107 protein-coding genes and 1 tRNA gene (1 of these 108 cut by a window edge) are annotated in these 113068 nt (G+C 64.7%); 63 read left to right on the forward strand and 45 right to left on the reverse strand.

The genetic code is table 11. The features are described 5' to 3' along the window. Positions 1 to 379 precede the first annotated feature (379 nt). Entirely contained in the window at positions 380 to 2623 is a 2244-nt protein-coding gene (locus F2P45_RS13720) for a M9 family metallopeptidase (RefSeq protein WP_166875718.1), read from the reverse strand. Positions 2624 to 2923: 300 nt separating this feature from the next. Further along, entirely contained in the window at positions 2924 to 4843 is a 1920-nt protein-coding gene (locus tag F2P45_RS13725) for a M6 family metalloprotease domain-containing protein (protein ID WP_223164740.1), read from the reverse strand. A gap of 247 nt (positions 4844 to 5090) precedes the next feature. Between F2P45_RS13725 and F2P45_RS13730 the strand changes: the two genes are divergently transcribed. From F2P45_RS13730 to F2P45_RS13745, 4 genes are all read left to right on the forward strand, one after another. Beyond that, a complete protein-coding gene (locus F2P45_RS13730; RefSeq protein WP_166875721.1) occupies positions 5091 to 5912 on the forward strand; it encodes a DUF2726 domain-containing protein in 822 nt (273 codons plus the stop codon). A 139-nt stretch (positions 5913 to 6051) separates the two neighbouring features. After that, positions 6052 to 7482 carry a serine hydrolase gene (locus F2P45_RS13735; protein ID WP_166875724.1) on the forward strand — a complete coding sequence of 477 codons (1431 nt, stop codon included), beginning with the start codon at positions 6052 to 6054 and terminating at the stop codon, positions 7480 to 7482. A 61-nt stretch (positions 7483 to 7543) separates the two neighbouring features. Next, positions 7544 to 7969 carry a CoA-binding protein gene (locus tag F2P45_RS13740; protein ID WP_166875727.1) on the forward strand — a complete coding sequence of 142 codons (426 nt, stop codon included), beginning with the start codon at positions 7544 to 7546 and terminating at the stop codon, positions 7967 to 7969. After that, positions 7966 to 8802 (forward strand): PPK2 family polyphosphate kinase, encoded by an 837-nt coding sequence (locus F2P45_RS13745; RefSeq protein WP_166875731.1) that lies wholly within the window; start codon positions 7966 to 7968, stop codon positions 8800 to 8802. Before F2P45_RS13740 ends, F2P45_RS13745 begins: the two co-directional genes overlap by 4 nt. A gap of 10 nt (positions 8803 to 8812) precedes the next feature. On the opposite strand, the gene F2P45_RS13750 is transcribed toward F2P45_RS13745, so the two are convergent. Next, positions 8813 to 10195: an HD-GYP domain-containing protein gene (locus tag F2P45_RS13750; protein WP_166875734.1), complete on the reverse strand. Its 1383-nt coding sequence runs from the start codon at positions 10193 to 10195 to the stop codon at positions 8813 to 8815. Positions 10196 to 10371: 176 nt separating this feature from the next. On the opposite strand from F2P45_RS13750, the gene F2P45_RS13755 reads away from it, so the two are divergent. The 9 genes from F2P45_RS13755 to F2P45_RS13795 all read left to right on the forward strand — a co-directional run bounded on the left by F2P45_RS13755 (position 10372) and on the right by F2P45_RS13795 (position 24731). Continuing rightward, on the forward strand, positions 10372 to 10962 hold the full coding sequence (locus tag F2P45_RS13755) for a glutathione peroxidase (protein ID WP_166875738.1): 591 nt from the start codon (positions 10372 to 10374) through the stop codon (positions 10960 to 10962). A 163-nt stretch (positions 10963 to 11125) separates the two neighbouring features. Then, the gene (locus F2P45_RS13760) at positions 11126 to 11410 is read left to right on the forward strand and encodes a DUF6916 family protein (protein WP_166875741.1); all 285 of its coding nucleotides are present in this window, start codon (positions 11126 to 11128) and stop codon (positions 11408 to 11410) included. A 52-nt stretch (positions 11411 to 11462) separates the two neighbouring features. Next, complete coding sequence (locus F2P45_RS13765) at positions 11463 to 11975, forward strand: phage tail protein (RefSeq protein ID WP_166875744.1); 513 nt, start codon at positions 11463 to 11465, stop codon at positions 11973 to 11975. Positions 11976 to 11993: 18 nt separating this feature from the next. Further along, a complete protein-coding gene (locus tag F2P45_RS13770; RefSeq protein WP_166875747.1) occupies positions 11994 to 12515 on the forward strand; it encodes a phage tail protein in 522 nt (173 codons plus the stop codon). Between the two features lie 14 nt (positions 12516 to 12529). Continuing rightward, positions 12530 to 13054 carry a phage tail protein gene (locus F2P45_RS13775; protein ID WP_166875750.1) on the forward strand — a complete coding sequence of 175 codons (525 nt, stop codon included), beginning with the start codon at positions 12530 to 12532 and terminating at the stop codon, positions 13052 to 13054. Positions 13055 to 13056: 2 nt separating this feature from the next. Next, a complete protein-coding gene (locus tag F2P45_RS13780; protein WP_166875753.1) occupies positions 13057 to 13569 on the forward strand; it encodes a GNAT family N-acetyltransferase in 513 nt (170 codons plus the stop codon). After that, the gene (locus tag F2P45_RS13785; protein ID WP_166875754.1) at positions 13566 to 13961 is read left to right on the forward strand and encodes a DUF6916 family protein; all 396 of its coding nucleotides are present in this window, start codon (positions 13566 to 13568) and stop codon (positions 13959 to 13961) included. Before F2P45_RS13780 ends, F2P45_RS13785 begins: the two co-directional genes overlap by 4 nt. Positions 13962 to 14032: 71 nt before the next feature. Then, the gene (locus tag F2P45_RS13790) at positions 14033 to 22966 is read left to right on the forward strand and encodes a YDG domain-containing protein (protein WP_166875757.1); all 8934 of its coding nucleotides are present in this window, start codon (positions 14033 to 14035) and stop codon (positions 22964 to 22966) included. Positions 22967 to 22970: 4 nt separating this feature from the next. Beyond that, positions 22971 to 24731 (forward strand): ShlB/FhaC/HecB family hemolysin secretion/activation protein, encoded by a 1761-nt coding sequence (locus F2P45_RS13795; RefSeq protein WP_166875760.1) that lies wholly within the window; start codon positions 22971 to 22973, stop codon positions 24729 to 24731. 3 nt (positions 24732 to 24734) lie between these two features. Here F2P45_RS13795 and F2P45_RS13800 read toward each other — a convergent pair whose 3' ends face one another. Further along, the gene (locus F2P45_RS13800; protein WP_166875763.1) at positions 24735 to 25124 is read right to left on the reverse strand and encodes a rhodanese-like domain-containing protein; all 390 of its coding nucleotides are present in this window, start codon (positions 25122 to 25124) and stop codon (positions 24735 to 24737) included. Between the two features lie 95 nt (positions 25125 to 25219). On the opposite strand from F2P45_RS13800, the gene ftrA reads away from it, so the two are divergent. From ftrA to F2P45_RS13855, 11 genes are all read left to right on the forward strand, one after another. Further along, a complete protein-coding gene (gene ftrA, locus F2P45_RS13805) occupies positions 25220 to 26176 on the forward strand; it encodes a transcriptional regulator FtrA (RefSeq protein WP_166875766.1) in 957 nt (318 codons plus the stop codon). A 98-nt stretch (positions 26177 to 26274) separates the two neighbouring features. Continuing rightward, positions 26275 to 27207: a LysR family transcriptional regulator gene (locus F2P45_RS13810; protein ID WP_166875769.1), complete on the forward strand. Its 933-nt coding sequence runs from the start codon at positions 26275 to 26277 to the stop codon at positions 27205 to 27207. 104 nt (positions 27208 to 27311) lie between these two features. Next, the gene (locus F2P45_RS13815; RefSeq protein WP_166875772.1) at positions 27312 to 28889 is read left to right on the forward strand and encodes a GMC family oxidoreductase; all 1578 of its coding nucleotides are present in this window, start codon (positions 27312 to 27314) and stop codon (positions 28887 to 28889) included. 37 nt (positions 28890 to 28926) lie between these two features. After that, positions 28927 to 30378, forward strand: coding sequence for an aldehyde dehydrogenase family protein (locus tag F2P45_RS13820; protein ID WP_166875775.1), 1452 nt, complete (start codon positions 28927 to 28929; stop codon positions 30376 to 30378). Beyond that, positions 30375 to 31319: a catalase family peroxidase gene (locus tag F2P45_RS13825; protein ID WP_166875778.1), complete on the forward strand. Its 945-nt coding sequence runs from the start codon at positions 30375 to 30377 to the stop codon at positions 31317 to 31319. Before F2P45_RS13820 ends, F2P45_RS13825 begins: the two co-directional genes overlap by 4 nt. Then, complete coding sequence (locus F2P45_RS13830; protein WP_166875781.1) at positions 31316 to 31873, forward strand: putative antibiotic biosynthesis monooxygenase; 558 nt, start codon at positions 31316 to 31318, stop codon at positions 31871 to 31873. The genes F2P45_RS13825 and F2P45_RS13830 overlap by 4 nt, the downstream gene beginning before the upstream one ends. 47 nt (positions 31874 to 31920) lie before the next feature. Next, positions 31921 to 32409: a nuclear transport factor 2 family protein gene (locus tag F2P45_RS13835; protein ID WP_166875784.1), complete on the forward strand. Its 489-nt coding sequence runs from the start codon at positions 31921 to 31923 to the stop codon at positions 32407 to 32409. Continuing rightward, on the forward strand, positions 32409 to 33173 hold the full coding sequence (locus F2P45_RS13840) for an alpha/beta fold hydrolase (protein ID WP_166875788.1): 765 nt from the start codon (positions 32409 to 32411) through the stop codon (positions 33171 to 33173). The genes F2P45_RS13835 and F2P45_RS13840 overlap by 1 nt, the downstream gene beginning before the upstream one ends. 73 nt (positions 33174 to 33246) lie before the next feature. After that, positions 33247 to 33672, forward strand: coding sequence for an organic hydroperoxide resistance protein (locus tag F2P45_RS13845; protein WP_166875791.1), 426 nt, complete (start codon positions 33247 to 33249; stop codon positions 33670 to 33672). Between the two features lie 12 nt (positions 33673 to 33684). Continuing rightward, the gene (locus F2P45_RS13850) at positions 33685 to 35232 is read left to right on the forward strand and encodes a GMC family oxidoreductase (RefSeq protein ID WP_166875794.1); all 1548 of its coding nucleotides are present in this window, start codon (positions 33685 to 33687) and stop codon (positions 35230 to 35232) included. 131 nt (positions 35233 to 35363) lie between these two features. Beyond that, positions 35364 to 35648: a hypothetical protein gene (locus tag F2P45_RS13855; protein ID WP_166875797.1), complete on the forward strand. Its 285-nt coding sequence runs from the start codon at positions 35364 to 35366 to the stop codon at positions 35646 to 35648. Positions 35649 to 35702: 54 nt separating this feature from the next. Here the strand turns inward: F2P45_RS13855 and F2P45_RS13860 are convergent, their stop codons facing one another. After that, complete coding sequence (locus tag F2P45_RS13860; RefSeq protein WP_166875800.1) at positions 35703 to 36341, reverse strand: DUF6058 family natural product biosynthesis protein; 639 nt, start codon at positions 36339 to 36341, stop codon at positions 35703 to 35705. A 75-nt stretch (positions 36342 to 36416) separates the two neighbouring features. Here F2P45_RS13860 and F2P45_RS13865 point away from each other — a divergent pair, with 75 nt between their 5' ends. Beyond that, positions 36417 to 37094 carry an ArsR/SmtB family transcription factor gene (locus tag F2P45_RS13865; RefSeq protein WP_166875803.1) on the forward strand — a complete coding sequence of 226 codons (678 nt, stop codon included), beginning with the start codon at positions 36417 to 36419 and terminating at the stop codon, positions 37092 to 37094. Here F2P45_RS13865 and pabB read toward each other — a convergent pair. The 3 genes from pabB to F2P45_RS13880 are packed head-to-tail and all read right to left on the reverse strand — an operon-like array spanning position 37091 to position 40264. Further along, positions 37091 to 38914, reverse strand: coding sequence for an aminodeoxychorismate synthase component I (pabB, locus tag F2P45_RS13870; RefSeq protein ID WP_166875806.1), 1824 nt, complete (start codon positions 38912 to 38914; stop codon positions 37091 to 37093). The two genes, F2P45_RS13865 and pabB, sit on opposite strands and share 4 nt — an antisense overlap. A gap of 14 nt (positions 38915 to 38928) precedes the next feature. Then, the gene (slmA, locus tag F2P45_RS13875; RefSeq protein ID WP_166875809.1) at positions 38929 to 39507 is read right to left on the reverse strand and encodes a nucleoid occlusion factor SlmA; all 579 of its coding nucleotides are present in this window, start codon (positions 39505 to 39507) and stop codon (positions 38929 to 38931) included. 28 nt (positions 39508 to 39535) lie between these two features. Beyond that, complete coding sequence (locus F2P45_RS13880; protein ID WP_370663250.1) at positions 39536 to 40264, reverse strand: pyrimidine 5'-nucleotidase; 729 nt, start codon at positions 40262 to 40264, stop codon at positions 39536 to 39538. A 48-nt stretch (positions 40265 to 40312) separates the two neighbouring features. Between F2P45_RS13880 and F2P45_RS13885 the strand changes: the two genes are divergently transcribed. Next, positions 40313 to 41203 carry a TraB/GumN family protein gene (locus F2P45_RS13885; RefSeq protein WP_229505079.1) on the forward strand — a complete coding sequence of 297 codons (891 nt, stop codon included), beginning with the start codon at positions 40313 to 40315 and terminating at the stop codon, positions 41201 to 41203. A 42-nt stretch (positions 41204 to 41245) separates the two neighbouring features. Here F2P45_RS13885 and F2P45_RS13890 read toward each other — a convergent pair. Then, a tRNA-Thr gene (locus tag F2P45_RS13890) sits at positions 41246 to 41320 on the reverse strand. A 42-nt stretch (positions 41321 to 41362) separates the two neighbouring features. Then, positions 41363 to 42289 carry an acetylglutamate kinase gene (gene argB / locus F2P45_RS13895; protein ID WP_166875818.1) on the reverse strand — a complete coding sequence of 309 codons (927 nt, stop codon included), beginning with the start codon at positions 42287 to 42289 and terminating at the stop codon, positions 41363 to 41365. A 253-nt stretch (positions 42290 to 42542) separates the two neighbouring features. Here argB and F2P45_RS13900 point away from each other — a divergent pair, with 253 nt between their 5' ends. Together F2P45_RS13900 and F2P45_RS13905 are read left to right on the forward strand one after the other, a co-directional pair. Next, a complete protein-coding gene (locus tag F2P45_RS13900; protein WP_166875821.1) occupies positions 42543 to 42743 on the forward strand; it encodes a cysteine-rich CWC family protein in 201 nt (66 codons plus the stop codon). Between the two features lie 68 nt (positions 42744 to 42811). After that, positions 42812 to 43300, forward strand: a complete 489-nt coding sequence (locus tag F2P45_RS13905) for a hypothetical protein (RefSeq protein ID WP_166875824.1) — start codon at positions 42812 to 42814, stop codon at positions 43298 to 43300. Positions 43301 to 43307: 7 nt separating this feature from the next. Here F2P45_RS13905 and F2P45_RS13910 read toward each other — a convergent pair whose 3' ends face one another. Beyond that, positions 43308 to 43505, reverse strand: a complete 198-nt coding sequence (locus F2P45_RS13910) for a hypothetical protein (protein WP_166875827.1) — start codon at positions 43503 to 43505, stop codon at positions 43308 to 43310. Between the two features lie 446 nt (positions 43506 to 43951). Between F2P45_RS13910 and F2P45_RS13915 the strand changes: the two genes are divergently transcribed. The 4 genes from F2P45_RS13915 to F2P45_RS13930 all read left to right on the forward strand — a co-directional run bounded on the left by F2P45_RS13915 (position 43952) and on the right by F2P45_RS13930 (position 49574). Beyond that, positions 43952 to 44191, forward strand: coding sequence for a hypothetical protein (locus tag F2P45_RS13915; protein ID WP_166875830.1), 240 nt, complete (start codon positions 43952 to 43954; stop codon positions 44189 to 44191). Further along, complete coding sequence (locus F2P45_RS13920; RefSeq protein WP_229505080.1) at positions 44188 to 44679, forward strand: DcrB-related protein; 492 nt, start codon at positions 44188 to 44190, stop codon at positions 44677 to 44679. Before F2P45_RS13915 ends, F2P45_RS13920 begins: the two co-directional genes overlap by 4 nt. A gap of 66 nt (positions 44680 to 44745) precedes the next feature. After that, the gene (locus F2P45_RS13925; RefSeq protein ID WP_166875833.1) at positions 44746 to 48987 is read left to right on the forward strand and encodes an RHS repeat-associated core domain-containing protein; all 4242 of its coding nucleotides are present in this window, start codon (positions 44746 to 44748) and stop codon (positions 48985 to 48987) included. Continuing rightward, positions 48984 to 49574 (forward strand): imm11 family protein, encoded by a 591-nt coding sequence (locus tag F2P45_RS13930; RefSeq protein ID WP_166875836.1) that lies wholly within the window; start codon positions 48984 to 48986, stop codon positions 49572 to 49574. The genes F2P45_RS13925 and F2P45_RS13930 overlap by 4 nt, the downstream gene beginning before the upstream one ends. Positions 49575 to 49608: 34 nt before the next feature. Here F2P45_RS13930 and F2P45_RS13935 read toward each other — a convergent pair whose 3' ends face one another. After that, positions 49609 to 49896: a type II toxin-antitoxin system RelE/ParE family toxin gene (locus F2P45_RS13935; RefSeq protein WP_166875839.1), complete on the reverse strand. Its 288-nt coding sequence runs from the start codon at positions 49894 to 49896 to the stop codon at positions 49609 to 49611. A 9-nt stretch (positions 49897 to 49905) separates the two neighbouring features. Continuing rightward, on the reverse strand, positions 49906 to 50334 hold the full coding sequence (locus F2P45_RS13940; RefSeq protein ID WP_166875842.1) for an antitoxin PaaA2 family protein: 429 nt from the start codon (positions 50332 to 50334) through the stop codon (positions 49906 to 49908). A gap of 730 nt (positions 50335 to 51064) precedes the next feature. Here F2P45_RS13940 and F2P45_RS13945 point away from each other — a divergent pair. Then, on the forward strand, positions 51065 to 51319 hold the full coding sequence (locus F2P45_RS13945) for a hypothetical protein (protein WP_166875844.1): 255 nt from the start codon (positions 51065 to 51067) through the stop codon (positions 51317 to 51319). Between the two features lie 106 nt (positions 51320 to 51425). Further along, positions 51426 to 51857 (forward strand): DUF29 domain-containing protein, encoded by a 432-nt coding sequence (locus F2P45_RS13950; RefSeq protein ID WP_166875847.1) that lies wholly within the window; start codon positions 51426 to 51428, stop codon positions 51855 to 51857. Between the two features lie 28 nt (positions 51858 to 51885). Here F2P45_RS13950 and F2P45_RS13955 read toward each other — a convergent pair whose 3' ends face one another. Together F2P45_RS13955 and F2P45_RS13960 are read right to left on the reverse strand one after the other, a co-directional pair. After that, positions 51886 to 53196 carry an extracellular catalytic domain type 1 short-chain-length polyhydroxyalkanoate depolymerase gene (locus F2P45_RS13955; protein ID WP_229505081.1) on the reverse strand — a complete coding sequence of 437 codons (1311 nt, stop codon included), beginning with the start codon at positions 53194 to 53196 and terminating at the stop codon, positions 51886 to 51888. A gap of 24 nt (positions 53197 to 53220) precedes the next feature. Next, positions 53221 to 53634 (reverse strand): ribbon-helix-helix domain-containing protein, encoded by a 414-nt coding sequence (locus F2P45_RS13960; protein ID WP_166875850.1) that lies wholly within the window; start codon positions 53632 to 53634, stop codon positions 53221 to 53223. A gap of 143 nt (positions 53635 to 53777) precedes the next feature. Here F2P45_RS13960 and F2P45_RS13965 point away from each other — a divergent pair, with 143 nt between their 5' ends. From F2P45_RS13965 to F2P45_RS13990, 6 genes are all read left to right on the forward strand, one after another. Continuing rightward, positions 53778 to 54143: a VOC family protein gene (locus F2P45_RS13965; RefSeq protein WP_166875853.1), complete on the forward strand. Its 366-nt coding sequence runs from the start codon at positions 53778 to 53780 to the stop codon at positions 54141 to 54143. A gap of 19 nt (positions 54144 to 54162) precedes the next feature. After that, on the forward strand, positions 54163 to 54606 hold the full coding sequence (locus tag F2P45_RS13970) for a thioesterase family protein (RefSeq protein WP_166875856.1): 444 nt from the start codon (positions 54163 to 54165) through the stop codon (positions 54604 to 54606). After that, a complete protein-coding gene (locus F2P45_RS13975) occupies positions 54603 to 54809 on the forward strand; it encodes a DUF1289 domain-containing protein (RefSeq protein ID WP_166875859.1) in 207 nt (68 codons plus the stop codon). Before F2P45_RS13970 ends, F2P45_RS13975 begins: the two co-directional genes overlap by 4 nt. Beyond that, a complete protein-coding gene (locus F2P45_RS13980) occupies positions 54810 to 55253 on the forward strand; it encodes a hypothetical protein (RefSeq protein WP_166875861.1) in 444 nt (147 codons plus the stop codon). A gap of 8 nt (positions 55254 to 55261) precedes the next feature. Next, positions 55262 to 56206, forward strand: a complete 945-nt coding sequence (locus F2P45_RS13985) for an MBL fold metallo-hydrolase (protein WP_229505082.1) — start codon at positions 55262 to 55264, stop codon at positions 56204 to 56206. A 98-nt stretch (positions 56207 to 56304) separates the two neighbouring features. After that, positions 56305 to 57258, forward strand: coding sequence for an NAD(P)H-dependent flavin oxidoreductase (locus tag F2P45_RS13990; protein ID WP_166875863.1), 954 nt, complete (start codon positions 56305 to 56307; stop codon positions 57256 to 57258). Between the two features lie 94 nt (positions 57259 to 57352). On the opposite strand, the gene F2P45_RS13995 is transcribed toward F2P45_RS13990, so the two are convergent. The 13 genes from F2P45_RS13995 to F2P45_RS14060 all read right to left on the reverse strand — a co-directional run bounded on the left by F2P45_RS13995 (position 57353) and on the right by F2P45_RS14060 (position 74245). Next, positions 57353 to 58825, reverse strand: coding sequence for a glycoside hydrolase family 19 protein (locus F2P45_RS13995; protein WP_229505083.1), 1473 nt, complete (start codon positions 58823 to 58825; stop codon positions 57353 to 57355). A 92-nt stretch (positions 58826 to 58917) separates the two neighbouring features. Further along, positions 58918 to 61209 (reverse strand): chitinase C-terminal domain-containing protein, encoded by a 2292-nt coding sequence (locus F2P45_RS14000; RefSeq protein ID WP_441295246.1) that lies wholly within the window; start codon positions 61207 to 61209, stop codon positions 58918 to 58920. Positions 61210 to 61358: 149 nt separating this feature from the next. Further along, positions 61359 to 62354, reverse strand: coding sequence for a cupin-like domain-containing protein (locus tag F2P45_RS14010; protein WP_166876074.1), 996 nt, complete (start codon positions 62352 to 62354; stop codon positions 61359 to 61361). 108 nt (positions 62355 to 62462) lie between these two features. Then, positions 62463 to 64130, reverse strand: coding sequence for a glycosyl hydrolase family 18 protein (locus F2P45_RS14015; protein WP_166875866.1), 1668 nt, complete (start codon positions 64128 to 64130; stop codon positions 62463 to 62465). Positions 64131 to 64629: 499 nt separating this feature from the next. Further along, the gene (locus tag F2P45_RS14020; RefSeq protein ID WP_166875869.1) at positions 64630 to 65211 is read right to left on the reverse strand and encodes a hypoxanthine-guanine phosphoribosyltransferase; all 582 of its coding nucleotides are present in this window, start codon (positions 65209 to 65211) and stop codon (positions 64630 to 64632) included. A 256-nt stretch (positions 65212 to 65467) separates the two neighbouring features. Further along, a complete protein-coding gene (locus tag F2P45_RS14025) occupies positions 65468 to 66748 on the reverse strand; it encodes a phenylacetate--CoA ligase family protein (protein ID WP_166875872.1) in 1281 nt (426 codons plus the stop codon). Beyond that, complete coding sequence (locus F2P45_RS14030; protein WP_166875875.1) at positions 66745 to 67098, reverse strand: MmcQ/YjbR family DNA-binding protein; 354 nt, start codon at positions 67096 to 67098, stop codon at positions 66745 to 66747. Before F2P45_RS14030 ends, F2P45_RS14025 begins: the two co-directional genes overlap by 4 nt. Positions 67099 to 67107: 9 nt before the next feature. Beyond that, entirely contained in the window at positions 67108 to 67929 is an 822-nt protein-coding gene (locus F2P45_RS14035) for an ABC transporter ATP-binding protein (RefSeq protein WP_166875878.1), read from the reverse strand. A gap of 69 nt (positions 67930 to 67998) precedes the next feature. After that, positions 67999 to 69279, reverse strand: coding sequence for an ABC transporter substrate-binding protein (locus F2P45_RS14040; RefSeq protein ID WP_370663253.1), 1281 nt, complete (start codon positions 69277 to 69279; stop codon positions 67999 to 68001). Between the two features lie 54 nt (positions 69280 to 69333). Further along, positions 69334 to 70392, reverse strand: a complete 1059-nt coding sequence (locus F2P45_RS14045; protein WP_166875880.1) for a branched-chain amino acid ABC transporter permease — start codon at positions 70390 to 70392, stop codon at positions 69334 to 69336. Between the two features lies 1 nt (position 70393). Continuing rightward, positions 70394 to 71290 carry a branched-chain amino acid ABC transporter permease gene (locus F2P45_RS14050; RefSeq protein WP_166875883.1) on the reverse strand — a complete coding sequence of 299 codons (897 nt, stop codon included), beginning with the start codon at positions 71288 to 71290 and terminating at the stop codon, positions 70394 to 70396. Positions 71291 to 71421: 131 nt separating this feature from the next. Further along, positions 71422 to 72228 (reverse strand): ABC transporter ATP-binding protein, encoded by an 807-nt coding sequence (locus F2P45_RS14055; protein ID WP_166875886.1) that lies wholly within the window; start codon positions 72226 to 72228, stop codon positions 71422 to 71424. 58 nt (positions 72229 to 72286) lie between these two features. Continuing rightward, complete coding sequence (locus tag F2P45_RS14060) at positions 72287 to 74245, reverse strand: AMP-dependent synthetase/ligase (protein WP_223164744.1); 1959 nt, start codon at positions 74243 to 74245, stop codon at positions 72287 to 72289. A gap of 152 nt (positions 74246 to 74397) precedes the next feature. On the opposite strand from F2P45_RS14060, the gene F2P45_RS14065 reads away from it, so the two are divergent. The 8 genes from F2P45_RS14065 to F2P45_RS14100 all read left to right on the forward strand — a co-directional run bounded on the left by F2P45_RS14065 (position 74398) and on the right by F2P45_RS14100 (position 80482). Further along, on the forward strand, positions 74398 to 75084 hold the full coding sequence (locus tag F2P45_RS14065; RefSeq protein ID WP_166875891.1) for a Crp/Fnr family transcriptional regulator: 687 nt from the start codon (positions 74398 to 74400) through the stop codon (positions 75082 to 75084). A gap of 71 nt (positions 75085 to 75155) precedes the next feature. Further along, positions 75156 to 76964: an aminopeptidase P family protein gene (locus F2P45_RS14070; RefSeq protein WP_187367171.1), complete on the forward strand. Its 1809-nt coding sequence runs from the start codon at positions 75156 to 75158 to the stop codon at positions 76962 to 76964. Further along, positions 76964 to 77230, forward strand: coding sequence for a hypothetical protein (locus F2P45_RS14075; protein WP_166875897.1), 267 nt, complete (start codon positions 76964 to 76966; stop codon positions 77228 to 77230). Before F2P45_RS14070 ends, F2P45_RS14075 begins: the two co-directional genes overlap by 1 nt. Before the next feature lie 21 nt (positions 77231 to 77251). Continuing rightward, positions 77252 to 77998 carry an MgtC/SapB family protein gene (locus tag F2P45_RS14080; RefSeq protein ID WP_166875900.1) on the forward strand — a complete coding sequence of 249 codons (747 nt, stop codon included), beginning with the start codon at positions 77252 to 77254 and terminating at the stop codon, positions 77996 to 77998. Positions 77999 to 78022: 24 nt separating this feature from the next. Beyond that, complete coding sequence (locus F2P45_RS14085; protein WP_166875903.1) at positions 78023 to 78601, forward strand: DUF924 family protein; 579 nt, start codon at positions 78023 to 78025, stop codon at positions 78599 to 78601. Then, on the forward strand, positions 78602 to 79444 hold the full coding sequence (locus F2P45_RS14090; RefSeq protein WP_166875906.1) for a Rossmann-like and DUF2520 domain-containing protein: 843 nt from the start codon (positions 78602 to 78604) through the stop codon (positions 79442 to 79444). Then, positions 79441 to 79944 (forward strand): GNAT family N-acetyltransferase, encoded by a 504-nt coding sequence (locus tag F2P45_RS14095; protein WP_166875908.1) that lies wholly within the window; start codon positions 79441 to 79443, stop codon positions 79942 to 79944. The genes F2P45_RS14090 and F2P45_RS14095 overlap by 4 nt, the downstream gene beginning before the upstream one ends. 175 nt (positions 79945 to 80119) lie before the next feature. Further along, positions 80120 to 80482 (forward strand): hypothetical protein, encoded by a 363-nt coding sequence (locus tag F2P45_RS14100; protein ID WP_166875911.1) that lies wholly within the window; start codon positions 80120 to 80122, stop codon positions 80480 to 80482. A 16-nt stretch (positions 80483 to 80498) separates the two neighbouring features. Here F2P45_RS14100 and F2P45_RS14105 read toward each other — a convergent pair whose 3' ends face one another. Then, positions 80499 to 81086, reverse strand: a complete 588-nt coding sequence (locus F2P45_RS14105) for a putative pterin-binding protein (RefSeq protein WP_166875914.1) — start codon at positions 81084 to 81086, stop codon at positions 80499 to 80501. Positions 81087 to 81144: 58 nt separating this feature from the next. On the opposite strand from F2P45_RS14105, the gene F2P45_RS14110 reads away from it, so the two are divergent. Further along, on the forward strand, positions 81145 to 81738 hold the full coding sequence (locus F2P45_RS14110) for an alpha-ketoglutarate-dependent dioxygenase AlkB family protein (protein WP_166875916.1): 594 nt from the start codon (positions 81145 to 81147) through the stop codon (positions 81736 to 81738). Between the two features lie 203 nt (positions 81739 to 81941). After that, positions 81942 to 82499: a porin family protein gene (locus tag F2P45_RS14115; RefSeq protein ID WP_166875919.1), complete on the forward strand. Its 558-nt coding sequence runs from the start codon at positions 81942 to 81944 to the stop codon at positions 82497 to 82499. Positions 82500 to 82669: 170 nt separating this feature from the next. On the opposite strand, the gene F2P45_RS14120 is transcribed toward F2P45_RS14115, so the two are convergent. Further along, entirely contained in the window at positions 82670 to 83134 is a 465-nt protein-coding gene (locus F2P45_RS14120; RefSeq protein ID WP_166875922.1) for an REP-associated tyrosine transposase, read from the reverse strand. Positions 83135 to 83262: 128 nt separating this feature from the next. Continuing rightward, positions 83263 to 84930: an energy-dependent translational throttle protein EttA gene (ettA, locus tag F2P45_RS14125; protein WP_166875925.1), complete on the reverse strand. Its 1668-nt coding sequence runs from the start codon at positions 84928 to 84930 to the stop codon at positions 83263 to 83265. A gap of 303 nt (positions 84931 to 85233) precedes the next feature. Between ettA and F2P45_RS36195 the strand changes: the two genes are divergently transcribed. The 3 genes from F2P45_RS36195 to F2P45_RS14140 all read left to right on the forward strand — a co-directional run bounded on the left by F2P45_RS36195 (position 85234) and on the right by F2P45_RS14140 (position 88088). Further along, entirely contained in the window at positions 85234 to 86007 is a 774-nt protein-coding gene (locus F2P45_RS36195) for a choice-of-anchor L family PEP-CTERM protein (RefSeq protein WP_166875928.1), read from the forward strand. A gap of 138 nt (positions 86008 to 86145) precedes the next feature. Then, entirely contained in the window at positions 86146 to 86820 is a 675-nt protein-coding gene (locus tag F2P45_RS14135) for a response regulator transcription factor (RefSeq protein WP_166875931.1), read from the forward strand. Further along, positions 86817 to 88088: a sensor histidine kinase gene (locus tag F2P45_RS14140; RefSeq protein WP_166875934.1), complete on the forward strand. Its 1272-nt coding sequence runs from the start codon at positions 86817 to 86819 to the stop codon at positions 88086 to 88088. Before F2P45_RS14135 ends, F2P45_RS14140 begins: the two co-directional genes overlap by 4 nt. Before the next feature lie 18 nt (positions 88089 to 88106). On the opposite strand, the gene rarD is transcribed toward F2P45_RS14140, so the two are convergent. After that, positions 88107 to 88973, reverse strand: coding sequence for an EamA family transporter RarD (rarD, locus tag F2P45_RS14145; RefSeq protein ID WP_166876080.1), 867 nt, complete (start codon positions 88971 to 88973; stop codon positions 88107 to 88109). Positions 88974 to 89229: 256 nt separating this feature from the next. On the opposite strand from rarD, the gene F2P45_RS14150 reads away from it, so the two are divergent. The 5 genes from F2P45_RS14150 to F2P45_RS14170 all read left to right on the forward strand — a co-directional run bounded on the left by F2P45_RS14150 (position 89230) and on the right by F2P45_RS14170 (position 95249). Next, a complete protein-coding gene (locus F2P45_RS14150) occupies positions 89230 to 91110 on the forward strand; it encodes a potassium transporter Kup (RefSeq protein ID WP_166875937.1) in 1881 nt (626 codons plus the stop codon). 131 nt (positions 91111 to 91241) lie between these two features. Next, the gene (locus F2P45_RS14155; protein WP_166875940.1) at positions 91242 to 91709 is read left to right on the forward strand and encodes an FKBP-type peptidyl-prolyl cis-trans isomerase; all 468 of its coding nucleotides are present in this window, start codon (positions 91242 to 91244) and stop codon (positions 91707 to 91709) included. A gap of 146 nt (positions 91710 to 91855) precedes the next feature. Then, positions 91856 to 92956 carry a DUF3466 family protein gene (locus tag F2P45_RS14160; RefSeq protein ID WP_166875943.1) on the forward strand — a complete coding sequence of 367 codons (1101 nt, stop codon included), beginning with the start codon at positions 91856 to 91858 and terminating at the stop codon, positions 92954 to 92956. 61 nt (positions 92957 to 93017) lie between these two features. Next, positions 93018 to 94082: a PEP-CTERM sorting domain-containing protein gene (locus F2P45_RS14165; protein ID WP_166875946.1), complete on the forward strand. Its 1065-nt coding sequence runs from the start codon at positions 93018 to 93020 to the stop codon at positions 94080 to 94082. Positions 94083 to 94151: 69 nt separating this feature from the next. Next, complete coding sequence (locus F2P45_RS14170; protein ID WP_166875949.1) at positions 94152 to 95249, forward strand: HAF repeat-containing PEP-CTERM protein; 1098 nt, start codon at positions 94152 to 94154, stop codon at positions 95247 to 95249. On the opposite strand, the gene F2P45_RS14175 is transcribed toward F2P45_RS14170, so the two are convergent. From F2P45_RS14175 to hemA, 8 genes are all read right to left on the reverse strand, one after another. Further along, the gene (locus F2P45_RS14175; RefSeq protein ID WP_166875951.1) at positions 95224 to 95691 is read right to left on the reverse strand and encodes a GNAT family N-acetyltransferase; all 468 of its coding nucleotides are present in this window, start codon (positions 95689 to 95691) and stop codon (positions 95224 to 95226) included. The genes F2P45_RS14170 and F2P45_RS14175 overlap by 26 nt on opposite strands. Before the next feature lie 25 nt (positions 95692 to 95716). Continuing rightward, positions 95717 to 96760, reverse strand: a complete 1044-nt coding sequence (locus F2P45_RS14180; protein WP_166875954.1) for a histone deacetylase family protein — start codon at positions 96758 to 96760, stop codon at positions 95717 to 95719. 50 nt (positions 96761 to 96810) lie between these two features. Next, a complete protein-coding gene (gene gshA / locus F2P45_RS14185) occupies positions 96811 to 98403 on the reverse strand; it encodes a glutamate--cysteine ligase (RefSeq protein ID WP_166875957.1) in 1593 nt (530 codons plus the stop codon). A gap of 132 nt (positions 98404 to 98535) precedes the next feature. Further along, a complete protein-coding gene (locus F2P45_RS14190) occupies positions 98536 to 100341 on the reverse strand; it encodes a DUF885 domain-containing protein (protein WP_166875960.1) in 1806 nt (601 codons plus the stop codon). A gap of 47 nt (positions 100342 to 100388) precedes the next feature. Then, positions 100389 to 101222, reverse strand: coding sequence for a peptide chain release factor N(5)-glutamine methyltransferase (gene prmC, locus F2P45_RS14195; protein ID WP_166875962.1), 834 nt, complete (start codon positions 101220 to 101222; stop codon positions 100389 to 100391). Between the two features lie 2 nt (positions 101223 to 101224). Continuing rightward, positions 101225 to 101698 carry a disulfide bond formation protein B gene (locus tag F2P45_RS14200; RefSeq protein WP_166875965.1) on the reverse strand — a complete coding sequence of 158 codons (474 nt, stop codon included), beginning with the start codon at positions 101696 to 101698 and terminating at the stop codon, positions 101225 to 101227. A 93-nt stretch (positions 101699 to 101791) separates the two neighbouring features. Next, positions 101792 to 102868 carry a peptide chain release factor 1 gene (prfA, locus tag F2P45_RS14205; protein WP_166875968.1) on the reverse strand — a complete coding sequence of 359 codons (1077 nt, stop codon included), beginning with the start codon at positions 102866 to 102868 and terminating at the stop codon, positions 101792 to 101794. Positions 102869 to 102946: 78 nt separating this feature from the next. Next, positions 102947 to 104221: a glutamyl-tRNA reductase gene (gene hemA, locus F2P45_RS14210; protein WP_166875970.1), complete on the reverse strand. Its 1275-nt coding sequence runs from the start codon at positions 104219 to 104221 to the stop codon at positions 102947 to 102949. A 349-nt stretch (positions 104222 to 104570) separates the two neighbouring features. Between hemA and F2P45_RS14215 the strand changes: the two genes are divergently transcribed. Beyond that, positions 104571 to 105215, forward strand: a complete 645-nt coding sequence (locus F2P45_RS14215) for a hypothetical protein (RefSeq protein ID WP_166875973.1) — start codon at positions 104571 to 104573, stop codon at positions 105213 to 105215. 32 nt (positions 105216 to 105247) lie between these two features. Here the strand turns inward: F2P45_RS14215 and F2P45_RS14220 are convergent, their stop codons facing one another. Beyond that, positions 105248 to 105937, reverse strand: coding sequence for a response regulator transcription factor (locus tag F2P45_RS14220; protein WP_166875976.1), 690 nt, complete (start codon positions 105935 to 105937; stop codon positions 105248 to 105250). A 242-nt stretch (positions 105938 to 106179) separates the two neighbouring features. Between F2P45_RS14220 and F2P45_RS14225 the strand changes: the two genes are divergently transcribed. After that, positions 106180 to 106671, forward strand: a complete 492-nt coding sequence (locus F2P45_RS14225; RefSeq protein WP_166875978.1) for a hypothetical protein — start codon at positions 106180 to 106182, stop codon at positions 106669 to 106671. A gap of 45 nt (positions 106672 to 106716) precedes the next feature. Here the strand turns inward: F2P45_RS14225 and minE are convergent, their stop codons facing one another. The 4 genes from minE to metE all read right to left on the reverse strand — a co-directional run bounded on the left by minE (position 106717) and on the right by metE (position 111169). Continuing rightward, a complete protein-coding gene (gene minE, locus F2P45_RS14230) occupies positions 106717 to 106968 on the reverse strand; it encodes a cell division topological specificity factor MinE (RefSeq protein ID WP_166875981.1) in 252 nt (83 codons plus the stop codon). Position 106969: 1 nt separating this feature from the next. Next, a complete protein-coding gene (gene minD, locus F2P45_RS14235; RefSeq protein ID WP_166875984.1) occupies positions 106970 to 107785 on the reverse strand; it encodes a septum site-determining protein MinD in 816 nt (271 codons plus the stop codon). Positions 107786 to 107812: 27 nt separating this feature from the next. Further along, the gene (minC, locus tag F2P45_RS14240; protein ID WP_166875988.1) at positions 107813 to 108562 is read right to left on the reverse strand and encodes a septum site-determining protein MinC; all 750 of its coding nucleotides are present in this window, start codon (positions 108560 to 108562) and stop codon (positions 107813 to 107815) included. A gap of 315 nt (positions 108563 to 108877) precedes the next feature. Beyond that, positions 108878 to 111169: a 5-methyltetrahydropteroyltriglutamate--homocysteine S-methyltransferase gene (gene metE / locus F2P45_RS14245; RefSeq protein ID WP_166875991.1), complete on the reverse strand. Its 2292-nt coding sequence runs from the start codon at positions 111167 to 111169 to the stop codon at positions 108878 to 108880. A 109-nt stretch (positions 111170 to 111278) separates the two neighbouring features. Between metE and F2P45_RS14250 the strand changes: the two genes are divergently transcribed. The 3 genes from F2P45_RS14250 to F2P45_RS14260 form a co-directional block, all read left to right on the forward strand. Then, a complete protein-coding gene (locus F2P45_RS14250; RefSeq protein WP_166875993.1) occupies positions 111279 to 112187 on the forward strand; it encodes a LysR family transcriptional regulator in 909 nt (302 codons plus the stop codon). Between the two features lie 118 nt (positions 112188 to 112305). Beyond that, positions 112306 to 112671: a hypothetical protein gene (locus tag F2P45_RS14255; RefSeq protein ID WP_166875996.1), complete on the forward strand. Its 366-nt coding sequence runs from the start codon at positions 112306 to 112308 to the stop codon at positions 112669 to 112671. Positions 112672 to 112736: 65 nt separating this feature from the next. Then, positions 112737 to 113068: the 5' end (the start) of an acetyl-CoA C-acetyltransferase gene (locus F2P45_RS14260; RefSeq protein WP_166875999.1), read on the forward strand. Its footprint extends 847 nt past the window's final position; the window shows 332 of its 1179 coding nt (coding positions 1–332); the start codon lies at positions 112737 to 112739; its stop codon lies beyond the right edge, outside the window.

Raw genomic sequence — 113068 nt, forward strand, 5'->3', positions numbered from 1 at the left:
CGAACATTTCTGCGTCATCCGTTCTTGCCTCGATACCCTGCGAAAACAGGGCCACAACATGCTCGCAGTGCTACAGCGCGCATTTGTCGGCGCGCCTATCCCATCAGTTGCATAGCGGCTGAATAGTTACACCGCATCAAGGTCGTTACATAAATTTTTCGCCAAGGAAAACTCCATCAATATTGTCTAATTATCAATGCTAATGATACGCCAGAATGACGTCGATTTTTATCGATATTGAAAAGACATAGGTCTTTTTTCCTTCGTCTTGTCATCTGTTTTGGTATCGCATGGAGCGTACTCCTGCGGCCAGCATGGAATCAAGAAAAACAAACGCCGTCACGAGGACGGCGTTCGTCTTGCAAAACCTGCTTGCTATTTAGTCGTACGTCGCGCTGATGGTCACGCCGTTAAAACTCGGCGCGGCCTTGAGCATGATGTAGTACCACTGGCCGCTGGCCGGCGCGGCGATGTTGACGCTCTCGCCGTTACCGCCGGTGGCCGATGCAAAATCGTACCAGGTGGTCGACGGATAGCGTCCGCGTGCCACGTACATATCCGCATTGCCGCTGCCGCCGCTGGTAAACAAGCGCAGGTTCTTGGCGCCTGCCGGCAGCAGGATGTGCGCATAGCTTTCGCTCGACGACGTAAAGCCGGTAATCGAGCAGCCCTTGCCCAGGTAACTGCCCTGGTTGCACGCCGGCAGGTTCACCTGCGGCAGCGGCGGTTCGCCGGCGGTGGTGGCCGTCTTCACCCAGCCCGCGAACTCGGCGTCGTAACGCGTGCCGATATACGCCATGTAGTTCTGGTAGCCGTCGTAATCGCCCACCCGGAACTTGCCCAGCACCGCGTCCACATCGCTGCGGTGCTTTTCCACCATGAAGCGGGTCGCCATATAGCCCCAGCGATAGGCGCGGTCGGTGTAGTCGCCCATCGAATAGGTATTGCCGAAGATCTCGCTCAGCTTGTAGGTCCCGGTGCGCGCCTTGTCGATCGATGCCTGGTTATTGTTGCGCAGGGACAGATACTCACCGATACCCTCGATCCACCACACGGTCGGCTTGGATATGGCGTCACCGAAGTCTCCGTACATATTGAAGCGCCCGTCCAGGTAGTGTACGTATTCATGCTCCAGGTTCCAGACCGAGAAGTTCGGCCGCAGCCACGACGCTTCGTGCGCAATGAAGCGCGCCTGGTTGGTCGACGACTCCGGGTTGCCTTCGAGGTACATACCGCCGTTATTGGTATCGATATCGTAGATAACCGACGCGTACTTGCCGTAATTGGCGTAATCGTCGAACACCACCAGTTCCAGCGAGGTGTTCTTGTCGTTGGCGACCGGCACCCGCTTGGTTTGCAGCATGTCGTGGAAGTAGCCTTCTTCCTTTTGCAGGATGGCGCAGGATGACTGCAGTTGGGCAGTCGTCATCTCTTGTGCCCGGATGCGCAGGGTCGGGCTGCAGGTATAGCTGACCTTGAGCACCGTGTCCGCCAGTTTCTGCTCGTAGCCGCAGGTGCCGTACTGGCCGCAGTTGGCGTTGTCATAGTATTTGACGGCCGAGGCTGCAGCCAGCCAGAGCGCGCTGTCGGCGCCGGTCATGCTGCTGCTGGCCAGGGTCGCTTGCACCATCGGCTTGACCGTGGCTTTTTGCGCCGCGTGCTGCATGAAGCGGAACGTTTCATTGGCGGCGTCGTTGAGCATGTAGCCCGTCGCGGTGCCCAGCAGCGCGGACTTGTTTTTCACAACGAAGTTGTTCAATGCCACCGGATAGCTGGTGTCGCTTTGCAGCAGCGGCAGCGCGTCCGGCCGCGAATGGGCGTAGAACAGTACCGTCAATGCCGAGGTCATGCCGCCGGCGGCATCGTTTTGCTTGAGCCCATCGACTGCACTCGGGTTGCTCGGCGAGTTGGTGTAGCGCACCACCAGCTGTTTCATCGATGGCAGGAAATACGCTTCATCATGGGTGTTGGTGATCAGCTTGATGACTTCGGACGCCGTGCTGCCGGCCACCGGATTGCTCTTGTACAGTACCGTGCCCTCGACCAGGTTCTTGATCGGTGCGCGCAGCGATGCCGTATACGCGGCCGGCGGCGTGGCGATGGTGCCGCCGCTGCCCAGGTAGTAACCGGCGCGCAAGTATAGCGCCAGGTTGGCCAGCGCGCGGTTGCTGGCGTTGTAAGTGCTCGCTTCGCGCGCGAAGCGGGTCGCGACCGCATTCATGTTGGCGGCCGAGTAGGCCTTGGCGGCTTGCGCGGCGTTCAGCGAAAACAGCGGATAGGTGCATTCGACATCGGGCATGGCGGCCAGGTAGTCGGCCAGCGCGGCGCCGTTGTAGCTGGTCAGCGCATCCATGTTCTTGCACTCGGGCGTGGCTGCCATCAGGCTCATGCGGCCAAGCTCGGGCTTTTTGGGCATCAGGTCCAGGCGCGGCTTGGTGGTGGGCGCCACGTTGAAGCGCTGTTGCTCCACCGTTGGCGGCAGGCTCTGGCGCGCGTGCGGCATCGGTGCCTGTTTCAGGCGTTCGTGCGTATGGCCTTGATCGGCTTGCTTTGCATGGCCGATGCTGCTGAAACAGGCGCTGATCAGCCCGGCCAGTACGATGGTCTTGTGTTGTACAAACATTGTCTCGCTCCTTGTCATTGTTGTGATCGATCTTGGGCGCGCCGGCCAGGATGTGGTCCGGCGCTTTGCTCATGGGACGGAAAAGGGTCAAGTCCGCCCTGCAGCAAGCCTTCAGGCGTGCTGATACTATCTCTAATGCATATGGGGAAATACCCAACAAGGGCGGCAAAGATGCAATTTGTTCAATTTGTCCGCCGCGCCTGATAAATACGGCACAGTATGGTGGAAGGCGATGACGAAAAAGCCACACTTCCGGTGACCGGAAGTGTGGCTTTAGCAATGGTCTGACACGCTGAAGTGTTACTTGGTGACGGTCAGCTTGTACTTGCCGGCACCGCTATACGAGGAGATCACGACCCGGTAGTAACCGGCCGGGGCGGTGAAAGTGAGCGCTTCCTGCGATGCGTCGCCGGTCGATTCAGCCACGTTGACCCACAGATTGGTCGTGCCCTTGTTCTGCCACTGTTCCAGGCGCAGGTCGAAGTCGGTGCCGGCCGGGCCGCTCAGTACGGCGCCCAGGGTGCCGCCCTTGTACTCGAACCAGGGCGATGGATGGATCGCTTCGCCCTTCTCGGCCAGCGTGCCGTTGTAGATGTCGCCGGCCGGGGTCGAGGTGGCCGTGCCGAGGTCGAACGTCACGGTCTTGCCCGGCGCGCTGATGTTGGAAAGCGCAAAGCCCGACGCAAAGCCGTTCCACCACCGCGAATTGGTGCCCTTGCTTGTCAGCGCATTCGGTACGCCGGCGTTGAACGCGCGCGTGGCCACGCCGTCGTACAGGTCGCCGCCATCGCCCTGGTTCACATTGTTTTCCGGATCGCGCTTGCCGTCCGCGTGTTCCATCTGGATGTACGGCTTCCATTCGGTATCGTTGGTGCCGCTCGGGTCGATGTGGAACACGGCCAGGCCCTGGTCGGGCTGGTGCAGGTTCTGCCCGCTCTTGTGGATGGCTTCCACGTAAAACGCTTCGGCCGCGTTGGCGGGATTGCTCCAGCGGTACAGCGAGTGGCCGCTGGCCGCCATCGACAGGCGTCCGCTCGGCGCGCTGCGGTTGATCGCCGGATTGAGTTCGATGGCCGTGTCCCATCCCGCCAGGTAGCGCAGGAAACCGACCGGCTGGGTCGGACGGTACTGGCTTTCGAAGCCCACGCCGCCGAAGCCCATCACGCAGAAGTTGGCTACCGAGCCTTGCGAGCTGCCGTCGTAGTCGTACAGGTCGGGCCAGCCCATGATCAGGTGACCCGATTCATGCACGAAGGTGCCGATCGCCAGTTGCTTGCCCATGTCGCTGATCTGGTAGCTGCCGGTGCAGGCGCCGTTGCTGCAGAACTTTTCGCCCAGCCAGCCCATGTGCGGCCACAGGCCTTTCGACCACGGGCTGTCCGCTTCGCCCGCATAGAAGAAGTTCAGGCCCAGGATGTGGCCGGTGCTGTCGCGGCTGAGCGTGGAAAAGTCGACGCCTTCGCTGCTCTTGACCCAGTTCAGCGCTTCGACGATCAATTCCTGCGCGCGCGGGCCGACATCCAGGCTGTTGTCGGTGTAGTAGGACTTGGGCCGCTTGGCGCGGTAGTAGCGGGTGACCGTGTTGCTGTAGTCGAGTTTGTTGCCCGAGGCGGCCAGGAAGTAGCCGCGCACCGATTGCGCATTGCCGAAGCCGGTATAGTTGGCGTCGTTCAGGAACGATTCGACCTGCGGCTTGGTGATCGTGCCCGGTGCGTCGGAGAAATCGATGATCACGGTCAGGCCGCGCATCTGGCCGGTCACTGCGGCGCTGGCCGCGGCGCTCGGGGCCATCATCGCCGACGTGGTTTTCTGCGCCAGTTCCAGGGTGCGTCCGTGCATCTTCTGATAGCGCTGTTTGGCCAGGCGCGCCTTGGCGGCCGTGGAGAGGCCCGGCTCGCGCTTGTCCTGCGCGGTGCTGAAGGTGCGCAGTCTGGCATTGGTGGCCAGCACGCCGCTCGAGACCAGCTCGTCGCCCGTGGCGTTCACGTGCGCGTAGCAAAAACCGCGTTTGGCAGGATCATAGACGACCAGCGAGCCGTCTTCGGTACGCTGTTCGGCGTAATAATCGTTACCGTCGAGGCGAATTTTCAACATGTCGCCGCCCGGCTGACGGAATTCATAGCGATGACCCTTGTACGGAATGGCCGCATGGGATGTTAACGCCGCCAGCGACAGCACCACACCGGCCGCTGCCGTAAGACTTGCACGCATCAAACTCATCACTTCTCCAAAGTTGTAAAAAGTATAAGTATGTATGTGTGAAAAGTGCTCGTCTTGGCACATTTCGGCGCATCTTCGTCGAAATCAGCATAAAAGTCGTCTATACAATTCCCGCTCCATGGTTCCCGGCTGCTCGGTATTTCCGTGCGGATAGCATATATTTTCGCTTTGACCGGCTTTCTTCTTGTGCATTATCATTATTAAATACACACTATCGACTTGAACCACGATCAGGGCCGTTGTCGCCATGTTAAACCGCCTGCTAAAAAAACCAGCACCCGAGCCTGTCCCTTCGTTTACGAAGCGGCGCTTTTTCGGCACCGAGCAAAAAGCGTTCTACGGCCGCCTGCGCCGCGCGCTGCCCAAGTGCTACATTTTTCCCGACATCGCGCTGAGCAAACTCATGATCCCGAGCAATCCGGATCCGAAGATCAAGCGCAGCCACCAGGACCATCTGTCCGGACGCAAGGTCGATTACGCCGTCTTCGATGCCCGTCTGCACCTGCTGTTCGTGATCGAACTGACCGTGCCGCCGGCGCCGGGCGCCAATCCGGACACCATTCCGATCGCGGCCCTGATGGCCAGCGCCGGCATCCGCCGCTTCAGTTGGCCCAAGGACAACCTGCCGTCGACCGAACAGACCCTGCGCGCGCTGGCCGATTATTCGGCCGAGAACATGGCCAGGGAAGAGGGCGACGCCGGCGAGCCGTCGTCGCAACCGGGCCAGCCCGAGCACATCGATACGATTCCCGTGGTCGACAGCATCATCGTCCCGCGCACGGCCAGCACCTTGACGCTCGAAGCGCTGGCCGGCATGGCGCCGCAGGGGGCCTTGAAAACGTCCTATCCGCACGTGTGGGAACGCATCTGCCTGTTCTGCACCGAACCGCGCCACCTGCACCAGTACCTGCATTCGCTGTCGATGCAGGACCGTGGCGTCAAGCGGGCCGGCTTTTCGGAAGAAGCGCTGAACGAAATCGCCCGCATCCAGGTCGCCAACGTCGGCTATCTGCAAACCCAGACGGCGCCGGAACGGGCCAGCTGGAACGACGTCTTTACCGACCGCTGACCTGCGCGGCGCGGTCCGGCGCGCGGATTGACCGTTTGTTATCGTCAATCCGCAGTTCGTCGCAACGCCAGCCCCGGCCAGGCGCGCTGCCACTATAGTCTGGCCTGACGTTGCCAATCAACCAGACTACAGGAATCGCATGTTCAAACTGTCCGCCCTCTGCTTCGCCTCCCTTGTTGCGCTGCACGCGCCGGCCGCCTTGGCCCAGGAAGGCGCCCAGGTCGCCGCCTCCGCCAGCGAACAAACCCTCGCCGAGCGCATCGACGCCGTCATCGCCCCGTACTACAAGGCCGATGCGCCAGGCGCGACCGTTATCGTCACGCAGGATGGCAAGACCGTGCTGCGCAAGGCCTACGGCTTGGCCAACGTGTCCAAGGGCATTGCCATGAGCCCCGACATGGCCATGCGGCTCGGCTCCATCACCAAGCAGTTCACCGCCGTTGGCATCCTGATGCTGGTCGATGAGGGCAAGCTGGCGCTCGATGACGACATCACCAAATTCCTGCCGGATTACCCCACGCGCGGCAAGCGCATCACCATCGAGCACTTGCTGACCCACACCTCGGGCATCGTCAGCTTCACCAGCAAGCCCAGTTTTTTCCTCACCGAAGGGCAGGACAAGAGCGTGGCGCAGATGATCGACTTCTTCAAGAACGATGCGCTCGAGTTCGAGCCGGGCACGCGCTGGGCCTACAACAATTCCGGCTACTTCCTGCTCGGCGCGGTGATCGAAAAACTGTCCGGCCAGACGTACGCCAAGTTCATGGAAGAACGCATCTTCACCCCGCTCGAGATGCGCCACACGGCCTACGAAGGCCACGAACGCAACCCCGGCCCGCGCGCCGTTGGCCATACCAAGGGCTGGTTCGGCGGCGTCGCCACGGCCAAGCCGATGAGCATGACGCAGCCGTACGCGGCCGGCGCGCTGGTCTCGACCGTGGACGACCTGGCGCGCTGGGATGCGGCCATTTCCGCCGGCAAACTGCTCACGCCGGGCACCTGGCAAAAGGCGCACACCAGCGCCGTGCTGGCCGACGGCAAGCTCACCAACTATGGCTACGGCTGGCAGGTCGGCAAGCTGCGCGGCGCACCGATGGTGGCGCACGACGGCGGCATCAACGGCTTTTCCACCTCCGCTTTGCGCCTGCCGCAGCAAAAAGTGTACGTCGCGGTGCTGAGCAACAGCGACGCACCCAAGGTCCAGCCCGACATGGTGGCCAGCCAGGCGGCGGCGATTGCCATCGGCAATCCCTTCCCCGACTTCAAGTCCGTCAAGGTCGACAATGCCGTGCTCGACGCCTATGCCGGCACTTACCGCATCGACGCCAACGCCACCCGCAGCTTCAAGCGCGACGGCGACAAGCTGGTCATGCAGCGTACCAACCGCGACCCGGTCACCCTGACCTCGTTCGCCAACGACAGTTTCGTCATGCCCGCTTCGCTGACCACCTTCGTGTTCGCGCGCAACGCCAAGGGCGAGGTCAACCACGTGACGGTCCACAGCCAGGGGTCGGACATGATCAACCAGCGCGTCGGGACGCCCTACGGGACGCCCTACGGGACGCCCTAACGTACGCGGCGCGGGTTGGTAAATCTGCTACGCTCGCCAGACACATAACCTGGCGAGCCCAATGAGAACCATCCCCACCATCCTGAAAGACAGCAAGACGATCGCCGTGGTCGGCTTGTCGAACCGGCCCGAGCGTGCCAGCCACGCCGTGGCCGCCTACCTGCAACAGCAGGGCTACCGCATCCTCGGCGTCAACCCGGCGTATGCCGGCCAGGACATCCTGGGCGTGCCGGTCTACGCCAGCCTGGCCGAGGCCGCCGCCGCCTTGCCGGACGGCGCGCGCATCGACATCGTCGACTGCTTCCGTACGCCCGACGCCATGCTCCCGCTCGCGCGCGACGCCATCGACGTCAAAGCGCGCTGCCTGTGGATGCAGCTCGGCGTGGTCAACCAGCAAGCGGCCGACCTGGCCGCCGCCGCCGGCCTCGACGTGGTGATGGACCGCTGCCTGAAAATCGAGCACGCGCACAGCGGCGCGCCAGCGTGAAGGCGCGCACCCGTTTCCGGGCCGGGCCCGGCCTCAAGCTGCGCGATGAAGACGCCGGGGCCACGCCGTTGCGCGAGCATGGCGGCAAGCATCCCAAGTCGAAAGAACAGATCAAGGCGCACGAGCGCAAGCTGACCGATGCGCTGACCGCGAAGATTGCGCTGCACCAGCAGATGCTGTTCTCGCAGCGCAAGCAAAAAGTGCTGCTGATACTGCAGGGCATGGATACTTCGGGCAAGGATGGCACGGTGCGCGCGCTGTTCAGCCGCATCAACCCGATGGGACTGCGCGCCGCCCAGTTCAAGGCGCCCACCCTGGAAGAAGCGGCGCACGATTTCTTGTGGCGCATCCATCCGCACGTGCCGGGCGCGGGCGAGATCGCCATTTTCAATCGCAGCCACTACGAAGACGTGCTGGTCGCGCGCGTGCAAAAGCTGATCGACGACAAGGAATGCCAGCGCCGCTACGCGCATATCGCCGACTTCGAACGCATGCTGGCCGACACCGGCACGGTGATCGTCAAGGTGTTCCTGCATATCTCGAAGGAGGAGCAGCGCGCGCGCCTGCCGGCGCGCCGGGATGACCCGGAAAAGCAATGGAAGTTCGACGACAACGACCTGGTCCAGCGCAAGCGCTGGGACGACTACCAGGACGCCTACGAACGCGCCATCGACGCCACCGACGCCGAGCACGCGCCGTGGTACGTGATTCCGGCCGATTCCAAGGTCCACCGCAACCTGCTCATCGCCAGCCTGCTGCTTGAAGTCATGGAAGACCTGGAATTGCGCTTCCCCAAGACCGATCCGCGCCTGTCAACGCTGACGGTGGAGTAGGGCAGGCGCTTCAGGCCGCCCGCGCGGCCGGCAGCGGCGCCGCGAGCGCTGTCTGGACCGGCGCCGCCGCCGACGACGACGTGTCGCGTATCACCAGCGGTTCCGCCTGCGCCCCGTCGAGCAAGCCGATCAGTTCGGCCAGCATCGCCCGGTCGGTCGCCACGTCGGCCGTGTTCAAGGCCAGGTCGCGCGCAATGTCGCGCAGGCGCCAGGTGATTTCGCGCGTGGCCACGGCTTTTTCGAATTGCAGGGCGCCGTCGTCGTGGTCGTGCAAGCCATGGTTGTTCTTCAGATAGGCATCGAGCCCGGTGCTGATGAAGGCGCGCTCGATATTCCTGATGCGCGCCAGCGCCCGTTGAATCAGCGCCCACACGCGCGGCGAGCGCAGGGCATCGTCGCGCAGCATGTTCTGGCCGGCCTCCAGCGCATCGGCAATCCGGTGCCACAGCCGCGCAATCGCGGCGTCATCGCTCTCTTCCGGGCGCGAGGGAGCGATCGGACGGTTGGCCGGCTGCGTGCGCAAGGCATTCGAAATGGCCGACAAAAAGTGGTGCGGATGCTCGCCCGGAATGATTTTCAGGGCCAGTTCGGCGCGCTCGAGCGGATAATCCTTGTGCAGCACCCCGGCCAGCATTTCCGCCACCGACACCGCCAGCCCCGGTCCGCTGATCATCCCGCCGGCCGACTGGCGCGGATAGCCGGTGCCGTCGAGCCGTTCGTGGTGTTCCGACACCGCCCGCCCCACCGCCGCCGGATAGGTTTCGAGTTCGGTAATGAGCATCTGGCCGATGCGCGGATGGATCACCAGGTGCGCCCACTCGTGCGGCAGCAGGCGTTTGCCCGGCATCAGGTACGCCGGGTCGATGTACAGCTCGCCGATATCGTGCAGCAGGCCGGCCAGGCCGGCCGCCATCTGGTCGTCGTTCGACAGCTGCATTTTTTTCGCCATGCCGATCGACAGCAGGCTGACGGCCACGCTGTGTTCCAGCGCGCGCGGGTCGTCGCGGTCGGTCAGGGTGAGCATCATGCGCATGGCATGGCCCAGATGCATGTTCGCCAGCAAGGTCTGCGGCGAAATCCCGCGCCCCGCGTTGCGGCCCAGGATGCGGTTGATCGGCACGCTGGTATCGAGAATGCGGCTGGCCGTCTCGAGAATCAGGCCGTTGTCGGTGCCGCCCTCGGCGCTCAGCGACGATTCCAGCGTCTTCCTGAGCTTGTGTCCGCCCAGGGTATCCTGCTGGGCGCGCGTCAACCTGGCGCCCTTGGCCACCAGCTTCATGCCCCGGATGTCGACGATGTCTTCGCTGGCGGCGACATCCATCACCTCGGTCAGCTTCATCAATTTGTTCAGGTAGTGCTGGTTGACAGTAGTGTTCAGGCTGGTACGCTGCATGGGTGGCTCCGTAAAGATGTCCACATGATACCAACTATTTCCCAAAAGAATCGTTCTGAGTATCAAATATTTGCTGCTTTTTTTGGCAAGGTAGCCGTTCTGTCCATCGCCGCGCCGCTGGCAAAGGCGAATTGACATAGAATGAAGTTCCCATTCCCCACCGCATGGAAACAACAATGTTCAAGATTTCGGCACTTCTTCTCGCGGGCCTGTCCGCTGTTGTATTGACGAGCACTCCGGCGCGCGCCCAGGCCCCCGCCGCCGCCCCGGCAGCGGTCCCGGCCAGCTGCCCGGCCTTGCTCAAGCACAGCTTCAAGCGCCTGCAGGATGACGTGCCGCAGGACCTGTGCCAGTACGCCGGCAAGGTTGTGCTGGTGGTCAACACCGCCAGCTACTGCGGCTATACCACCCAGTACGAAGGGCTGGAAAAGCTGTACGCCAAATACGGCAGCAAGGGCCTGGTCGTGCTGGGCTTTCCGTCGAACGACTTCGGCAAGCAGGAACCGGGCAGCGCCAAGGAGATTGCCGATCTCTGCTACAACACCTATGGCGTCAAGTTCCCCATGTTCGCCAAGACCGTGGTCAGCGGCGCCAATCCGAACCCCCTGCACGCGAGCCTGATCAAGGCCACCGGCAAGGAGCCGAAATGGAACTTCACCAAATACCTGATCGACCGCAACGGCAAGGTCATCGAACACTATCCAAGCAAGGTTACCCCCGAAGACAAGCAGCTGGTCGGCAAGATCGAGCAAGCCCTCGGCGGCTGAGGACGATTGCCCCGCAGCCCTCCCGCACAGGGCGTCCCGTAGGGCAGGTCCCGTGCCTGCCCTGGAATGTGTGTCTTACCCACAACGCATCACGGGGATTCAGTTTCCCAAAAGACATTAAAGATACTAAAATAGAACACTCGCTCTATTGCCGGTCTTTCCGATGCTCCCCACTCTCGATTACGCATTCTTCGCAGAACGCCTGCACGGCTTTTTTGCCGTGGCCGGCCATGACGGCGTCACCCTTGCCCTGACCGAGGTCGACCGGCCCGCGCACCAGCCAGCCGGGGGCAACAGCTTTGCGCTGCTGTTTCGCGGCCCGGCCCAGCCCGCGCTGGAGCAGATGACCTACATGTTGGACATCCCCGGCAGCGCAACGTTCCCCCTGTTTATCGTCCCGGTCGGCTGCGACCAGGATGGCATGCAGTACCAGGCAATTTTCAACTAACTATTGCGCGCGCCCAAGGGCGCCGCGGCAAGCGACTGGCAAGGAGCCGTGCATGAGTGAACCGTTCTTGGCAGAAATCCGGATGATGTCGTTCAACTTCCCGCCCAAGGGCTGGGCCGTGTGCAACGGACAGTTGCTTCCGATCAACCAGAACCAGGCCCTGTTCGCCCTGCTCGGGACCCAGTATGGCGGCAACGGCCAGACCAACTTCGCCTTGCCCGACCTGCGCGGCCGGGTGCCGGTGCACACGGGCGCCGTGAGCGGCCCGCTGGGCTCAAGCGGCGGCCAGGAAGCGGTCACGCTCGAGCCATCCCAGCTGCCCGTCCACGCCCACGCGCTCAATGCCACCACCGCCCTGGCCACCAGCGGCTCGCCGGCGAATGCCCTGGCGGGCAAGAAGGGCCGCCTCGGGCGCGACCTGTTCGCCGCCCCGGCCAACCTGGCGGCACTGAACGAGAATACCGTGACGCCGCGCGGCGGTTCGCAGGCGCATTCCAACATGCAGCCTTTCCTGGCGCTCAATTTCGCGATTGCCCTGCAGGGCATTTTCCCCAGCCCGAACTGAATAACAAGGACGTACGCGATGGCACAACCTTATGTCGGCGAAATCCGCATGTTTGCAGGAACTTTTGCCCCGCTCGGCTGGGAATTCTGCAACGGCCAACTGTTGCAAATCTCTGAAAACGAGACCCTGTTCCAGCTGATCGGCACCACCTACGGCGGCGACGGCCAATCGACCTTCGCCATGCCCGACATGCGCGGGCGCGTTCCCCTGCACATGGGCAAGGGCGTCAGCGGCACCACCTACCAGTTGGCCGAAGCGGCCGGCGTCGAAACGGTGACTCTGACCATGCCGATGATCCCGGGCCACACGCACGCCGTGATGGCCTCGACCAACCCCGCCAGTGCCGCCGTCAGCCCCGCCACAGGCGTGCCCGGCAACACCGGCGGGACCCCCGTGTACGGCCTGAACGGCGCAAACGCGCCGATGGCCGCGGGCGCCATCGCCAGCCAGGGCGGATCGCAGCCGCACAACAATATGGCGCCCTACCTGGGAATCCATTTCATCATTTCCCTGTTCGGCATTTTCCCCAGCCCGACCTAACGGACATCATCGCCATGGCAGACCCCTTCCTTGCTGAAATACGCATTTTCCCCTTCAACTTCGTGCCCAAAGGCTGGGCCGCCTGCAATGGCCAGCTGATGCCGCTGTCGCAAAACACGGCCCTGTTCTCGCTGCTCGGCACCGCCTACGGCGGCGATGGCAAAAGCACCTTCGCGCTGCCCGACCTGGCCGACCGCTCGCCGCTGCACGCGGGCGGCGGCCCCGGCTTGACCGTACGCGACCTCGGCGAGCAGGACGGCGTGCGTGAAGTCGCGCTGACCATCGCCGAGATGCCCGCGCACCAGCACGATTTGCGCCACGCCGGCAGCGCCGCCAGCACCGCCACGCCCGGCATGACGGTCTCGTTCGGCCATGCCGGCGTGGCGCAAATCTATGCGAGCGCCGCCGCTACCTTGACGCCGCTGGCGCCGGCCGCGCTGTCAACGGCCGGCGCCGGCCAGCCGCACGAGAACCGCCAGCCCTTCCTCGCATTGAATTTTTGCATCGCGCTGCAGGGCGTGTTCCCGCAGCGCCCGTGAGGATGACGCCGACACTGCGCCCGCTGCGGGCCGCCGACCACGTCTTCCTGCGCAGCGTGTACGCGGCCGCGCGCGCCCGCGACATCGCCCGCTCCGGGTGGGACGTGGCCACCGCCGACGCTTACGTGCGCATGCAGTTCGACGCCCAGCACGGCTTTTACCGCAAGCGCTATCCGGCCGGCCATTTCGATCTCGTGCTCGATGGCGACATCTCGGTCGGCCGCCTGTACGTGGCGCGCGAAGCGCAGCGCATCCACGTGATCGAGATCGGCATGCTGCCGGCCTACCGCAACCGCGGCGGCGGCGGCGCGCTGCTGGCCGCCTTGCAGCGCGAAGCGGGCGCGCGCGGCGCGGCCGTCACCACCCACGTCGAATCGAACAACCGGTCCATGTCGCTGTACCGGCGCTTCGGTTTTCGCGAGATCGGCAGCGCCGGCTTTCACCGCCTCATGGAATGGCGCGCCGACGCGCCCTCCGCACCATCCACCCCGACCAGTAAAGGCCACACAGCATGAAACGACGCGACATCCTCAGGGCCGGCGCCAGCTCGCTCGCTTTTGCCGGCATGATGGGCGCGGCCGCGCCCCAGGCCGCTGCCTCCGGCGCCACGCCGTTCGCGTGGAGCCACGCCAGCGCGCTGGCGCTGGTCGGCCAGCAGTTCTGGCTGAACCACCCCGAGCTGCGCGCCATCGGCATCACCCTGGCCGAGGTGCAAACGCCGGCCACCCAGGACGACCCGCGCCTGCGCCAGTTCTCGCTGGTCTTCGCCAGCGACGGCGCCCGCTTTGCGGCCGGCACCTACGAGATCGACCATGCCACCCTGGGCCGCTTCCTGCTGTTCGTCGCCCCTGCCGGCAACGCCGCCGGCGCGCCGCGCTACCGCGCCGATTTCAGCCTGATGGCCTGATCACACCCGCATTACCACGGCGCGCATCGGCGCGCCGGCTTCCACTTTCGCCCACCTACACGGATCCACCCATGCACAAGCACGCCTCCGCCAACCGTTTCTACCGCCTCGTCTGGAGCCATGTGCATGCCTGCTGGGTCGCCGTGGCCGAAGGCGCGCGCGGACGCGGCAAGGGTGGCCGGCGCAAGCTCGCAAGCCTGATGCTGGGCGCCGCCGTGGCAGCCAACGCCGCCGCCGCCCCGCCCCTGATCGATAGCGCGCTGCCGGCCGGCGCGCAGGTCGTCGCCGGCCAGGCCGGCGTGAGCACCAACGGCGCGGCCATGACCGTCACCCAGGGCAGCGCCCAGGCCATCCTCAACTGGCAAAGCTTCGATATCGGCAGCAAGGCCGAGGTCCGCTTCGACCAGCCCTCGGCCAGTGCGGTGGCGCTCAATCGCGTGGTGGGCAGCGACCCCTCGCGCATCTACGGCAAGCTCTCGTCGAACGGCCAGGTGTTCCTGCTGAACCAGCAGGGCGTGCTGTTCGGCGCCGGCGCGCAAGTCAACGTGGGCGGCCTGGTGGCGTCCAGTCTCGGTCTGTCGGACCAGGACTTCCTCGACCGGCGTTACGAATTTTCCGCCGCCGGCACGCCCGGCGCGGTGCGCAACGACGGCAGCATCCGCACCGCCAATGGCGGTTACGTCGCGCTGATCGCGCCCACGGTGGCCAACAGCGGCAGCATCGGCGCGGCGGGCGGCAGCGCCGTGCTGGCAGCCGGCAGCCAGGTCGGCCTCGACCTGCGCGGCGACGGCCTGATCACCGTGCGCGTGGCCCGCTCCGCGCTCGACGCCGCGCTGACCAACGATGGCCTGGTGCGGGCCGACGGCGGCCAGGTGGTGCTCAGCGCCGCCGCGGCCGACGCGCTGGCGCGTTCCAGCGTCAACAACGCCGGCCTGGTGCAGGCGCGCGGCTTTGCCGGCGAAGGGGGCAGCATCCGCCTGAGCGGCGACACCATCCACGCGGGCGCGCTCGACGCCTCGTCCGGCGCGGCTGCGGGCGGACGCATTGCGATCGATGGCGGCGCGGTCGCACTCGACGGCGCCATCAACGCCGACGGCGCCACCGGCGGCACGGTCAAGGTGGACGCGCGCGCCAACCTGTCGGCGGCGGCGGCGACCAGCGCGCAAGGCCGCGCCGGCAATGGCGGCACCATCGGCTACCGCGCCGGCGCAGCGCTGGTCGAGACCAGCAGCGCCTCGACCAACGCCAGCGGCGCCGCCGATGGCGGCAGCACCAGCATCCACGGCGGCGCTGGCGTGATCTCGTCCGCCACCCACAGCGCCCGCGCGGGCGACGGCATCGGCGGGCGTATCGACCTCTCCGGCGCCGATGTGCGCCTGCTCGGCGCCACGCTCGACGCCTCCGGCGCCACCCAGGGCGGCATGGTGCGCGTGGGCGGCGCCTTCCAGGGCGGCAGCGAGCGCGCCGACGCGCCCGACCTGGCGCGCTTCACGCAGCGCTGGGGCCAGCGTGCGCCGATTGCCTCGGCGCAGCAAACCTTCATCAACGATTCCACCAGCATCAAGGTGGCGGCCAGCGGCGCGCAGGGGCAGGGCGGCACGGCGGTGGTGTGGTCGGACCAGCAGACCACCATGCTGGGCAAAGTCGACGCCACCGGCGCGACGGCCGGCGGCACGGTCGAAATCTCGGGCAAGAACGAGCTGCGCCATGTCGGCCTGGAGCACCTCGACATCGGCGCCGGCGGCCAGCTGCTGCTCGACCCGAAGAACATCACCATCGGCAGCTATCCGCTGGTCTGGACCTACCAGGCGATCCTCGGCCAGGGTTACAGCGGCGGCAAGAACAAGGACGTCGCCAGCCTGGCCTCCGGCGACGGCTTCGGCTTCAGCGTCGCCCTCAACGAAACCGGCGACCGCCTGGCCGTGGGTGCCCCGTTCGACAAGGGCTTCGACGGCACCGGCAGCGCCAAAGGGGCGGTGCGCCTGTTCAGTTTCAGCGACAATAATTTTTCCAACGCGACCCTGGAAGGCACCATCGGCGCCGGCTACACCGGCGGCAAGAACCTGAACCTGGCGCTGGCCGACGGCGACCAGTTCGGCACCTCGCTGGCCATGAACCATGACGCCTCGCTGCTGGGCGCCGGCGCCTTCGGCGACGGCAGCAACGGGTCGGTGCGCCTGTTCAATTTCGGCAGCAATTTCAGCGCCCCGGCCCTGACGCAAACGCTGACCGCCGCCGACACCGGCAACCCGGCCATGGGATTCGGCGCGGCGGTCGGCATGAACCGCGCCGGCACCCGCCTCGGCATCGGCGCCCTGTACGACCAGGGCGCGCAAAACGACTGCGCCAACTGCGGCGCCGTCTACGTCTTCGACAAGGGCGCCACCACGATGGCGCTGGCCGGCGTGGTCGGCCAGGGCGCCGGCGTGAGCCTGGCGACGGACCAGCAGTTCGGCAGCGCGGTCGCCTTCGACAACAGCGGCAGCCTGATGGCCGTGGGCGCGGTCGGCACCGGCAGCGGCAAGGGCGCGGTGTACCTGTTCAGCGGCGTCGGCAACACCAGCGTACTTGAAGGGCGCATCGGCGCCGGCGTCAACGGCGCCAAGGACCTGGCCCTGACGCTGCGCGAGAACGACTTGTTCGGCTCCTCGGTAGCGCTGTCGGGCGACGGCAAGCGCCTGGCAATCGGCGCCACCGGCGACGGCGGCTTCGGCGTCGTGACCGGTGGTCCGGGCAGCGTGCGCATCGTCGATTTCGGCGGCGCCAGCTTTGCCGCGCCCACCGTGTCGGCCACGCTGGGACGCGACTACACGGTGGGCGCCAACGGCGACGTCGACCTGGGCGATGGCGATAACTTCGGCTTCGCGGCTGCGCTGAACCGGGCCGGCGACCGCCTGGTGGTCGGCGCACCGTACGCCAACTCGGCCAACGGCAGCGTGCCCGAAACCGGTGCGGTACACGCCTTTGCGCTGCTGCCGCCGCCATCGAGCAGCAACGTGCCGTTCACTTCCGTCAAGCCGAAGCCGGGCCTGGACGTGACGATCGACGCGCCGACCTTGCTCGCCACGCTCGACGCGGGCGTATCGATCACCCTGCAGGCGAATAACGACATCAAGCTGCTGGCCGGGAATCCCCTGATCATCAGCAATGCGACCAACGGCAACGGCGCGCTGACCTTGCAGGCCGGGCGCAGCGTCACCCTCGATTCGAGCATCAGCACCGGCAACGCCAACCTGACCGTGCTCGCCAACGCCAGCGCCGGCGCCGACCCCGCCTTCCGCGATAGCGGCAATGCCGCCATCACCACTGCCGCCGGCACGGTCATCGACGCCGGCAGCGGCAGCATCAGCATGACGCTGGGTGGCACCAGCATCGGCGCCATCTCGGTCGGCGGCACGGTCACCGGGTCCACGGTCAAGCTGGTCAACCAGGGCCTGGCAAACAGCACGGTGACGGTACTCGGCAGCGGCAGCGTGACCGGCACCGGCAGCGGCACCGCCCTCGACATCGCCGCCGTCAACGGCACGTTCTCGAATCAGAACGGGGCGAGCGGCATCGGCGCGCCATCCGGCCGCTACCTGGTGTATTCCACCAGCCCGGTGACCACGCTCGAAGGCGTCAGCGGCTACGACAAGCACTACAACCAGGCATACGTGGCCGGCAGCACGCCCGCGTATGCCGGCAGCGGCAACTGGTTCCTGTATTCGGTGGCGCCCGCGCTCAACCTGAGCGCCAACGCCGCCTCCCGCGTGTACGACGGCAGCGCCGCCGTGCCCACGCTGACCTACGGCGCCACCGGCTTCATTGATAACGACAGCATCGCCAGCGGCTTTACCGGCGCGCTGTCGGCCGCCGGCGCCGGCAAGAACGTCGGCACCTACGCCATCGGCGTCGGCAGCCTGGCCAGTGCGCTCGGCTACACCCTGAACTACACGGGCGCCAATTACACGGTGACCCCGGCCACCCTGAACGTGAGCGCGAGCGGCGTCGACAAGGTCTACGACCGCACCACCGGCGCCACCGTCAACTTCAGCGGCAACAAGATCGGCAGCGATGCCGTCAATATCGGCGGCACCGGCGTCTTCGCCGACAAGCATGCCGGTGTCGGCAAAACCATCAACCTGAGCGGCATTGCGCTGTCCGGGGCCGACGTCGCCAACTACACCCTGGGAACGGCGCCGGCGACCACCAGCGCCACCATCACGCCGTTCGCCCTGACCGCCAGCGCCACCGGCAACAACCGCGTCTACGACGGCGGCACCGCCGCCAGCGCGACCGTGAGCGGCAACGTCATCACCGGCGACAGCGTGACCTTCGCCAGCACCGGCGCCGCCTTCGCCGACAAGAACGCCGGCAACGCCAAAACCATCACCGTCAGCGGCATCGGCATCGGCGGGTTGGACGCCGCCAACTACACGCTGGCGTCCAACACCGCCACCACCAGCGCCAACATCACGCCACGCAGCCTGCTGGTGACCGCGTCCGGTGGCGGCAAGGTCTACGACGGCACGGCGGCCACCAGCGTCGCGCTGGCCGACAACCGCATCGGCAGCGACGACCTGGCGCTCGGCGGCACGGCCAGCTTCGCCGACAAGCATGCCGGCAACGGCAAGACCGTCACCGTCGGCGGCCTGGCCCTGTCGGGCACGGATGCCGGCAACTACACGCTGGCCGCTCCCACGGCCACCACCACGGCCAGCATCACCCCGCGCGCCCTGACGGTCGGCGCTACCGGCATCGACAAGCAATACGACCGCACCACCGCCGCCAGCGTCAGCCTGACCGACGACCGCGTGGCCGGCGACGCCATCACGCTCGCGGGGACCGCCTCCTTTGCCGATTACAACGCCGGCAGCGGCAAGACCGTCACCGTCAGCGCCATCGGGCTGCTCGGAAACGACGCCGGAAACTACACCCTGGCCGGCACCAGCGCCACCACCAGTGCCGCCATCACGCCACGCGCGCTGACCGCCACCCTGGCCGGCGCCAGCAAGGTCTACGACGGCACCACCGCCACCAGCGCAACCCTGAACGACAACCGCATCGCCGGCGACACGCTGACGGTGACCAGCGGCGCCGCCGTCTTCAGCGACCAGAACGCCGGCATCGGCAAGACCGTCACCGCCAGCGGCATCACCCTCGGCGGCGCCAGCGCGGGCAACTACACGCTCGCCGCGACCAGCGCCATCGGCAGCGCCGACATCACGCCGCGCGCACTCGCCGTCACGGCCAGCGCGACCAGCAAGATCTACGATGGCAGCGTGGCGGCGGGCGTGACGTTCACCGACAACCGCATTGCCGACGACGTGCTCACGGTTTCCGGCAGCGGCGCGTTTGGCGACCGCAATGCCGGCACCGGCAAGGCGGTTGCGGTGACCGGCATCGCGCTCTCCGGTCTCGACGCGGGCAACTACAGCCTGGCATCGACCAGCGCGTCGGCCAGTGCCGATATTACCCCGCGCGGCATCGCCGCCAACGCGACCGGCAGCAGCAAAGTCTACGACGGCACCACTGGCGCCAGCGTCACCATGGGCGATAACCGCATCGCCGGCGACCTTGTGACGCTCGGCTACACCGGCGCCAGCTTCGCCGACAAGAACGCCGGCAACGGCAAGACCATCAGCATCACCGGCGTCAGTCTGAGCGGTACGCACGCTGGCAACTACACGCTCGACGCCACCAGCGCCAGCGCCAGCGCGGCCATCACGCCACGGCCCCTGAACATATCGGCCGCCGGCGTGAGCAAGGTGTACGACGGCGGCGTCGCGGCCGACGTGACCCTGAGCGACGACCACCTGGCCGGCGACACGCTCGCCGTATCCGGCCTGGCCACCTTCAACGACAAGAACGCCGGCGTCGGCAAGGCCGTCACGGTGACCAATCTCACGTTCGACGGGGCTGACGCGGGCAACTACGCGCCGGCGTCAAACAGCGTGACCGGCAGCGGCAGCATCACTCCGCGCGCGCTGGCTTTTACCGCCGTTGGCGTCGACAAGCAGTACGACGGCAGCACCGCCGCCACGGCCGGCTTTACCGACAACCGCGTGGCGAACGACCAGCTGACCTTCTCCGGCAATGCGCTGTTCGACAGCAAGAGCGTCGGCAGCGGCAAGACGGTTGCCGTCAGCGGCATCGCGCTTGCGGGCCTCGATGCGGGCAACTACACCATCGCCGGCACCACCGCCAGCACCAGCGCCGCCATCACCCCGCGCACCCTCGCGCCGAGCGTCACCGGCTTGAACAAGACCTACGACGGCACCACCGCCGCCAGCGTGACCCTGGCGGCCAACCAGATCGCCGGTGAAGCGGTCACCCTGTCGAGCACCGGCGCGAGCTTCGCCGACAAGAACGCCGGCACCGGCAAGACCATCAACGTGGGCGGCCTGGCCTTGACCGGCGCCGATGCCGGCAACTACACGCTGGCCTCGACCGGCACCACCGCCACGGCCGATATCAATCCGCGCGCGCTCGCCTTTACCGCCACGGGCGTCGACCGCGCCTACGACGGCACGCTGGCCGCCGCCATCACCTACAGCGGCAACCACCTCGCCGGCGACAACGTCAGCTACACCCAGAACGCCAGCTTCGGCGACCGGAACGTCGGCGCGGGCAAGACGGTCACGGTGAGCGGCATCGCACTGGCCGGCGCGGACGCGGGCAACTACACGCTCGCCTCGACCAGCGCCACCACCAGCGCCAGCATCACGCCGCGCATTTTGAACCCCGTGCTGATTGGCGCCAACAAGACCTACGACGGCAGCACCGCCGCCACCGTCACGCTGGACAACGACCGCATCGCCGGCGACGTGCTGGCGCTGAGCAGCACCGGCGCGGCGTTTACCGACAAAAACGCCGGCGTGGCAAAGCCGCTGACGGTAACCGGACTGTCGCTGTCCGGCGCCGGCGCGGGCAACTACACGCTCGCCTCGACCAGCCATACCGGCAGCGCCGATATCGCCCCGCGCGCGCTCGTCACCATCGCCACCGGCGTGGACAAGGTCTACGACGGCACGCTGGCGGCCACGCTCAAGCTGAGCGACAACCGCCTGGCCGGCGACGTCCTGAGCGTCAACGCGGGCAACGCCGTCTTCGGCGACAAGAACGTCGGCAGCGCCAAGGCGATCAGCGCCGGCGGCATGACCTTGTCGGGCGCGGACGCGGGCAACTACACGCTGGCGTCGAACACCGCCAGCGCCAGTGCCAGTATCACGCCTCGCACACTGAATGTGAGCATCGGCGGCGCGGTCAAGGTCTACGACGGCACCACCGCGGCCGGGTCGGCCCTGGGCGATGACCGCATCAAAGGCGACGCGCTGTCGCTGGCCGGCAGCGCCGCGTTCTTCAGCGACAAGAACGTCGGCGCCAACAAGGCCATCGTGGTCGACAAGCTGGCGCTGTCCGGCGCCGATGCAGGCAACTACACGCTGGCGGCCACCAGCACCAGCGGCACCGGCACGATTACCGCGCGCCCGCTCAATGTCATCGCCACGGCCGCCGCCAAGGTCTATGACGGCACCACGCTCGCCAGCGCAAGCGTGGCTGGCGACCAGCTTGACGGCGATGCGTTGACCATCTCCGGCGGCACCGCCACCTTCGCCGACAAGAATGCCGGCAAGGGCAAGACGGTCAATGTCGCCAGTCTGACGCTCGGCGGCCTTGATGCCGCCAATTACGCGCTGGCCGCGTCCACCGTGACCACCACGGCCGACATCACCCCGCGCGCGCTGAACGTGACGGCGGCGGGCGTGGACAAAGTCTACGACGGCACCGCCGCCGCGCAGTTCACCATCGGCGACAACCGCATCAGCGGCGACGCGCTGACCTTCAACGCGCCGGGAGCGCGCTTCGCCGACAAGAACGCGGGCATGGCCAAGGTCGTCACGCTGGACGACCTGTCGATTGGCGGCCTTGACGCTGCCAACTACACGCTGGCGTCGCTCAAGCCGGCCACCACCGCCTCGATCACGCCGCGCGCGCTGACGGCCGGCCTGGCTGGCTCAATCAGCAAAGTCTATGACGGCGGCACCAGTGCCGCGCTCGACGCCGGCGCAGTGTCGCTGGCCGGTTTCGTGGCGGGCGAGGGCGCCAGTGTCAATGCAAGCGGCGGCACCTTCAACAGCGCCAACGTGCGCGATGCGTCGAGCGTGAGCGTGGTGATCGACGGCGCGAGCGCCACGGCCGGCACGCTGCTGTCGAACTACGTGCTGCCGGCCAGCGCCAGCGGCGCCGGAACGATTACGCCGCGCACCGTCGCCGTGAGCGGCATGAGCGTCGCTCCCAAGGTCTACGACGGCACCACCAGGGCCACCTTGAGCAGCGCGGGGTCGCTGTCGAACCTGGTGGCCGGCGAAGCGCTGACCTTGTCGGCGCCAGCGGGCGCCACTTATGACAACCGCAGCGCCGGCAACGGCAAGCTGGTGACCGCGAGCGGCTTCACCCTGGCCGACGGCGCCGCCGGCCTGGCGTCCAACTATGTGCTGGCCAGCGGCACGGCGAGCGTGAACACGGGCGTCATCACCAGGGCGCCGTTGACCATCAGGGCCGACGACAAGATGCGCGCAAGCGGTGCGGCCAATCCGGCGTTCACCTTCAGCGCCAGCGGTTTCGTTGGAGGCGACGACAACGGCCTGCTCGCCGGCCTGACGGCGAGCACCGGCGCCGACCGCCAGTCGCCGGCCGGCACCTACGCGATCACGCCGGCGGGCGGCATTTTTAGCGACTACCTGCCGCAGTATGTCGACGGCACCCTGACCGTGAATGGCGCCAGCAGCCAGGTCGACGCGATCATCGGATCGATGGCCGCCGCCGGCCAGCGCCAGCAGAACGTGTTTGCGAACGCTGGATTGAGCCCGTGGACCGTGGCCTGGACCGGTCCCGCGCCGGAGCTGGCGGCGCAGGCCGACGCCAGCGGCGCGCACGGCGGCGAGGCCGAGACCAGCACCGTCACGCTCAGCGGCGGCACGGCCGTCACCATGCGCCGTGGCGGCGTGCGCACGGCGGAGTAACACCATGAAGAATCTCCAATCGACTCATCCGCAACAAGGTACCAACGTGAACAAACGCCTCACCACAGACAGCATCGCGCTCGGCATCCTGCTGGCGCCCGCCCTGGCCTTCGGGCAGGTCACGCCGGACGCCGGCCGCATCCTGGAATCGACCCGCCCGCCGGCGCTGATCGCGCCACCGGCGGCCGGCGTCAAGGTGCTGCCCGATGCGGCGCCGCTGCCGGCCGCCGCGCAGGCGGGCGACCAGCGCGTGCAGGTCAACGGCTTCGTGTTCGCGGGCGTGAGCGCGTTTCCGGAAGCGGCCTTGCGCGAACTACTGGCGCCTTATGCCGGCCGCGCGCTGACGTTCGCGGAGCTGAACCAGGCCGCCGCCGCCGTCACGGCGTACTACCGCGTGCGCGGCTACTTCCTCGCCTCGGCTTACCTGCCGGCGCAGGACCTGGCGCAGGGCCAGGTGCGTTTGCAGGTGCTGGAAGGGCGCGCCTCAAACGTTCGCATCGTGCCGGACGCCTCGGTGCGGCTGGCGCCCGCGCTGGCGCGGCGCTACTTCGATGCCTACGTCGTGCCCGGTGCGCCGGTCAATGAAACGCAGCTCGAGCGCGCCTTGCTGCTGACGCAGGACCTGCCCGGCATCGGTGCGCGCGCGGAACTCGGCCCCGGCGCGGCGCTGGGCGAAAGCGCCATCGATATCGCCCTGAGCGAAGGGCCTCTGTTCAACGGCAATGCCGGCATCGACAATTCCTCGAACCGCTACACCGGCCGCATGCGCGCGACCGGCGGTGTGAACGTGAACGACCTGGCCGGCAGCGGCTCGCAGCTGTCGCTGCAAGTGGCCAGCACCGGATCGGACTTCAACTACGCGCGCGTGGGCGCGGTGCTGCCGGTGGGCGCTGCGGGCACCCGCGTCGGCCTGGCGTATTCCGGCCTGCGCTACCGCCTGGGCGCCGATTTCGAATCGCTCCAGGCGCGCGGCAGCGCCAACGTGGCGCAAGTATTGGTGATGCATCCGCTGCTGCGTTCGCGCTACACCAGCGTGCAGCTGCGCGGCAGCTTCGAGGACAAGCGTTTCGTCAACCGCGCCAACGGCGTGCAGACCAGCGACAAGCAGGTGCGGGTGCTGCCGCTGGCGGTGAGCATGAGCCGCCAGGACCAGCTCTACGGCGGTGGCTTGAGCAGCGCGCTGCTGGAAGTGACGCCCGGCCGGGTCGACCTGTCGGGCAACGCGGCCTCGCAGGCGGCGGATGCGGCCGGCCCGCGCAGCGAAGGCAGCTTCACGCGCGCGAACTACCAGCTGGGGCGGGTGCAGCGCATCGGCGGCGCAACGTCGCTCATGGCCAGCATCAGCGGGCAGCTGGCGTCGAAGAACCTGGAGGCGGGCGAGAAGATGTCGCTCGGCGGACCTGACCGCGTGCGCGCCTATCCGGCCGGCGAAGCCAGTGGCGACGAAGGCCATGTGCTGGCGCTCGAAGCGCGCTACGAGCTGCCGTCGTGGCAGGCCGACGTGGGTGCGTTCTTCGACTATGGCCATATCAAGCTCAATCGCGCGCTGTATCCGAATGCGCTGGCGGCCGGCGGGCCGGGTAACAGCTACGACCTGAAAGGCGTTGGCGTCGGCATCCACTGGCGCGCGCCGGGCAATGTGAGCGTGCGCCTGCAGGTGGCCGGCAAAATCGGCAGCAACCCGGCGCGCAACGCCAGCGGCAAGGATGCCGACGGCAGCAGCTCGCGCACCCGCGCGTGGCTGCAGGTGGCGGCGTATTTCTAGGCGCTAGGCGGCAAGGGCGAAGCCTTCGTCCAGCCATCCGGTGATCCCGCCGGTCATCAGCTTGACCGGGCGCCCCAGCCGCGCCAGCCGGATCGCGGCGCGCGCCGCGCCGTTGCAGTGCGGTCCGGCGCAGTAGACCACGAACAGCGTCCCCTCGGGATACCGGGCGATGGTCGATCCGATGATCTTGCGGTGCGCCAGGTCGAGCGCTCCCGGAACGTGGCCGGCGCCGTATTTGTCGCTGCCGCGCACATCCAACAACACAAAACCGGGGCTGCCCGACGCCAGCGCCTCGTGCACATCCCAGCAATCGGTTTCGAACCCGAACTGCGCTTCAAAGTGCGCCAGGGCGGCCGGCGAGGGGGCTGCTGCAACGTCGGTAACGGCGGACATGTCGGTACTCCTGAAAGATGAAAGAGCCTTCATTATCGGCACCCATCCGGCCGCTGCTAAGTGGCACGCAAGCCATTCTGCGTTAAGATCGTGCCATGAAAAACCATCTCGTCGTCGCCCTGGCCTACGATGGCCTGTGCACCTTCGAATTCGGCTGCACGGTCGAAGTGTTCGCGCTTGAGCGTCCCGAACTCGGCGTGGACTGGTACGATTTCGCCGTGTGCGCGGCCGAACCGGGGCCGATCCGCGCCGCCGGCGGCATTGTCGTCAGCGCACCCTATGCGCCGGCGCTGCTGGAGCGGGCCGCCACCATCGTCATCCCCGGCTGGCGCAATGCCGATGAAGCGCCGCCGCCTGCCTTGCTGGCGCTGCTGCGCGCCGCCCACGCGCGCGGGGCGCGTCTGTGCTCGATCTGTTCCGGCGTGTTCGTGCTGGCCGCCGCCGGCGTGCTCGATGGCTTGCGCGCCACCACCCACTGGCGTTATGCCGACCGGCTGGCGCGCCGCTATCCGGCTATTCAAGTGCTGCCGGACGACTTGTACGTCGACGCCGGCCAGGTCATCACCTCGGCCGGTTCGGCGGCCGGCCTCGACATGCTGCTGCACCTGGTGCGGCGCGATCACGGCGCGCGCATCGGCAACCTGGTGGCGCAGCGGCTGGTGGTGGCGCCGCACCGCGAAGGCGGGCAGGCGCAGTATCTGCCGCGCCCCATGGCGCACGACGAGAAGGGGCGCCTGACGCGCCTGATGGACTGGGTGCGCGTGCATCCGGCCGAGCCGCACACGGTCGCCAGCATGGCGCTGCGCGCCGCCATGAGCGCGCGCACCTTGCAGCGCCACTTCCACGACGCCACCGGTTTCGGCGCGCTGGAATGGCTGATCCGCGAGCGCGTCGCCATCGTCAAGGACCTGCTCGAAAACCCGGCGCTGCCGCTGGCGCAGGTGGCCGAGCGCGCCGGCTTTGCGTCGGAAGCGTCGCTGCGCCATCACTTCCGCCGCCTCGCCGCCACCACGCCCGGCGCGTACCGGCGCCAGTTCGCGCGCACCGCCTGAGCCGCCCGCCGCCCGGTATTGACGGCAAGATGGTTTGGATGGCATGAAAGGTTTTACAATCCACGCCCGCGGCACGCCGCCATTCACCGGCTTACTTCATGAACAAATTTGTTGAAATGCAGTTGTTTGTCACCGTCGTCGACGCTGGCAGCATGTCCGAGGCGGCGCGCCGCCTGGGCACCACCAAATCCGTGGTGAGCGAGCGCTTGCAGCAGCTCGAGCGGCGCCTGGGCGTGCCCTTGCTGGTACGCGGCCGCAAAATGGGGATCACCGATCCCGGCCAGACCTTTTATGCGCATTGCGTGCGCATCCTGGCGCAGGTGTGCGAAGCGGAAGACGCCGTCCTCGACGCCCAGGCCAGCATGCGCGGCCAGCTGCGCGTGGCGGCGCCGATGGCGGCCAGCGTGCGCTACCTGGGCCCCATGCTGGCCCGGTTTGCCGCCATGTATCCGGATTTGCGCATGGAGATCGACCTGAGCGACCGCTACGTCAACATGCACGATGAAAACTACGATGTGGCCATCCGCATGGGCAATCTGCAGGACTCGACCCTGGTGGCCTGGCCGATCACCGTCAACCGCCACTTGATCTGCGCCAGCCCGGGCTACCTCGCCGGGCGCGGCGCGCCGGCCGATCCGGCCGAGCTGTCCGCGCACGATGGCCTGTTGTACGGAAATCGCGAACCCCAGGGCACCTGGCAACTGCTGGTGAACGGGCAACTCGAATCGTTCCGCATCCGCAACCGCCTGTGCACCGATAGCGGCCACCAGTTGCTCGAAGCGACCAAGGCCGGACTGGGCCTGGCCATCCTGCCGACCTTTCTCGCGGCCGATCCGATTGCCGCCGGCGAGCTGCGGATTGTCCTGCCGGCCTGTTCGCCCTCGGGCGGGGTGGTCTCGGCGATCTACCGCCAGTCGCACCGGGCCTCGCCCAAGATCCGCACCCTGGTCAATTTCCTGGCCGAGCAGATCGGCGATCCGCCCGTGTGGGAACGGCCGATCCGGGCCGAGCTCGACGCCATCGGGAGCTAACGTTCGGAAAACCCGAACCAGCGATTCGCATTTAGTTGCCTTACGCTAATGTTGCAAACACTCTAATCTGCGCCCCGGTGGACCTGCCACCGAACGGAGATGAGATGAACAAGCAATCGCACAGTACCCAAGACGGCCGCCAGCACAGCGCGGCCCACCCGGCCAGCGCCCCCGGCGCCGCGGCCAAGGATGCCGACGTGATCGTCGTCGGCGGCGGCTCGGCCGGTGCCGTGCTGGCACGGCGCCTGAGCGAGAACCGCCAGCGCGCGGTACTGCTGCTCGAAGCGGGCCACAGCTACGAGGCGGCCAGCTATCCCGCCGCCATCGCTTCGAGCGACATCCTCGGCGCCAACGGCGACGCCGAATTCGAATGGGGCTACCGCAGCGAACCCGGCTACGTCGGCCACGCCATCGGCGCCGTGCGCGGCAAGGTGCTCGGCGGCAGCTCGGGCGTGAACGGCGCGGTGGCGATCCGTGCGCGGCCCTCCGACTTTGCGCGCTGGAACCTGCCCGGCTGGAGCTACGCCGACATGCTGCCGTACTTCAAGCGCCTGGAGACCCGCAGCGGCAGCAGCGATGCCCTGCACGGGCGCAGCGGACCGCTGCCGGTGCGCCAGCTCACCCGTGAAGACATCACGCCCATGCAGCGCGCCTTCATGGACGCCACCCTGGCATGCGGCTTCAAGGCGGTGGCCGACTTCGACGGCGAAGACGCCAACGGGGTCGGACCGTACTCCATGAATGTCGTCGATGGCGTGCGCGTGAACACCGGCATGGCCTTCCTGCCGCCGGCCGTGCGCGCGGCGCCCAATTTGCGGATTCGCCCCGACTGCCTGGTCGACAAGATCCTGTTCGACGGCCAGCGCGCCATCGGCGTGCAACTGGCGGACGGCGAACAACTGTTCGGCGGCGAAGTGATCCTCTCGGCCGGCAGCTACGGCAGCGCCGCCATCCTGCTGCGCTCCGGCGTCGGCCCCGCCGCCGACCTGCGCGCGCTCGGCATCGAGGTGGTGGCCGACCTGGCGGTCGGGCAAAACCTGGCCGACCATCCGTTCTACTACAACGCGTACGCCGCCAGGCCCGAGGCGCTCGGCGCGCAGACTCCGGTGATCGGCGCCAAGCTGTGGACCGCCAGCAGCGGCGCCCGGCACGATGAACTGGACCTGCACATCACGGCCACCCACCTGTTCCCGCACGAGCAAAGCCCGACCGGGGTCGGCTTCGTGCTGGCGGTGGCGCTGACCCGCCCCCTCTCGCGTGGACGCCTGACCCTGGCCAGCCGCGATCCGCTGGCCGCGCCGCGCATCGACCTCGGCTTCCTGGCGGCGCTTGACGACCGCGCCCGCCTGCTCGAAGGGGTCAAGCTGGCGCGCAAGATCGGCGCCGGCGCGCCGCTGGCCGCCATGGTGCACGCCGAACTCAGTCCGGGGCCGCAGGCGCAGTCGGACGAGGCGATCCTGGCCTCGATCATGGCCACCGTGGACACCTATCACCACCCGACCTCGACCGCCCCGATGGGCCCGCGTAGCGATCCCTCGGCCGTGGTCGACACCGACGCCCGTGTCCATGGCCTGCAAGGGCTGCGCGTGGTGGACGCCTCGATCTTCCCGGACGTGCCCTCGGTGGCCACCAACGTCACCGTCATCGCCACGGCCGAACGCATCGCCAGCCTGTACGCCTGAATACCGCCTTACCTGAGAGACTGAAAAGGAAACCAACATGAAGAACAGCACCGCACTGCACTGGATCGACGGCCAATGGCACGATTCCGAACAACACCAGGACTCGATCGATCCGGCCAGCTACGAGGTGATCGGGCGCTACGCCGACGGCGGCGCGCGCGAAGCGGCGCATGCCACCGCCGCCGCCAAGCGCGCCTTTGCCGACTCGCCCTGGAAAGAGGACCGCGCCCTGCGCGCCCGGGTCCTGCACGCGCTGGCCGACGCCTTCGAGCGCCATACCCCTGCGCTGGTCGAACTGCTGTCTGCCGAGAACGGCAAGATCAAGGCGGAGGCGGCCTTCGAAGTGTCGATGGTCCCTTCCAAGCTGCGCTACTACGCCTCGCTGGTGCGCACCGAATACGGACGCGCCCTCGAACCGAAGGCGGGCAGCATCTCGCTGGTGCTGCGCGAAGCGATCGGCGTGGCCGGCATCATCGCGCCCTGGAATTCGCCGGTGGTGCTGATGATCCGCTCGCTGGCGCCGGCCTTGGCGGCCGGCTGCACGGCGGTCATCAAGATGCCGGGCCAGACCGCGCAAACCAATGCGCTGGTGTCGGCCATCATGGCCGGGGTGGCGGACCTGCCGTCCGGCGTGGTCAATCTGTTCTCGGAGTCGGGCGCGGAAGGCGCCAAGTGGATGATCGAATCGCCCGATATGCCAGTCATCAGTTTCACCGGCAGCACCGGCACCGGCCGCGCGATTGCCGAAGTCGGGGCGCGGCGCCTGAAGCGCTTCGGCCTGGAGTTGGGCGGCAAGACGCCGATGATCGTGTTCGACGACGCCGACCTCGGCGCCGCCCTGCCCAAGCTCGAAAAAGCCCTGACCGTGTTTTCCGGCCAGTTCTGCATGACCGGCTCGCGCCTGCTGGTACAGCGCGGCATTGCCGACGCCGTGCGCACGCAGCTGGCGGCGCGCCTGGCGGCGGTGCGGGTGGGACCGGCCAGCGACCCGGCCAGCGAGATGGGGCCGCTGATCGACAAGCCGAACGTGGCGCGGGTCGAGCGCGTGGTCGAAGCGGCCATCGCGGCAGGCGCCAAAGTGCTGGTGCGCGGCGGCGCGGTGAGCGAAGGCGCGCTGGCGCGCGGCGCTTTCTATCGCCCCACCTTGCTCGAAGTGAGCGACCCCCAGCTCGACATCGTGCAGAAGGAAACCTTCGGCCCGGTCCTGACCTTGCAGGTGTTCGATACCGAAGCCGAAGCCATCGCCCTGGCCAACAACAGCGAGTTCGGCCTGGCCGCCAGCATCTGGTCGCGCGACGTCGACCGTCCGCTGCGGGTGGCGCGCCGGCTGGAGGCGGGCACGGTCTGGATCAACGACTGGGCCGTGGTGTACGACGAATGCGAGGAAGGCGGCTACAAGCAGTCCGGCCTGGGGCGCCTGAACGGCATGGCGGCCATGGACGATTTTCTCCAGTACAAGCACATCGCCATGAGCCCGGGCGCAGCGTGAACCAGCCGGACTTGTATGAGGGGTTGCTGGATGCCCTGTATGGCATCTTCGGCAGGCACGAGGGCTTGCGCGTGACGCATGCCAAAGGCATCGTGGCGCACGGCAGCTTTAGCGCCTCGCCGGCGGCGGCGCGCCTGAGCCGCGCGGCCCACTTGCAGGGCGCGCCGGTGCCGCTCACCTTGCGCTTTTCGAACTTCAGCGGCGTGCCGTCCAGCGCCGACGGCGACCCCGACGCCGGCCCGCAGGGACTGGCGCTGCGCTTCCTGCTGGACGACGGCCGCCACACCGACATCGTCGCGCATTCTTACGATGGTTTTCCGGTGGCCACGCCGGAGCAGTTCCTCGGCTTTTTGCAGGGGATCGCCAGAGCGGGCGGCGAGCGGCCCGATCCGCTGCCGCTGGACGCCTTTCTGGCACGCCATCCGCGCGCGAAGCGCTATCTGGAAGCGCCCAAGCCGGCGCCCGCCAGTTACCTGGCCCAGGAATATTTTGGCGTGAACAGCGTGCGCTTGCTCGACGCCGCCGGCGCCGCCGTGCACGGGCGCTACCGGATCGAGCCGCTGCAGGCGCTGACTGCGCCGTCGCACGCTGCGCTGCCGGGCACCGATTTCCTCGGCGCCGAGCTGGGCGAACGCCTGGGCCGCGCGCCGGCCCGGCTGCGGCTGGTGCTGCAATGCGCCGCGCCGGACGACGACCTTGACGACGGTTCGCTGGCCTGGCCGCGCAGCGGGCCGGATGCGCGCCCGGAAATCGAACTCGGCATCCTCACTGTCGAGACGGTCGAGGCGGACGCACAGATGCAGGCGGCGCGCCAGCAAGCGCTCGCCTTCAATCCCGGGCAATTGATCGACGGTATCGAAGAGTCGGGCGATCCGATGATTGCCGCGCGCGCCGAACTGTACCGGCGCGCGGCGTTGCGGCGGCGCCCGGTGCGGGCATGAGCCTGGCGGCCGCTGGCGAGCAAGGCATGAGCGCCATCGTGCACGAAGTCGATCCGCGCCACCGCGCCGACTACGAGCGCTGGATGGTGGCGGCCACGCAGGCGCACCGCCAGTGCCGCGGCTACCTGGCGATGGACCTGATCAAGCCGGTCGGCGCCGGCGCCAGCTATGTGGTGCTGCTGCGCTTTGCCACGGTGGGCGACGCCAGCGCATGGCTGGTCTCGCCGCAGCGGCGCCAGTTGATCGAACAGGCCCGCCCGTGGCTGCTGCGCGAAGAACGCTACCAGGTCCACGCCGGGTCGGCGTTCTGGTTCACCCCGTCGGGTGCCGGCGCGCTGCCCAGGCGCTGGAAGCAATGGCTGCTCTCGACCCTGGCGGTGTTTCCGCTGACCACGCTCATTCCCGCCGTGGTGCGCGCGGCGGCGGAGCGGCTGGCCCCGGCCGTGCCCGCGCTGGCGCTCGGTGCGCTGAGCGCCACCTTGGTGTCGGGCCTGATGGTGTACTGGCTGATGCCCCTGATGTCACGCATGGCGGCCGGCTGGCTGTCGCGCTGACCTGACGTATTTTTTTGTTAGTTGATTTTCTAAAGGAAGACATTGTAATGACCTATCAAACGCCCTTGAGCACCAGCGACCGTTTCGAGATCTTCGAACAACTCAATCTGCACCAGCGCTACATCGACAACGATGCCAGCCTGGCATCGGCGCAGACCTACATCACCTTGTACTGGCCGGAAGCCGAATTTTCGGTGAAGGACATCCGCGAAAACGTGTTTCGCGGCGTGGAAGGACTCAAGCAGCTGTACGACTACGCGCACAGCGTGTTTCCGCTGCACCTGATGCGCCATGCGCTGGGCACCTTCGTCATCGACGGCGGCGACAACCTGGCCCAGGTCGAATGGAACTGGATCGTCACCTGGAAAGCGGAAAAGCAAGGCGTGGTTTCGACCGGCACCTACACCGACCGCTTCGAAAAACGCGACGGCGTCTGGAAGTGCCTCTCGCGCGCCTCGAATGTCGACCCGAACTGGCCGGCCGATCTGTTCCAGCCCTGGGTCGACCAGCAGGAAACCACGTTCAAGGCCTCATGATGAAACACCTACTCCAACATACCCTGCTGGCGAGCGCCGCCGTGTCCGCCACCTTGTCCGCCACCAGCTTGCCGGCCCGGGCCGCCGACGACACCACGGTGGTGCTGGTGCACGGCGCCTTTGCCGATGGCTCCAGCTGGGGCAAGGTGATCCCGCTGCTGCAAGCGAAGGGCGTGAAAGTGGTGGCGGTGCAAAACCCGCTGTCGTCGCTGGCCGACGATGTCAGCGCCGCCAAACAAGCCATCGACGCCCAGCCGGGCAAGGTGGTGCTGGTCGGCCACTCCTGGGGCGGGGCCGTGATCACCCAGGCCGGCGACAGCGACAAGATCAAGGCGCTGGTCTACGTGGCCGCGTTCGCCCCGTCCGAAGGCGAGACCCTCGGCACGGTGGGCAAGGATTATCCGGTGCCGCCGGGCGTGCCCTCGCTCAAGCCCGACGCCGCCGGCTACCTGACCCTGTCCGAGGCCTCGTATGCGGCCAACTTCGCCCAGGATATCCCGGCCGCGACCGCCAGGGCGTACGCCGCCACGCAAGGCTTGTTCCCGGCCAGGGCCTTCGATGAAAAGATCACTTACGCGGCCTGGAAGACCAAGCCGAACTACTACATCGTCGCCAGCAACGATCGCATGATCTCGCCCGACCTGGAACGCGCCTTTGCCAGGAAGCTCAATGCGGTCACCACCGTGCTGGCCAGCAGCCACGTGCCGATGCTGTCGCAGCCGCAAAAAGTGGCCGACGTCATCCTGGCCGCCGTCAAGCGCTGACCTGCCCGCGCCGGCGGCCGCGCGCCGCCGGCCTGGCAAGGTATTCCATCCATTCACGCAACAGGAAACACCCATGTCCATCGCCAACATCATCTACCGCAGCAGCGTGACCGTCACCGGCGGGCGCGAAGGCCGCGCCGTTTCGGCCGACAAGACGCTCGACCTCACCCTGACCACGCCCCGCGAACTGGGCGGCAATGGCGCCCCCGGCTCGAATCCGGAGCAACTGTTTGCCGCAGGCTACTCGGCCTGCTTCCTGGCCGCCTTGAAACTCGTTGCACGCCACGGCAAGACGGCGCTGCCGCCCGATGCGGCCATCGAAGGGACGGCCGGCATCGGCCAGGCCGCCACCGGCTACGGCCTCGAGATTGAACTGAAGATTTCCTTGCCCGGCATGGAGCGTGCCACGGCGGAGACGCTGGTCGCCGCCGCCCACAAGGTGTGTCCGTACTCGAACGCGACGCGCGGCAATATCGATGTCACCCTGACCCTGGTCTGAATGGATAGCCTCATGATTGTTGATCGTCACCTGTTTGATATCGTCATTCTCGGCGGCGGTTCCGCCGGCGCCGTGCTGGCGGCCCGCTTGTCGGAACTGCCCCAGCTCAGCGTCTTGCTGGTCGAGGCCGGCAGCGCCTTCGATCCGGACGAGTATCCCGAGCAAATTTACAGCAGCAACATCATCGCCGCCAACGCCGACGCCCGCTACGAATGGGGTTACCACGCCGTCCCGCTGGCCCAGGCGCAGCCGCTGTATGCGCCGCGCGGCAAGGTGCTTGGCGGCAGCTCCGCCATCAATGGCGCGGTGGCGTGCCGGGCCTTGCCGTTCGACTTTGCCCGCTGGACGGCAAAGGGCTTGCGCGGCTGGGGCTACCAGGACGTGCTGCCTTATTACAAGAAAATGGAAAGCGCCCCGCATGGCGAGGAACGCTGGCACGGCCGCAGCGGCCCGCTGCCGATCCATCAGATGTCGATGGAGGGCATCACGCCGGTGCAGCGCGCCATGGTGCAAGCGGCCTGGGCGCTGGGGGCGCGCCGGGTCGATGACTTCAACAATCCCGAAGCGAACAATGGCGCCGGTCCGAACCCGATGAACATCATCAACGGCGTGCGTGTGAACACCGGCATGGCCTACCTGACCCGGAGCGTGCGCGCGCGTCCGAACCTGAGCATTCTCGAGCGCAGCATCATCGATAAACTGGTGTGCCGGGATGGACGCGTGGCCTCGGTGCTGCTCGCTGGCGGGCGCGAAGTGCGTGGCAAGGAAGTCATTCTCAGCGCGGGCGCGTATGGCTCCGCCGCTATCTTGCTGCGTTCGGGAATCGGCCCGAAGGCCGACCTGGAAGCCCTGGACATCCCGCTGGTCAAGGATGCGCCGGTCGGTACCCATCTGCTCGATCACGCCTTTTTCTGGATGAATTTCAGCGCGAAAGCCGAACTGAAAGGGCAGGAGCACCCGGTGGTCGGTTCCCAGTGGTGGACCAATTCCTCGTATGCCAGCTCGGACCAGGAGCTCGACATCGGCATTTCGCCGTCGCACCTGCTCGACCCGGCCAGCAGCCCGACCGGCGTGGCGTTTTCGCTCGGCCTGGAACTGATGCATTGCACCTCGCACGGGCGCATCCGCCTCAAGAGCCGCGATCCGCACGCGGCCCCGCTGATCGAGCTCAATCACCTGAGCACGGAGGACGATATGCGGCGCATGGTGGAGTGTTTCCGCCTGGCGAGGAAGCTGGCGGCCACCGAGCCGCTCAAGAGCATGATCGTGGAGGAACTGTATCCAGGGCCGTCGACCGACGACAGCGAGCAGCAGATTCGCAGCGCGCTGGCGGCCGGAGTGGGCACCTTGCAGCACCCTTGCGCCAGCGCGCCGATGGGCTTGCCGGACGACCCGCGCGCCGTCGTCGATGAACAGGGGCGCGTGCATGGGGTGGGCGGCCTGCGGATCATCGATGCCTCGATCCTTCCCGAAATTCCACTCATTAACTTGAATCCGACAGTCATCATGATGGCGGAGAAGTTATCGGATATCATCAAACAAGCCGCCATCCGGGCCTGAGCGGCCGGTTCGCGCGCCGGCGTGGAACCAATATCGCCGGCGCGGATCGAACAGCGTGAGAACGATGCTTTCGCAGGATTCATTAACCACCATGGCCGCGCATCGATGGCCGTCGAACGGGAGAATGTGTGATGAGTGCCAGGGACTTTTTTGTTGTCGATGAAGAGCGGGATGCGCATGCGCGCGAGGCATATGCACCATGGAAAGCGGCAGCCGGCAATGAGGCGGCTGAGCCGAGTGCGGCGCAAGGCAAGGGATTGACCTGCGCCGACCAGTTCGGCAAAGAACACACCATGCTCCAGTTCCTGGTGAAGCATATTTCGCCGTTCCTCATCATCGCCCTGCTAGTGACGGTGGTGGTGGCCACCGGCGACAGCGCAAGTCTGAGCGACATTCCCGCGCCGTGCAGAGGGTGACGAACCGTCGTCGGGATACTGACTACAAGCTGGCAATCCCGGCAAATGCGTTGGTCATAACTGATAAGTCTTGCGCACCTCGTCAATGAGCAAATTGCGCGAGCTGCGCTCTTTTTCATGGGGCGCGAACTGGCCGCTGGCGGTATCTAACAGGTCCACCGCCAGGGTCAGGCACACCCGGTCGCGGGTCGACAGCGCTTGTTCCACCGGTTTTCCGATGATCTCGCGGATGATCATCGTGGCCAGCTCCTTCGAGGCGATATCTTCCGGCAGCCCGGTTTTGGTACACACGCCATAGGTGCCTTCGAGGAAGTGACGCCACTCCTCGACCAGGTGCTGTTCCAGCCCCGCGCCCAGCTTGGGATTGTCGGTGCACAGACCGGCCGCTTTGAGCTGCGTCAGGCGCGCGCGGTAGCGCTCCGCGAAGACGCGGAAGGCATCGCCTTCGCCGCCCAGCGATTGCAGCAGTCCGATCCACGAGGCATAGCCCTTGGCGTAGTAGACGAGCTGCTTGTGTTCCTGGTGCGCGCCGAAGAAGGAGTCGCAGTTCACGTCAACGCGCAGCCGGTACGACGCCTGCGGCATCATCGCGCGCTGCTGCAGTGCCGCCAGTTCGTCCGGGTCGATGCCGGAAACCGCCAGCAGCTGTTCTTCGGTGAAGTAGAAATCGCTCAGGTATCGGATCAGGTCCATGGCCGCTCTCTCGTTGGTCGATTTGGCCTACTATACAAGCTTGTGCGCCCTGCACGGTTCGGCTACCATCGAACCATGAAAGACGGACCCAATATTATCGGCATCGCCGCCCTGATCGGCGATCACGCGCGCGCGGAAGTGCTGACCGCGCTCATGTCGGGCATGGCGCTCACCGCCACCGAGCTGGCCGAGATCGCCGGCGTTACCAAGCAGACCATCAGCGCGCACCTGGCCAAACTGGTCGACGCCGGACTGCTCGCGGTGGAAGCGCAGGGCCGCCACCGTTACTTTCGCCTGGCCGACGACGATGTGGCGCAACTGCTCGAATCGCTGATGAATGTCGCTTTCCGCACCGGCGCCTTGCGGCTGCGTTCGAGCCCGCGCGAACCGGCCCTGCGCAAGGCGCGCGTGTGCTACGACCATCTGGCCGGCGAACTTGGGGTGCTGCTCTACGAGCGCCTGCTGGCACGCGGCGCCTTCGCTCCCGATGCGGCCGGCCTGCGCCTCACCGAGGCCGGCAGCGCCATCGTCGGCGCGCTCGGCGTCGACCTGGCGGCAGCAAGCGGCACGCGGCGCGCCTTTTGCCGCACCTGCCTTGACTGGAGCGAGCGCCGGCATCACCTGGCCGGTACCCTGGGCGACGCGCTGCTGGCGCGCTTTGAGGAACTGGGCTGGGCCAGGCGCTCGCTCGATTCACGCGTGGTGGCGTTCAGCGATGCCGGCGAACGGGCCTTGCGCGCCTGGGTGGACTAGGCCAGCACCGCCAGCATCGGTCCGCGCAGGGCGTTACAGATCATCAGGCCGGTGGCGCGTTCGAACATCGCGCGCGTGACGATGGTTTCTTCGGCATCCCACTGCGGATCGGCCAGCACCAGCGCGCGCATGATCCCGGGCAGCAGGCCGCAGGCCAGGGCGGGCGTGCGCCAGCGGCCGTCGACCCGCACGAACACATTGCTGCGGCCTCCTTCGGTCAGTTCGCCACGCTCGTTAAAGAACAGCTCGTCGAATGCGCCCTGCGCCTCGGCCGCGCGCCAGGCGGCGTCGTAGCGCGTGCGGATGCTGGTTTTGTGGCGCAGGAAGAGGTCGTCGGCGCGCATTGCGTCTGGCGCGAGCAGCACGCGCACCGGCTGCGTCAGCGCCGCCAGCGCGCCGCTTTGCACGCTCAAGGCGCCGGACGGGCCGATGGCGAGCCGCATGCGCGATGCCACGCCGGGCGCCAGCGCGGCGCAGGCGGCGTCCAGCGCCGCATGGGCGGCCGCTTCATCGAACGGGAAGCCGAAATAGCGCGCCGATTGCGCCATGCGCGCCAGGTGCCGCTCGCGCTGACGGCAGCCATCGTCGCGCGTGGCGTGCAGGGTTTCGAAGACTTCGAACTGGTTTTGCAGGCCGGTGAGAAAGCGCGCCTTGAGCTGGCACTCGGCGTATTCGTCGGCGCAATCGCTGTCGTAGACGATGCCGGCGCCCACGCCCATTTCGCCGCGCCGCGTGCCGGCGTGTTCGGGCTGCAGCGCCAGGGTGCGGATCGGCACCGACAGGCAAAAGTCGCCGATCGCCGCAGGCGCGGCGGGCGGCTCGAACCAGCCGATGGCGCCGGTGTAGACGCCGCGCGCGGCAGGTTCGAGCTCGCGGATGATTTCCATCGCGCGCCGCTTGGGTGCGCCGGTGATCGAGCCGCACGGGTACAGCGCGGCAAAAATGTCGGCCAGCGTGGCGTCCGGGCGCAGGCGGGCGCGCACGCTCGACGTCATCTGCAGCACGCTGGCAAAGCGCTGCACGTCGAACAGCGCCGGCACCGCGACGCTGCCGGTGACGGCGACTCGTCCGAGGTCGTTGCGCAGCAGGTCGACGATCATCAGGTTTTCGGCGCGGTTCTTGGGGTCGGCCGCGAGCGCGCTGGCGCGGCGCGCGTTCTCAAGCTCGTCGTCGCACGCGGGGGCGGTGCCTTTCATCGGGCGCGCCAGCAGTTCGCCGCCTTGATGGCGCACGAACAGTTCGGGCGAGAGCGACAGCACGGCGCCGCCGCCGGGCATCGCGATCAGGGCGCCGTAAGGCACCGGCTGGCGCGCGCGCAGGCGGGCGTACAGCGCCTGGGGCGAACCGAAGGCGTCGAAGTGCAGGCGGTAGGTGTAGTTGACCTGGTAGGTGTCGCCGGCGGCGATGTAGTCGTGGATGCGCGCCAGGGCATCGCCAAAGGCCTGCTGGTCGACGTTGGCGCGCACCTTGGCGATGCCGGCCGGGCCATCGTGCGCGGCCGTTTGCGCATCCAGCCAGACGGCCACCTCGCCGCACGAGAGGCGGGTGCAGGTAGCGAACAGCAGCACCTGCGCCAGTGGGCTGTCGATGGCGTGCGTATCGATGCCGAGCAGGTGCCCGCCCAGTTCATAACCGAGCACCGCCACCGCGTGCAGGCCGCGCGCAAGCGCTTCCTGGAGCTGCGCCAGCAGGTCCGGCCAGTCATCGGCATGGTCGCAGCGCAGGGTGCCCGCGTGGCCCGTGTACAGGCGTGAACCGGCTTGTGGCGCGGCGCCGCCGGTGGCGTCGTCGAGCAGGGCAAAGCAGTCCGCGCTGTTCATCGGTGTAAAGACGGTCAGGCCGCCAGCAGCAGGGAGATCTGCAGGGCCGTGCCCTCGGCCGGATTGTGGCGGAAGCCGCTCTTGGCGTAGCGGTGCCAGCGTCCGACCACGTAGGCGACCAGCAGGCTGGCGCGCGCGGCGACATCGGCTTCCTGGCCGTGGCCCTGGGTGACGGCCAGGCGCAGCGACTGTTTGCAGGCCAGTTCGACCTTGTCGTAGAACTGGTTCATGCGCAGTTGCAGGCGTTCGTCTTCGTTGACCAGGGCGTCGCCGATCAGCACCCGCGTCATGCCGGGATTGTTGGCGGCGAAGCCGAGCAGCATCTGCAACACGGCGTGGGCCTGGTCGATGCCGCCCTGTTCCTTTTCGGCGATCTGGTTAATCAGGCCGAAGACGCTCGATTCGATGAATTCGATCAGGCCTTCGAACATCTGCGCCTTGCTGGCGAAGTGGCGGTACAGCGCCGCTTCGGATACGTCCAGCCGTGCTGCCAGTGCCGCCGTGGTGATTTTCTCGCCTTTGGGCTGCTCCAGCATGGAGGCCAGAGCCTGGAGGATTTGCAGCTTGCGCTGGCCCGGCTTGGTGCTTGCCATGTGTTCTCGATGAGGTGGGTTGTCGTTGTCAGCGCAGCCGATTCATGCATCTCGGCAACTGAAGCACGGATTTTACTTTGACATCGACGTAAGCGGGGCGTTTTAACTTTTTTGGCAACGGCGCAACACCGATGGGGTCCGCCGTGCGCAGATATTGGGTGACCCATGCGGTACGCATACCCACCTGTTTGGCGGTGCGCAGGTTGGCCAGGGTGTCTTCGACCAGGATGCAGCGCTGCGCGGACACGCCGTGCTTGCGCAGCAGGCGGCGCAGCATCAGCTTGGACGGCTTGGGCCGCAGCTGGCCGTGCACGTGCATGTTTTCGATGGCGATGTGGTGGCTGAAGTGGCGCCGCAATCCCAGGTGGCGCATGACGTCGGTCGAATAGCGCGTCGGCGCGTTGGTCAGCAGGATTTTCCGGCCCGGCAGGCGCTTGAGCAGGCGCGCCAGGCCGCGTTCGTAGCGGATCATGTCTTCGAGCCGTTCGATGTTATGCGTCTCGTGCAGGAAGTCGGCGGCGCTGACCTTGTGGTGCTTGATCATCCCGAGCAGGGTGGCGCCGTAGCGTTTCCAGTACGTGAGGCGGGCGGCGTTGACCACGTCCGCGCTGGCGGGCGTGACGCCGTCGCCCAGCACGCGCGCGATGTACACGTTCATGTTGGCCGTGATGGTGGGAAAAATCGCGTGCGAAGCGTTGTGCAGCGTATTGTCGAGATCAAACAACCAGAGCGGGGCGGAGCGGGTAAGATTGGACACAAGAGACCTGAATAAAAACGCGGAAGCGAACCAACAAGGAAAAAACGCATGAGACGTCCAATTATAGTGGTGTTCCTCAGCTTGCTGATGCTGGCCCTGCCGTCGGCCTGGGGCGCCGAGCGCGGCGCGCTGTTCAAGGTAAGCGGCAGCGGCCACACGATGTACCTGTTCGGCACCATGCATGTGGGCTTGCCCGAGTTCTATCCGCTCGAGCCGCGCATCGCCACGGCCATCCAGAACGCCTCGGCGCTGGCGCTGGAAGTCGACCTGCTGCAGGACCCGGCCAAGCTCGGCGCGGCGATGCAGGCGCATGCCATGCTGGCGCCCGGCAAGCCCGGCTTCCAGGATCGCTCGCCGGCGTTTCGCAAGCGCGTCGAGCAAGCCTTGAAAAAGGCGAAAATCGATCCGGCCGCGGTGGCGCGCTTCAAGCCGTGGCTGGTGGCCACCACCCTGACCCTGGCCGAGTACGCATCCGAGGGTTACCAGGCCGAGCTGGCGGTGGACATCAAGCTGGCCCAGATGGCGCGTGCCGTCAAGGTGCCGGTGATCGAGCTCGAATCGATCAGCGCCCAGTTCGCCATGTTCGACCGGCTCGGTGTGGAAGAGCAGTGGAAGTTCCTGGAAGAGAGCGTCGAGATGATGGAGTCCGGCAAGCAGCGCGCGGAAATGCGCCAGATTGTCGATGCCTGGGGTTCGGCCGACAAGGCGGCGCTCGATGCGGTGGCGGCCAAGGTCGAGGGCGACACCAGCGTGTCGGGCAAATTCATGCAAAAGGTGCTGTTGGAAGAACGCAACGGACCGCTGGCCGAGAAGCTGGCCGCCTTGCTGGCCAAACAGGACAAGAGCGTGGCGGCGATCGGCGTGCTGCACCTGGTCGGCAAGAACAGCGTGCCGGCATTGCTGGGCGGAAAAGGGCTGACGGTCGAGCGCGTGTATTGACTGTTTGGAAGGGCGTTACAGGGGAGGGTGCTGCTGAAGGAATGGTGCCCTTTACGTGGATTGAACACGTGGCCTCTCCCTTACCAAGGGAGTGCTCTACCACTGAGCTAAAAGGGCGGTATTGATATTTCCGTGGCGGCTGATGCCGCCACAAAAATTTTAGTGCGACCGGATCATAGTGCCAAAAGCCTGTTCGGTCAAGACTTCGAGCAGCAAAGAGTGCTCGATTCGGCCGTCGATGATGTGAACGGTGTTCACGCCCGACTTGGCGGCGTCCAGCGCCGATGAAATTTTAGGCAGCATGCCGCCCGAAATGGTGCCATCGGCGAACATTTCGTCGATCTCGCGCGCCGACAGGTCGGTCACCAGGTTGCCTTTTTTGTCTTGCACACCGGCGATATTGGTCATCATGATCAGCTTTTCCGCTTTCAGGATTTCCGCAATCTTGCCGGCGACAACGTCGGCGTTGATGTTGTAGGCCTGGCCATCCTGGCCGAAGCCGATCGGCGAGATGATCGGAATGAAGGCATCGTCCTGCAGCGCCTTGACCACGGCCGGGTTGATGGCGTCGATTTCGCCGACAAAGCCGATGTCGAGGAACTGGCCCGGGTTTTCCTTGTCGGGCATGGCCATCTTGCGCGCGCGGATCAGGCCGCCGTCTTTGCCGGTCAGGCCGACAGCCTGGCCGCCGTAGTGGTTAATCAGCATCACGATATCTTGCTGGACTTCGCCGCCGAGGACCCATTCGACCACTTCCATGGTTTCTTCGTCGGTAATGCGCATGCCTTGCACGAAGGTGCCTTGCTTGCCGATTTTTTTCAGGGCGTTGTCGATCTGCGGACCGCCGCCGTGTACCACGACCGGATTCATGCCGACCAGCTTGAGCAGGATGACGTCGCGCGCGAAGCCGTGCTTGAGGCGTTCGTCGGTCATCGCATTGCCGCCGTATTTGATGACAATGGTCTTGCCATGGAAATTGCGGATATACGGCAGTGCCTCGGCCAGGATCTGCGCCTTGATCTGCGGAGAAACCGCGGTCAGGTCGTCTTGATGGTCGGTCTTCAGTGTGGGCAAAGGAGCGGTCATGGCGGGTCCGGAAATGAAATTTTGCGAGATTTTACAGGCAACAGGGAGAAGCTTGTGGGCATTATAGGGCTATCTTGTTGTATTTTCATTTTTGATCCGTTAGGCTGGGCTTAAATGAATCCCGCCGGCGCCCGAGGTCCCTTTGGCGCCGGCGCGGACAGCGCATCAATTGATCAGGAAACACGTCCATGAATGGCATCGCCCGCATTTGCCTTTTCCCATTTTGGCTCGGCTCGCCTGACGGCGGCACGCCATGAGTACCTGCAGCCGCTGTGGCGCGCAGTTCGGCTGCGCCATGGCCGATGGCACTGCCGGGCCGTGCTGGTGCACCGAGCTGCCGCCGGTGGTGGTGGTGCCGGCCGCGGATGGCGCCGCCGCTTGCTGGTGCCCGGCTTGCCTGAAGAAGCACATCGATGCGCAAAAAACATCCTCGTCCGACACTGTGGGCGACTGAGCGGGCGCTCATATCGCATGCACTGCTGGATTGAGAAATTCTCTATCCCCATTGAACAGGATTTCCCCATGTACTACGACCTGGCCGCCAGTATCGTCCGTCTGCCGCAAAACAAGTCCGCGATGGACCTGTTAACCCAGCACGAATTTGTGTGGGCCGAACACGGTGAAGAATTGGCGCAGTGGGCCACCATTGCGAGCAATACTCCCGGCCTGGAACCGGTGAGCGCGGGCATGCGTGGCGGCGAAACCAGATACACCTACAAAGGCAAGAGCGTCAATGTGCCGCTCGAGGAGAGCCGGGACGACAATCTGATTTCGGTCTACACCTTGAGCCAGCTGGTCAAGGACGATGCGGAACTGCGCATGTGTACCGATACCACTGGCAATAGTGAACAGGCATTTCTTGTGCTGCCACCGGCCCAGTGGCAGCGACTGGAAGACGCGTGCGGCAAGGATGCGGTAAGTTTCCGTTTTTTCGCGCTACCGCCAAGTTTGGAGGCGTTTTTCGAGCAAGCTTTTGCTGATGAAAACATGCACAGGTACGATCAAGGCTGAGCGGGCGTTAGTCTCCTTCCTGCGGAATGGCCGGCGCGGAAACCGGTTCTCTGAACGCCGGGTTGGGTGCGGGTGTGGTTTGCATACCGACCGCTTTTTCCGTGCTCGCGGTCAGCTTTGCCAGCCCGACATACCCTGTCAGAATTGACCCGACACTGGCCACCAGTGCCGGACTGGACACAAACGCGGTTCCAATATCCTTCATCCAGCCGCCGATGGTTTTTTTCTCACCAGTTGCGTCTGAATCTGTTGCAGACTGGACAAGATGTTGGTATTGAGTATAGAAAATTGTTGTGCCAGTTCTGACTGGCTCACTCTTATAGCAAGCGCGCTCAAGCTGGCGAACCCAGCGACGTAGCGTTTCCGCGGTACAGCTAATCTAGGCCGATATGGATGTGATGGCCGCCCACTGCGACTCGTACTGGCCGCCGGCCTCGTCGACCATGCGCACAGCGCGCTCCATCACTTCCGGGGAATATTTCGATTTCTTCATGGTGGCTCCGTTTTCTCACATATTGGAGCCTCCTTCAAACCCAGGGCGATTCACATTAAACCTCGATCCCCGTCCTACAATCAGTACGTTTAGTGTTGACCCAGAACAGAGGATGAAGTAAAAGCAAATATTGTCCTGCAACTAATTTACAGTGAAACATGAAAATCCTTGTCACCGGCTTACTGTTTGGTTTTGCCGCCGCTTCCGCCTCCGCACAGATAGTCATCTTTGACTATGTCGCCTTCGTCAACACAACGGCCTACTTTTACGATGGTTTAGAGACGCGAGTACCTGGCGTTCGTGTAGATGGTTCAACCATCAGCACTGGTGGCGAGCGCTCGCCTGTCCAGCAAGCCAACCGCATCATCCGAATCGATTGTGCGGCGGTGACTCCATGAGCACCGACGATGCCATGCCCTTTGAGCGCATTGGAATGCATGAAGGCAGTATTGGCCTACCTCCCGGATTCGAAGACCGAAGCGCCAACATCTTCGTGCCCGCAGATCCGCAAAACCAGCCTAACCTGAGCATCGCGCGCGATTGGCTAATCGAGGGCGAGACCCTTGCCACCTACGTCGACCGCCAACTCTGCGTGCTCAAGTCGCGTATCCCGAACCACAAAGTGGTTGCGCGCATCCCCGATCTGCTTGGCCAGGGCAATCCGGCATGCGTTGGCGAACGAATCGAAGCACAGTACAAGAACGGTGCGCAAACGATACGCCAGCGTCAAGCCGCATTCCTCGTTGGACCCAAGCGTGCGCTGATTCTCACGGCCGCCAGTCCGCGAGCCTTCGACGATAAGTTCGAGGGACTCTGGAGAAGCTGGCTCGACAGTTTTATTGCACCGACGCAAGCTGCCGCCGATACAGCTCCCGTTGCCCCATAAGACGCCCCAATAACCCGGCTGCGGAGCCTCGCACGCAGTCGTTTCCAGCCAAAGCCATCAACGCCTATGTTTGAAGCCGCCCGACTTACCGACTCTATTGCCCACACCAGCGCCCTGACTGGATTTCTCGTAGGCGCGCTCATCGGCATTGCCCTGATCGCCGCTGTCGCATTTGCCACAGTCACTTGCGGCTGCGGTCTAGCATTGGTGGCGGGACTGTTGGCTGGAATTGCCGCCGGGGCTGCGGCCCCATTGCTTGCCGGCTTGGGAGAGTCGATCGGCAAGATGTTCACTTCGCCATCCGGTACGATCACCAGCGGTTCGCCCAACGTTTTCGTAAACAACCTGGCGGCCGCCCACGCCACCCGCAGTACCACGATCTGTAGCAAGCACAATCCGCTTCCGCTGGTCGCAGAGGGGTCCTCAAACGTCTTCATCAACGGCCTGCCAGCAGCAAGGAAAAAGGATTCCATCACGTGCGGGGCCAAAATCGACGACGGCTCTTCTAACGTCTTCATCGGCGGTGGAACCGTCGCTTATCTCCCGATTGAGGATGAAGTACCCGCTGAGTTACGGGAGAAGGCCGAGGTGGCATTCATGCTCGCGGGCCTGCTTGGCGGAGTAGGGGGCCTGATCAAAGGGGCAGGAGGGCTGTCGCGGGCAATCCTTCCTTGCTTAGGCAAATTTGTGGCGGGTTCCGTTATCGGCGAAGCAGTGGGCCGTTACGTTATCACTCCCGTCGTCACCCGCGTCATGGGCGGTATACTCGGGCGTCCAGTTGACGTCGCCACGGGCCGCAAAGTCCTGTTAACCCAGGACGAGATTGACTTTGTCATGCAAAGCCAGATACCGCTGATTGTCTCCCGCTTTTACGGCAGCAACCTGCGCCATGAAAGCACCTTGGGCACGGGCTGGGTGCTGCCCTGGGATCTGCGCTTGCAACAGCGCGACGGAAAGATCTGGTTTGCCGACGGCGAAGGCCGCGAAACCGGCTTCCCCTTGGTTCAGCCTGGCCACGCTGTCTTTAGCGACGTCGAGCAATGCTATCTCGCTTGCACCACGGACGGCCAATTCATTCTCTACGACCTCAATGAGATGTACTACGATTTCGGCCATCTTGACCTTGGCAGTAACGACATCGCTTGGGTCCGGCGCGTGGAGAACCGCACAGGCCAGTGGCATGCTTACCAACGCGACGAATTCGACCGTGTACAGACAATTCGAACCAGCGGCGACCAGCAACTGCGACTGCATTACACCGACGCTCCATCCCGTCTCATACAGGTTGAATGCGAATTCGGCGGCACGCCCGGCTCGTTAGCTAGTTACGGGTACGATTCCTTAGGCCAGTTGAGCTCAGTGACAGACGCCAATGGAAACATAGTTCGTCAATTCACCTACACAGATGGCGTGATGGAGAGTCACACCGGCGCCCTTGGCTTCAAGTGCAGCTACCGCTGGGCAACCGTTGACGGTCAGCCGCGTGTGGTTTCCTGCAGTACCAGCGCGGGAGAACAGACAAGCTTCAGCTACGATACCGCAACTCGCCAAACCTGGGCCAAAGACGAGCAGGGGCGCGAAGCGCACTGGACTTACGACGAATACTTCCAGATTATTGCGTGCACTGATTTTGACAATGGGCAATATCACGTCGCCTATACCACCGCGGGAATGCCGAGCCTGATCCAACTGCCAGGTGATCGCGAAATCGCCTTCGAATACGATGATGCGGCCAGGATCATTCGTGATATCGACCCGCTGGGTCGTATCACGCAAACTAGTTATGACGGCAACAGCCTTCGAATCAGCTTGTTGACTCTGCCTGACGGTAGGCAATGGCGAGCCGAGTACGACTATTTTGGCCGTACGAAGTCTACCATTGACCCCTTGAATCGCCGGGAAAGCTACGAGTATGGCAACGACCTTAATCCTCTACCTCTCGCCAAAATCGATGCGCGCGGCGGTCGAAAATTAATGAAATGGAATCTAAGAGGCCTGCTCACAGCGTACACCGACTGCTCTGGAAAAAGCACGTTCTATGAGTACGACATTGATGGACAACTTGCTGCCACCACCAATGCACTGGGCCAAACTACGCGGTATAAGCGGCTTCGCACCGGCGAGCCTGTACAAGTTATTCTACCCGATGGTAGTGCCGAAATATTCAAGTACGACCCAGCGGGCCTCATCGTCGAACAACAAAATAGCGCTGCTCAATCACGCAGTTGGACACGCAATGAACGTGGCCAGGTTGTTCATGCGATCGATCCGGCGCAACGCCACTTACACTACAGATACGACGTGCGGGGACGATTGGTGGAACTCGTCTGCGACAGTGACACACGCTACAGCTTTGAATATGACATTGGCGACAGAGTAGCACGCGAAATCAATCCCGATGGTATCGAGCGCCGATTACGTTACGATGTAGCGGGCGAATTGTTGGAAATGGAAAAAATCGGATATTTTTCCGCTAAAGGTCCTTATGCCGAGCGGGTACGTCGGACCACTTCATTCGCACGCGACCAATTGGGGCGCCTGCTTGCCCAAGCAACAGCAACCGCGACCACGCGCTACATGTGGGATGATGCCGACCAGCTTCTTGAGGCGCGAACGATTCCGACCGAAATTGGCACTGAGCTCGGAATAAAAGCTAGCGAAGTTCGCTTCGAGTACGATAAAGGAGGACGTTTGGTCACAGAACTTGGCTCTGAGGGCGCAGTAAGCTATGCATTCGACGAGCTTAATAACCTGACGACCCTAGCTTTGCCGAACAATCAACGCATCGACACACTTACCTACGGCTCAGGGCACGTGCACCAAATCCACAGTGGGGGTCATGTGATCAGTGATTTTGAACGAGACGGTCTGCATCGCGAAGTCCAGCATACTCAAGGCACACTGACGCAACGGGTCGGCTATGATCAGCTTGGCCGTCGGACATGGCAGTCGGCGGGCGCGACACCTGAATTGTTGGGGCCTGGTCAAGGGCGTTTATGGCGTAGCTACCGCTACCAGGCGACCGGCGAGTTGGCCGAACAACGCGATAATTTACGGGGCGAAATCAATTTTAGGTACAATCTTTCGGGGCAGTTGCACCAACACACTCGGGCCGCCGAACAGGTGCAGGAGCAGTTCAGATGGGATGCGGTTGGGAACCTACTCGATGATTCTGGCCGGAAAAGTAGCGGACAGCTCGAAGGAAACCGCCTAAAAGTGTGGCAAGACATACGCTTCGAATATGACGCCTGGGGTAATGTGAGCACTAAGCGAAAAGGTGCACATCAGACGCAACACTTTACCTTTGACGCTGACGATCGCCTCCTTAAGGTAACGACTGAAAACCTGCGTGGCCTTACGGAAACCTGCTTCGACTACGACCCCTTTGGAAGGCGCATCGGATCAACGGAAACCCGTTTGGAAACACTGGGAGCGGAACGCATTGAAAGGAAACGATTCGTATGGCAAGGGCTGCGCATGATCCAGGAAGTGCGCGAGTCTAGCGTGAGTAGTTATGTTTACAGTCCGGACGCAGAATATACGCCATTGGCTCGTCTTGACGCTTCAATTATCGCAGCTGATGTCATCGAAAACGCCAAGAATTCAACGCGTGTATATCATTTCCACACGGATCTTGTTGGCGCTCCGCTCGAAGTAACCGATGAAGCTGGGGAACTCGCCTGGGCAGGAAAATACCGCGCGTGGGGTAAGGTCGAAGGAGGGGAGGACCAAGCACTGCTGGCTCGCATTGAGCAGCCCTTGCGCTTCCCCGGTCAATACGCGGATGAAAGTACAGGTTTACATTACAATACTTTCAGATTTTATGATCCGGATATCGGTCGTTTCATCAGTCAGGATCCAATTGGTCTCGACGGTGGAGCGAATCTGTACGCCTATACGCCGAACCCGACAGGCTGGATGGATCCGTGGGGATGGTGCGCCAAGGCATTGGGAAAAAATATGGAGGCTGCAGGCATCCACAGACCTCCCAACACAACGCCACATCATATCGCCGGAGATACGTCGATTAGATCGCTTCCTGCACGCAATATTCTTAAAGCTCATGGAATTCATCATGACGATGCGTTAAATGGAGTGTTCTTGCCAAATCGAGGCAATACTGATCTTTCGATTCCAGGGATTCTTCACAATGGACGACATCCGGACAAGTACATCGATGCGGTCAACGATAGATTGAGAACGGCTAACGCTAAAGGAGGAAAACAAGCCGTTGAAATGGAACTGGGCAAACTTCGCCAAGAGCTGCTAAATGCTGTAAGAACTGCAAAATGGAGTACCGTAATATGAATTCAACAGGCATCTTTAAACTTCTTGGAGACTCGGACAAGTATCCTGGATTTCTTCAAACTTACCTCACCAGTACCGAACAATGGGAGGAGGATATTGCATCGCGCTGTGCAAAACTTGGTGCCAAACCCTTTGGGCCGGACTACACTCCAGTTCCTCTTGAGTTTGCGAATAGAAGGAAGAAAAGAAAAGCTGTCGGCGATTTTTCGTTTCGATTGGCACCGTTCCTTATCCTTAGCGAAACGGCCAGAAACGCCCTCAATGAATTTTTATCTCCTGTGGGAGAATTTCTGGAAGTAGACGCTCCAGTGGAAGGTTTTATTGGTTATCGAGTATTGTTACATATATGCGACTGCGTAAACCTCGAGAAGTCTGATTACTCGCGATATGATAACGGCAATATACTTGTACGCAAGCCAGTATTGTATGAAGAAAAAGTTGCAAATGCACATATTTTTTCTTTACCAGAGGCGCCAACAAGCGTTTTTGTCTCGCAGAAATTTAAGGATGCAGTCGAAAGCGCAAAGTTAACGGGATTTGACTTCACTACAGAGGTCCCATTGACCAGTATTGTCGGCTCGCCATAGTAGGGGAGAACACAGAAAACGGAAAAATAGCACGCTAAGCGGATGCCGGTGGCCACTGTTGCGCTGTGTGCTTGACGCGCAGGATTTCAATTTTCTGGGTCAGTACCCGGTAGATCACGACATAGCTTTCGTGCGCCACCAGCTCGTGGGTGCCGCGCTTGCGCCCGATGCGGCCGAGGTTTGGATGAGCAGCGAGCGGCGTCACCTTGCCCTCGATGAGGTCAATCATTTTCCCGGCACTGGCCGGGCTGTCCTTGGCGATGTGCTGGCCGATCCTGATCAGATCGTTGATGGCTTGTTTTTTCCAGTGGATGACGTGCACGCGCTCCCCTTATGCCAGCTTGATCGCGGCGCGAACCTGGCGCATTGCCTCGTCATGCGGGATGGTCGGGCTGGTGTCGTCGATGGCCTCCTGCACCTCGGCCTTGAGCCATTTCGTGTAGGCGGCCGCTGCGTGCGCGTCCTTCATGGCGGCGGCGCGATCCGGGCGCTTGGCGGTGGTGGTGCTGTGCGGGTCGTAGTTCACGGCGTCCACGTCGAAGCGCGGGATGCCGACCCCTTTCAGGTATTCGACCAGCGTTTCGAGCTTGCGGAAGATCCGCACCTGGCGGCTGCGCTGCGCCGCCAGGGCGCGCTCGGTCATGCCGTATTTGACCAGGATGCCCCAGCCGCCGTCCTGGCCGACCACGTGCGCGCTGCGGACAACGCCGGCCTCGACCAGCTTGGTCAGGGTGGCGTGGTCAATCGTTTCGGTCGTCATGCTTTTCCCCTCTGTATGCGGAACGCACAATAGTTGGATTATCCGCAAATAATAGAAGATTGCAAGTACCGATTTTGTTGGCCGCGCCGGAAAATTGACATAAAGCTGCTTGCGCGAACCTGGCGCACACGGCGCGATGGCACGCGCAACCGGGGGAAGCGGTTTTGGCGTCGCATCGCCTAGCGATGGACCCGATGACTGTACCGAAGGAAATCGACGAGGCGATCACCTGGCTGCGGAAGCGAGGATTCGCCGAACTGGTGATCCACTCGCTGCCCGTCCTCGGTCCGGAGGAGTGGCTTCGCCAGGTTGACCTGCTACGCGACGGGGACTGCAGGGATGCGACACGGAAACAACGGCCGACGCCGCCAAAAGCGAACCCAACGCGTGATTAGCGCCCTAATCACGCGTTCATGACGCTGCCCCAAAACGGGCGTATAGTTGCCTCTAAATTATGCCCAACAGGAGATCACGTGCGCCAACCTCAACAATCAGCATATATTTACCGAGCAGCCCTAGGAGTCTGCGCGGCAGAAAAACTGAAGCGGCCATTCAAATTTTCGGCCTCTCAGATCGCGCCAGGTTCAACGATCTCGACATGGGGAAGGGGTAAAGCACCCCCGAAAATGTCGAAAAGTAGTCAAAAATCGTTCTGCCGCGCAGACTCCTAGGGCACTACAACCTGGCCGCCCCGGCCTACCGCGACGATGCTCTATTGTAGGCATCGTCCATGGCCGCCATCGCGAACATAGCATTTTGTGTTGAGCTTCTCTTGAAGTGCCGCGATGCAAAGGTTGCCGTATCTAAACACAAGCGGGGCGGACCGCTCGAACCAGCGAAAATCGGTTCCAAAGTTTGGGGTCACGATCTGCACGACATTTTTTATGAGCTTCATCGAGATGTTCAGGCGACATTGAAAACTCTCCCGCGCACGCCTGTGTGGGCCACTGCGGAAGTGCTCGATTCGACGTTTTTCCCTGGGTAGGTCGCGGCGCGCCACTATCTTGTCGGGCAGTGGGGATTTTCAGCCGTGCCGGGCTCGCTTGGCTTACCATACGGAGACTGGGTTGGCTTTGAACTGGGAGTGGTCAATGGCAGATTTGTACGACACCGACGTGGTGGCCTGGGCTTACCAGCAGGCTGCCCTATTGCGGGCGCGGCAGTGGTCGTCGCTCGACCTGGAGAACATCGCCGAAGAAATCGAAGGCGTTGCCAAGGCCGAAAAACGCGAGCTGGGACGCCGCATGTCGGCCTTGTTTGCACAATTGCTGGAATGGAATACGCAGCCCGACCGCCGCAATACGGCCTTGTTGCGCAGCATCGGCGACCAGCGCATGAGCATTGCGCGCGTCTTGCGCAAAATGCCCAGTTTGCAGTCGGCCCTGGTCGATGTCGAATGGCTCGACGATGCGTGGAAGGATGCCCTCGGCATTGCCGCCGAACACATGGAACTCGCGGGACTCCCGCGCAGGAGTACCTGGACCCTGGTCCAGGTACTCAATGATAATTTTCTGCCGGATTAGGCGAGCGCCACCCTCGAACAACGCCGCCTTAGCGCTTGGTCTGGAAGAAGCGCATCATTTCGCGGCTGGCGTCCGGTCCCTTGCCATCGGTATAGCTGCCGCGTGCGCTGCCGCCGGACCAGGCATGGCCCGCGCCATGGATCAGCCACTGCTCCGCCTGCGGCGTGCCATTCACCGTCTGGTGCACGGTGCGCGTGTAGGCGTGCCCGTCCGGCACCCGGCCCGGCTCGATGATTTCCTGCATCACGTTATGCGCGCCGCGCTTGATCAGCTCGTCGCCATTGACCGGATGCACGGTCGTATCCTTGTCGCCATGGAAGACGATGATCGGAATCGACTTGCCGCTGGCGCGCTGCGGCCCGAAATTGCCCTTCATGGCGGCCAGGGCCGACGGCAAATCGTGCGCCGAGGCGAACGGCAAGCCCGAATGCACGCCCACGGCCGCATACAGTTCCGGATACAAGGTGCCCATGATGGTCGCCATCGCCCCGCCGGCGGACAGCCCGGCCACATACACCTGGCTGGCGTCGACCGCATGGTTGTGCATGACGGCCTCGGTAATGCCGGCAATGATCGACGGCTCGCCCTGGCCGCGCTGTTGATCGACCGCATTGAACCAGTTCCAGCAGCGCGAGGAATTGGCTTGCATCGATTGCGCCGGGTACACCACCAGACACTGCATTTCTTCGGCCAGCACATTCATCTGCGTGCCGGTGGCGAAGTCGTCCGGGTCCTGCGTACAGCCGTGCAGCATGACCACCAGCGGCATCGCTTGCCCGGTGTAGCTGCTCGGCACGTACAATTTATAGGTCCGGGTGCCGGCCGCGTTGGTGAAGCTGCCGTCGGTAAATTTGCCAGGCAGCGCCTCGGCTGGCGTCGACGCGCCGCCATCCTGCATGCCGTTCATGCCGGGGATGTCGAAATGCGGCATCTTGAAGGCGGCATGGCCGTTCGCGCCTGCACGGTCGAGCTTGGCGAGCAGGTCGGGCATCAGCTTGTGGAAGGCGTCGGTCGCGTCCTGCACCACGTTCTTGACGTATTGCTCGTGGTTCGACGGGCCCGCCGCGTGCGGCTGCGACGCCGGCTGCGGTTGCGGCCCGGGCGGCGCTGTACCTGCGCGCGCCTGGCTGAAACCCTGGGCGCCATTGAGCGAAGGCATCGGCGGCGTGATCTCGCGCGCTCCCGATGGCGCCGCCGTTGGCTGGGCGGCACCGCCTTTGTGGGGCGTCAGGACCTTGAGCGCTTCCTGAATGACGCTGGTGGCGGATTTGGGCCCCTGGCCCATCAGGGTCTTGGTTGCCGCCCGCATGTTCGCGAACAGTTTGTCATTGAGTTTCATTGGCTTTTTCCTTATGTAAGCGCATCAGAGGATGCGGCCCGCCAGTGCTGTCTTGATCACGCTGCTTGCATGCAGGGCTCCAAGCACAAAAATGGATTCGATGGTTGCCAGCGCCAGCTCTACCGAGACGTCGCTGGCGATGCTTGCCATGCCCAGTACCTGGATCTGCAACCGTTCGCCCGCCGCCAGCGCCGCTTCGAGGTCGGCCCGGGAATAATGATGCATTCCCAGCACCAGGCTCTTGCGCGCCACCGTTTGCCGGACCACTTCGGCATGGGTATTGAGCTGATTGCGGATCGCCGTGCGGATCAGGTCGGTCCGGTTCGAATAGAAGCCTTCACTGACCAGGAGGTCGATCTGGCCAAGATCGATCAAGCCCAGGTTGATGGTGATTTTTTCCGATTCGGCAGGTTTCAGTTTCAGGTCGCGGGCGTTCATATGTCTCCAATATCATCTGCGTGGCATCCGTACGCCATCTGTATGGATGGTAGTCTACCCCTGTGAGCTTCTCAGTCAAGCGCGATTCGTCTGAATGCGATAATGACGTTTTTATGTATCAATCCCGTCACAGCGGAGAAACGATGGCAAACATTACAGGAATCGACCACGTGCAGATTGCGATGCCGGTCGGCGCGGAAGACGCCGCGCGCGCCTTCTACAACGGCGTGCTGGGCCTGCCCGAAGTGCCCAAGCCCGCCCACCTGGCCGTGCGCGGCGGCGCCTGGTTCCAGTGCGGCAGCGCCCAGTTGCACCTGGGGGCCGACAGCGCTTTCCAGCCCGCCAAAAAAGTACACCCGGCCTTGATCGTCGCCGGTTTCGATGCGTTCGTCGGTGCGTTGAGGGGTGCTAACGTGGATGTCCAGATAGAAGAGATGGTGGACGGACTGCAACGCGCCACCGTGAACGATCCCTTCGGAAACAAAGTCGAGCTCATCGAGCAACGTTAAAAGAAGGCATAATCCGCGCATGAGTCCCGACCTGCAAGCCGGCTTCCGCTTCGAGTGGAGCTACACCGTTCCGGCGCGCGCCAGCGTGCCGCAGCTGTACCACGACACCGGTTTCTGCCTCGACATGCCCGACGTGCTGGCCACCGGCTACCTGGTCGGCATGATGGAACTGGCCTGCGTGCACGGCGTCATGCCGTTCATGGACTGGCCGCGCGAGCAAAGCCTGGGCACGATGGTGCACTTTTCCCATTTTGCGCCGACCCCGCCCGGCATGACCCTGGCTGTCAAGGGCGAGGTGCTGGAAGTCGACGGCCGCCGCCTGCTGTTCCGCGTGGAAGCGTGGGACGGCGTCGAGCGCATCTGCGAAGGCACCCACGAGCGCCATGTGATCGACCCGGTGCGCTTCAACGCGAAGGTCGCCGCCAAGGCGGCCGCCGCGCTCAACCCCATGGGGGCCGCATGAATCCCGAACTGCAGACGCCGGTGCCGTCCCCCTGCATCAGCCTGTGCGAAATGGCGCCCGATACCGCTTCCTGCAAGGGGCTGTGCCGCGGCTGCCTGCGCACCCTCGATGAAATTGTCGCCTGGGGCACTGCCGCGGATGAGTACAAACGCGCGGTCTGGGCCGAAATCCGCCGCCGTGAATCCGAACTGGACTTCGACTAAATGAATTTCTACACTCCGCAGCAAGCCGTTACCGGCCCCGCCTACGGGACCGGCTTCAAAGTCTTCGCCACCATCGTCACCGTGGTGCTGCTGGTGTACGCCGCCAGCGTGGCCTGGCGCTTTCCGCTGCCCTCGTTCGGGATGGGCGTCAAGGCGCTGCTGGTGGGCGCCATCGTCATGCTGGGCGTCAGCTATTACTGGTTCCTGCGCGCCACCACCACGGTGGACGCCACCGGCATCCGCCAGACCTGGCTGTACGACAAGCAGGTCGAATGGCGCGACGTGCGCGGCGCCAAGATGATCGGCATTCCCTACTTTTCGTGGCTGTTCCCGCCGCGCATGGTTGTGCGAACCGGCAATTCCTTCACCACCTTCAATGGCGGCTCGCAAGCCGTCCTGATCGAGTTCGCCAAGATCTCGCTCGCGTTTCAAATGAAAAAATGAGTTCCCCCATGAGTGCAATGTTAAATCCCGACCCGGCGCGCTTGCCGGCGTCGATGCAGGTGTTCGAACGCGGCTGGCTGTCGTCCAACAATGTGCTGTTTACCGGGGCCGGCGAAGCCACCCTGATCGACAGCGGCTACAAGACCCACGTGCCGCAGACGCTGGCGCTGGTCGGCCACGCGCTCGGCGAGCGGCCTTTGGCGCGCGTCATCAACACCCACCTGCATTCGGACCACTGCGGCGGCAATGCGGCCCTCCAGGCGCGCTACGGCTGCCGCATCGGCGTTCCCGTGGCCGAGGCCGGCAATGTGGCGGCCTGGGACGAGGACGCGCTCAGTTTCAAGGCCACCGGCCAGCAGTGCGAGCCGTTCAAGGCCGACTTTAGCGTGTCGCCCGGCGACCAGCTGGAACTGGGCGGCAAGCTGTGGCAGGCGCTGGGCGCGCCCGGGCATCATCCGCATTCGCTGATCTTCTTTTGCCCGAGCGAAGGCATCGTCATTTCCGCCGACGCCTTGTGGCGCAACGGTTTCGGCGTGATTTTTCCCGAGCTCGACGGTGAATCGGGCTTCCTGGAGGCACGCGCCACGCTCGACCTGATCGACAGCCTGGACGCCCGCCTCGTCATTCCCGGCCACGGCGCCATGTTCACCGACGTCCAGCCGGCGTTGAAGCGGGCGTTCACGCGCCTCGACTTTCTCGAAGCCGATCCGCTGCGCAATTCCGAAAACGCGGTCAAGGTCATCCTCAAGTTCCTGCTGCTCGAACGCCAGCGCATCAGCCTGGCGGACGTGGCGGGCATGTTCGCCACCATTCCCGTGCTCGAAGGCGCGCGCGCACGCCACCTGCAGCGTTTCGAGACCTCCGGCCAGATGGCCGACTGGGCCGTGCAATCGCTGGTGCGGGCCGGTGCGGCCAAGCGCGATGGTGAAGAACTGGTCAACAGCGACCTGTAAACACATTCCTGCCGAGTTTTCAAGCACGGTCGTACTTTTTTCGCACTATAATGGATGAGAATTTGCTTCCATCCACTTTTTTCGATTGCGAGACCGACATGGCATTGCCCGCCGCGCTGCAAAACCTCACCCTTCCCGTCATTGGATCGCCGATGTTCATCGCCAGCGGACCCGCGCTGGTGGCGGCGCAGTGCAAGGCTGGGATCGTCGGTTCCTTCCCCGCGCTCAACGCCCGTCCGGCCGAGCTGCTCGACACCTGGCTGACCGACCTCAAGCAGGAACTGGCCGATTACCAGGCTGCCAACCCGGGCGCCAGGGTGGGGCCGATCGCCGTCAACCAGATCGTGCACCAGTCCAACGACCGCCTGGAACACGACGTCGCGATGTGCGTCAAGCATCAGGTGCCGATCATCATCTCCTCGCTGCGCGCGCCGCCGAAAGAAATGCTCGACGCCATCCACAGCTATGGCGGAATCGTGCTGCACGATGTGGTGTCGATCCGGCATGCCGAAAAGGCGCTGGAAGCGGGCGTCGATGGCTTGATCCTGGTCGCTGCCGGTGCTGGCGGCCACGCCGGGCCGTTGTCGCCGTTCGCGCTGGTGGGCGAGGTGCGTAAATTCTTCCATGGCCCGGTGGCTTTGTCGGGTGCGATCGCCACCGGCGACGCGATTCTGGCGGCGCAGGCGATGGGCGCCGATTTCGCGTACATCGGCTCGCGCTGGCTGGCGACCAGGGAATCGAACGTGACCGACGAATACCGCGACGCGATCGTGGAATCGGCGGCGGCCGATATTGTGTACACGAACTTGTTCACCGGCGTACACGGGAACTATCTGAAGAAATCGATCATCAACGCCGGGCTCGATCCGGATGCCCTGCCGGAATCGGACAAGTCGAAGATGAGCTTCGGTTCGGGCAGCGCCAAGGCCTGGCGCGATATCTGGGGTGCCGGGCAGGGCGTGGGGATGATGAATGATGTGCCGACGGTCGCCGACATGGTGGCGCGCCTCAAGGAAGAATACGACGCCGCGCGCGCGCGGCTGGCGCTGTAATCGCAAAGCGGTTGGGTGAGGGCGCGATCGATTATCGCTAGTCTCAAGACCGTCGTCCCCGCGCCGAGGGCCGCCTTGGCGCGGGGCGACGGCTCTACTGGAGTTTGACCTTCCAGTTATCCTGCACGCACTTGACATAGTTATCCGCAATCAGCGCACTATACGGCGTCTGGTAACTCACCAGCTGGCACTGATTCTGCCCGCCCTCATTCCAGTTCTTCTCCCAGTAAATGCTGTACGACGCCGAGCTCGACGGCCCGAAGCGCTGCATGGTGGCGCACGATAACTGCTCCGCCCCCGCATTCCACCCCAGCTCGCCCGCAAACTGCTTGTAGTAGTTGATGCGGTTCTGCGCCGCCGCCTTTTCCGTCCCCTGTCCGCACTCGGCATTGATGATCATGATGGTCGTGGCGAAGTTGTTCCCCGCCCCGGCCGCGCGGTCGGCCGCGTTCGGCACCCAGGTCCCGTCGATCACATGCAGCATCGACGGCTTCGGTGGCTGCGGATACACAAAGAAAAACGTCGCCGACGCCAGATTCAGCCACGTCGACGCCACCCGGTCCGGGTCGCGCAGCAGCACCGATTGATCGCCGCCGAACATGATCTGCGAGAACGGCCCGTAGTTGTAGTTGTACGACAGCTGCTTGGCCCCGCGTCCGAAATACTTCTTGAAGCTGCCGTCCGCATTCTTGCCGCAAGTCCAGACCGAATTGAACACCGGATCGGCGCACTCGGCGTTGTAGCCGCAGCCGGCACCGGTTTCGTCGCAGCCCAGTTCGCGCAGGTACTTCAAGCCCTGGCGCCACTCGGGAAGCGTGCTGCTCGCGTTGTGTTCGCCCGTTTCTTGCGCGAAGTGCGCGAACATGGTCGCCAGCGTGTGGCGGCAGATGCCGTCCGCATCGCGCCCGTCGGCGTAGTCGTCGCACAGGGCCGGAAACTTGGCCACCGCTTGCAGGAAGCGCTGGTAGGTATAGCTCGGCTCGCGCACGGCGAAGAAGTGATCCCATTTGGTCGCCGGCAGCAGCCGCTCGACGCGCTTGACGTTGATCGGATTGGCGCTGCGTCCCGCAACCACTTGCTCGACGCCCGCGTTGTCCAGCGTGCGGATCGATGCCTTGACCGTGCGGAAGAAGGCGTTGTCGGTCAGCTGCGCTTCGCGCGCCTCGGCCTGCGCCCTGGTCGGAACGCCGCCGGGTGTCGGGGTTGGCGTTGGCGTCGGCGTCGGTGTTGGTGTTGGAGTCGGCGTCGGTGTCGGCGTCGGTACGGGCGGTGGCGTCGGCGTTGGTGTCAGCGGGATCAGCTCCCACGGTCCCCATTGCTCCGTCCCCGGCACATTCCCTTGGGTCCACCACTTCGCCTTGTAGACCTTGCTGTCGTAAATCACGCACATGCCGGCAGTAAATACCGCACTGGCGCTCCAGGCCGGACAGGCCGCATTCGCACTGACATTCGACATCGCACGCGATCCGCTGTCGCTGCCCGTTGATTCTCCGCCACCATTGCCGCCGCAGCCGGCCAGCATGCCCGCGAGCAGTCCCAGCGCCAAGGTCGATAATTGCTGTTTCATATTTTCACTCCAGGAAATTGGATATCGGCCAGAAAAAACCCGGAAGCGCGCGCTGGCGTTTCCGGGTCCTTGGCTAGGTACTCAAGCGACGCTTACGGCAGCGCCACCGGCAGTTCCGGATACTCGTCCGCCAGCGCATAGCGCTTGCCGCCGACCGTGATCGCGTAGTTCGAGGGCCCCGAAATCGGCAACTGGTAGTTGAGCGTGAGCGATACCGACGCACCCGGCGCCAGTGCCTGCCATGCCGGAATCGTGAACTGCGCGCGGTTGAAGTTGGCCTTGAAGCCGCCGATGTTGTTCGGCCCCGTATACCCCGCCGCCGTCACTTTCAGCCCGTATCCCGACTGGTCGCTCATGTTGGCCGGCGCCGACACCGGATACGAAAACTCGACCACGCTGCCGCCCGGAATCGTGGTGGCCGACTTGTTGGTCACCGTCATCACCGGATTGATCGGGAAGTTGCTGTCGCCCAGCTTCCAGCCGCCCAGTTCGATGCTGACTTTGGCGCTGCTGGCAGGCACGGCCGTCTCGGCGCGCTTGTTGCCGTACGGCCCCGCCGCCTTGAAGGTGTTGAAGGTGTTGGTGGTCAGGGTGTTGCCCATCACGTACTGGCCCTTGCCGCCGTTCTTGCTGGCATCCCACGCGTAGTCGCCCGCCATCTCCCAGATCATGATGCCGCCGACGTTGTTGTCGACGATGTAGCGCGCCTTGGCATCCATCGATTGCGCCGTCTCGGTCGAGAGGAACACGCGGGTGGTCGGGTTCCACAGCCACGGCGCCGCCATGGTGGCGCTGTAGTTCGGCTGGTAGGTGCCGCGCAGGGTCTTGTCGGTCACCTTGTAGGCGTCCAGGTAGTCCGGCAGGATGGCTTTTTCCAGGTTCAGCGCGTGCCACAGCGGATTGCCGCCGCCGGGGATCGGCTGGCCGTTGACGTCCAGGTCGTGCCACAGGTTGTCGATGCCGACCGCGCCTTCGCCGCAGGTCTTGACGCCGGCGCAGGTCACGGTCGAGCTGACCAGCGCGGTGGTGCCCCACAGGCCGTTGGTGCCGCCGTTGACGTTCTTCCAGCCGCGTGTGTAGTACGGCACGCCCAGGTTGATGCGTCCGGCCTGCAAGGCGCCACGGTAGTAGCGGTACGACCAGTCGACGTTCAGGTAGCCGATGTTGGCGAACTGGTAGGCGTTGCCGGCGCGCAGTTCGGCATCGTTGCCGTCATCGAACAGGGCCGCGTTGGGACCGACGTACTGGTTCCAGCCGCCGTGCAGGTCGTAGCTCATCAGGCTGGCGTAGTCGAGGTACTTCAGGCCCGACAGGTTTTCTTCCCCGCGCAAGATCCAGGCCGAGGCCGAACCGGCGATGGTCAGCATGTAGTATTTCTTGTCGGCCACCGCCGCCGTGTCGAGCTTGGTGCGCACCCTTTCCAGCAGCACGTTGTAGCTTTTCATCAGGCCGGCCAGGCGCGGTTTCGACATGCCGAAGTCGAGCGGGTTGCCGGCCTCGTTGTTGGTGGTCGGGTGCTCGTAGTCGATGTCGATGCCGTCGAAGAAGCGGTACTGGCGCAGGAACGCGACCATCGAGTCGGCCAGGGTGTCGATGCCGGCGCTGTTGAGCGAGCCGTCGGCGTTGGTGGTGGCCGTGTAGAAGCCGCCACTGCCCGCCCAGCCGCCCACCGAGAGCATGATCTTCACGTCCGGATGCTTGCGCTTGTATTGCGCCAGCATATTGAAGTGGCCCTTGTACGGCAGACTCGGGTCCATCGCGGCGGCCGGGTTCTCGGGCCAGGTGAGGCCAGTGTCCGGATTGGCCGGGCCGCTGCCGAGCAACAGCTTGGATGTGGCGGGATCGACCGCGGCGAAGGCGTAGTTGACGTGGGTGATCTTGTCCCACGGGATGTTGTTGACGAGGTAGGAAGGCGTGCCATCCTTGCCCGTGCGCCAGCTGGTGAAGTAGCCGACGATGCGGCGATTCAGGCCGTGCGCGAGCACTTCGCGGCCGTTGGCGTCGTACACGCCGCAATACGGCACGTTGGGCACCTTGGAGGTCAGGCCGTCAGGGCGGCAGGCAACCGTCGGCGTTGGCGTCGGTGTCGGTGTCGGCGTCGGCGTCGGCGTTGGAGTAGGCGTCGGAGTCGGCGTCGGCGTTGGAGTAGGCGTCGGAGTCGGCGTCGGTGTTGGAGTAGGCGTTGGCGTCGGTGTTGGAGTAGGCGTTGGCGTCGGTGTTGGAGTAGGCGTCGGCGTCGTCGACAGCGCCCACGGTCCCCATTCCTCGGTGCCGGGGACATTGTTCTGTGTCCACCACTTCGCGGTGTAGGTCTTGCCCAGATGGCTGACGCAGGCGCCAGCCGTGTACACCTGGGTGGCGGACCATGCGCTGCACACCACCACCTGGGCCAGCTGCTTCGATTCGCCGCCCTGGCCCTGAACGGCGTCAGGACCGCTGGCGCCTCCGCACGCTACCAGGGCGCTGCCGAGAAGGGCGCCCATCAAACGATTGATCGTCATTTTTATTGTCTCCGTCATTCATGGTGTTCCCCCTAAAAATCATGATTCGGGGGATAGTTACTGTAGAAGTCGTTCGGCCACCGGAAATTGGTCGTCGACAGCGTCACCGAAATATCGAGCCCTTCCACGTAATGCCACCAGCCAACCGGCAGGAACAGGATCTCGCCCGGTTCCAGCACGCATTCGAGGACCTGCACCTCGGCCATGGCGGGAAAGCGCGCCAGGTCGATGTTGCGGGCGTCCACCTCGGTGAAGCAGTGCCGGTGGTTGTAGATCCTTGGCGTGTCCGACGGCGCCATCAGCTTGATCTTCTTGCGCCCGACGATCTGGGCCATGAAGTTATTGGTCAGGTCGTGGTGGAACGGGGTTACCGTGCCGGCCGGGCCGAACCAGAAAAAGCCGCGCCGGCCCGGGTCGTCATCCAGGTACTCGGGCAGGGTGCCTACGTCCTCGAACAATTCCTTCAACGCCTCGCGGTTGAGCGAGTCGTTGTTGGCGGTCATGTAGAAGTCATTGGTGCGGCCGCTGGTGCGGACCATCTCCACGTACTCGCCGAAAGGCATCTTGCGCTTGTGGGCGATACTGTTGAGCTCGTATTGGGGATCGGCTTCGCGTCCGAACTGCACCTCGACCTCGCGTTCGCCGAAGCGCTCCGCAAAATAGTCGAGGTTCCATTTCTGGCGTGCCGGGAAATGCTCCAGCATGCCGGTGATGATCACCGGCCGGTTGGTGCGGTAGTACTGTTGCAGGAAGTCCTCGCCGGAGAGCCGTTCCCGTCGTTCAATCCCCTCGTCGTACAGCCGGTTCAATTGCGACTGGATGTTGAGCACCCAGTCGCGCTTGTTGACCCGATTGGCCAGCCTGCGCGCAGCCTGCAAATACGGGCTGCGCAGCGCCGCGTCGATTTCGGTCCGGGCATTCGCCTGGGACAGGTTCGATTTGACCAGGATGGCGGCGATCGTCTCGGGCGGTGTGCCGAGCATGAGGTTTTCGGCGATCCAGCGGCGCCAGTCGTCGTTGAGCTGCATGGCCGGCTTCGCGTTCGATTGAATTTTCAAGAGGTTTCTCCAGGAGGTTGCGGGCATGGAGAAACCGGCCGCCTTGTGAGTCGGCAACCGGTCCCTCCGCTTAGCCGCTTAGCGGCCCTTCCATACTGCGCTGGTCAGGGTACCGTTGGCATCGCCGTCGAGTTCCCAGGAGAACGCGCCACGCAGGCCCTGATCGCGCACATACTTCATCTTCACATCGATGGTGGCCGGATCGTCATAGCTCCACCATTCGCTGTTCGTGGTCAGCAGGTACAACTGCTTGGTCACCGGATGAGTCCAGCGGGTGCCGGCCTTATTGATGAGAACCTTGTAGTCGTCGATGCCGGATTCGTACTGGCCGGCTGCCGGACCGCTTGCTGCCTGGTACAAACCGTCGCCGCGCGGGCCGGGGCTCACGCCTTTCCAGCCGCGGCCGTAGAACGGCACGCCCAGCAGGATTTTGTTCTTCGGCATGCCGGCTGCGATCAGCGTCTTGATCGCGTCGTCGGTGTTGTACTTGATCAGGTTGCCGGTCGCCGGGTCGGCAGGGTCACGGTAAAGTGGCGCATGGAAATTAGTAGTGTTTTCCCATCCACCATGGAAGTCGTACGTCATCACGTTGACCCAGTCCATGTACTGACTATACAGCGCAGGTTCGGTCTGGGCAATCTTCTCGCCGCCGGCGCCGATGGCGGCCGTCAGCGGATAGCGTTTGCCGTCGAGCTTGCCCTGTGCGTCGAGCTGGGCGCGGAACTCGGCCATCAGCAAGGTGAAGTTGCGCTTGTCGTTGACCGTGTCGACCGTGTTGTACGACTGGCCGCCACCGCCCGGGTATTCCCAGTCGATATCGATGCCGTCGAACACGCCCTTGGCCGCGCCCGGTCCGCCGCGTCCATCCTGCACCGGCAAGTCGCCGGCAATGAATTGCTTGATGCACGAGCGCGCCAGCTGCTTGCGCAGGGCGTCGGTCTTGGCGGCCGCCGAGAAGTAGCGCGACCAGCTCCAGCCGCCCAGCGAAATGAATACTTTCAGGTTCGGGTGGGCCGCTTTCAGCAGTTTCAGCTGGGCGAAGTTGCCGGTCAGCTTGGCATCCCAAGGGATGACCTTGCCGTCGACGGTGCGCGCAGGCGAGCGCTGGTAATCGGCATAGGCATCGCCGCCGGTGCCGGCGTCGGCTGGCGGCGGCGTGGTGTTGCCGGTTTCGGCCTTGGTCACCATGTCGCATTCGTAGCCGCCGTTTTTGGCGTACACATTGCCGAAGGCATAGTTGATGAAGGTGAGCTGGTCAGCCACGCTGGTCGGCACGCCGTTCACTGGTGTCTTGGTGGTATGGATGTCGGCCACTTCGTAGCCACGGCCGTACACGCCCCACTGCGCGAAGTAGGAACCGATTTCACGTCCGCCGACCGGGGTGGGGGTCGGCGTCGGTGGCGTTGGGGTCGGCGGCGTCGGTGTTGGCGGCGTCGGTGTCGGGGTCGGCGGGGTAGGCGTCGGCGTCGGGGTATCGGTGGTCAGTTCCCACGGTCCCCATTGTTCTGTGCCGGGGATATTGTTCTGGGTCCACCACTTGGCTTTGTAGACCTTGCCCTGGTAGACCGCGCAATGACCGGCGGTGTAGATGGCGCTCGCATTCCAGTCGGCGCAGGCGACCACGGCCGCAGCCGTTTTGGTCATGCTGCCCTGCATGTCGGATTTGTCGCCGCCGCTGCCGCCGCACGCGGCGAGCATGCCGCCGATGAGCGCGATCAGCAGGCTGCTCTTTGTGTTGTATTGCATGTTGTCTCCTTGGTCGATGGGTGTCCGTTTTACGATCTTCTGCATGGGACCTCGAAAAACCTACTGCGCGGCGCCATTTTCGCCCTGCGATGCTCACCGTACGTTCGTACGGCTGCGCTTCTTAGACGAAACTTGCACCGCTCGCTACGGTTTTTCGAGGTCCCTCTGCAATCGGAACTGCGCCGATCAATCCGGAAAACGGTGAGCCAGAGTGAGCCTCGGAGAATTGGTAGTCAAGTGGTTTTAGCGAGTTGAGTAAAATGAAATACCAGTTAGATTTCTGAAAGAATGTCGCGTCCAGGCAAGGTATGCCTTTATCGCGCATGCATATTCGGGAAACGCATCGTCAAGTGTAGGGTTGGAGAAAGGCGGGATATCAGAGAGATATCAAATTGTACACAAGGTCAGTAGTACCGATTTAGTACCCATTTTGATTGGTATTACCCGCGCCGCGTAGGAAGCGGCGGGTTTTTCATGCGCGTGACGATTTTGTTGAAAATCACCGCTGCTTGAGGTCTTCCGGACGGATTGCCCACAGGCCAGGCAAGTTGCGCCAGTAGCCATACACATCCATGCCGAAACCGACCACGAACTTGTTGGGAATCGACAGGCCGACGATGTCCGCCTTGACCGGTTTGCTGCGTTTCAGGGCCTTGTCGGCGAACACGGCGATGACGACTTCGGCCGCGCCCATGTCGAGCAGGCGCTGCTTGACCTGGGCCAGGGTTTCGCCCTCGTCCAAAATATCGTCGAGCACGATGATGATGCGGCCGGCCACGCTGGGGCGCGGGATGACTTTCCACACCACATTGCCGCCCTGGTCGTCGTCGCCGTAGCGGCTGACGTGGATGTAGTCGAATTCGAGGGGGAAGCGCAGCTGCGGCAACAGGTTGCCGGTGAACACGACGGCGCCGCCCATGACGCCGAGCACGAGCGGGAAGGCGGCGTTGTCAAGGCGGTCGAAGCGGGCGTTGAGCTTGTCCGCGACCTGGCGCACGGCGGCCTGGACGGCGGCGCCATCGAAGATTTCCTCCGCATTGTTGAGAAGGGTGCGTGCACGTTCAGCGTGGAATTCTTGCATGGTAGTTAGCTCATAAAGGACACCAGGCAATTATGCGGGAAAGTGCACTGCACAATGGGGACCGTTGGAATTGTGCGACACGGCGAGCGCCCGTCGTTCCCGCGAAGGGCTGGGCGCCCCCACGGCAACCCATAGCACCTATGCTCAAAGGTGCTATGGATCCCCGCCTGCGCGGGGACGACGAGGGTGGGGGCGGGAACGATGTCGGTGGTGCGGCGAATGCCGTCGTTGGTCGCGTGAGCGACATAGCGACAGTTCAACTGTAATCGCGCAAATCCTCGATCACCTTGCCATCGTCAGCCAGGGTCCCAGGCGACTCGAACCGCACTTCCCCGCGCAGCTTGGTCACCTCGCGAATCGACTCCACGATCGCCGCCGCCTGCGCCGCATCCGGCGCCGTGGCCACCTCGCAGTGCAAGGTCATCACATCGTTGGCCATCCTGCCGGTCACCACCAGGCGCGCCTTCAAGATGCCCGGATGCCGGCGCACGATGTTATTCACCTGCGACGGATGCACGAACATCGCCCTGACCTTGGTAGTCTGGTCGGCCCGTCCCAGCCAGCCGCGAATCCGGCTGTTGGTGCGCCCGCAGCGCGACGGCCCGGCATCGACCAGCAGCGCCGACATATCCCCCGTCGCAAAGCGGATCAAGGGATAATCCGCATTGAACAAGGTCACCACGATCTCGCCGATATCGCCCGGCGCCACCGGCTCGCCGCTCCCGGGGCGCACGATTTCGAGCACCACATCCTCATCGAGCATCATGCCGGGATTGAGCACGCCGCCGGTGGCCGTTTCGTACGCCATGCTGCCGATATCGGCCGACGCATAGGTCTGGAACACATGCGGCACGCCGTTTTCGCGGAACCACGCGCGCAAGGACTCCGGCAGCGCCTCGGCGCCCAACAGCGCGTTGCGCATGCTGCTGATGTCGGCCCCCATCTCGCGCGCCTTTTCGATAATGATGCGCAAAAACGAGGGCGTGCCCACATACGTATCCGGACGCAGGTCGGCAATCGCCTGCACCTGCATCTCGGTCTGCCCGGCGCCGGCCGGAATCACCGCGCAGCCGATGCGCGCCGCCCCGCCTTCGACCATGAAGGCGGCCGGCGTAAAGTGATACGAAAAGCAGTTCTGCAGCAGCCCGCCCGCGCGCACGCCGGCCGCGTACATCGGCCGCGCAAAGCGCCACCAGTCCTGGCCGCGTCCCTCCGGATCGAAAATCGGCCCCGGCGACACATACACGCGCGACAGCTCGCCGACGGGCGTCACCGCCAGCCCGCCGAAGGGCCTGGACGCCGTCTGCAGCGCCTTCAGGTCGGCCTTGCGCGTGATCGGCAGCGTCGCCAGCGCGGCGCGGCTGTCGATGGCGGCACTATCGACGCCCTCCAGGATGCGCGCCCAGCCCGGCGCGCTGCGGGCGCGCTCGATCAGTTGCGGCAGGCGCGCCATCAGGTCGCGCTCGCGCTCCTGCGGATCGCGCGTCTCCAGCGCGTCGAGGGTGTCGCGGGTGTCCCCGAGGTTGTCTACCTTCATGCTTGTTCTCCGATCTGGCGTTGCAGCTTGCGGGTCAACTTGGCAAAAATCAGTTCGTAGGCGCGCCGCAGCAGCGCCGCGCCTTCCGCGTCGCTGAGCGCCTTCGCGTCCTCCACGTACACCCACTTGGCCCGCGCCAGGTACGGCGCGGGAATGATGCCGGGGCGGTCGGTCAACTCCAGAAAGCGCTCGTCCTCCACCTTGAAGCAGATGCCGCTGGCCGGCACCGCGTGATCCGACATCGCGAACATCTTCTCGCCCACCGAATACACGGCCCGCGTGTCCCATTTCAGGTCTTCGGTCGCGCCGGGGAAGGTGCGGCACAGCGCTTTTGCAGCTTCAAAATTCATCGTGATCTTTCAAGCCAGCCAGCGTTTGCGGCGGCGATAAAACTTCATGTCCCTGAAACTCTTGCGCTCGGCCCCGGCCACGCCAAGATAGAACTCCTTGACGTCTTCATTGTTGGCCAGTTCCTTCGCCTCGCCTTCCATCACCACGCGCCCGTTTTCGAGGATGTAGCCGAAGTCGGCGTAGCGCAGCGCGACCGTGGTGTTCTGCTCGGCCAGCAGGAACGACACGCCTTCTTTCTGATTGAGATCCTTGACGATGTCGAAGATCTCTTCGACGATCTGCGGCGCGATGCCCATCGACGGTTCATCGAGCAAAATCATCGACGGCTTGGCCATCAGCGCGCGTCCGATGGCGCACATCTGCTGCTCGCCGCCCGATGTGTAGCCGGCCTGGCTGCCGCGCCGCTCTTTCAGACGCGGAAAATACTGGTACACCGCTTCCAGCGCGGCTTTCAGTTCGGCGCGCGGGATACTGCGCGTGTAAGCGCCGGTCAGCAGGTTTTCCTCGATAGTCAGGTGGCCGAAACAGTGACGGCCCTCCATCACCTGCGACAAGCCGCGCTTGACCAATTCGTTCGGCGTCAGGTGGTCCACCCGTTCACCCTTGAACTGCACCTCGCCCTTGGTCACGTCGCCACGTTCGCCGCGCAGCAGGGTCGAGATGGTTTTCAGGGTGGTCGATTTCCCGGCGCCGTTGGCGCCCAGCAGGGCCACGATCTTGCCTTTCGGGACCTGCAGCGACACGCCCTTCAAAACCAGGATCACATGGTCGTAAATGACTTCGATGTTATTGACCGACAGGTACGGCGTGCTGGCAGCGATGGTGGTCATAGGCTTTTCGCATGGTATAAAAATCCCTCGCGCCGCTGCTCTGGCGCGAGGGCAAGGGACTTGATATGCTTACTTCATGCAGCTCGGCGTGATCTTCTTCTCGGCCGCGTAGGCCGCCGACGACTCCTCGACCAGCTTGCGCGTGAGGGCCTTGTCGCCCACCACCCAGTTTGGCGTGATGGCGATCCACTTCTTGCCATCCCACTGCTGGACCTTGACCGCGCCCGAGCCTTCGTGGTCGTCGCAGCTGGTTTTCACGGTCGGGAACATGCCGAACGCGCCCAGCGCCTTCTGGCGCGCCTCGTCCACGTTCAGGTTTTCCAGGCCCCAGCGAATCTGGTCGCCGGTCATGGTTTTGCCCTTGCCGAATTTGTCCTGCGCCACGCGGATCGCCTCCACCCACAGGATGCCGGCGGTCAGGCCGCGCATGTGGTACACCGAGCCGATACGCGCCTGGTCGGACAGGTTGCCCTTGCCGGCCGCGTAGACCTTCTTGCGGATCTCGTCGATCAGCGGGTAGTTACCCGGCGTGTTGAAGGTCATCGAGGTGTAGCCCTTGGCCGCTTCGCCCGATGGAATCATGTCTTCTTCCGAACCGGCCCACCACACGCCCAGCATCTTCTCGCGCGGGAAGCCGTTGCGCTGCGCGGTCTTGATCGCCACCGAATTCATCACGCCCCAGCCCCACAGGATCACGTGGTCCGGCCTGGCCTGGCGGATCTGCAGCCACTGCGACTGCTGCTCGCTGCCCGGCGGCGCCACCGCGATCTTGATCAACTCGAAGCCGTACTGCTTGGCCTGCGCTTCCAGCACCGGCAGCGGTTCCTTGCCGAAGGCCGAGTCGTGGTACAGGTGGACGATCTTCTTGCCTTTCAGCTTGGCGTAGCCGCCTTCCTTGTCGGCCAGGTACTTGATCATCGCCGCCGCCTGGTTCCAGTAGCTGGTAATGAGCGGGAACACGTACGGGAACACCTTGCCGTTGGCCGCGTCGGAGCGGCCGTAGCCGAGGGTCGTCATCGGGATCTTGTCCTGCACCAGGCGATCGAGCACGCCGTAGGCGATCCCGGTGGAGAGCGGCTCGACCATGGTGGCGCCGCCGTTCTTGGTTTTCAGCCGTTCGTAGCATTCGATGCCGCGCGACGGGTTGTATTCGGTCTCGCATTCTTCCCACAGGATCTTGACGCCATTGACGCCGCCGTTGGCGTTGACCAGGTTGAAGTAGTCGATCGCGCCGCCGTAAAAGCCCGAACCGCCGGCCGCATACGGGCCGACGCGGTAGGACGGCAGCGCGAGGAACTGGTCGGCCGCCTGCACCTGGTTGAAGGCGCCGATCAGGGTGGCGCACAGCATGATGCTCTTCATCTTGTGTTTTACGTGATTCATTGTGGTCTCCGGAAGAATGCGTTAGTGCGGGAACGGCCAAAGCCGCAGTTTTTCTTTGCCTACTTGCCACAGGCGCGCAAGGCCGTGCGGCTCCACGATCAGAAAAAAGATAATCAGCGCGCCGAACACCATGAACTCCAGGTTCGACGCCACCGAGGTTGGCAGCGACAGGCTGTGCGCCAGGATATTGAGGAACACCGGCAGCAGCACGATGAAGGCCGCGCCCAGGAAGGAACCGAGCACCGAGCCGACCCCGCCGATGATGATCATGAACAGGATGCGGAACGACAGATCGAGGCTGTACGCTTCCGGTTCGACCGTGCCCAGATAGGCATAGGCGTACAGCGCGCCGGCCACGCCGCAGTAGAACGAACTGACCGCGAACGCCAGCAGCTTGGTGCGCATCGGCCGAAAGCCGATCACTTCGGCCGCCACGTCCATGTCGCGCACCGCCATCCACGAGCGGCCCACGTTGGAGCGGATCATGTTCTTGGCCAGCAGCGCCATGAGCGCCACGATCGCCAGCACCAGCATGTACTTGCTGGCCGGCGTATCGAACAGGTAGCCGAAGATGACGATCTTCTGCGCCGTGATCACGCCCGAGCTGCTGTAATTGGTCAGGTAGGGAATCTTGGTCAGGCACCAGACCACGAAGAACTGGGTCGCCAGGGTCGACGCGGCCAGGTAAAAGCCGCGGATGCGCAGCGACGGCAGGCCGAAGGCGATACCCACCATTGCGGCGCACAGGCCGCCCAGCACAAAGGCGAGCAGCATCGGAATGCCGGGCAGGCGCGCGATGAAGTTAAACGAGGCGAACGCGCCGACCGCCATGAAGGCGGCGGTGCCGAGCGAGAGCTGGCCGCAATAGCCGGTGAGGATGTTCAGTCCCAGCGCGGCCAGCGCAAAGATCAGGAACGGGATCAGGATCGCCGACAGCATGTAGGGCGAGGCGAACAGCGGCACGAGGACGAGCGCCAGCAGCAGCAGGGCGCCCAGGGCGATGCGGTCCTGGCGGATCGGGAAGATCTGCCCGTCGGTTTCGTAGGTGGTCTTGAATTGTCCGGCTTCGCGGTAAAACATGTCAGATTCTCCGGATGATTTTTTCGCCGAACAGGCCTTCCGGCCGCACCAGCAGGAACAACAGGGCCAGCACGTACGGGAACCAGCCTTCGATGCCGCCGCCGACCATCGGGCCGATATACACCTCGGCCAGCTTTTCGGACGCGCCGATGATCAGGCCACCGACAATCGCCCCGGGGACCGAGGTAAACCCGCCCAGGATCAAGACCGGCAGCGCTTTCAGGGCGATGAAGGTCAGCGCGAACTGCACGCCGTTGCGCGCTCCCCACAACAGGCCCGCCACCAGCGCGACCAGTCCGGCCACGGACCACACCACGGCCCAGATCTGCTGCAGCGGGATGCCGACCGCGAGTGCCGCCTGGTGGTCGTCGGCGACCGCGCGCAGGGCGCGGCCGACTTTGGTTTTCGAGAACAGCAGCGCGAGCGCGGTCACCAGCAGCGCGCAGATGGCGGCGGCGGTAACGTCGAACTGGGAGACGATGATGTTGTAGTTATCGAGCAGGTAGGGGATCGGTACGTCTTCGATCGGCAAGTCCAGCTTGTGCACCTGCGAGCCCCACAGCAGCTGGGCCAGGCCTTCGATGAAGAAGGCCAGGCCGATGGTGGCCATGAAGAGGGTGATTTCGGGCTGGTTGACCAGCGGGCGCAGGACCACCCGTTCGATGGCAAGACCGAGCGCGATCATCACCACCATGGTGAGCGGAATGGCGATCCAGATCGAGACGCCGAATTTGTCGATGATGCCGACGCAGGTGAGGGCGGCGAAAAACACCATCGCGCCCTGGGCGAAGTTGAACACGCCCGAGGCTTTGTAGATCAGGACGAAACCGATGGCGACCAGCGCGTACATGACGCCGGAAAGCAGGCCGCCGATCAGGACTTCAAAGAAAAAATTCATGGTGCGTCCTCAGGTCCGTCGGTTAGCTCCGTCGCCCCCGCGCAGGCGGGGGGCCATAGCACCTATGCTCAAAGGTGCTATGGATTCCCGCCTGCGCGGGAACGACGGGGTATATGTCGTTTGCGATAGCTTCAATGCGCCACTCCCAAGTACGCATTAATCACGTTTTGATTGCTGCGCACTTCATCCGGCGTGCCGTCCCCGATCTTCTTGCCGTAATCGAGCACCACCACGCGGTCCGAAATATCCATCACCACGCCCATGTCATGCTCGATCAGCACGATGGTGGTCCCGAACTGGTCGTTCACGTCGAGGATGAAACGGCACATGTCCTGCTTCTCCTCCACGTTCATGCCCGCCATCGGCTCGTCGAGCAGCAAGATATCGGGTTCGGCCGCCAATGCCCGTCCCAGCTCCACGCGCTTTTGCAGCCCGTACGGCAGCCGTCCCACCGGCGTCTTGCGGATCGCCTGGATCTCCAGGAAATCGATGATCTCCTCCGCCTTTTCGCGGTGCGCAATCTCCTCGCGCCGCGCCGGCCCCCAGTACAAGGCCTGCATCAGGAAATTCGACTTCATCTTCAGGTTACGGCCGGTCATGATGTTGTCCAGGACCGTCATCCCCTTGAACAGCGCGATGTTCTGGAAGGTGCGCGCAATGCCCGCCTTGGCCGCGCCGTAACAGTCCATGTTCTTGCGGTGCTCCCCGCGCAGCACGATCTCCCCTTGCTGCGGGCGGTACACGCCATTGATCACGTTCAGCATCGAACTCTTGCCCGCACCATTCGGTCCGATGATGGCGCGGATTTCGTGCCGCCTGACGTTGAACGAGATGTCGGTGAGCGCCTTGACCCCGCCGAACGACAGCGAGATGTTGTTCAGGTCGAGGATCACCGGCCCGATCTTGCGCGCCGATCCCGCCATTGCTGGCTCATTCATCGCTGGTTCATTCTTCGCTGGATCATTAAGTTCGTTCATCTTCATCGCAACGCGCTCCTCACGCAGCCTTCTCCAAAACAGGGTAGGTGGTGGCCCCGCAGATGCGCAGATCGGCGCTGACCGTGCCCACGCGGCCATCTTCGAACTTGACCTGGGTGCTGATGAACTGACTGGCCTTGTCGGTGTACAGCGCCTCGATCAGCACCGCGTATTTGTCGGCGATGAATTTGCGCCGCACCTTGCGCGTGCGCGTCAGTTCATCGTCGTCCGGGTCGAGCTCCTTGTGCAGCACCAGGAAACGGTGGATCTGGGTCGCGCCCATCAGCGCTTCGCCGGCCAGGTCGGCGTTGACCTTCTCCACGCAGTCGCGTATCAGGTCGTAGGTGGTGCCGTGCGCGGCCAGGTCGGTGTAGCCGGCGTAGGCGATATTGCGCCGCTCGGCCCAGTTGCCGACCGCTTCCATGTCGATATTGATGAACGCGCACACCTGGCTGCGCGCGTTTCCGAACGCGACCGCCTCTTTGATAAACGGGAAGAACTTGAGTTTGTTTTCGATGTAGTTCGGTGCGAAGATCGCGCCGCAGTCCATCTTGCCCACGTCGGCTGCGCGGTCGATGATTTTCAGGTGGCCTTCACTGTCGAATATGCCGGCGTCGCCCGTATGAAAGTAGCCGTCGGCGTCGATCACTTCGGCAGTCGCATCGGCGCGCTTGAAGTAGCCGGCCATGGTGGCGGCCGACTTGACCAGCACCTCGCCGCTGGCGGCGATCTTGACCTCGACGCCGGGCGCCGGCAGGCCGACGCTGTCGAACTTGATGTTCCCGTCCGGTTGCAGGCACACGTAGGCGCAGGTTTCGGTGGAGCCGTACAGCTGCTTGAGGTTGACGCCGATCGAACGGTAGAAGCGGAACAGGTCCGGCCCGATCGCCGCGCCGGCGGTGTAGGCCACGCGCACGCGCGACAGGCCAAGCACGTTTTTCAGCGGTCCGTACACCAGCAGGCTCCCGAGCGCATACGCCGCGCGGTCAAGTCCGGACACCGGTTTGCCGTCCAGGATATCGGCGCCGCAGCGCCTGGCCACGTCCATGAAATGGTGGAACATCTTGCGCTTGATGGCGCTCGCGTCTTCCATCCGGATCATGACGGTGGTGAGCATGTTCTCGAACACGCGCGGCGGCGCAAAATAGTAGGTCGGCCCGATCTCGCGCAGGTCGGTCAGCACCGTGTCGCCCGACTCCGGGCAGTTGACCGTGAAGCCGGCCACCATGGCCTGCGCCAGCGAGAACAGGCAGTCACCCACCCACGCCATCGGCAGGTAGGAGAGGATGTCTTCGCGGTCGGTGAGTTTGTCGAAGCCGACCCCGCCCACGCCGGCCGCCATCAGCGCGGCATGCGACTGGCATACGCCCTTCGGTTTGCCGGTGGTGCCTGAGGTGTACAGGATGATTGCAATGTCGCTGCCGCCGCCCGCCGCCAGCGCCGCGTCGAACGCGCCGGGGTGGGCCTGATCCCACGCGTGGCCGAGCGCTTGCAGCGCGGCGAATGAAGTCAGGCCGGCCTGCTTGTAGTGGCGCATGCCGCGCTCGTCGTCGAAAGCGATGTGGCGCACCTGCGGGCACAGGGCCTGCAGTTCGAGCAGCTTGTCGACCTGTTCCTGGTCTTCGACGATGGCAAAGGCGATTTCGGCGTCGTTGAGCACATAGGCCATGTCGGCCGCCGGCGCATCCTGGTACAGCGGCACCGGCACGCCGCCCAGGCATTGCGCCGCCAGCATGGCCCAGTACAGGCGCGGGCGGTTGTCGCCGATGATGGCCAGGTTCATTCCGCGCGCAAAACCCAGCGAAGCCAGGCCGCAGGCCAGTGCGCGCACTTCGGCGTTGACCTCCAGCCAGCTCCAGGTCTGCCAGATGCCCAGGTGCTTTTCGCGGAAAGCGGGGCGCTGCGGGCGTTCCTGTCCGTGCGCCAGCAGGCGCCGTGGAAAAGTCTGCAATTGCGAGCCATCGAGTGTCTGCACCAGCGTCCCCTTTTGTTTGTCTGGCCCCCTCCGTAACGTCAAAATCGGGGTGGCGCGTTTTTTGTGTGATGATATTAGCTCGCGTTGGCCGAGGAGGTTGTCTTTTGGATGACAATTGAGCCTCAAATTCGCGACTTTCGATGCTGCGGCGCACAATGACAAACCAGACACAGACATTAATAGATCACCTGCGCTCGACCATCTGGGCCCGCACCCTCACGAGCGCCGAGATGATCCGGGTGGAGGCCGACTGCTTCGAGCAGTTCGTGCCCAAGGGCGGTTTCGTCTGCCGCAAGGGCGAGCCGCTGGAGAACTGGGTCGGGATCATCGACGGCCTGGTCAAGATCAACAATTTTTCGCCGTCCGGGAAAAACGTCACCTTCGCCGGCGTACCCACCGGCGGCTGGTTCGGCGAAGGCTCGCTGCTCAAGGACCAGACCCGCAAATACGATGTGATGGCGCTGCGCGACACGCGCGTGGCGCGCATGCCGCGCGAAACCTTCGAATGGCTGCTGGAAGTGAGCCTGCCGTTCACCCGTTTTCTGCTGATGCAGCTCAACGAGCGCCTGGGCCAGTTCATCGGCCTGGTCGAAAACGACCGCATGCTCGATATCGATACCCGCGTGGCGCGCTGCCTGGCCGCCATGTTCAACTCGCATTTGTATCCGGGGCTGGAAAAACTGGTGCAGATTTCGCAGGAAGAAATCGGCTACCTGTCGGGCGCCTCGCGCCAGCGCGCCAACCAGGCCTTGCAACTGCTCGAAAAAGAAGGCTTGCTGCGCCTCGACTACGGCGGCATCCGCGTGCTCGACCTGGAAGGGCTGCGCCACTTCCAGGCCTGAGATGCGCGCCACGGCCGGGCGCGATAGAGGTATCATAGGACACAATGACACCACCCGATTCAACGCTGCCCATGCCCACCTCCACCGCGCGCGACGAGCGCCTCGCGCAGCTGCGCGCCGCCATGCGGGGCGCGCAGGTCGACGCCTGCATCATTCCCTCATCCGACCCGCACCTGTCCGAATACCTGCCCGGCCGCTGGCAGGGGCGTGAATGGCTGACCGGTTTCACCGGCTCGGTCGGCACCTTCATCGCCACCCACGACTTCGCCGGCTGCTGGACCGATGCCCGCTACTGGACCCAGGCCGCCACCGAACTGGCCGGCAGCAGCGTGCAACTGATGAAAATCCCGTCCGGCGCCAGCCTGCTGCACATCGACTGGCTGGCCGCCAGCCTGGCTCCGGGCCAGACGGTGGCGGTCGACGCCCGCGTGCTCGGCCTGTCCAGCGCGCGCCTGCTGGCCGATGCCCTGAGCGCGCGCGGCATCATTCTACGCACCGACATCGACCTGCTGGACGGCGTCTGGAGCGAGCGCCCGGCGCTGCCGCCGCAGCCGGTGTTCGAGCACGCCGCGCCGTTCGCCTCCCTTGGCCGCGCCGACAAGCTGGCCGCCACCCGCGCCGCCATGGCAAAGCTGGGCGCGGACCGCCACTTCATCTCGACCCTCGACGACATCGCCTGGCTGTTCAACCTGCGCGGCGCCGACGTGAGCTACAACCCGGTATTCCTGGCGCATGCGCTGCTGACCAGCGGCGGCGCGACCCTGTTCGTGGCCGAAGCCAAGGTCGCGCCCGACCTGCGCGCGCGCCTCTTGCAAGATGGCGTGACCCTCGCCCCGTACGAAGACGCCGCCGCGGCGCTGGCCGCGCTGCCGCCTGACAGCGCGCTGCTGATCGACCCGCGCCGCATCACCGCCGGCATGCGCGACGCCATCGCAGCGGGCGTCAAGGTGATCGAAGCGGTCAACCCGAGCACCTTCGCCAAATCGAAGAAATCCGCGCTTGATGCCGCCCACGTGCGCGCCGCCATGGAGCACGATGGCGCGGCCCTGTGCGAATTTTTCGCCTGGCTCGATGCCGAACTGGCCAACCCGGCCCGCGCCCCCTTGACCGAAGTGGCCATCGACCGCCACATCACGGCCGCGCGCGCGCGCCGGCCCGGTTTCGTGAGCCCGAGTTTCGGCACCATCGCCGGCTTTAACGCCAACGGCGCCATCATCCACTACCGCGCCAGCGAGGCCGCGCAGGCCGTCATCGAGGGCGACGGCCTGCTGCTGATCGACTCCGGCGGCCAGTACCTGGGCGGCACCACCGACATCACCCGCGTGGTGCCGGTGGGCGCCACCAGCGAGGCGCAGCGCAGCGACTTTACGCTGGTGCTCAAGGGCGTGATCGCGCTGTCGTCGGCGCGCTTCCCGCGCGGCACCCGCTCGCCGATGCTCGATGCGCTGGCGCGCGCCCCGATCTGGGCCGCCGGCATCGACTACGGCCACGGCACCGGCCACGGCGTCGGCTTCTTCCTGAACGTGCACGAAGGTCCGCAGTCGATCTCCGCCAGCGCCATGCCGGAGCCGCACACCGCCATGGAAGAGGGCATGATCACCTCGGTCGAACCGGGCATCTACCGGCCCGGCCGCTGGGGCATCCGCATCGAAAACCTGGTCCTGAACGTGGCGGCGGGTGCCACCGAATTCGGCGACTGGCTGCGCTTCGAGACCCTGACCCTGTGCCCGATCGACACGCGCTGCCTGCACCTGCCGCTGCTGCGCGCCGACGAAATCGCCTGGATCAACGACTACCACGCCACCGTGCGCGCACGCCTGGCGCCCCACGTGAGCGGCCCGGCCGCCGCCTGGCTTCAACTACGCACGCAGGAGATCTGATGTCGACCGCACGTTCAACCCGCGCCAGCGCCGCCGTCGACCGCCTCAAGGTCCGCAGCGGCAACGCCGGCTACTCGATGGCCCGCACCGGTGAAGGCCTGTTCTTCCTGTCGGAAGCGCCGGGCGAGCCGCCCCTGTGCGCCCCGCTCGACCTCGATCAATTTGTCGCCTTCGTCAACAAGCTCGGGCCGCAGGTGGCGCGCCGGGTCAGCAAACTCGATGTCGCCTTCGAAAAGCAGCTGGTGAAGAAGAAGCCCGCTCCCTAGCATTATCTTGAAGGAAACCGCATGTCGTTCCCGGAGCTGCTGTCGGCCTACTGGTCGAAACCCGAAATCGCCACCAATGGCCTGATCCTGCTCAATCTGCTGGGCGCCCTGGCACTCGGGCTGCTGGTCGGCTACGAGCGCTCGTACCACGGGCGCGCGGCCGGCATGCGCACCTATGGCCTGGTGTGCATGGCCTCGGCCGCGCTGACCATCGTGGGCGGCTATCCGGGCTTCTGGTTCGGCGGCCACGGCGCCTCCCTGCTGGCCGCGGTCGATCCGACCCGCGTGATCCAGGGCATCGTCACCGGCATCGGCTTCCTTGGCGCGGGCGTGATCATGCGCGAGGGCTTCAACATCAGCGGCCTGACCACGGCCGCGTCGATCTGGACCTCGTCGGTGATCGGCATCCTGGTCGGCGTCGGCTTTTACCTGGCGGCGATGGGGCTGGCCTTCTTTGCGGCGATGATCATGATTTACCTGTCCAAGCTCGAAGCCTGGCTGCCGTCGCGCCACGCGGTGGCGGTGATGATGCGCTTCAAGCACGACTTCGTGCCGCGCGAAGATGCGCTGCGCCGCATCGCGCTGGCGCGCGGCTACGCCATCGCCGGCGGCTCGCTCACCATCGGCAGCGAGAACAATATGCAGGAATGGCGTTTCGTGGCGCTGGCGCTGTCCAAAAAGAGCGGCGCGCCGCTGTCGGACCTGGCGGCCGAACTGGCGCAGTTCAACGGCATCGACAGTTTTCAAATCTCCCACGCCCGCAACTAATCAGGCTGTATCCAAGGAGCTGCCATGAAGGCACAAGACATACTCGATTTCTGGTTCCTGCCAGCCGGCGCCCAAGGGCACGGCGAGGCGCGCGAGGTCTGGTTTCGCAAGAGCGACGCATTCGACGCCGAGGTGGCCGAGCGCTTCGGCCCCCTGCTCGAGCGCGCCGTCGCCGGCGGCCTGCGCGAGTGGGACGACCAAGGCCCCCAAGGCGCGCTGGCGCGCATCGTGCTGCTCGACCAGCTCACGCGCAATGCCTGGCGCGGCCAGCCGGCCTCGTTTTCGGGCGATGCGCTGGCGCTGGCCGCCGCCATGCGCCTGGTCGAGGGCGGCGCCGACCAGACCCTCACGCCCTTGCAGCGCTGGTTCGTCTACATGCCCTTCGAGCACGCCGAGGATGCGCGCATGCAGGAGCGCGCGGTCGCGTTGTTTGCCGGCCTGGCGCAGTATGGCAAAGCCTTCGAAGGCGCGCTCGATTACGCGCACCGCCACCGTGGCGTGATCGCGCGCTTCGGCCGTTTCCCGCACCGTAACGCGATCCTGGGGCGTGCTTCCACACCCGAAGAACTCGACTACCTCAAGCAGCCCGGATCGGGCTTCTAGATGGCGCGCACGCTCAATATCATCGGCGCCGGCCATGTGGGGCGGGTGCTGGGCCGCCTGTTCGCCGCCGCCGGCGCTTTCGAGGTGCGGGATGTGCTGACCCGTTCGCAGGCGGGCGCGCAGGACGCCGCCGGTTTCATCGGCGCCGGGCGCGCGGTGCCGTCCATGGAGCGGATGCGCAGCGCCGACGTGTGGATGCTGGCCGTCGGCGACGACCAGATCGGCGCCGTGTGCGCGCAGCTGGCACGGTGCCATTCATTACAGGACGCCATCGTGTTCCACTGCAGCGGCGCCGCATCGTCGGCGCAGCTGGCACCGGCCGCGCAGGCCGGGGCGCTGGCGGCGAGCGTGCATCCGATCCGCAGCTTTGCCGATCCGGCGCAGGTGGCGCAGCACTTCGGCGGCACCTTTTGCGGAGTCGAAGGCGATGCCGCGGCGCTGGCCGTGCTCACGCCGGCCCTGGAGGCGATCGGCGCGCAGCCGGTGGCGATCGACGCGCAGGCCAAGACGGTGTACCACGCGGCCTCGGTGTTCGCCTCGAATTACCTGGTGACGGTGCTCGACGCCGCCCTGCGTGCCTACCAGGCGGCCGGCGTGCCGGAGCCGGTGGCGCGCGCGCTGGCGCAGCCGCTGGCGTCGGAAAGCATGGCCAATGTGTTCCGCCTGGGCGCGGCGGCGGCGCTGAGCGGGCCGATTGCGCGCGGCGACATGGATAGCGTGGCGCGCCAGCAGGCGGCGCTGGCCGCGTGGGACCGGCCGACCGGTGAACTGTACGCGGCGCTGGTGCCCGCGACCGCCGATCTGGCGCAACGCAAGACCAACATTGGCAAAGACCCATCATGATCAGGAAAGCCGAAGCGAAGGACCATGCGCAGCTGGTGGCGCTGTACAAGGCGGTGGCGCGCATCCCGGACGGCATTGCGCGCACCCCGGACGAAGTCAGCGACGATTACGTGCGCGCTTTCATGCGCAAGGCGGCCGCCGACGGAGTCCAGTTCATCTACGAGGAAGATGGCGTGATCGGCGGCGACATCCACGCTTCGCGCGTCGGCATCGCCGCGCTGGCGCACTTGCTGACCGACCTGACCATCGCCGTGGCGCCCGCATGCCAGGGCAAGGGCGTGGGGCGCGCCCTGTTCGGCGCGCTGCTGGCCGAGGTGGGCGAGCACCTGCCGCATATCACGCGGGTCGAGCTGTTCGCGCGCGAATCGAATGTGAAGGCGCGCGCGCTGTATGCCTCGCTCGGCTTCGTCGAAGAAGGCCGCCTGCGCGGGCGCGTGCGCAACGCGCGCGGCCAGATCGAGGACGATACGCTGATGGGCTGGATCCGGCCGGCGCCCTGAAGCCTGATCCGCCGCTTATGCAACGCGGCTGATGCATTAATGCGAAAAGATGCAACCATGCATCGACAAACGCAAAAAATCGCAATAAGCTAGACCGTTACGGTGATGTTGCGGGAGACTTGCCAAAACGGCAGGGATCGCCATGCCGCTGCTTACGTCGACCAGGGAGACCAGCATGCTATTTTTGAAAAGTACGTCTGTCACAAAGGCGCCCGGCATTTATGAAGTCGACATTGCCGCCAAGCCCCCCGGCAAGACTTTTGGCGTATTCCTCGCCACCGACCCCGACAATCCACCGAATTCGGTCCTGGCCGGCCTGGCCGAGCTGGGCTTCCAGAATACCCACAGCGAGGCCTACACCCACAAGGACCGCGGCAAGGTGCTCGACCTGCATTTCCAGAAAGATGGCACCGACATCTTCAAAGGCTGGAAAACCGAAGAGTGCGAGGAAAACCTGAAAGCCATCGATACCTTGTTCGGCAACATCGGGATCACCGTCACGCCGCGCGTGATGTCGCTGGCCGAAGCCTACGCCTGAGCGCTTGCCTGAGTAACTAGCCCGTCACCTCGATGTGATACAAGGCCCACGGACAGGCGCCGAAACGTTCGGCCACCGGCTTGGCGGCCATGTCCGCGAACCGGTCCGCGTCGTACACCGCCCATAGCGGCCCCAGTCCGCCCAGCGCCATCGGCGTGCCGTCCAGATGGGTGGCGACGATGAAGCGCTGCGCGCGCGCCTGCGCCACCGTCAGCGCCACCGCATAGCCATCGACCGCGCGCAGCAGCAATGTGGCGTCCTCGCGCGGGCGCGTGCCGGAGAGCGCCACCACATCGAGCAGCAGCGGCCCGCGCAGCGCGTGCGGCCGGCTGTCGTATTCCAGGGTCGGGCGAATGCTCAGCGCGGGCAGCGCCAGCAGCGCGCCGAAGTCGATGCTGAAGGCTTTCTCGAAGCGCAGCTTTTGCTTGTGCATCATCTGGTCGAGCACCGGGTCGAACGGGCCGCGGTTGCTGCGCGCCAGCGCGCCGGTCAGGGTCAGCAGGGCCGGTCCGGGGGCGCGCTGGAGATCGGCGCTTGTGGCCGCCCCGGCGGCCGGCAGGGCGGCCGCGCTCAGCGCCGCGCCCAGGAAGTGGCGTTTTTTCATGCGAAAATACCTCCATCGTTAGTATCTTCCTGCCATCATATCGCCATCCCGCCCTCCCATGGACCTGTTTCAAGAAACTCGGCTGAGCCCGTTCCCGCTCGACGATGGCATGCTGTCGGTGCTGCCCCGGTTGCCCTTGCGCCTGTCCAACGCCGAGCTGCTGGCGCGCCTGATCGCCGAGACCGCCTGGCGCGCCGAATCGATCACCCTGTGGGGCAAAGCGCATCTTCAGCCGCGCCTGACCGCCTGGCATGGCGAGGCGGCCTACACCTATTCCGGCCTGCGCCTGGAACCGCTGCCGTTCACGCCTTTGCTGCTGGACCTCAAGCACGCGGTCGAGGCCGCCTGCGGGCATCGCTTCAACAGCGTCCTGCTCAATTACTACCGCAACGAGCGCGACAGCATGGGCATGCACAGCGACGACGAAGCCGAGCTCGGCCCGCAGCCGGTGATCGCTTCGCTCAGTTTCGGGGCCGCGAGAACCTTCATCCTGCGCCACAAAGGGACAAAACAGACACTTAAACTAGGCTTAAATGACGGTACTTTAATAGTGATGTCAGGCAACACTCAAAAGCACTGGCAGCACGGAATCAACAAGTCGACGCGCGCCATCGGGCCGCGAGTGAACCTAACTTTCCGCTACATCTATTAATTTGCGCTTAACGTGTGCTAACTGAAAAATGCATATATCTGAACTTGCAGTCAGTTATTCGCCGGCAGTGCGATTTTTCGCGTTACATTTACTTACAAGTCTTACGGAATGGCCCTTCATGCGTCCTTTCGCTGGTGCTATCTTGATTACCTCGCAATTCATTGGGAATTGCGGAACAGACTGTTTCAAACAAAGGATTCCGCATGAAAAAGCTCATTTTTGCATTGATCGCCGGTGCCACCGCGATGACCGCCGCACAAGCGCAAAGCCCTGCTCCGTACATCGGCCTGGGCGTCGCTTCGTCCGACCATAGTTTCAAAATCGGCGGCAGCGACTTCGACGGCGACGGTTACAAGCCATCGCTGAAAGTCTTCGGCGGCGTGGATATCACCCCGATGTGGGGCGTGGAAGCCGGTTACACCGACTTGCGCAAGGCTGAATACGACTACAAGATCGGCAACAACAAGTTCACCGGCAGCACCGAAGGCAAGCGCGCTTACGTCGCCGGCAAGGGCACCATGCCCGTGAACGAGATGTTCTCGGTGTACGGCAAGCTGGGCGTTGGTTACAGCAAGGTCGACAGCACCTCGTCGAACCTGAACTACAAGGAAAGCGACACCGGCGTGTATGCGGGTGTTGGCGCCCAGTACAACATCAACAAACAGGTCGCCCTGACGCTCGAATATGAGCGCTATGGCAAGAGCAAGGACTTCGGTGCCAAGGCGGACGCCATCACCGTTGGCGCTCGTTACAATTTCTGACAATGGGCTGAGCCCGGGCCCGGGCTGACGCGCCACGCGCGCAGTCCGGGCCGCTCCTGACAGAATTGCAGACCGGAACAGGCACGGCGCCTTCCAGTGTGTGCGGCAAGCGCCCCCTCCGCTTGCTGTATCCACCGGGAGGCGCTTTGTTTGTTTACAGGCGCAGACTCCTAGCCCGGCACCATCCCGGCCGCGATGAAGCGGTGCAGCGACGACCATGGCCATTCGCGCGGCGCGGCGCACAGGCCATGGCGCAGGGGATTGTGGTGGATGTAGTCGACCAGGCCGGCGTAGTCGTCGGCCCCGACCGGATGCTGCTGGTAGTGCGGTTCCCAGATCGTGTCCAGCCCCGCTCCCGCGCGCGACTTGCCGAGCGACTTGGAAAACGCGATCTTGACCGCGCGCCAGCGGGCCGCGCAATCGTGGTCGCCCGGCGGCAGGGTCCAGATGGCATGGGCGTGGTCGGGCAGGGCGACCCAGGCATCGACGTGGAAGGGTTTGCGGCTGCGCGCCTGGCGGATGGCTTCGCCGAAGGCGGAGATATGGTCGGTCAGCAGGGTGCCGCCGCGCCCGGACAGGCGCACCGTGAAGAAGTAACTGTGACCGGCGACCCGGTTGGCGCGATAGTCATTCATCTTTCCAGTGTGCCGGGCAGGATGGGCTGGTGTGTCGGTTGGCGCAAAGGCGGCGTGCTTCTAAAGCGGACTGTGCTGCGAAAACCGCTTGCGCCACCCCGCGCACGGGGTGGCTCTCGCAGCGCCGCTTACACCGTCAGCGGCTTGTAGCGGATGCGTTTCGGCTTGGCGCCTTCTTCGCCCAGGCGTTTCTTCTTGTCCGCTTCGTATTCCTGGTAGTTACCGTCGAAGAAGGTCACTTGCGAGTTGCCTTCGAAGGCCAGGATGTGGGTCGCGATACGGTCCAGGAACCAGCGATCGTGGGAAATGACCATGACGCTGCCGGCAAATTCCAGCAAGGCATCTTCCAGCGCGCGCAGGGTTTCCACGTCCAGATCGTTGGACGGTTCATCGAGCAGCAGCACGTTGCCGCCTTGCAGCAAGGTCTTGGCCAGGTGCAGGCGGCCGCGTTCACCACCCGACAGGTTGCCGACGATCTTTTGCTGGTCCGAACCCTTGAAGTTGAAGCGGCCCAGGTAGGCGCGCGACGGCATGTCGAAACGGCCCACGGTGAGCGTATCGGCGCCGCCGGCCACGTCGTCGAACACGGTCTTGGTATTGGCCAGGTCGTCGCGGTTCTGGTCGACGATGGACACGCGCGCGGTCTGGCCGATCGCCACTTCGCCGCTGTCCGGCTGCTCTTTGCCGGTGATCATCTTGAACAGGGTCGATTTACCGGCGCCGTTGGGGCCGATGATGCCGACGATCGCGCCCGGCGGCACGACGAAGGACACATTCTCGATCAGCATGCGCTCGCCAAAGGATTTCGAGACGTTCTTGAATTCGATCACGTCATTGCCCAGGCGCTCGGCCACGGGAATGAAGATCTCGGAGGTCTCGTTGCGCTTCTGGTATTCGTGCTCGGACAGCTCGTTGAAGCGCGCCAGGCGGGCCTTGCTCTTGGCCTGGCGGCCCTTCGGATTCTGGCGCACCCATTCCAGTTCCTTGGCGATGGTTTTCTGGCGCGAGGATTCGGTCGCTTCTTCCTGCTTGAGGCGGTTGCTCTTTTGCTCCAGCCACGAGCTGTAGTTGCCCTTCCATGGAATGCCATGGCCGCGGTCGAGTTCGAGAATCCATTCGGCGGCGTTGTCGAGGAAGTAGCGATCGTGGGTGATGGCGACCACGGTGCCCGGGAAGCGCAGCAGGAATTGTTCGAGCCAGTCGACCGATTCGGCATCGAGGTGATTGGTTGGTTCGTCGAGCAGCAGCATGTCGGGTTTCGACAGCAGCAGGCGGCACAGCGCCACGCGGCGCTTTTCGCCACCGGACAGGATGCCGATTTTGGCGTCCCACGGCGGCAGGCGCAGCGCGTCGGCGGCCATTTCCAGCTGCAGGTTCAGGTTGCCGCCGTCGGAAGTCGAAATGATCGCTTCCAGGCGCGCCTGTTCGGTCGCCAGCGCATCGAAGTCGGCGTCTTCGTCGGCATACGCCGCGTACACCGCTTCCAGCTTGGCTTGCGCCTCGAATACTTCGCCCAGGCCCGATTCGACCACCTGGCGCACCGTCTGCTCGGGATCGAGCTGCGGTTCCTGCGGCAGGTAGCCGATGTTCAGGCCCGGCATCGGCACGGCTTCGCCCTGGATGTCGGTATCGATCCCGGCCATGATTTTCAGCAAGGTCGACTTGCCGGAGCCGTTCAGGCCCAGCACGCCGATTTTGGCGCCGGGGAAGAACGACAGGGAAATATCCTTGAGGATCTGACGTTTGGGCGGGACGATTTTGCCCACGCGATTCATGGTATAGACGTAATTGGCCATTGAGTTTCTTGAAATGGGGACGGAAGGTCAACAGGATACAATAAGTCGCCCCGGCTTTGGTTCTTTCCTGCGCCGCCCGGCTGGTAGCTCCCATTCGAGGGTGCCGGCTTTATGCATATTGCAAGGTTTACCGATGCGCAGTGTCGGGAATATTTACACTTGCAAACATGGCAGAGCGCAATGTTTCCGCAAGTCATTGATTTAGTACATCTTTTGCTTTTGGGCATGGAAATTGCTTTATTGTTATTGGGCAGCAAGCTCCAATAAAAACAAATTCCAACTCTTACCTGAAAAGATAACTCGATGACTTTTAATTTGATCCGCAGCGTGATGTCGGCCGCCGCACTGATTCTGGCCACCAGCTCGGCACATGCCCTGGTTGTAAGCAATTCCACCAACGCGACCGACCTGGCCAAGGCCCTGGGCGGCACCGGCGTGACCATCAGCAACGCCACCCTGGCCAGCGCCACCCCGACCGCAAGCGGCATCTTCACCAAGGGCGGCAATATCGGTTTCGACCAGGGCATCCTGCTGACCACCGGCCTGACCAGCTGCGCAACGGGCATCAACAACGGTGCCGAATGCTCGGGCGGCGGCACCACCACCTCGCTGAAATTCGATTTCACCAGCACCACCGGCAACATCTTCTTCAACTATGTGTTCGCTTCCGAGGAATACAACGAATACGTCGGCTCGAACTTCAACGACCTGTTCGAACTCAAGCTCAACGGCGTGAACATCGCCCTGGTGCCAGGCGACAAAGGCGTGGTGTCGATCAATAACGTCAACAACGGCATCAATGCCGCCTACTACCGCGACAATGCCAAGAACACGATCGCGACCGGCTACGATGGCTTGACCACGGTCCTGAACGCCAAAGCGTTCGGCCTGGTCGGCAAGAACACCTTCGAATTCCTGATCCAGGACCGTGGCGATGCCAGGCTCGATTCGGGCGTGTTCATCCAGGGCGGCACCTTCGCCGCCGATCCGGTCGGCGTGCCTGAACCGGGCAGCCTGGCGCTGCTGGGCCTGGGCCTGGCCGGACTGGCCGTCGCCAAGCGCAAAAAAGCGGCGTAAGCACGCTGCCTGAAAACATAGCGGCCTGCGGGCCGCTATTTTTTTGCCCGGGTTTTCACATCCCTTTCACAGCGCGGGCGCCAGACTGTCCGGCTTTGATAAGATGCTGCCGCCCACGCTCAACAAGAGGACCCGAACATGCACCTGCTGGTGGTGGAAGACAACGCCCTGCTCGCGAGCAACCTGGCCGACGGGCTGGAACTGGCCGGCCACAGCGCCGATTTCGCCGCCGACGGCGTGCTCGGCCTGCATCTGGCGCTGCAGCACCATTACGATGTGCTGATCCTCGACCTCGGCCTGCCGCGCATGGATGGCCTGGAACTGTGCCGCCGCCTGCGCGCCGCCGCGCCGCGCCGCATCCCGGTGCTGATGCTCACCGCGCGCGACACCCTGGGCGATAAACTGTCGGGCTTCGACAGCGGCGCCGACGATTACCTGGTCAAGCCGTTCGCGCTGGAAGAATTGCTGGCCCGTTGCAGCGTGCTAGCGCGCCGCCACACCCTGCACCAGGACCATGTGCTGGCCATCGGCAGCCTGCGCCTCGACCGCCGCGCGCGCAGCGCCGAACGGGACGGCCAGGCGCTCGGGCTGCATCCGGCCGGCTACCAGATCCTGCTGGCGCTGGCCGAGGCGCACCCGCGCGTGCTGACGCGCTCGGAACTGACCCAGGTCCTGTGGCAGGGCGAGCCGCCCGACTCGGACGCCCTGCGCAGCCATTGCTATCAACTGCGCCAGAAGCTCGACAAGCCGTTTGCGCGGCCGATGCTGCTCACCGTGCACGGGGTCGGCCTGCGCCTCGACGCGCAGGCATGATGGGGCGCGCCCACAGCCTGCAGCGGCGCATGGTGGCCGCCTTCGCCCTGTTCTCGATGATCAGCGCGCTGTGCTTCGGCGCGCTCGGCGTGCTGTTCCTGTACACGGTCGAAGACAGTTTTTTCGCCAGGCTGCTCGAACAGGAAGCGGCGCACCAGCGCCACGCCTGGCAGCGCGATGGCCGCCTGGCCGCGCCGCTGCGTCCTTTCGTCACGCTCCACCACGGCCAGGCCGGCTTTCCGGCCGACCTGGCGCGGCGCCTGGCGGCGGGCGCGCGCGGCACCGAAGTGCCCGGCGACGCCGGCCGCCACTATCACCTGCGTCCCCTGCAACTGGACGGCGCCGGGCCGCTGGTGCTGGTGGCCGAGGTCGGGGCCGAACTGGTGGTGCGTCCGCGCCTGCCGTTCATCCTCGCTTTCCTCGGCCTGTCGGCGCTGGCGCTGCTGGCCGCGTCGCTCGGCGCCGGCTACTGGCTGGCACGGCGCGCCACCGCGCCGCTGCGCCAGCTCGCCGGGCTGGTCGCGCAGAGCGCGCCCGAGCGGCTGCCGCGCGCCTTCGCCAGCGCCTTTCCCGACAATGAAATCGGCCTGCTGGCGCATGCGCTGGAAGACGCGCTGGCGCGCATCGCCGGCTTCATCGAGCGCGAACAGCATTTCACGCGCGACGCCAGCCACGAGCTGCGCACCCCGCTGGCCGTGATCGACGGGGCCGCCGCGCTACTGGCGCAGCAGGCGCTGCCGGAACGCGGCGCCGCCCAGCTGGTGCGCATCCGCAGCGCGGCGGCGCACATGACGCAGACGGTCGAGACCTTGCTGTCGCTGGCGCGCGAAGAAGCCGCCGCGCCGGCGCCGTGCGCGCCGCTGGCGCTGCTGCCCCTGATCGAAGCGGCCGTGGTGCGCTTCGCCCATCTGCTCGATGGCAAGGCGGTCGAGGTGCTGGTGGAGGTGGCGCCGCACGAGACGGCGCGGGTGCCGGGCCCGGTGCTGGCGATTTTGCTGTCGAACCTGGTCAGCAATGCCTTCAGCCACACGCACCAGGGCAGCATCCGCATCGCGCGCGAGGGCGCGCTGCTGGTGGTGGCCGACAGCGGCCCGGGCATCGCCCCGGCGCTGCGCGAGAGCATGTACCAGAGCGGCGTCAAGGGCGAGCACAGCAGTGGCTTCGGACTGGGCCTGTCGATCGCGCGCCGCCTGGGCGAGCGCTTCGGCATCGGGCTCGAGATCGTCAGCGGCGCGGGCGGCACGCGCGCCCTGCTGCGCCTGCCCTAAGAATGTGCGCAGCCCTGCCTATTTGCGCCTGAGCAATCCCTCGGCCGCATACAGCGCCAGCGCGCCCCAGATGATGGCAAAGCCGATCATGCGCTCCTGGGTAAACGCTTCGTGGAACAGGAAGATCCCCAGGCTGAGCTGGATGGTCGGGCCGATATATTGCAGCAGACCGAGCACCGACAGCGGAATCTTGCGCGCGCCGCTGGCGAACAGCAGCAGCGGAATGGCCGTGATCGGCCCCGAAGCGATCAGCAGCGCCCGCGTGCTGTTCGATGGCGTGTTGAGAAATGCGTTGTCCCCCGTCATGCTCAGCCAGATCACGAAGCCGAGCGCGAACGGGAACAGCAGCATGGTTTCGAACGACAAGCCTTCCAGCGCGCCGAGCGAGGCGGTCTTGCGCAGCAGGCCGTAGCCGCCGAAGGACGCGGCCAGCGCCAGCGCGATCCAGGGCATGCGCCCGGCCTGCCAGGTCAGCCACAGCACGCCGCAGGTGGCCAGCCCGATCGCCAGCCACTGCACGATGCGCAGCCGTTCCTTGAGGATCAGGAAGCCAAGCATCACGTTGAACAGGGGATTGATGAAGTAGCCCAGGCTCGCTTCGATCACGTGGCCGCTGTTGACGGCCCAGATGTACAGCAGCCAGTTAAAACTGAGCAGCAGGGCGCTGAGCGCGAAACTGGCCACCACGCGCGGCTGTTGCCTGAGCGCGCCCAGCCATTTCCATTGCTGGCGGATAGTCAATACAATGACCAGGAACAGCAGCGACCAGAGCACCCGGTGGCCCATGATCTGGGCCGGCGGCACTTCTTTGAGTGCATGGAAATACAAGGGAAACAGACCCCAGCACAGGAAGGCCAGGGCGGCGGACAGGATGCCGGTACGCATGAGTGACAATCAGAGATTCATTAGATCAACATTATCCCGCAGATAGGGGAAGCTTGCTGGCGGCCGCCCATTTGCCGATGATGCAAATCTAGCATCGGGAACGCACTCATCGCCTCAGTACGTTTATCATGGCGTCTTCGAAAGCAAGTGCAATCTTGCTGTAACCAGGGGTATTAATGATGCAACGAATTGTGCTTGCTTTTTCCATGACCATCTTCTATTGTGCAATGCAACAAAACAAGAATATGGTGCAATCTTGACAGCGCAACACAAGAAGAGCGGCCTGGCGGCCACCACCCTGGCGGCCGTCGGGATTGTCTATGGCGACATCGGCACCAGCCCGCTGTATACCCTGAAAGCCGTGTTCCACGAAGACCACGGACTGGTTTTGAATACCCCCAACCTGCTTGGCATCATTTCCCTGATCTTCTGGGGACTGACCCTGATCGTCTCGCTCAAGTACGTCACCCTGGTGCTGCGCGCCGACAACCGCGGCGAAGGCGGCATCATGGCGCTGATGGCGCTGGCGCTCAATTCGGTGACCAAAAACTCCAAATGGTATTTCCCGCTGATGGTGCTGGGCGTGTTCGGCGCCACCATGTTCTACGGCGACAGCGTGATCACCCCCGCCATTTCGGTGCTGGGCGCGATCGAAGGGCTGGAAGTGGCCATTCCCGGCTTGCCCAACTGGGTGGTGCTGCTGGTGTCCGCCATCGTGCTGGTGGCCCTGTATTCGGTGCAGCGGCGCGGCACGGCCGGCATCGGACGCTGGTTCGGCCCGGTCATGGTGGTCTGGTTCGCCACCCTGGCGGTGATGGGCGTGGTCAACATCGTCGAGGCGCCCCAGATCCTGGCCGCGCTCAACCCCCTGCATGCCTTCCGCTTCATGCTGGAAAACAAATTCACCGCCTTCATCGCGCTCGGTGCGGTGGTGCTGTCGCTGACCGGGGCCGAGGCGCTGTATGCCGACATGGGCCACTTCGGCAAGAAACCGATCCGCGCGGCCTGGTTCCTGATCGCCTTTCCGGCGCTGGCGCTGAACTACATGGGCCAGGGCGCGCTGCTGATCATGCATCCCGAGCACGTCAGCAACCCCTTCTATAACCAGCTCGGCAGCTGGAGCATCTACCCGCTGCTGCTGCTCTCGACCATGGCCGCCGTGATCGCGTCGCAGGCGACCATTTCGGGCACCTTCTCGATGACCAAGCAAGCCATCGCGCTCGGCCTGATGCCGCGCATGCGCGTGCTGCACACGTCCGAAAGCGAAATCGGCCAGATCTACATCCCGGCCGTCAACTGGCTGCAACTGGTGGTGGTGCTGATCGGCGTGATGATCTTCCAGTCCTCCGACGATATGGCCGGCGCCTACGGCATCGCGGTCACCGCCACCATGCTGTGCACCACCGTGCTGACCTTCTTCGTGACGCGCTACCGCTGGCACCTGCCGCTGGTGCTGTGCTTCGGCGCGACCGGCTTTTTCGTGGTCATGGACATCATGCTGTTCTCGTCGAGCACCCTGAAACTGTTCCACGGCGGCTGGTTCCCGCTGCTGCTGGGCGCGATTTTGTTTACCGGCATGATGACCTGGAAGCGCGGGCGCCACCTGGTGTTCGAAAACCTGCAATCGCACGCCATTCCGCTCGAAGACTTCCTGCAGTCGCTGTTCGTGGCGCCGCCCACGCGCGTGTACGGCACCGCGATTTTCCTGCGCGGCGAAAGCGACGGCGTGCCGCACGCGCTGCTGCACAACCTGTCGCACAACAAGGTGCTGCACGAGCGCGTGGTGTTCCTCACCGTGCACATGATGGAAGAGCCGTGGGTGCCGGCCGCCGAGCAGGCCAGGGTGACCGACTTGGGCCACAACTGCTTCCAGATCAATGTGTACTACGGCTTCAAGGATGAACCGGATATTCCCAAGGTACTGGTCCAGTGCGCCGAGCTCGGCCTGCCGTTCGAGATGATGGAAACCTCCTTCTTCATCGCGCGCCAGACCGTCATCTCGGCCCCGGGCGGCGGCATGGCGCCATGGCGCGAGCACCTGTTCGTGGCCATGTCGCGCAATGCGCGCGGCGCGGCCGACTACTATCAGATTCCACCGAACCGGGTGATCGAACTGGGAACCCAGGTCGAGATCTGACAGGCGTCGAAACCACGTCGAAATACAAGTCGATACAGAAACGCCACACTTTTCATGCGAGACGCCTAGTGCGGCGACGGGCAACTGCTGCTAAACTTTGGCAACTTTTTCCGTCACCGCCCAAGGATTCCATGAAACTCAAGCTTACTCTCGCCGCCGCCTTCGTCGCCACGCTCGTCCTGACCGCTTGCGGCAGTTCGGACAACAGCCCGGTCCAGGTGGCGCCGCTGCCGCCGCCACCGGTGGTGATCAACGATCCGGCCGCGCTGGTCAGCAAGGATACGGTGCTCGGCACCGGCGCCGAAGCGGCCATCGGCAAAGGCATCAACGTGCACTACACCGGCTGGCTCTACGATTCGACCAAGCCCGACAACAAAGGCACGCAGTTCGAAAGCACCGTCGGCAAGACGCCTGTCGCTTTCATGCTGACCAAAGGCACCCTGATCGAAGGTTGGACCGATGGCATTCCAGGCATGAAAGCGGGCGGCAAGCGCACCCTGACGATTCCATCGTCCAAGGGTTACGGCACGACCGGCAAGGGTCCGGTGCCTGCCAACACCGGCATGGTGTTCGATATTGAACTGATCAGCGTCAATTAATCCCGGCGCCGGCCCTGGTAACGCCGGGGCCGGCGTGGCGCGCGCGCACCAATCCGCAGTGCCGAGGCGCGCGTCTGATGCGCCTCAAACAGGGCGCCGCAAGTGGGCCGATCCTTGATCCTTTCACACCTCGAAAGGATCACGCCATGTTTCCCCGTACACTACTGCCGACGCTGCTGCTGCTGGCGCCCCTGCTGGCGCCGCTCGCCAGCCTGGCCGCGACGCGCTACGCGACGCGCTATACAGTCACGTCCCTGCCCGCCAACACCAATCCGCTCGGCATCAACAATGCCGGCCAGATCGTCGGCGACCTCGCCACCGCCGAAGGCCAGCGCGGCTTCACCTGGTCCGGCGGCACCCTGGCCACGATGGGCACCCTGGGCGGCGCCGACAGCTCGGCCGTGGCCATCAACCAGGCCGGCCAGGTGGCCGGCCATGCCAGGCTCGCCAGCGGCGCCATGCGCGCGCTGCGCCACACCGGCGCCGGCCTGGTCGAACTGGCGATCCCCGCCAGTACCGACAGCTTCGCCCACGCCATCAATGATGCCGGGCAGATCGCCGGCCAGTATGTGACCGCCATCCCCAGCTACCGCGCATTCTTGTACGGCGGCGGCGTCAGTACCGACCTCGGCACCCTGGGCGGCGACTTCGCTTCGGCGGCCGGCATCAACAACGCCGGCCACGTGGTGGGCGTCTCGGCGCTCGACGACAGCTCGCCCTACCTGGCGCATGCCTTCTTGTATGCCAATGGCAGCATGACCGACCTCGGCACCCTGGGCGGCAGCTACAGTGCCGCGACCGACATCAACGATGCCGGCCTGGTGGTCGGCCACGCCTGGGTGCAGGGCAGCGAGCACGCCTTCCTGTACGCCAACGGCAAAATGACCGACCTCGGCACCCTCGGCGGGCGGCGCAGCTTCGCCCACGCCGTCAACCAGGGCGGCCAGGTGGTGGGGCGTTCCGACACGCCCGGCGACGCCGGCTCGGCCGCCTTCCTGTACCAGGGCGCCGCCCTGATCGACCTCAATACCCTGATCGATCCGGCGCTCGGCTACAGCGTGCACAACGCCACCGGCATCAACGACAGCGGCCAGATCGCCGCCTACGGCTGCCGCCTTGAGGGCAGCGAGTGCGGCGGCTTGCTGCTGCAACCGAGCCCGGCGCCCGAACCGGGCGCCTGGGCCATGCTGCTGGCCGGACTGGGCATGCTGGGCTGGTGCCGCCTGCGCGGCGCCCGCATGACATAACACAGGGCGCGCGGCGGCCGTGCGCGCACGATGGCAGCTTGTCCACCTTCGAGGAGTCGCCATGTCCACTCGCCTTGCACTGGCGCTGTTGCTGTCCGCCGCCGCCGCAGCCGCCGCCGCCGTACCGGCCTACACCGTGACCGTCCTGCCCGATGCAATGACCCCGGCCGGCATCAACAATGCCGGCCAGATCGTCGGCACCCGCAACGACCACGCTTACCTGTGGTCGAGCGCCGGCGGCGTCGATCTCGGCACCCTGGGCGGGGCCAGCAGCACCGGCATGGCGCTCAACCGCTTCGGCGAGGTGACCGGCGGCTCGCTCACGGCCAGCGGCGAAGAACACGCCTTCATTTACAGCCGTGGCGTGATGACCGACCTCGGCACCATCGGCGGCGGCGACTTTACGCGCGGCACGGCGATCAACGACCTGGGCCAGATTGCGGGCGACTTTCGCGCGCCCGCCAGCGGCTGGGGCGCCTTTGTGCGCCTCGATGGCCAACTGCGCGATATCGGCCATCTGGGCGGTTCGAGCATCTGGGCTAGCGGGATCAACAACGCCGGCCGCGTGGTCGGCAGTTCGCTGGGAGCGCAGGAGTTCCATCCGCCGCGGACGGCCTTTATCTACGAGAACGGCGTCATGACAGCCCTCAACTATTCACCCTCGGGCAGCAGCACCGCCAACGCCGTCAACCAGGCCGGCCAGCTTACCGGCACCGACTGGCACGGGCCCGAGTCCGCCTACCTGTACACCGACGGCATGACCCAGGTGCTGGGCAGCATGTACGGCCTGGCCGCGTGGGGCACCGCGCTCAACAACCGGGGCGAGGTGGTCGGCAACCTGGGCGGGGCGCTGCAAGTGCCGTTCTTTGGGTTTATCTACGCCAACGGCGCCATGAGCGACCTCAACACGCTGATCGATCCCGCGCTCGGCTGGACCGTGACCAGCGCCGCCGGCATCAACGACAGCGGCCAGATCGCCGCCTACGGCTGCCACGACAGCGGCGGCTGCGGCGGCCTGCTGCTGCAACTGGCGCCGGTGCCCGAACCGGGCGCCTGGGCCATGCTGCTGGCCGGCCTGGCCCTGCTCGGCTGGCGCCGCCGCGCGCGGGCGCAAGGCGGCGCATGACGTGGCGCAGGGCGCACCGGCTGGCGCGGCGCATGCTGGTCATCCCACTTGCACCGAAAGGATGATGCCATGCGCCCATTTTGCAGCCTGATGTGGAGCTTGACCGTGGCGGCCTCGCTGGCGGCGCCGGCCGTGGCCGCTCCCGCTCCCGTTCCCACTGTCATCTACAGTGTCACCGAACTGCCCGGCTTCATGCCGGCGGCCATCAACAATGCCGGCCAGATCGCCGGGGTGCGCGACGACCACGCCTGGCTCTGGTCGCCCGGCGGCGGGATCGACCTCGGCACCTTGGGTGGCGCCAGCAGCGCCGCCAGCGCCCTCAACAGTGCGGGCGAGGTGACCGGCTATTCGACCACGGCCGGCGGCCAGACCCACGCGTTCAAGTACGCCAACGGCAGCATGAGCGACCTGGGCACGCTTGCCGGTGGCGACTACAGCAGCGGCACGGGCATCAACGACGCCGGCCAGGTGGTGGGCAATTTCAATGCGCCCGGCACCGGCTACGGCGCCTTCTTGTACAGCGGCGGCACGATGAAAAATATCGGCACGCTCGGTGGCGACTTCGCGGCGGCGGCCGGCATCAACAATGCCGGCCAGGTGGTCGGCACCTCGATCGTGCAGCAGAATGGGCCGTACCCGGTGTCGGCCTTCCTCCACCAGAACGGGGTGATGAGCAAATTGCCCGGCTGGAGCGACGATTCGAGCGGCGCGGCCGCCATCAACCAGAAGGGCCAGGTCACCGGTTTCGGCTGGGACGGCGGCGAAAAAGCCTTCCTCTATACCGACGGCAGCATGCGCAAGCTGGGCTCGTTGAATGGTTTGCTCAGCTGGGGCACGGCGATCAACAACCTCGGCCACGTGGTCGGCCATCTGGGCGAGCCGCCCAACCCTTCCATGTTCGGCTTCGTCTACGCCGACGGCGTGATGCGCGACCTGAACACGCTGATCGACCCGGCGCCGGGCTGGGTGGTGCAGGACGCGGTGGGCATCAACGATGCCGGCCAGATCGCGGCCTGGGGCTGCCGTGGCGACGAGTGCGGCGGCCTGCTGCTGCAGCTGGCCAGCCACGTGCCCGAGCCGCAGGCCATGGCCATGCTGCTGGCGGGACTGGCGCTGCTTGGGCTGGCGTGGCGCCGCCGCCTTAGCGCAGCATGTCGATGTGCATGATGCCGTCTTCGTCGTAGGGCGCGCTGACGGTCGCGAAGCCGAAGCTGGCGTAGAAGGCTTCGAGGTGCTGCTGGGCCTCGATGCGGATGCGCTGGCCCGGATACTGGCGTTCGGCGCGGGCGATGCCTTCGGCCAGCAGGGCGCGTCCGCTGCCGCCGCCGCGCGCGCTCCTGGTGGTCAGCACGCGCCCGAGCGCGACCTCGTCGAACTTCACGCCCGGCGCGAGGCAGCGCAGGTAGGCGGCCAGCACGCGCGCGCCGTCGACCGTATGCCAGCCGAGCAGGTGGTACGCGCCCTGGTCGTTGCCATCGAGGTCCGGATACAAACAGGTCTGTTCGAGGATGAACACATCCTGGCGGCTGGCCATGACCGCGTACAGGTCGGCGCCGGACAGTTGGTCGAAGCGGCGCCATTCCCAGGCGATGGACGGGTTAACGGGCATGCTTGTGTCTTTCATTGTTTTCAGTCTAGTTAGCGGTTTCAAAACCTTCGAGCACATTGACCACGTTGATGCCGATCTCGCTGACCGCGTAGCCGCCTTCGAACACGAATGCGGTCGGCAAACCCGTATGCGCGATGCGTTCGCCGATGCGCAGGAAATCGCTGCTTTGCAGCGCGAACGACGACAGCGGATCGCCGGCGAAGGTGTCGACCCCGAGCGAGACCACCAGCGCGTCGGGCGCGAAGCCGGCCAGCTTGACGCAGGCCGTCTCCAGCGCCAGGAACCACTGGGCCGGGGTCGATCCGGCCGCCAGCGGCAGGTTCATGTTGTAGCCCGTGCCTTCGCCTTCGCCGGTCTCGCCGGCGTGCCCCAGGTAGAACGGATATTCGCCGCGCGGGTCGGCATGGATCGAGATGAACAGCACGTCCTTGCGGCCGTAGAAAATGCTCTGCGTGCCGTTGCCATGGTGGTAGTCGATATCGAGGATGGCGACTTTCCTGGCGCCGTCGTCGAGCAGGTGCTGGGCCGCCAGCGCGGCATTATTGAGGAAGCAGTAGCCACCGAAAAAATCGGCGCCCGCGTGGTGGCCGGGAGGGCGGGTCAGCGCGAAGGTGCCGCGTTCGCCCAGGCGCAGCGCATGCGCGGCGTTGACCGCGCAGTCGGCCCCGGTCTTGGCGGCGATCCAGGTGCCGGCCGTGAGCGGGGTGCCGCTGTCCATCGAGTACAGGCCCATGCGCGCGGCGAAATTATCGGGTTCGATATCGGTGCGCATGCCGCGGATCGGCCACACCGACGGAAACGCGTCCTTGTCGGCATTGGCTTCGTCGAGCGCGACCCACTCGCTCCAGGCGCTGCGCAAAAAATGCAGGTAGCGCGGGGTGTGGATGCGTTCGAGCGAGACCAGCGACACGCCGTGCGGCGTGACCACCTTGCCCAGGCCGCGCCGTTCGAATTCGGCCAGCACCATCTCGACCCGCTCCGGCTTTTCGAAGCAGGGCACGAGGGCGCCGCGGAACATCTCGTGGCGCCCCCGATGCTGGGCATGGTGCTCGTTATAGAAGGTCAGCACGGCCGCTCCCGCTGTCAGTCACCGCCTCGGTCGCCATCTCAGTCACCACCTCAGTCACCACATAATGTGCTGCTGTTGTACGCCGCCACAAAGTCGTCGAAGTTGCCGCTCTGGGTCTGCTCGATGATCGCCTGTTCGGCCAGCGAGGCGGCCGCCATCTCGTCGAACAGCGCCGCTTCGGCCGGCATCAGCGGGCTGTCGCGGAACGAGGCCGCATGCAGCTCGCTCTGGCGCAGGCCGAAGGCGGCCGAGGAACCGAGTGCGCGCACCTCGTCCAGCACCCGTGCCGATGGCGTCAGGGCCGGATTGGCGACCTTGGCGCGCTGCGCGGCCAGCGAGGCCGCGTGCACGCCGTCTTCATTATGCTGGCTGTCGAGCAGTGCCGCCACCGGGGCGATGCGCTCGATCAGTTCATTGGCCCAGGCCTGCAGCGCGATCTCTTCGCCGTTGCGCGTCAGGGTCAATCCGGGACGGCGGCCTTCCTTCACCGTGCGCGCGAAATTGCGCGCGTGGACCTGGCTTTCCATGTGGTTGATCAGCGGGCTCTCGTCGAGCGCGCAGAACAGCAGGAAGGCATCCATGAAGCGGCCCGTCTCGACGCTGATGCCGATCGCCTCGAACGGATCGACATCGAGGCAGCGCACTTCGATGTACTGCACGCCGCGCTTGCACAGCGCCTGCACCGGACGCTCGCCGGTGCGGATCACGCGCTTGGGACGAATGGTCGAATAGTATTCGTTCTCGATCTGCAGCACGTTGGTCGAGAGCTGGATCCATTCGCCATCGCGCTTGGTGCCGAGCGCCTGGTACGGCTTGTACGGGCGGTTGACGGCATCCATCAGGGTGCTGACGTAGCTTTCGAGCGAGTTCTCGTGCGGCGTCAGGCCCGATTGCGCGTCGTTCTGGTAACCCAGGTCGCTCATGCGCAGGCTGGTCGCATACGGCAGGTACAGGGTGTCGCTTGATAGTTTTTCGAGCTGGTGTTCGCGCCCGCGCAAGAAGCCGGTGGAGAGCGCCGGCGAGGCGCCGAACAGGTACATCAGCAGCCAGCTGTAGCGGCGGAAGTTGCGGATCAGGGCGATGTAGCTTTCGGACTGGAAGTCGCGCAGCGCGCTGCGCCGTTCCTGGGCGATGCCTTCGCTGCTGGAAAACAGCTGGAACATCTGCTCCGGCAGCGAGTAGTTGTAGTGGATGCCGGCGATGCACTGCATCGCCTTACCGTAGCGCAGCGCCAGGCCGCGCCGGTATACGTGTTTGAGCATGCCGATGTTCGACTTGCCGTACCAGGCGATGTCGATCTCTTCTTCGGCCGGCAGTTCGCACGGCATCGATTCGCTCCACAGCATTTCGTCGCCCAGCCTGGTGTAGGCGTAGCGGTGGATGGCGTCGAGCTTGTGCAGGGTGGTGCCGATATCGTTTTCGGCCGGCGTGATGAATTCGAGCAGGGCTTCGGCGTAGTCGGTGGTGATCTGCGGGTGGGTCAGGGCGGCGCCCAGCGCCTCCGGGTGCGGACTGCGCGCCAGGCGTCCGGCGCGGTCCACGCGCAGGGTTTCGCGCTCGATGCCGCGCAGGCCCTGGCCCAGCAGGGCGCGGTGTTCATCATCGTCGAGCAGGGCCAGGCGGCGGGTCAGTTGGTTCGACACGGTGAATCCTTTCTTGTACTGCCAAATAGGTAAGTGCTGCGAGATTAACCGAAATCCGGCCAGCGCGCCTGAGGTTGGAATTTCCTGCCGGGATGGGGCGTCGTTTCTTATTTTATACGCAACGCCGTCGTCCTAGGACGCCGGTTTTTTGGCCGCCGCGATCCACGCATCGACCTGCTGTTCGAGCAGCGCCAGGGTCAGCGGACCCTGGTCGAGCACCACGCTGTGAAAGCGCCGGATGTCGAATTTGTCGCCCAGCGCCGCCTGCGCCTTGTCGCGCAGCGCGCGGATTTTCAGCTGCCCGACCTTGTAGCCGAGCGCCTGCGCCGGCCAGGCGATGTAGCGGTCCACTTCCAGTTCATTGTCGCCCGGCGCGTTGGCGGTGTTGGCGTTCATGTAGTCGAGCGCCTGCTGGCGCGTCCAGCCCTGGGTGTGGATGCCGGTATCGACCACCAGCCGCACCGCGCGGAACATCTCGGCGTTCAGGTGCCCGAAGGCCGAAAACGCATCCTTGTAAAACCCCAGCTCTGGGCCGAGCGTCTCGGCGTACAGGGCCCAGCCTTCGCCATACGCGCCGTGCCAGCCGTGGCGGCGGAAGGCCGGCAGGTCGGCGATGTCGGCCGCGCGCGCCACCTGCAGGTGGTGGCCGGGCAGCGCTTCGTGCAGGGCCAGCGTTTCCATCTCCCACATGGGGCGCGTTTCCATCAGCGAGGTGTTGACCACGAACGCCGCCGGACGGTCGGCGCTGCCGGCTTCGTACCAGGCCGCGCCCAGTTTGTCGGTGCCGGCGCCGGTGGCCGCCTTGACCAGCACTTCCTGCGTGGGCGCGGCCGCGAACAGCTTCGGCACGGCCGCGCTGGCGCGCGTGATGATGCGCCGGTAGCGCGCCAGCAGCGAGTCGCCGCTGGTGTAGAACAGGCGCGGATCGGACTTGGCGAAGACGATGAACTGGGCGAAGCTGCCGCTAAAACCGGTGCGCGCGATGGCCGCCGTCATCTCGCCGCGCAGGCGCGCCACTTCCCTGATGCCGAGCGCGTGGATGGCGGCCGGCGCCATTTCGATGGTGGTCTGGCGCGTCACCGCCAGCAGGTAGTAATCGAGCCCGGAGGGCAGCGCGCTGGCCGCGATCGACTCGCGCGCCACCGGCACGTATTCGCTGCGCAGGAAGTCTTCCAGCTCCTGCAGCGCCGGCGCCACGCGGTTGCGCAACGCCACCGGACCGGCCAGCGCGAGGGCGTCGCGCACCGGCTTGTCGATGCTGGCCGGAATCTGGCGGAACGGCTGGCCGAGCGGACCGTCGACCGCGTTTTCGCGCAGCTGCTTGAGCAGCGGCGGCACCGCGCGCACGGTCACCCTGGGCGCCACCCAGCCGCTGCGCATGCCTTCGCGCAGCTGTTCGATCAGGCCCGTGACGTGGGCCGGCACCGCGTCCAGGCGCGCCAGGTAATTGCGGTAGTCGCTCTCGGTGGCGAACGGCATCTGCGCGGCCAGTTGCGCCAGGGTGATGTGGACACCCGCGTAAGCGCTCAGCGGCTGCGCCTGGAACGGGTACAGGGCGGCCGCCTTGACCGCCTGCTCTTTCTCCCACACGAACAGGTCGTAGGAGAGCTGCTGCTGGGCACTGAGCTTGTCGCGTTCGATCTGCCTGGCCTGGTCGAGCATCTTGCGCTGGTGCGCATTGGCGGCCCGGCTGGCGGCCAGGGTGGTGTCGCTCAGGGCCGCGTCGTAGCGGTAGTCGCCCACCGAGGTGGCGTATTCGGGCTGGTTTTGCAGGCGCCATTCCCAGTCGCCGTCGAACAGCGCGCGCGCCTGCTGGTCCGCGCTCAAGCGTTCGACGGCCGGCCGTTCGGCGGCGGCGCGCTCGGGCACGACGGCTTGCCCCGCGCCGGCGGCCAGCGGGGCGAGCATCAGGACACAGGTGGCGAACAGTTTGCGCATCTGGTCATTTTAGCAAAGGGGACGGCGCGCACCTTGCACCGCAGAACTTATGTGGCGGCGCCGGCCCGTCCGCCGCTGACGCGCTCGATGCCGGCCAGGTCAAGCCAGCTTTGCACCTCGCTGTAGCCGCCGGCCGCCAGCAGGGCGCGTACCTGGGCCGCCTGGTCGTAGCCGTGCTCCATCAGCAGCCAGCCGGCCGGCGCCAGATGGTGTGGCGCGCCAGCCACAATGGTGCGCAGCGCCGACAGGCCGTCGGCATGGTCGGTCAGCGCGCCGGCCGGCTCGAAGCGCAAATCACCCTGGACCAGGTGGACGTCGCCGTCGGCGATGTAGGGGGGATTGGCGACGATCAGGTCGAACGATTCGGCGGCGATGGCGCCGAACCAGTCGCTTTGCACGAAGCGCACGGCGGCGCGGTTGGCTTGCGCGTTGGCGCGCGCCACTTCCAGCGCGGCGCCGCTGACGTCGAGCGCCGTGACGCCGGCGTCGGGCCGGGTGTGCGCCACGGCCACCGCGATGGCGCCGCTGCCGGTGCCCATGTCGAGCATGCGGCCGCGCACCGGCAGGCGTGCGAGCGCCAGCTCGACCAGCAGTTCAGTATCGGGACGGGGAATCAGCACCGCCGGGTTGACGGCGAAATCGAGGCCGTAGAATTCGCGCCGTCCGACGATGTAGGCAATCGGTTCGCCCGCCAGGCGCCGCTCCACCAGGGCCGCCAGCGCGGCCGCTTCAGCGCCCGTGAGCAGCCGTTCCGACTGGGTGATCAGGCCGATGCGCGTGATGCCGAGCGCATGGCAGGCCAGGATGCGGTTTTCCAGCGGGTCGAGCGGCAGCAGCGACTGCAGCGCGCCGATGCGCTGGCCGGCGCTCATGGTCCACATGATCAGCGGTTGCCGCGCCGTACCAGCACGAACAGCAGCGAGGCGCTGATGATGGCGAACCAGAGTGCCGACCATTGCGGGATCGACAGGCCGAGCAGGGTGTCGACCGCATCTTCGCACAGGCCGTCGGCCTCGAAGATCCAGGGCAGGTAGACCGCGGTCGGGACTTTATTGAGCATGGTCTGCATCGGGTCGATCCCGCACGAGAAACCCGGATGGGCCAGCACCCACAGCTGCTTGCCGGCGTAGAACAGGCCCGCCAGCGCACCGGCCAGGCCGAAGAAGCTCCACAATTTGAACTGCTTGGCCGACGCCGCCGCCAGGCACACCAGCCCGCAGAAGAAATAGGCGTAGCGCTGGATCACGCACAGCGGGCATGGCAGCATGTTCTTGTAGTGCTGCAGATACAGTGCCGCGCCAAGCAGGGCGAAGCAGATGGCGGAAAGGGTCATCAGGATCGTGCGGTTGTTGGGCATCGTTTCAAGTCCTAGTAGTGTTTTATATGCGTCTTCACATGCGGCTTGGGTAGGCCGCATTGCACAGTCTACAACGTCCGGCTTATGAATTGTTTAATCGCCAAGGGCCGCCAGCAATTCGGCCTGGTGTTCGGCCGCCAGCGCGTTGGTCAATTCGGTCAGTTCGCCGTCCATGATGAAGTCGAGTTTATACAAGGTCAGGTTGATGCGGTGGTCCGTCATGCGGCCCTGCGGAAAATTATAGGTGCGAATCCGCTCGCTGCGGTCGCCCGAGCCGATCAGGCTCTTGCGGGTGGCCGCTTCCTTCGACTGCTGCTCGCGCAGCTGCACGTCCTTGATGCGCGCCGCCAGCACCTTGAGCGCCGAGGCCTTGTTCTTGTGCTGGCTGCGGTCGTCCTGGCATTCGACCACGATCCCGGTCGGCAGGTGGGTGATGCGCACCGCCGAATCGGTCTTGTTGATGTGCTGCCCGCCGGCGCCCGAGGCGCGGTAGGTGTCGATGCGCAGGTCGGCCGGGTTGATGTTGACGTCTTCGACTTCGTCCGCTTCCGGCATCACCGCCACGGTGCAGGCCGAGGTGTGGATGCGGCCCTGGGTTTCGGTGGCCGGCACGCGCTGCACGCGGTGTCCGCCGGACTCGAACTTGAGCTTGGAGTAGGCGCCGTTGCCGATCAGGCGCACGATCACTTCGCGGTAGCCGCCCAGGTCCGAGACCGATTCCGAGACCGTCTCGACCTGCCAGCGATTGCGCTCGGCGAAGCGCACGTACATGCGCAGCAGGTCGCCCGCGAACAGGGCCGACTCGTCGCCGCCGGTGCCGGCGCGGATTTCGAGGAAGATGTTGCGCTCGTCGTTGACGTCTTTCGGGAGCAGCATCTTTTGCAGGTCCATTTCCAGCTGCGCCACGCGCGCCTTGCCGGCTTCGATTTCATCCTGCGCGAAGTCCTTCATCTCGGGGTCCGCCAGCATCTCCTGCGCTTCGGCGATATCGTTCTGGGCACTCTGGTACTCCTTGAACAAGGCCACCAGCGGGCCGATTTCGGCGTGCTCGCGCGTCATCTTGCGGTAGGCGTCCATGTTCGAGGTCGCGCCTTCGCTCATGAGCAATTCGTCAAGTTCGACAAGACGGTTGGCCAGTTGATCCAGCTTGGCCAGCATCGATGGTTTCATAGGGTGCTCGGGTAAGGTAAGGGGGACTGACAGGGAACGGCCGCGCACAGGTGGCGCGGCAGGGGACAAGCGGAAGCGCTAACGGCGGCCGCGGAACAACTGGGGCAGCAGGGTCGCGAGGCGGGCGCGCTCGTCGCCCTGGGCGCGGTGCAGCGCCTGCTGCGGGCCGTGCAGGAACTTGGCGGTCAGGCCCTTGGAGAGGGCATCGAGCACGGCGTCGACATCGTCGCCGCGCGCCAGCATTTTTTTGGCGCGTTCGAGTTCGAACAGGCGCATCGCTTCGCTGTTCTCTTGCAGGTCCTGGATCACCGGCACCATGGCGCGGTCGTCGATCCAGTGCATGAACGACTGCACCCGCGTTTCGATGATGGCCTCGGCCTGGGCCACGGCGGCCTGGCGGCTCTCCAGGCCAGTCTGGACCACTTGTCCGAGGTCGTCGACGGTGTACAGGAACACGTCGTCGAGGCGGCCGACTTCGGGCTCGATATCGCGCGGCACCGCCAGGTCGACCATGAACATCGGTTTGTGGCGGCGCGTCTTGATCGCGCGCTCGACCAGGCCGAGGCCGATCAGCGGCAGCGAGGACGCGGTGCACGAGATGACGATGTCGAACTGCGCCAGCTGCTCGGGCAGCGCGGCCAGGCGGATCGCACGGCCGTTGAAGCGGTGCGCCAAGGTTTCGCCGCGCTCCATGGTGCGGTTGGCGATGGTGATGTTTTTCGGGTTCTGGGCCGCGAAATGCGTGGCACAGAGCTCGATCATTTCGCCGGCGCCGATGAACAGCACGTTCTGGTCGGAGATCTTGTCGAAGATGCGCTGCGACAGGCGCACCGCGGCGGCGGCCATGGACACGCTGTGGGCGCCGATTTCGGTGGTGCTGCGCACTTCCTTGGCCACCGAAAAACTGCGCTGGAACAGCTGGTGCAGATAGGTGCCGAGGCCCCCGGCTTCGTCGGCCAGGCGCATCGCGTCTTTCATCTGGCCGAGGATCTGCGGTTCGCCCAGGACCATGGAATCGAGACCCGAGGCGACCCGGAATGCATGACGCACGGCGGCATCGTGCGGCAGCATGTACAGATGCGGTCGCAGTTCGGCGAAGTTGAGCTTGTGGTAATCGGCCAGGAAGTGGGCGCTCGCATCGAGCGGATTGGCGACATCGCTGGCGGCGTACATCTCGGTGCGGTTGCAGGTCGAGAGGATCGCCGCTTCGTCGCCGCCACGGTTGTCGATGCGGGCAAACCAGCCGCGCGCAGCCTGCACCGCCTGGCCGAGCTGGTCGGGCGCGAGCGCCAGCTGCTCGCGAAGCGAGACCGGTGCGGTGGTGTGGTTGAGGCCGACGGCGAGCAGTTGCATGGCTTTACAGTGTACGGATGTGTAGCGCCATTATACCGTGATGCGTCAAGGACCTACTGAAAGGAGGGTTTTTTGGTGCGGGAGGGCAACGATCGTAGCGAATGAACCGGGACAGCGGAGCCGTGTTGTCGGCGTTCAAAGACCGCTAACTGAACTATTCCCGAGCATGTCGGTCCAAAAATGACAAACCCGCCTGCGGGCGGGTTGGTCGGGAATGTGGGTGACCCCGGGGAGCCGGGGCCACGATCGGACCTAGTGTCATCACCAGTAAGGGTGGCTGGGAGAGGACATTCCTAGGGCTGCCAGCAAATTATAGCACTCGGTGCTCAAAAATCAAGCAGGTGTCAAGATGAAATGGACCGACCTTGAGCGACATTTTTCGCCTGCCCGGCTGGGCCGTTACCGAGCCTTGTGCGCAGGTGACGACGTCAAGGCCGCATCCGTGTATGTGAACAATATGCTGCTGGCGGGAGCGATGATGCCCATGCTGAGTGTGCTGGAAATTGCACTCCGAAACGGTATCCATCGTCGCATGTCCGCGCTGTCTCAACGGCCCGATTGGTGGGAGGCGTTGGCGGGCGATCCGGCCTTTGCGCGACAGACCAAAGAGGTCACTGGCGCGAAGGAACGGCTGCAACGGCGCGCTGAAGCGGCCACGTCCGACAAGATTATCGCGGAGTTGACCTTCGGTTTTTGGAGCTCGCTGTTCAATGGCGGCTTTACACCTATCGTATGGAAAGATTTGCGCCTGGTTTTCCCCCGCTGTCCGAAGGCGCAGCGCAAGCGCAATGCCGTCTCATCGGCGCTGAACCAGATGCGCGACTTGCGCAATCGGGTATTCCACCATGAGCCACTCTTATGGTTGCACCCCGACCTGCTCGGTTTGCACGCCAGGGGGACCGAAGTGATCGGCTGGATCGATCCTCAACTGGTGTTATGGCTGGCCAGCTACGATCCCCTGCCGGCCACCTGGACCACTTGCCGGCCGCGTTAGCGCTGGCAGATGCGGACACGCCACACGCCAGTTCACGCCCCCAGCTTTTCCAGCCGGTACCCATAGCTGTACACCGGCACCAGCCGGAAGCCGTTCTCCGGCCGCAGCTGCAATTTGTTTCTTACACGCGACACATGGGTATCCATGGTGCGCGACGGCACCGCCGTTTCGCGGATCCACACCGCTTCATGAATATATGCGCGCGACAGCGGCCGGCCGATATTCCGAAAAAACAACAGTGCCAGGTAGAATTCCTTGTGCGTGACCTCGATGACATTGCCATCCATCAACAACCGTCCCGGCCGGGTTTCGAAAATATACGGTCCGAACTGCAGTTGTTCGGCCCCGTTCTGGGCCGGATAGGCGCGCCGCAGCAGGGCTTGCACGCGCGCCACCAGTTCGCCGCGGCGCAGCGGCTTGACCATGTAATCGTCGGCGCCGGCGCTGATGCCGGCCACGATGTCGTCTTCGGCCGAGCTGCTGGTAAGGAACATCATGGGGGTGGTGGAGGGCAGCTTTTCCTTGGCGCGGCGCAGCACTTCGGTACCGTTCATGTCGGCCACCTGCCAGTCGAGGATCAGCATGTCGAAGCTGTCTTTACGTAGCTGTCCAAGCAAGTCCTTACCACTGTCAAACGACTGACAGACGTGTCCAGCGGAGGTCAGCACCTGGCAAATCAGGTCTGCCTGGCTACGGTCATTGTCTAGGACGGCAATTCTCATGGTGGCGTATGTCGAACGTAAAAACGTGTTGTAGGAAGTGTCCTACTATTACTGAAGAATAGTTACTCTGAATATAACAGACTTTTACAAAGCAACACTAAATTGGAACACATTAATTTACATCCGGCAACGAACTGGTGTGTCGTACATCGCCTCGTTTCATAACACGGTACACTGGAAAAACGCCGATTTCAATCGACATTTTGAGTCTTGACGGAAATTTACATATCGAAAGGAGCACCATGAAAGATGACTTGACAGCGATTCCGGGCAATGCGGAAGCAATTTTGCAAGTCCGCGAGGAATGCCGCCGCATGGTGCGCAACCGCGCGGCTGTCTCGGCCGGGGTGTCCGCGCTGCCGGTGCCCGGGCTGGACGTGATGTCCGACCTGACCATGCTGACCGGAATGGTGAACGACGTCAATGCCGCCTTCGGCCTCACCGCCGAGCAGGTCGAGCATTTGCAGCCGGCCTACAGGCGCATTGTGTTCGGTGCGGCGGCGGGGCTGGGTGGGATGATGGTCGGCAAGTTGGTCACGCGCCAGCTGGCCGTGCGCTTGCTCAAGCGCAGCAGCCTCAAGTCGTTTGCCAGGTCGGCCGCGCGCTTCGTGCCGCTGGCCGGCCAGGTGGCCTCGGCGGCGATCGGGTTTGCCGTGTTCCGCAAGCTCGGCTACGACCATGTGGACGCCTGCGCCACGGTGGCGCAGGAGTTGCTGGCGGCGCGCGCCGGCTAGCCGTGGTGCCCTGGCATGCCGAAGCGGCGCGCTGGGGCGCTCGCATCAGGTGTCCGGCAGCACCACGTTTACTTCAAGCACTTCCAGGTTGCCCTGGCGGTCCAGCGACAGTTTGATGTCGTCCGGATTGACGCGGGTGTACTTCGAGATCACTTCCAGCAGTTCGCGGTGCAGCGCCGGCAGGAAGTCCGGGCCGGTGCGGTGACCGCGTTCGCGCGCGATGATGATCTGCAGGCGCTCCTTGGCCGCGGTGGCGCTTTTCGGCTTGGAGGGGAACAGGAATGAAAGCAGGGCCATATCACTTTACTCCGAAGATGCGCTGGAATATGCCTGGTTTTTCATAGCTGGTAAAGCGCAGCGGCACGTCGTCGCCGAGGAAGCGCGAGACCACGTCCTCGTAGGCCTCGGCCACGTCGGTGCCCTTGAAATGAATCGCCGGATTGCCCTGGTTCGATGCGTGCAGCACCGACTCGGACTCGGGAATGATGCCGACCAGCGGAATGCGCAGGATTTCCTGTACATCCTGGTAGGACAGCATTTCGTCGTTCTCGACCCGCTTGGGCGAGTAGCGCGTGATGAGCAGGTGTTCCTTGACCGGCTCGGCGCCGGTCTGGGCGCGCCGCGACTTGGCCTGGATGATGCCGAGGATGCGGTCCGAATCGCGCACCGACGACACTTCGGGATTGGTCACGATGATCGCTTCGTCGGCGAAGGTGAGCGCCATCAGCGCGCCATGCTCGATGCCGGCCGGCGAATCGCAGATGATGTATTCGAAACCCATGTTGATCAGGTCGTGCAGCACGCGTTCGACGCCTTCTTCCGACAAGGCGTCCTTGTCGCGCGTCTGCGAGGCCGGCAGGATGAACAGGTTGTCGCAATGTTTGTCCTTGATCAGCGCCTGGTTGAGCGAGGCTTCGCCATTGATGACGTTGATCAAGTCGTAGACGACGCGCCGTTCGCACCCCATGATCAGATCGAGATTGCGCAGGCCGACGTCGAAATCGAGCACGGCGGTCTTGTGGCCACGCATGGCCAGACCGGTAGAAAAGCTGGCGCTGGAGGTCGTCTTGCCGACGCCACCCTTGCCGGAAGTCACAACAATAATTCTTGCCACAGGGGGTCCTTTTTTCGTATCTGGTATTTAAACGCGGGAGGCCGGACTGATCGACAGTATATCGATGCGGTCGCCGATCAAGCGGATTTGCGTCGGCTGGCGTGCCAGCTGCGGCGCGAAGCCATCTTCGAACGTGCGGTAGACGCCGGCGATCGAGACCAGCTCGGGCTGCATCGCCATGGCGAAGATGCGCGCATCGGCATTGCCCGAGGCGCCCGCCAGTGCGCGTCCGAACAGCGACGCGTAAATATGGATGCTGCCGTCGGCGATGATTTCGGCGCCGTTGTTGACCACCGCCGTGACGATCAGGTCGCCGCCGCGCGCATACACGCGCTGGCCGGCGCGCACCGGGGTGTCGATGATCATGGTGCCGGGCGTGACGAGCGCCGTGGCTGCTGCGCTCGCCGGCGCGCTGGGCGCGGGCGCTTGCGCTTCGGCGCGCGCCTTGTCGCCGCTGGCGCCGTCGTCGAGCGAGAGCCCGCGCGCGCGGATCGTATCGTGCATGGATGCCGGGGCGCCGCGCACGGCCACCGCGTTCAGGTGGTATTTCTTGAGCAGCCCGACCATCTTGTCCCAGTCGATGCGCGGCGCGTTCTCGGCCAGGGCGCTGATATCGATCACGGCGAATTCGTCTTCGAAGAAATCGGCCGAGCCGCCCGTCATCTGCTTGAGCGCCGCATCGATCGCCAATGGGTCGGCCGAGTACAGAATCGTGGAGATCGCCACCACGGTGGAAATCTTGATTTCGATAGGCAGTTGGGACGGGCTTTTGAGCATAGACGAGTCGTGAGGGATGGGCGGATCATCGCCCAAAGTGGCGCAGGCTCGTGCATTCTACTGTGAAAATTGCGGTTAGGGGAGGGTTGTCCCGCATGTTCCGCGAGGCAACTTCAAACCGGTTTTGAGGGTGTCGACGGCCATGGTAGTGCTGGTGTAATGCTCAGGCCGTGTCCGAATGTCAGACCTGACACCCGGGATGACAGGTGTAATGCTCAGGCCGTGTCCGAATGTCAGACCTGACACCCGGGACAGGCCGTGTCCGAATGTCAGACCTGACACCCGGGATGACACCCGGGATGGACACCCGGGATGTCAGGCCCGCATGCGGCGCGCCGCCGCCACCATGTTGACCAGCGCCGCCTCGGTCTCGGCCCAGCCGCGCGTTTTCAGGCCGCAATCGGGATTGACCCACAAATTGGCCGCCGGAATCACCTGCGCCGCCTTGCGCAGCAGGCGCTCGATGGCGTCCGTGTCCGGCACCGCCGGCGAGTGAATGTCGTACACCCCCGGCCCGATCTCGTTTGGATAGCGATACTGCCCAAAGCCATCGAGCAGCGCCATGTCCGAACGGCTCGTTTCGATCGTGATCACGTCGGCGTCGAGCGCGGCGATCTGCGGCAGGATGTCGTTGAACTCGGCGTAGCACATATGCGTATGGATCTGGGTGTCGTCGCGCGCCGCGCCGGCCGTGATGCGAAACGCGCGCGTGGCCCAGGCCAGGTAATCGTCCCAGCGCGCGCGCCGCAGCGGCAAGCCTTCGCGCAGGGCCGGTTCGTCGATCTGGATGATGCCGATCCCGGCCGCCTGCAAGTCGGCCACCTCGTCGCGCATGGCCAGCGCGATCTGCAGCGCGGTCAGCGCGCGCGGCTGGTCGTCGCGCACGAACGACCATTGCAGGATGGTCACCGGCCCGGTCAGCATGCCCTTGACCGGGCGCGCCGACAGGCTCTGCGCGTGCACCGACCACTGCACCGTCATCGCGCGCGCCCGCGCCACGTCGCCATACAGCACCGGCGGCTTGACGCAGCGCGAGCCGTACGACTGCACCCAGCCGTACTGCGTAAACACAAAGCCGTCGAGCTGCTCGCCGAAATACTCGACCATGTCGTTGCGCTCGGCTTCGCCATGCACCAGCACGTCGAGGCCGATGGCTTCCTGGCGCGCCACCGCGTGCGCGATTTCGGCGCGCATCGCGCTGTGATACTGCGCCAGCGGCAGGGCCCCGCGGCGAAACGCGGCGCGCGCGGCGCGAATCGCCGCCGTCTGCGGAAACGAGCCGATCGTGGTGGTCGGATACGCCGGCAGGCGCAGGCGCGCACGCTGCACGGCCTGGCGCGCGGCAAACGGGGCGGCGCGCCGGTCGGCCCCGGCCGGCAAGGCGTGCACCCGGGCCGCCACGGCGTCGCTATGGACGCGGGTGCTGCGCGCGCGGCCGGCAATCGCGGCGCGCGCCTCGCTCAGCTGCGGCGCATCGTCGCCGCGCAAGGCGGCTTTCAGGGTCGCCAGTTCAGCCAGCTTTTCGGTGGCAAACGCCAGCCACGAACGCACTTCGGGGTCGAGCGCGCTTTCGTCGGCCAGGCTCAGGGGCACATGCAGCAGCGAACACGAGGGCGCCAGCCAGAGCTCGCCGCGTTTGTCGAGCAGCGGCGCCAGCACGGCGATGGCCGCGTCGAGATCGGTGCGCCAGATGTTGCGCCCGTCGACGATGCCGACCGACAGCACCTTGGGCAGCGCCAGCCAGTCGCACACGCTGGTCAGTTCGTGGGCCGCGCGTACGCCGTCCACATGCAGGCCGGCCACCGGCAGGCGGCAGGCCAGGCCGAGGTTTTCTTCCAGCGGTGAAAAATAGGTCGCCAGCATGATGCGCGCGCCGGACTGCGCCAGCAGCCAGTAGGCGATTTCGAAGGCGTTGCGCCATTCCTGCGGCAAGTCCAGCCCGAGGATCGGTTCGTCCACCTGCACCCATTCCACGCCCTGGGCTTTGAGGCGTATCAACAGGGCCGTGTAGACGGGCAGCAGCTTCTCCAGCAGGCTCAGGCGGTCGAAACCGTTCGCGCGCGCCGTGCCCAGCCACAGGAAGGTGAGCGGACCGATCAGGCTGGCCTTGACCCGGTGGCCGAGCGCCTGCGCCTCGGCCACTTCCGCCAGCAGGCGCTCGGCGGCCAGCGTGAACGCGGTGTCCGGGCCGAATTCGGGGACCAGATAATGATAGTTGGTGTCGAACCACTTGGTCATGTCGAGCGCATGGCTGCCGGCCTGTGCGCCATGCGGGTGGGCGCAGCAATCGGCGTGCTCGCCGCGCGCCATCGCGAAATAGCGCGTCAGCGGCGTGGCCGCGGTGTCGAAACCGAAGCGCGCCGGTTCGCAGCCGAACAGCTGGATGTGGCCGGCAACCTGGTCGTACAAGGCGAAGTCGCCCACGGTCACCAGTTCCAGCCCGGCCTCGGCCTGCAAGGCCCAGTGGCGCGCGCGCAAGGCGGCGCCGGCCGCTTCCAGCCCGGCCTCGCCGATCTCGCCGCGCCAGAAGGCTTCGAGGGCGGTTTTCAGTTCGCGGCGCGCGCCGATGCGGGGGAAGCCAAGTACGTGAGTGTGCAGCGTTTTCATGATGTCATCGAGATTTCATTGTTGGTGTGTAAAGTTTGCGGCAAAGTGTCATATAATCAAAACGAAACCTTTTGCAGTTCCGCATGAAAAATTTTCATTGACCGAGACCATGCTAGAACTTCGACACCTGCGCACGCTCACCGCCTTGCGCTCATCCGGCAGCCTGGTGCGTGCCGCCCAACTACTGAACCTGACGCAATCGGCCCTGTCGCACCAGATCAAGCTGATGGAGGAGCGCTACGGCGCCCCCCTGTTCGAGCGCAAGTCGCTGCCGATCGCGTTTACCGCCACCGGCATGCGCCTGCTGGCGCTGGCCGACGATGTCTTGCCCGAGGTCGAGCAGGCCGAACGCGACGTGGCGCGCCTGTCGCAGGGCGACAAAGGCCAGTTGCGCGTGGCGCTCGAATGCCATACCTGCTTCGACTGGCTGATGCCGGTGATGGACGCCTTCCGCCAGCGCTGGCCCGACGTCGAAATCGACCTGGTGTCGGGCTTTCACAGCGAGCCGATCGAACTGCTGCGCAGCGGCCAGGCCGACCTGGTGATCGGTTCGGCGGGCGGCCCCGAGTACACCGTATTCCCCCTGTTCCGCTTCGAAATCCTGGTGGTGCTGGCCCAGAAACACCGGCTGGCCACCCAGCGCCGCCTGGAAGCGGCCGATTTTGAGGGCGAAACCCTGATTACCTACCCGGTGCCGGAACAGCGGATCGACCTGATCCGTGAAGTCTTGCGTCCGGCCAATGTACGCTTCGAACGCCGCACCGCCGAGCTGACCGTCGCCATCCTCCAGCTCGTCGCCAGCCGGCGCGGCCTGGCCGCACTGCCCAACTGGGCCATCAAGAACTACGTCGATTACGATTACGTGCTGTCGCGCCCGGTGGGCGAGTTCGGCCTGTGGAGCGACCTGTTCGTCTCGGTGCCGCCGGCGCTGGCCGCCAAGGCCTACGTGAGCGACTTCGTCGGCGTGATCCGCGAACAATGCGCGCGCACGCTCGACGGCATCACCTTGCTTAGCTGATATTCAGGCGGGGTAATTTGCGGCTGCACGGCAATCCCCGATTGTTTTTAGTAAATAAGCTGATAAGATTGATTTTGCTCAAACTCGAACGGAATCTGGAAAACTAAGATGGAGGACTTTGTCACGCTATGTGCTGTCAAAGCCTGTTCATCTGAAAAGGGAAACCATGTTTTCAAGTTCTGACCCATTTTTCCGCTCCATGCGGGAATTGTTCGACGCCCACGCGGGCATGCTTGAACGCAGCGTCCATGCAGGCATGGATGCTTGTATGTCCGCAGCGGAAGTCAATGTCGATTCGATAAGAACCCTGCTCGCCACGGCCACCGTCGCAACCCGGCAGTGGCACTGCGCGGGCGGCGCCAGCAACTGGCTGACCCCGGTTCCGCGCGATGCATGGCAGTTAGCATTTTTCGGTCGGCCCCAACTGGCCGCGCCGCCGGCCGGAGCAGCGCCGGCAACGGCGACCGGCACCGGGACAGCCTAGTGCAAGGCCGCTCACTTGAAACCCCACTGGCCACAGCGCCAGGCAACAGCACATCGGAGATTCACATGGAAGACGTCGTAATCGTGGCCGCTGGCCGTACCGCAGTCGGCAAATTTGGCGGCGCACTGGCGAAAATCCCCGCCGCCGAACTGGGCGCCCACGTCATCAAGCACCTGCTGGCGAAGATCGATCTCGATCCGGCCAAAGTGAACGAGGTCATCCTCGGCCAGGTGCTGACCGCCGGTGCCGGCCAGGGTCCTGCGCGCCAGGCCGCCCTCAAGGCCGGCTTGCCCGACATGGTGCCGGCGTTTACCGTCGGTAAAGTCTGCGGCAGCGGCCTGAAGGCCACCCACCTGGCGGCCCAGGCCATCAAATGCGGCGACGCCGACATCATCAT

The organism is Massilia mucilaginosa, assembly GCF_011682145.1.
Classification (GTDB): domain Bacteria; phylum Pseudomonadota; class Gammaproteobacteria; order Burkholderiales; family Burkholderiaceae_D; genus Telluria_A; species Telluria_A mucilaginosa.

Bases quoted from the DNA above. Each gene is read 5' to 3' on its own strand.
- F2P45_RS13720 (WP_166875718.1), bottom strand. From the start codon at position 2,623: ATGTTTGTACAACACAAGACCATCGTACTGGCCGGGCTGATCAGCGCC.
- F2P45_RS13725 (WP_223164740.1), bottom strand. From the start codon at position 4,843: ATGAGTTTGATGCGTGCAAGTCTTACGGCAGCGGCCGGTGTGGTGCTG.
- F2P45_RS13730 (WP_166875721.1), top strand. From the start codon at position 5,091: ATGTTAAACCGCCTGCTAAAAAAACCAGCACCCGAGCCTGTCCCTTCG.
- F2P45_RS13735 (WP_166875724.1), top strand. From the start codon at position 6,052: ATGTTCAAACTGTCCGCCCTCTGCTTCGCCTCCCTTGTTGCGCTGCAC.
- F2P45_RS13740 (WP_166875727.1), top strand. From the start codon at position 7,544: ATGAGAACCATCCCCACCATCCTGAAAGACAGCAAGACGATCGCCGTG.
- F2P45_RS13750 (WP_166875734.1), bottom strand. From the start codon at position 10,195: ATGCAGCGTACCAGCCTGAACACTACTGTCAACCAGCACTACCTGAAC.
- F2P45_RS13755 (WP_166875738.1), top strand. From the start codon at position 10,372: ATGTTCAAGATTTCGGCACTTCTTCTCGCGGGCCTGTCCGCTGTTGTA.
- F2P45_RS13760 (WP_166875741.1), top strand. From the start codon at position 11,126: ATGCTCCCCACTCTCGATTACGCATTCTTCGCAGAACGCCTGCACGGC.
- F2P45_RS13765 (WP_166875744.1), top strand. From the start codon at position 11,463: ATGAGTGAACCGTTCTTGGCAGAAATCCGGATGATGTCGTTCAACTTC.
- F2P45_RS13770 (WP_166875747.1), top strand. From the start codon at position 11,994: ATGGCACAACCTTATGTCGGCGAAATCCGCATGTTTGCAGGAACTTTT.
- F2P45_RS13775 (WP_166875750.1), top strand. From the start codon at position 12,530: ATGGCAGACCCCTTCCTTGCTGAAATACGCATTTTCCCCTTCAACTTC.
- F2P45_RS13780 (WP_166875753.1), top strand. From the start codon at position 13,057: ATGACGCCGACACTGCGCCCGCTGCGGGCCGCCGACCACGTCTTCCTG.
- F2P45_RS13785 (WP_166875754.1), top strand. From the start codon at position 13,566: ATGAAACGACGCGACATCCTCAGGGCCGGCGCCAGCTCGCTCGCTTTT.
- F2P45_RS13790 (WP_166875757.1), top strand. From the start codon at position 14,033: ATGCACAAGCACGCCTCCGCCAACCGTTTCTACCGCCTCGTCTGGAGC.
- F2P45_RS13795 (WP_166875760.1), top strand. From the start codon at position 22,971: ATGAAGAATCTCCAATCGACTCATCCGCAACAAGGTACCAACGTGAAC.
- F2P45_RS13800 (WP_166875763.1), bottom strand. From the start codon at position 25,124: ATGTCCGCCGTTACCGACGTTGCAGCAGCCCCCTCGCCGGCCGCCCTG.
- ftrA (WP_166875766.1), top strand. From the start codon at position 25,220: ATGAAAAACCATCTCGTCGTCGCCCTGGCCTACGATGGCCTGTGCACC.
- F2P45_RS13810 (WP_166875769.1), top strand. From the start codon at position 26,275: ATGAACAAATTTGTTGAAATGCAGTTGTTTGTCACCGTCGTCGACGCT.
- F2P45_RS13815 (WP_166875772.1), top strand. From the start codon at position 27,312: ATGAACAAGCAATCGCACAGTACCCAAGACGGCCGCCAGCACAGCGCG.
- F2P45_RS13820 (WP_166875775.1), top strand. From the start codon at position 28,927: ATGAAGAACAGCACCGCACTGCACTGGATCGACGGCCAATGGCACGAT.
- F2P45_RS13830 (WP_166875781.1), top strand. From the start codon at position 31,316: ATGAGCCTGGCGGCCGCTGGCGAGCAAGGCATGAGCGCCATCGTGCAC.
- F2P45_RS13835 (WP_166875784.1), top strand. From the start codon at position 31,921: ATGACCTATCAAACGCCCTTGAGCACCAGCGACCGTTTCGAGATCTTC.
- F2P45_RS13840 (WP_166875788.1), top strand. From the start codon at position 32,409: ATGAAACACCTACTCCAACATACCCTGCTGGCGAGCGCCGCCGTGTCC.
- F2P45_RS13845 (WP_166875791.1), top strand. From the start codon at position 33,247: ATGTCCATCGCCAACATCATCTACCGCAGCAGCGTGACCGTCACCGGC.
- F2P45_RS13850 (WP_166875794.1), top strand. From the start codon at position 33,685: ATGATTGTTGATCGTCACCTGTTTGATATCGTCATTCTCGGCGGCGGT.
- F2P45_RS13855 (WP_166875797.1), top strand. From the start codon at position 35,364: ATGAGTGCCAGGGACTTTTTTGTTGTCGATGAAGAGCGGGATGCGCAT.
- F2P45_RS13860 (WP_166875800.1), bottom strand. From the start codon at position 36,341: ATGGACCTGATCCGATACCTGAGCGATTTCTACTTCACCGAAGAACAG.
- F2P45_RS13865 (WP_166875803.1), top strand. From the start codon at position 36,417: ATGAAAGACGGACCCAATATTATCGGCATCGCCGCCCTGATCGGCGAT.
- pabB (WP_166875806.1), bottom strand. From the start codon at position 38,914: ATGAACAGCGCGGACTGCTTTGCCCTGCTCGACGACGCCACCGGCGGC.
- slmA (WP_166875809.1), bottom strand. From the start codon at position 39,507: ATGGCAAGCACCAAGCCGGGCCAGCGCAAGCTGCAAATCCTCCAGGCT.
- F2P45_RS13885 (WP_229505079.1), top strand. From the start codon at position 40,313: ATGAGACGTCCAATTATAGTGGTGTTCCTCAGCTTGCTGATGCTGGCC.
- argB (WP_166875818.1), bottom strand. From the start codon at position 42,289: ATGACCGCTCCTTTGCCCACACTGAAGACCGACCATCAAGACGACCTG.
- F2P45_RS13900 (WP_166875821.1), top strand. From the start codon at position 42,543: ATGAGTACCTGCAGCCGCTGTGGCGCGCAGTTCGGCTGCGCCATGGCC.
- F2P45_RS13905 (WP_166875824.1), top strand. From the start codon at position 42,812: ATGTACTACGACCTGGCCGCCAGTATCGTCCGTCTGCCGCAAAACAAG.
- F2P45_RS13910 (WP_166875827.1), bottom strand. From the start codon at position 43,505: ATGAAGGATATTGGAACCGCGTTTGTGTCCAGTCCGGCACTGGTGGCC.
- F2P45_RS13915 (WP_166875830.1), top strand. From the start codon at position 43,952: ATGAAAATCCTTGTCACCGGCTTACTGTTTGGTTTTGCCGCCGCTTCC.
- F2P45_RS13920 (WP_229505080.1), top strand. From the start codon at position 44,188: ATGAGCACCGACGATGCCATGCCCTTTGAGCGCATTGGAATGCATGAA.
- F2P45_RS13925 (WP_166875833.1), top strand. From the start codon at position 44,746: ATGTTTGAAGCCGCCCGACTTACCGACTCTATTGCCCACACCAGCGCC.
- F2P45_RS13930 (WP_166875836.1), top strand. From the start codon at position 48,984: ATGAATTCAACAGGCATCTTTAAACTTCTTGGAGACTCGGACAAGTAT.
- F2P45_RS13940 (WP_166875842.1), bottom strand. From the start codon at position 50,334: ATGACGACCGAAACGATTGACCACGCCACCCTGACCAAGCTGGTCGAG.
- F2P45_RS13945 (WP_166875844.1), top strand. From the start codon at position 51,065: ATGGCCGCCATCGCGAACATAGCATTTTGTGTTGAGCTTCTCTTGAAG.
- F2P45_RS13950 (WP_166875847.1), top strand. From the start codon at position 51,426: ATGGCAGATTTGTACGACACCGACGTGGTGGCCTGGGCTTACCAGCAG.
- F2P45_RS13955 (WP_229505081.1), bottom strand. From the start codon at position 53,196: ATGAAACTCAATGACAAACTGTTCGCGAACATGCGGGCGGCAACCAAG.
- F2P45_RS13960 (WP_166875850.1), bottom strand. From the start codon at position 53,634: ATGAACGCCCGCGACCTGAAACTGAAACCTGCCGAATCGGAAAAAATC.
- F2P45_RS13965 (WP_166875853.1), top strand. From the start codon at position 53,778: ATGGCAAACATTACAGGAATCGACCACGTGCAGATTGCGATGCCGGTC.
- F2P45_RS13970 (WP_166875856.1), top strand. From the start codon at position 54,163: ATGAGTCCCGACCTGCAAGCCGGCTTCCGCTTCGAGTGGAGCTACACC.
- F2P45_RS13975 (WP_166875859.1), top strand. From the start codon at position 54,603: ATGAATCCCGAACTGCAGACGCCGGTGCCGTCCCCCTGCATCAGCCTG.
- F2P45_RS13980 (WP_166875861.1), top strand. From the start codon at position 54,810: ATGAATTTCTACACTCCGCAGCAAGCCGTTACCGGCCCCGCCTACGGG.
- F2P45_RS13985 (WP_229505082.1), top strand. From the start codon at position 55,262: ATGAGTGCAATGTTAAATCCCGACCCGGCGCGCTTGCCGGCGTCGATG.
- F2P45_RS13990 (WP_166875863.1), top strand. From the start codon at position 56,305: ATGGCATTGCCCGCCGCGCTGCAAAACCTCACCCTTCCCGTCATTGGA.
- F2P45_RS13995 (WP_229505083.1), bottom strand. From the start codon at position 58,825: ATGAAACAGCAATTATCGACCTTGGCGCTGGGACTGCTCGCGGGCATG.
- F2P45_RS14010 (WP_166876074.1), bottom strand. From the start codon at position 62,354: ATGCAGCTCAACGACGACTGGCGCCGCTGGATCGCCGAAAACCTCATG.
- F2P45_RS14015 (WP_166875866.1), bottom strand. From the start codon at position 64,130: ATGCAATACAACACAAAGAGCAGCCTGCTGATCGCGCTCATCGGCGGC.
- F2P45_RS14020 (WP_166875869.1), bottom strand. From the start codon at position 65,211: ATGCAAGAATTCCACGCTGAACGTGCACGCACCCTTCTCAACAATGCG.
- F2P45_RS14025 (WP_166875872.1), bottom strand. From the start codon at position 66,748: ATGAAGGTAGACAACCTCGGGGACACCCGCGACACCCTCGACGCGCTG.
- F2P45_RS14030 (WP_166875875.1), bottom strand. From the start codon at position 67,098: ATGAATTTTGAAGCTGCAAAAGCGCTGTGCCGCACCTTCCCCGGCGCG.
- F2P45_RS14035 (WP_166875878.1), bottom strand. From the start codon at position 67,929: ATGACCACCATCGCTGCCAGCACGCCGTACCTGTCGGTCAATAACATC.
- F2P45_RS14040 (WP_370663253.1), bottom strand. From the start codon at position 69,279: ATGCTGTGCGCCACCCTGATCGGCGCCTTCAACCAGGTGCAGGCGGCC.
- F2P45_RS14045 (WP_166875880.1), bottom strand. From the start codon at position 70,392: ATGTTTTACCGCGAAGCCGGACAATTCAAGACCACCTACGAAACCGAC.
- F2P45_RS14050 (WP_166875883.1), bottom strand. From the start codon at position 71,290: ATGAATTTTTTCTTTGAAGTCCTGATCGGCGGCCTGCTTTCCGGCGTC.
- F2P45_RS14055 (WP_166875886.1), bottom strand. From the start codon at position 72,228: ATGAATGAGCCAGCAATGGCGGGATCGGCGCGCAAGATCGGGCCGGTG.
- F2P45_RS14065 (WP_166875891.1), top strand. From the start codon at position 74,398: ATGACAAACCAGACACAGACATTAATAGATCACCTGCGCTCGACCATC.
- F2P45_RS14070 (WP_187367171.1), top strand. From the start codon at position 75,156: ATGCCCACCTCCACCGCGCGCGACGAGCGCCTCGCGCAGCTGCGCGCC.
- F2P45_RS14075 (WP_166875897.1), top strand. From the start codon at position 76,964: ATGTCGACCGCACGTTCAACCCGCGCCAGCGCCGCCGTCGACCGCCTC.
- F2P45_RS14080 (WP_166875900.1), top strand. From the start codon at position 77,252: ATGTCGTTCCCGGAGCTGCTGTCGGCCTACTGGTCGAAACCCGAAATC.
- F2P45_RS14085 (WP_166875903.1), top strand. From the start codon at position 78,023: ATGAAGGCACAAGACATACTCGATTTCTGGTTCCTGCCAGCCGGCGCC.
- F2P45_RS14090 (WP_166875906.1), top strand. From the start codon at position 78,602: ATGGCGCGCACGCTCAATATCATCGGCGCCGGCCATGTGGGGCGGGTG.
- F2P45_RS14095 (WP_166875908.1), top strand. From the start codon at position 79,441: ATGATCAGGAAAGCCGAAGCGAAGGACCATGCGCAGCTGGTGGCGCTG.
- F2P45_RS14100 (WP_166875911.1), top strand. From the start codon at position 80,120: ATGCTATTTTTGAAAAGTACGTCTGTCACAAAGGCGCCCGGCATTTAT.
- F2P45_RS14105 (WP_166875914.1), bottom strand. From the start codon at position 81,086: ATGAAAAAACGCCACTTCCTGGGCGCGGCGCTGAGCGCGGCCGCCCTG.
- F2P45_RS14110 (WP_166875916.1), top strand. From the start codon at position 81,145: ATGGACCTGTTTCAAGAAACTCGGCTGAGCCCGTTCCCGCTCGACGAT.
- F2P45_RS14115 (WP_166875919.1), top strand. From the start codon at position 81,942: ATGAAAAAGCTCATTTTTGCATTGATCGCCGGTGCCACCGCGATGACC.
- F2P45_RS14120 (WP_166875922.1), bottom strand. From the start codon at position 83,134: ATGAATGACTATCGCGCCAACCGGGTCGCCGGTCACAGTTACTTCTTC.
- ettA (WP_166875925.1), bottom strand. From the start codon at position 84,930: ATGGCCAATTACGTCTATACCATGAATCGCGTGGGCAAAATCGTCCCG.
- F2P45_RS36195 (WP_166875928.1), top strand. From the start codon at position 85,234: ATGACTTTTAATTTGATCCGCAGCGTGATGTCGGCCGCCGCACTGATT.
- F2P45_RS14135 (WP_166875931.1), top strand. From the start codon at position 86,146: ATGCACCTGCTGGTGGTGGAAGACAACGCCCTGCTCGCGAGCAACCTG.
- F2P45_RS14140 (WP_166875934.1), top strand. From the start codon at position 86,817: ATGATGGGGCGCGCCCACAGCCTGCAGCGGCGCATGGTGGCCGCCTTC.
- rarD (WP_166876080.1), bottom strand. From the start codon at position 88,973: ATGCGTACCGGCATCCTGTCCGCCGCCCTGGCCTTCCTGTGCTGGGGT.
- F2P45_RS14155 (WP_166875940.1), top strand. From the start codon at position 91,242: ATGAAACTCAAGCTTACTCTCGCCGCCGCCTTCGTCGCCACGCTCGTC.
- F2P45_RS14160 (WP_166875943.1), top strand. From the start codon at position 91,856: ATGTTTCCCCGTACACTACTGCCGACGCTGCTGCTGCTGGCGCCCCTG.
- F2P45_RS14165 (WP_166875946.1), top strand. From the start codon at position 93,018: ATGTCCACTCGCCTTGCACTGGCGCTGTTGCTGTCCGCCGCCGCCGCA.
- F2P45_RS14170 (WP_166875949.1), top strand. From the start codon at position 94,152: ATGCGCCCATTTTGCAGCCTGATGTGGAGCTTGACCGTGGCGGCCTCG.
- F2P45_RS14175 (WP_166875951.1), bottom strand. From the start codon at position 95,691: ATGCCCGTTAACCCGTCCATCGCCTGGGAATGGCGCCGCTTCGACCAA.
- F2P45_RS14190 (WP_166875960.1), bottom strand. From the start codon at position 100,341: ATGCGCAAACTGTTCGCCACCTGTGTCCTGATGCTCGCCCCGCTGGCC.
- prmC (WP_166875962.1), bottom strand. From the start codon at position 101,222: ATGTGGACCATGAGCGCCGGCCAGCGCATCGGCGCGCTGCAGTCGCTG.
- F2P45_RS14200 (WP_166875965.1), bottom strand. From the start codon at position 101,698: ATGCCCAACAACCGCACGATCCTGATGACCCTTTCCGCCATCTGCTTC.
- prfA (WP_166875968.1), bottom strand. From the start codon at position 102,868: ATGAAACCATCGATGCTGGCCAAGCTGGATCAACTGGCCAACCGTCTT.
- hemA (WP_166875970.1), bottom strand. From the start codon at position 104,221: ATGCAACTGCTCGCCGTCGGCCTCAACCACACCACCGCACCGGTCTCG.
- F2P45_RS14215 (WP_166875973.1), top strand. From the start codon at position 104,571: ATGAAATGGACCGACCTTGAGCGACATTTTTCGCCTGCCCGGCTGGGC.
- F2P45_RS14220 (WP_166875976.1), bottom strand. From the start codon at position 105,937: ATGAGAATTGCCGTCCTAGACAATGACCGTAGCCAGGCAGACCTGATT.
- F2P45_RS14225 (WP_166875978.1), top strand. From the start codon at position 106,180: ATGAAAGATGACTTGACAGCGATTCCGGGCAATGCGGAAGCAATTTTG.
- minE (WP_166875981.1), bottom strand. From the start codon at position 106,968: ATGGCCCTGCTTTCATTCCTGTTCCCCTCCAAGCCGAAAAGCGCCACC.
- minC (WP_166875988.1), bottom strand. From the start codon at position 108,562: ATGCTCAAAAGCCCGTCCCAACTGCCTATCGAAATCAAGATTTCCACC.
- metE (WP_166875991.1), bottom strand. From the start codon at position 111,169: ATGAAAACGCTGCACACTCACGTACTTGGCTTCCCCCGCATCGGCGCG.
- F2P45_RS14250 (WP_166875993.1), top strand. From the start codon at position 111,279: ATGCTAGAACTTCGACACCTGCGCACGCTCACCGCCTTGCGCTCATCC.